The 115343-nt window shown below is 71.4% G+C and carries 99 protein-coding genes, 4 tRNA genes, 1 pseudogene and 1 riboswitch (1 of these 105 running past the window's edge); of the genes and pseudogenes, 62 read left to right on the top strand and 42 right to left on the bottom strand.

Annotation, left to right across the window (positions count from 1 at the left end; all coding sequences use genetic code 11):
- The 5 genes from ACFOX0_RS11265 to rpmH all read right to left on the bottom strand — a co-directional run.
- A protein-coding gene (locus ACFOX0_RS11265; RefSeq protein WP_377544880.1) for a Jag family protein crosses the window boundary here: on the bottom strand, positions 1 to 484 show its 5' portion. 35 nt of this gene lie to the left of the window's left edge; only the first 484 of its 519 coding nucleotides appear in the window; it begins with the start codon at positions 482 to 484; its stop codon lies beyond the left edge, outside the window.
- A gap of 326 nt (positions 485 to 810) precedes the next feature.
- Positions 811 to 1806, bottom strand: coding sequence for a membrane protein insertase YidC (yidC, locus tag ACFOX0_RS11260; RefSeq protein ID WP_377544499.1), 996 nt, complete (start codon positions 1804 to 1806; stop codon positions 811 to 813).
- Positions 1803 to 2093 carry a membrane protein insertion efficiency factor YidD gene (gene yidD, locus ACFOX0_RS11255; RefSeq protein ID WP_377544497.1) on the bottom strand — a complete coding sequence of 97 codons (291 nt, stop codon included), beginning with the start codon at positions 2091 to 2093 and terminating at the stop codon, positions 1803 to 1805. Before yidD ends, yidC begins: the two co-directional genes overlap by 4 nt.
- Positions 2090 to 2524 (bottom strand): ribonuclease P protein component, encoded by a 435-nt coding sequence (gene rnpA / locus ACFOX0_RS11250; protein ID WP_377544495.1) that lies wholly within the window; start codon positions 2522 to 2524, stop codon positions 2090 to 2092. Before rnpA ends, yidD begins: the two co-directional genes overlap by 4 nt.
- 40 nt (positions 2525 to 2564) lie before the next feature.
- Entirely contained in the window at positions 2565 to 2702 is a 138-nt protein-coding gene (gene rpmH / locus ACFOX0_RS11245; RefSeq protein WP_377544493.1) for a 50S ribosomal protein L34, read from the bottom strand.
- A gap of 655 nt (positions 2703 to 3357) precedes the next feature.
- Here rpmH and dnaA point away from each other — a divergent pair.
- The 5 genes from dnaA (at position 3358) to ACFOX0_RS11220 (ending at position 9967) form a co-directional block, all read left to right on the top strand.
- Positions 3358 to 5322 (top strand): chromosomal replication initiator protein DnaA, encoded by a 1965-nt coding sequence (gene dnaA, locus ACFOX0_RS11240; protein ID WP_377544491.1) that lies wholly within the window; start codon positions 3358 to 3360, stop codon positions 5320 to 5322.
- A 766-nt stretch (positions 5323 to 6088) separates the two neighbouring features.
- Complete coding sequence (gene dnaN / locus ACFOX0_RS11235) at positions 6089 to 7222, top strand: DNA polymerase III subunit beta (protein WP_377544489.1); 1134 nt, start codon at positions 6089 to 6091, stop codon at positions 7220 to 7222.
- A gap of 36 nt (positions 7223 to 7258) precedes the next feature.
- Positions 7259 to 8131, top strand: coding sequence for a phosphogluconate dehydrogenase (NAD(+)-dependent, decarboxylating) (gene gnd, locus ACFOX0_RS11230; RefSeq protein ID WP_377544487.1), 873 nt, complete (start codon positions 7259 to 7261; stop codon positions 8129 to 8131).
- A gap of 11 nt (positions 8132 to 8142) precedes the next feature.
- Entirely contained in the window at positions 8143 to 9339 is a 1197-nt protein-coding gene (locus ACFOX0_RS11225) for a DNA replication/repair protein RecF (protein ID WP_377544485.1), read from the top strand.
- Positions 9329 to 9967, top strand: coding sequence for a DUF721 domain-containing protein (locus ACFOX0_RS11220; RefSeq protein ID WP_377544482.1), 639 nt, complete (start codon positions 9329 to 9331; stop codon positions 9965 to 9967). The genes ACFOX0_RS11225 and ACFOX0_RS11220 overlap by 11 nt, the downstream gene beginning before the upstream one ends.
- A gap of 29 nt (positions 9968 to 9996) precedes the next feature.
- On the opposite strand, the gene ACFOX0_RS11215 is transcribed toward ACFOX0_RS11220, so the two are convergent.
- On the bottom strand, positions 9997 to 10551 hold the full coding sequence (locus ACFOX0_RS11215) for a hypothetical protein (RefSeq protein ID WP_377544480.1): 555 nt from the start codon (positions 10549 to 10551) through the stop codon (positions 9997 to 9999).
- Between the two features lie 498 nt (positions 10552 to 11049).
- Here ACFOX0_RS11215 and gyrB point away from each other — a divergent pair, with 498 nt between their 5' ends.
- The 7 genes from gyrB (at position 11050) to ACFOX0_RS11180 (ending at position 18633) form a co-directional block, all read left to right on the top strand.
- A complete protein-coding gene (gene gyrB, locus ACFOX0_RS11210; RefSeq protein WP_377544478.1) occupies positions 11050 to 12993 on the top strand; it encodes a DNA topoisomerase (ATP-hydrolyzing) subunit B in 1944 nt (647 codons plus the stop codon).
- A gap of 140 nt (positions 12994 to 13133) precedes the next feature.
- The gene (gyrA, locus tag ACFOX0_RS11205) at positions 13134 to 15665 is read left to right on the top strand and encodes a DNA gyrase subunit A (protein WP_377544476.1); all 2532 of its coding nucleotides are present in this window, start codon (positions 13134 to 13136) and stop codon (positions 15663 to 15665) included.
- A 3-nt stretch (positions 15666 to 15668) separates the two neighbouring features.
- Positions 15669 to 16601, top strand: coding sequence for a DUF3566 domain-containing protein (locus tag ACFOX0_RS11200; protein WP_377544474.1), 933 nt, complete (start codon positions 15669 to 15671; stop codon positions 16599 to 16601).
- 144 nt (positions 16602 to 16745) lie between these two features.
- A tRNA-Ile gene (locus tag ACFOX0_RS11195) sits at positions 16746 to 16819 on the top strand.
- A gap of 40 nt (positions 16820 to 16859) precedes the next feature.
- Positions 16860 to 16988, top strand: a complete 129-nt coding sequence (locus tag ACFOX0_RS11190) for a DLW-39 family protein (RefSeq protein ID WP_377544472.1) — start codon at positions 16860 to 16862, stop codon at positions 16986 to 16988.
- A 44-nt stretch (positions 16989 to 17032) separates the two neighbouring features.
- A tRNA-Ala gene (locus tag ACFOX0_RS11185) sits at positions 17033 to 17108 on the top strand.
- A gap of 298 nt (positions 17109 to 17406) precedes the next feature.
- Positions 17407 to 18633 carry a low temperature requirement protein A gene (locus ACFOX0_RS11180; protein ID WP_377544470.1) on the top strand — a complete coding sequence of 409 codons (1227 nt, stop codon included), beginning with the start codon at positions 17407 to 17409 and terminating at the stop codon, positions 18631 to 18633.
- 166 nt (positions 18634 to 18799) lie between these two features.
- Here the strand turns inward: ACFOX0_RS11180 and ACFOX0_RS11175 are convergent, their stop codons facing one another.
- Both ACFOX0_RS11175 and ACFOX0_RS11170 read right to left on the bottom strand, forming a co-directional pair.
- Complete coding sequence (locus tag ACFOX0_RS11175; protein ID WP_377544468.1) at positions 18800 to 19006, bottom strand: DUF397 domain-containing protein; 207 nt, start codon at positions 19004 to 19006, stop codon at positions 18800 to 18802.
- Entirely contained in the window at positions 19003 to 19890 is an 888-nt protein-coding gene (locus ACFOX0_RS11170) for a helix-turn-helix domain-containing protein (protein ID WP_377544466.1), read from the bottom strand. The genes ACFOX0_RS11175 and ACFOX0_RS11170 overlap by 4 nt, the downstream gene beginning before the upstream one ends.
- A gap of 530 nt (positions 19891 to 20420) precedes the next feature.
- Between ACFOX0_RS11170 and ACFOX0_RS11165 the strand changes: the two genes are divergently transcribed.
- From ACFOX0_RS11165 to ACFOX0_RS11150, 4 genes are all read left to right on the top strand, one after another.
- Entirely contained in the window at positions 20421 to 21422 is a 1002-nt protein-coding gene (locus ACFOX0_RS11165) for a DUF1697 domain-containing protein (RefSeq protein ID WP_377544463.1), read from the top strand.
- A 281-nt stretch (positions 21423 to 21703) separates the two neighbouring features.
- Positions 21704 to 22873, top strand: a complete 1170-nt coding sequence (locus tag ACFOX0_RS11160) for a glycoside hydrolase family 25 protein (RefSeq protein WP_377544461.1) — start codon at positions 21704 to 21706, stop codon at positions 22871 to 22873.
- Positions 22874 to 22907: 34 nt separating this feature from the next.
- A complete protein-coding gene (locus tag ACFOX0_RS11155) occupies positions 22908 to 23885 on the top strand; it encodes a M23 family metallopeptidase (protein ID WP_377544459.1) in 978 nt (325 codons plus the stop codon).
- A gap of 135 nt (positions 23886 to 24020) precedes the next feature.
- Positions 24021 to 25478 (top strand): helix-turn-helix domain-containing protein, encoded by a 1458-nt coding sequence (locus ACFOX0_RS11150; RefSeq protein ID WP_377544457.1) that lies wholly within the window; start codon positions 24021 to 24023, stop codon positions 25476 to 25478.
- Positions 25479 to 25509: 31 nt separating this feature from the next.
- On the opposite strand, the gene ACFOX0_RS11145 is transcribed toward ACFOX0_RS11150, so the two are convergent.
- Complete coding sequence (locus ACFOX0_RS11145; protein WP_377544455.1) at positions 25510 to 26436, bottom strand: L,D-transpeptidase; 927 nt, start codon at positions 26434 to 26436, stop codon at positions 25510 to 25512.
- Between the two features lie 131 nt (positions 26437 to 26567).
- On the opposite strand from ACFOX0_RS11145, the gene ACFOX0_RS11140 reads away from it, so the two are divergent.
- The 4 genes from ACFOX0_RS11140 to ACFOX0_RS11125 are packed head-to-tail and all read left to right on the top strand — an operon-like array spanning position 26568 to position 30140.
- Entirely contained in the window at positions 26568 to 27563 is a 996-nt protein-coding gene (locus ACFOX0_RS11140; protein WP_377544453.1) for an ABC transporter ATP-binding protein, read from the top strand.
- Positions 27560 to 28363 carry an ABC transporter permease gene (locus tag ACFOX0_RS11135; RefSeq protein ID WP_377544451.1) on the top strand — a complete coding sequence of 268 codons (804 nt, stop codon included), beginning with the start codon at positions 27560 to 27562 and terminating at the stop codon, positions 28361 to 28363. Before ACFOX0_RS11140 ends, ACFOX0_RS11135 begins: the two co-directional genes overlap by 4 nt.
- A gap of 23 nt (positions 28364 to 28386) precedes the next feature.
- Positions 28387 to 29517 carry a sensor histidine kinase gene (locus tag ACFOX0_RS11130; RefSeq protein WP_377544449.1) on the top strand — a complete coding sequence of 377 codons (1131 nt, stop codon included), beginning with the start codon at positions 28387 to 28389 and terminating at the stop codon, positions 29515 to 29517.
- Positions 29514 to 30140 (top strand): response regulator transcription factor, encoded by a 627-nt coding sequence (locus tag ACFOX0_RS11125; protein WP_377544447.1) that lies wholly within the window; start codon positions 29514 to 29516, stop codon positions 30138 to 30140. Before ACFOX0_RS11130 ends, ACFOX0_RS11125 begins: the two co-directional genes overlap by 4 nt.
- A gap of 54 nt (positions 30141 to 30194) precedes the next feature.
- On the opposite strand, the gene ACFOX0_RS11120 is transcribed toward ACFOX0_RS11125, so the two are convergent.
- A complete protein-coding gene (locus tag ACFOX0_RS11120; RefSeq protein ID WP_377544445.1) occupies positions 30195 to 34619 on the bottom strand; it encodes a cation-translocating P-type ATPase in 4425 nt (1474 codons plus the stop codon).
- 361 nt (positions 34620 to 34980) lie between these two features.
- Between ACFOX0_RS11120 and ACFOX0_RS11115 the strand changes: the two genes are divergently transcribed.
- Complete coding sequence (locus ACFOX0_RS11115) at positions 34981 to 36087, top strand: sensor histidine kinase (protein ID WP_377544443.1); 1107 nt, start codon at positions 34981 to 34983, stop codon at positions 36085 to 36087.
- The gene (locus ACFOX0_RS11110; protein WP_377544441.1) at positions 36084 to 36749 is read left to right on the top strand and encodes a response regulator; all 666 of its coding nucleotides are present in this window, start codon (positions 36084 to 36086) and stop codon (positions 36747 to 36749) included. The genes ACFOX0_RS11115 and ACFOX0_RS11110 overlap by 4 nt, the downstream gene beginning before the upstream one ends.
- Positions 36750 to 36765: 16 nt before the next feature.
- Here ACFOX0_RS11110 and ACFOX0_RS11105 read toward each other — a convergent pair whose 3' ends face one another.
- Both ACFOX0_RS11105 and ACFOX0_RS11100 read right to left on the bottom strand, forming a co-directional pair.
- The gene (locus ACFOX0_RS11105; protein WP_377544439.1) at positions 36766 to 37332 is read right to left on the bottom strand and encodes a TetR/AcrR family transcriptional regulator; all 567 of its coding nucleotides are present in this window, start codon (positions 37330 to 37332) and stop codon (positions 36766 to 36768) included.
- Positions 37325 to 38131, bottom strand: coding sequence for an alpha/beta fold hydrolase (locus ACFOX0_RS11100; RefSeq protein ID WP_377544437.1), 807 nt, complete (start codon positions 38129 to 38131; stop codon positions 37325 to 37327). Before ACFOX0_RS11100 ends, ACFOX0_RS11105 begins: the two co-directional genes overlap by 8 nt.
- A gap of 108 nt (positions 38132 to 38239) precedes the next feature.
- Between ACFOX0_RS11100 and ACFOX0_RS11095 the strand changes: the two genes are divergently transcribed.
- Together ACFOX0_RS11095 and ACFOX0_RS11090 are read left to right on the top strand one after the other, a co-directional pair.
- Positions 38240 to 38437, top strand: coding sequence for a hypothetical protein (locus tag ACFOX0_RS11095; RefSeq protein WP_377544434.1), 198 nt, complete (start codon positions 38240 to 38242; stop codon positions 38435 to 38437).
- 116 nt (positions 38438 to 38553) lie between these two features.
- On the top strand, positions 38554 to 39105 hold the full coding sequence (locus ACFOX0_RS11090; protein ID WP_449288854.1) for a YbaK/EbsC family protein: 552 nt from the start codon (positions 38554 to 38556) through the stop codon (positions 39103 to 39105).
- A gap of 55 nt (positions 39106 to 39160) precedes the next feature.
- Here the strand turns inward: ACFOX0_RS11090 and ACFOX0_RS11085 are convergent, their stop codons facing one another.
- From ACFOX0_RS11085 to ACFOX0_RS11075, 3 genes are all read right to left on the bottom strand, one after another.
- On the bottom strand, positions 39161 to 39799 hold the full coding sequence (locus ACFOX0_RS11085) for a DsbA family oxidoreductase (RefSeq protein WP_377544430.1): 639 nt from the start codon (positions 39797 to 39799) through the stop codon (positions 39161 to 39163).
- 81 nt (positions 39800 to 39880) lie between these two features.
- Positions 39881 to 40309: a SufE family protein gene (locus ACFOX0_RS11080; RefSeq protein WP_377544878.1), complete on the bottom strand. Its 429-nt coding sequence runs from the start codon at positions 40307 to 40309 to the stop codon at positions 39881 to 39883.
- An 8-nt stretch (positions 40310 to 40317) separates the two neighbouring features.
- Positions 40318 to 40743 (bottom strand): CBS domain-containing protein, encoded by a 426-nt coding sequence (locus ACFOX0_RS11075; protein ID WP_377544428.1) that lies wholly within the window; start codon positions 40741 to 40743, stop codon positions 40318 to 40320.
- Between the two features lie 180 nt (positions 40744 to 40923).
- Here ACFOX0_RS11075 and ACFOX0_RS11070 point away from each other — a divergent pair, with 180 nt between their 5' ends.
- Positions 40924 to 41535, top strand: coding sequence for a dTDP-4-dehydrorhamnose 3,5-epimerase family protein (locus tag ACFOX0_RS11070; RefSeq protein ID WP_377544426.1), 612 nt, complete (start codon positions 40924 to 40926; stop codon positions 41533 to 41535).
- Between the two features lie 90 nt (positions 41536 to 41625).
- Here ACFOX0_RS11070 and ACFOX0_RS11065 read toward each other — a convergent pair whose 3' ends face one another.
- Positions 41626 to 43365 carry a proline--tRNA ligase gene (locus tag ACFOX0_RS11065; protein WP_377544424.1) on the bottom strand — a complete coding sequence of 580 codons (1740 nt, stop codon included), beginning with the start codon at positions 43363 to 43365 and terminating at the stop codon, positions 41626 to 41628.
- Positions 43366 to 43805: 440 nt separating this feature from the next.
- On the opposite strand from ACFOX0_RS11065, the gene ACFOX0_RS11060 reads away from it, so the two are divergent.
- Positions 43806 to 44249 carry a hypothetical protein gene (locus ACFOX0_RS11060; protein WP_377544422.1) on the top strand — a complete coding sequence of 148 codons (444 nt, stop codon included), beginning with the start codon at positions 43806 to 43808 and terminating at the stop codon, positions 44247 to 44249.
- On the opposite strand, the gene ACFOX0_RS11055 is transcribed toward ACFOX0_RS11060, so the two are convergent.
- From ACFOX0_RS11055 to ACFOX0_RS11045, 3 genes are all read right to left on the bottom strand, one after another.
- On the bottom strand, positions 44202 to 48236 hold the full coding sequence (locus tag ACFOX0_RS11055; protein ID WP_377544420.1) for a HEAT repeat domain-containing protein: 4035 nt from the start codon (positions 48234 to 48236) through the stop codon (positions 44202 to 44204). The genes ACFOX0_RS11060 and ACFOX0_RS11055 overlap by 48 nt on opposite strands.
- 651 nt (positions 48237 to 48887) lie before the next feature.
- Positions 48888 to 49055, bottom strand: a complete 168-nt coding sequence (locus tag ACFOX0_RS11050; protein WP_377544417.1) for a hypothetical protein — start codon at positions 49053 to 49055, stop codon at positions 48888 to 48890.
- A gap of 212 nt (positions 49056 to 49267) precedes the next feature.
- The gene (locus ACFOX0_RS11045; RefSeq protein ID WP_377544414.1) at positions 49268 to 50458 is read right to left on the bottom strand and encodes a helix-turn-helix domain-containing protein; all 1191 of its coding nucleotides are present in this window, start codon (positions 50456 to 50458) and stop codon (positions 49268 to 49270) included.
- Between the two features lie 301 nt (positions 50459 to 50759).
- Here ACFOX0_RS11045 and ACFOX0_RS11040 point away from each other — a divergent pair, with 301 nt between their 5' ends.
- Together ACFOX0_RS11040 and ACFOX0_RS11035 are read left to right on the top strand one after the other, a co-directional pair.
- Positions 50760 to 51527 carry an SGNH/GDSL hydrolase family protein gene (locus tag ACFOX0_RS11040; protein ID WP_377544411.1) on the top strand — a complete coding sequence of 256 codons (768 nt, stop codon included), beginning with the start codon at positions 50760 to 50762 and terminating at the stop codon, positions 51525 to 51527.
- Between the two features lie 115 nt (positions 51528 to 51642).
- Positions 51643 to 52548, top strand: a complete 906-nt coding sequence (locus ACFOX0_RS11035) for a sulfurtransferase (RefSeq protein WP_377544409.1) — start codon at positions 51643 to 51645, stop codon at positions 52546 to 52548.
- A 68-nt stretch (positions 52549 to 52616) separates the two neighbouring features.
- Here the strand turns inward: ACFOX0_RS11035 and ACFOX0_RS11030 are convergent, their stop codons facing one another.
- Positions 52617 to 54014, bottom strand: coding sequence for an MFS transporter (locus tag ACFOX0_RS11030; RefSeq protein WP_377544406.1), 1398 nt, complete (start codon positions 54012 to 54014; stop codon positions 52617 to 52619).
- Between the two features lie 287 nt (positions 54015 to 54301).
- Between ACFOX0_RS11030 and ACFOX0_RS11025 the strand changes: the two genes are divergently transcribed.
- Entirely contained in the window at positions 54302 to 55933 is a 1632-nt protein-coding gene (locus ACFOX0_RS11025) for a hypothetical protein (RefSeq protein WP_377544402.1), read from the top strand.
- On the opposite strand, the gene ACFOX0_RS11020 is transcribed toward ACFOX0_RS11025, so the two are convergent.
- Positions 55921 to 56373, bottom strand: a complete 453-nt coding sequence (locus ACFOX0_RS11020; RefSeq protein WP_377544399.1) for a DUF7144 family membrane protein — start codon at positions 56371 to 56373, stop codon at positions 55921 to 55923. The two genes, ACFOX0_RS11025 and ACFOX0_RS11020, sit on opposite strands and share 13 nt — an antisense overlap.
- A 383-nt stretch (positions 56374 to 56756) precedes the next feature.
- On the opposite strand from ACFOX0_RS11020, the gene ACFOX0_RS11015 reads away from it, so the two are divergent.
- Positions 56757 to 57371, top strand: coding sequence for a TetR/AcrR family transcriptional regulator (locus ACFOX0_RS11015; RefSeq protein ID WP_377544396.1), 615 nt, complete (start codon positions 56757 to 56759; stop codon positions 57369 to 57371).
- 63 nt (positions 57372 to 57434) lie between these two features.
- Complete coding sequence (locus ACFOX0_RS11010) at positions 57435 to 58802, top strand: acetyl-CoA carboxylase biotin carboxylase subunit (protein WP_377544393.1); 1368 nt, start codon at positions 57435 to 57437, stop codon at positions 58800 to 58802.
- A 96-nt stretch (positions 58803 to 58898) separates the two neighbouring features.
- Here ACFOX0_RS11010 and ACFOX0_RS11005 read toward each other — a convergent pair whose 3' ends face one another.
- Complete coding sequence (locus ACFOX0_RS11005) at positions 58899 to 59834, bottom strand: hypothetical protein (protein ID WP_377544391.1); 936 nt, start codon at positions 59832 to 59834, stop codon at positions 58899 to 58901.
- A 433-nt stretch (positions 59835 to 60267) separates the two neighbouring features.
- On the opposite strand from ACFOX0_RS11005, the gene ACFOX0_RS11000 reads away from it, so the two are divergent.
- A complete protein-coding gene (locus ACFOX0_RS11000; RefSeq protein ID WP_377544389.1) occupies positions 60268 to 60414 on the top strand; it encodes a hypothetical protein in 147 nt (48 codons plus the stop codon).
- Between the two features lie 76 nt (positions 60415 to 60490).
- Positions 60491 to 61414 (top strand): hydroxymethylglutaryl-CoA lyase, encoded by a 924-nt coding sequence (locus tag ACFOX0_RS10995; RefSeq protein ID WP_377544386.1) that lies wholly within the window; start codon positions 60491 to 60493, stop codon positions 61412 to 61414.
- Positions 61415 to 61500: 86 nt separating this feature from the next.
- Here ACFOX0_RS10995 and ACFOX0_RS10990 read toward each other — a convergent pair whose 3' ends face one another.
- Positions 61501 to 61839: a rhodanese-like domain-containing protein gene (locus ACFOX0_RS10990; RefSeq protein WP_377544383.1), complete on the bottom strand. Its 339-nt coding sequence runs from the start codon at positions 61837 to 61839 to the stop codon at positions 61501 to 61503.
- Positions 61840 to 61874: 35 nt separating this feature from the next.
- Here ACFOX0_RS10990 and ACFOX0_RS10985 point away from each other — a divergent pair, with 35 nt between their 5' ends.
- The 5 genes from ACFOX0_RS10985 (at position 61875) to ACFOX0_RS10965 (ending at position 70641) form a co-directional block, all read left to right on the top strand.
- On the top strand, positions 61875 to 62519 hold the full coding sequence (locus tag ACFOX0_RS10985) for a TetR/AcrR family transcriptional regulator (RefSeq protein ID WP_377544380.1): 645 nt from the start codon (positions 61875 to 61877) through the stop codon (positions 62517 to 62519).
- A gap of 141 nt (positions 62520 to 62660) precedes the next feature.
- On the top strand, positions 62661 to 64193 hold the full coding sequence (locus tag ACFOX0_RS10980; RefSeq protein WP_377544377.1) for an acyl-CoA carboxylase subunit beta: 1533 nt from the start codon (positions 62661 to 62663) through the stop codon (positions 64191 to 64193).
- A 93-nt stretch (positions 64194 to 64286) separates the two neighbouring features.
- Complete coding sequence (locus ACFOX0_RS10975) at positions 64287 to 65441, top strand: acyl-CoA dehydrogenase family protein (RefSeq protein WP_377544876.1); 1155 nt, start codon at positions 64287 to 64289, stop codon at positions 65439 to 65441.
- A 110-nt stretch (positions 65442 to 65551) separates the two neighbouring features.
- Entirely contained in the window at positions 65552 to 67924 is a 2373-nt protein-coding gene (locus ACFOX0_RS10970) for an MMPL family transporter (protein WP_377544374.1), read from the top strand.
- A gap of 149 nt (positions 67925 to 68073) precedes the next feature.
- Positions 68074 to 70641, top strand: coding sequence for an ATP-binding protein (locus ACFOX0_RS10965; protein WP_377544371.1), 2568 nt, complete (start codon positions 68074 to 68076; stop codon positions 70639 to 70641).
- A gap of 325 nt (positions 70642 to 70966) precedes the next feature.
- Here the strand turns inward: ACFOX0_RS10965 and ACFOX0_RS10960 are convergent, their stop codons facing one another.
- Complete coding sequence (locus ACFOX0_RS10960; protein WP_377544368.1) at positions 70967 to 71458, bottom strand: MarR family winged helix-turn-helix transcriptional regulator; 492 nt, start codon at positions 71456 to 71458, stop codon at positions 70967 to 70969.
- A 100-nt stretch (positions 71459 to 71558) separates the two neighbouring features.
- Here ACFOX0_RS10960 and ACFOX0_RS10955 point away from each other — a divergent pair, with 100 nt between their 5' ends.
- Positions 71559 to 72140: a YceI family protein gene (locus tag ACFOX0_RS10955; protein ID WP_377544365.1), complete on the top strand. Its 582-nt coding sequence runs from the start codon at positions 71559 to 71561 to the stop codon at positions 72138 to 72140.
- A 267-nt stretch (positions 72141 to 72407) separates the two neighbouring features.
- A complete protein-coding gene (locus ACFOX0_RS10950) occupies positions 72408 to 73886 on the top strand; it encodes a glutamate-cysteine ligase family protein (RefSeq protein WP_377544362.1) in 1479 nt (492 codons plus the stop codon).
- A gap of 16 nt (positions 73887 to 73902) precedes the next feature.
- Here ACFOX0_RS10950 and ACFOX0_RS10945 read toward each other — a convergent pair whose 3' ends face one another.
- The gene (locus tag ACFOX0_RS10945) at positions 73903 to 75315 is read right to left on the bottom strand and encodes a hypothetical protein (RefSeq protein ID WP_377544359.1); all 1413 of its coding nucleotides are present in this window, start codon (positions 75313 to 75315) and stop codon (positions 73903 to 73905) included.
- Positions 75316 to 75411: 96 nt separating this feature from the next.
- Here ACFOX0_RS10945 and ACFOX0_RS10940 point away from each other — a divergent pair, with 96 nt between their 5' ends.
- Positions 75412 to 76095 carry a PASTA domain-containing protein gene (locus ACFOX0_RS10940; RefSeq protein ID WP_377544356.1) on the top strand — a complete coding sequence of 228 codons (684 nt, stop codon included), beginning with the start codon at positions 75412 to 75414 and terminating at the stop codon, positions 76093 to 76095.
- Positions 76096 to 76197: 102 nt separating this feature from the next.
- Positions 76198 to 77034 (top strand): PASTA domain-containing protein, encoded by an 837-nt coding sequence (locus ACFOX0_RS10935; protein WP_377544353.1) that lies wholly within the window; start codon positions 76198 to 76200, stop codon positions 77032 to 77034.
- 1 nt (position 77035) lies between these two features.
- Here the strand turns inward: ACFOX0_RS10935 and ACFOX0_RS10930 are convergent, their stop codons facing one another.
- Positions 77036 to 77308 (bottom strand): hypothetical protein, encoded by a 273-nt coding sequence (locus tag ACFOX0_RS10930; protein WP_377544350.1) that lies wholly within the window; start codon positions 77306 to 77308, stop codon positions 77036 to 77038.
- A gap of 590 nt (positions 77309 to 77898) precedes the next feature.
- On the opposite strand from ACFOX0_RS10930, the gene ACFOX0_RS10925 reads away from it, so the two are divergent.
- Both ACFOX0_RS10925 and ACFOX0_RS10920 read left to right on the top strand, forming a co-directional pair.
- Positions 77899 to 78780, top strand: a complete 882-nt coding sequence (locus ACFOX0_RS10925) for a helix-turn-helix domain-containing protein (protein ID WP_377544347.1) — start codon at positions 77899 to 77901, stop codon at positions 78778 to 78780.
- Entirely contained in the window at positions 78750 to 78971 is a 222-nt protein-coding gene (locus ACFOX0_RS10920; protein ID WP_377544345.1) for a DUF397 domain-containing protein, read from the top strand. Before ACFOX0_RS10925 ends, ACFOX0_RS10920 begins: the two co-directional genes overlap by 31 nt.
- On the opposite strand, the gene ACFOX0_RS10915 is transcribed toward ACFOX0_RS10920, so the two are convergent.
- Complete coding sequence (locus ACFOX0_RS10915; protein ID WP_377544343.1) at positions 78935 to 79630, bottom strand: hypothetical protein; 696 nt, start codon at positions 79628 to 79630, stop codon at positions 78935 to 78937. The genes ACFOX0_RS10920 and ACFOX0_RS10915 overlap by 37 nt on opposite strands.
- 165 nt (positions 79631 to 79795) lie before the next feature.
- Here ACFOX0_RS10915 and ACFOX0_RS10910 point away from each other — a divergent pair, with 165 nt between their 5' ends.
- Positions 79796 to 81364, top strand: a complete 1569-nt coding sequence (locus ACFOX0_RS10910) for a S8 family serine peptidase (protein WP_377544340.1) — start codon at positions 79796 to 79798, stop codon at positions 81362 to 81364.
- 87 nt (positions 81365 to 81451) lie between these two features.
- Here the strand turns inward: ACFOX0_RS10910 and ACFOX0_RS10905 are convergent, their stop codons facing one another.
- From ACFOX0_RS10905 to ACFOX0_RS10895, 3 genes are all read right to left on the bottom strand, one after another.
- Complete coding sequence (locus ACFOX0_RS10905) at positions 81452 to 82258, bottom strand: WecB/TagA/CpsF family glycosyltransferase (protein WP_377544337.1); 807 nt, start codon at positions 82256 to 82258, stop codon at positions 81452 to 81454.
- The gene (locus ACFOX0_RS10900; RefSeq protein ID WP_377544334.1) at positions 82255 to 83328 is read right to left on the bottom strand and encodes an NAD-dependent epimerase/dehydratase family protein; all 1074 of its coding nucleotides are present in this window, start codon (positions 83326 to 83328) and stop codon (positions 82255 to 82257) included. The genes ACFOX0_RS10905 and ACFOX0_RS10900 overlap by 4 nt, the downstream gene beginning before the upstream one ends.
- 125 nt (positions 83329 to 83453) lie before the next feature.
- Positions 83454 to 83536, bottom strand: a tRNA-Leu gene (locus tag ACFOX0_RS10895).
- 210 nt (positions 83537 to 83746) lie between these two features.
- Here ACFOX0_RS10895 and ACFOX0_RS10890 point away from each other — a divergent pair.
- The 7 genes from ACFOX0_RS10890 (at position 83747) to pknB (ending at position 92757) form a co-directional block, all read left to right on the top strand.
- Positions 83747 to 84529, top strand: a complete 783-nt coding sequence (locus ACFOX0_RS10890) for an FhaA domain-containing protein (protein ID WP_377544331.1) — start codon at positions 83747 to 83749, stop codon at positions 84527 to 84529.
- 5 nt (positions 84530 to 84534) lie between these two features.
- Positions 84535 to 85017 carry an FHA domain-containing protein FhaB/FipA gene (locus tag ACFOX0_RS10885; protein ID WP_377544328.1) on the top strand — a complete coding sequence of 161 codons (483 nt, stop codon included), beginning with the start codon at positions 84535 to 84537 and terminating at the stop codon, positions 85015 to 85017.
- Positions 85014 to 86435: a BofC C-terminal domain-containing protein gene (locus ACFOX0_RS10880; protein WP_377544326.1), complete on the top strand. Its 1422-nt coding sequence runs from the start codon at positions 85014 to 85016 to the stop codon at positions 86433 to 86435. Before ACFOX0_RS10885 ends, ACFOX0_RS10880 begins: the two co-directional genes overlap by 4 nt.
- A gap of 79 nt (positions 86436 to 86514) precedes the next feature.
- On the top strand, positions 86515 to 87957 hold the full coding sequence (locus ACFOX0_RS10875; protein WP_377544874.1) for an FtsW/RodA/SpoVE family cell cycle protein: 1443 nt from the start codon (positions 86515 to 86517) through the stop codon (positions 87955 to 87957).
- Positions 87954 to 89456 carry a peptidoglycan D,D-transpeptidase FtsI family protein gene (locus tag ACFOX0_RS10870; RefSeq protein WP_377544324.1) on the top strand — a complete coding sequence of 501 codons (1503 nt, stop codon included), beginning with the start codon at positions 87954 to 87956 and terminating at the stop codon, positions 89454 to 89456. The genes ACFOX0_RS10875 and ACFOX0_RS10870 overlap by 4 nt, the downstream gene beginning before the upstream one ends.
- On the top strand, positions 89456 to 90970 hold the full coding sequence (locus ACFOX0_RS10865; protein ID WP_377544321.1) for a serine/threonine-protein kinase: 1515 nt from the start codon (positions 89456 to 89458) through the stop codon (positions 90968 to 90970). The genes ACFOX0_RS10870 and ACFOX0_RS10865 overlap by 1 nt, the downstream gene beginning before the upstream one ends.
- Positions 90967 to 92757, top strand: coding sequence for a Stk1 family PASTA domain-containing Ser/Thr kinase (gene pknB, locus ACFOX0_RS10860; protein ID WP_377544319.1), 1791 nt, complete (start codon positions 90967 to 90969; stop codon positions 92755 to 92757). Before ACFOX0_RS10865 ends, pknB begins: the two co-directional genes overlap by 4 nt.
- 42 nt (positions 92758 to 92799) lie before the next feature.
- Here the strand turns inward: pknB and ACFOX0_RS10855 are convergent, their stop codons facing one another.
- The 4 genes and pseudogenes from ACFOX0_RS10855 to ACFOX0_RS10840 all read right to left on the bottom strand — a co-directional run bounded on the left by ACFOX0_RS10855 (position 92800) and on the right by ACFOX0_RS10840 (position 96828).
- Complete coding sequence (locus tag ACFOX0_RS10855) at positions 92800 to 93450, bottom strand: aminodeoxychorismate/anthranilate synthase component II (protein ID WP_377544872.1); 651 nt, start codon at positions 93448 to 93450, stop codon at positions 92800 to 92802.
- Between the two features lie 11 nt (positions 93451 to 93461).
- Positions 93462 to 93773 (bottom strand): hypothetical protein, encoded by a 312-nt coding sequence (locus tag ACFOX0_RS10850; RefSeq protein WP_377544316.1) that lies wholly within the window; start codon positions 93771 to 93773, stop codon positions 93462 to 93464.
- A 6-nt stretch (positions 93774 to 93779) separates the two neighbouring features.
- Positions 93780 to 94847: pseudogene (locus ACFOX0_RS10845) on the bottom strand (class E sortase); the annotation flags it as partial.
- Between the two features lie 1162 nt (positions 94848 to 96009).
- The gene (locus ACFOX0_RS10840) at positions 96010 to 96828 is read right to left on the bottom strand and encodes a DUF881 domain-containing protein (RefSeq protein WP_377544311.1); all 819 of its coding nucleotides are present in this window, start codon (positions 96826 to 96828) and stop codon (positions 96010 to 96012) included.
- A 237-nt stretch (positions 96829 to 97065) separates the two neighbouring features.
- Between ACFOX0_RS10840 and ACFOX0_RS10835 the strand changes: the two genes are divergently transcribed.
- Complete coding sequence (locus ACFOX0_RS10835) at positions 97066 to 97332, top strand: cell division protein CrgA (RefSeq protein ID WP_377544308.1); 267 nt, start codon at positions 97066 to 97068, stop codon at positions 97330 to 97332.
- 179 nt (positions 97333 to 97511) lie between these two features.
- The gene (locus tag ACFOX0_RS10830; RefSeq protein ID WP_377544305.1) at positions 97512 to 99737 is read left to right on the top strand and encodes a (Fe-S)-binding protein; all 2226 of its coding nucleotides are present in this window, start codon (positions 97512 to 97514) and stop codon (positions 99735 to 99737) included.
- A gap of 110 nt (positions 99738 to 99847) precedes the next feature.
- On the opposite strand, the gene ACFOX0_RS10825 is transcribed toward ACFOX0_RS10830, so the two are convergent.
- Positions 99848 to 100528: a DedA family protein gene (locus tag ACFOX0_RS10825; protein ID WP_377544302.1), complete on the bottom strand. Its 681-nt coding sequence runs from the start codon at positions 100526 to 100528 to the stop codon at positions 99848 to 99850.
- Positions 100529 to 100675: 147 nt separating this feature from the next.
- Between ACFOX0_RS10825 and ACFOX0_RS10820 the strand changes: the two genes are divergently transcribed.
- The 3 genes from ACFOX0_RS10820 (at position 100676) to ACFOX0_RS10810 (ending at position 104198) form a co-directional block, all read left to right on the top strand.
- Entirely contained in the window at positions 100676 to 101989 is a 1314-nt protein-coding gene (locus ACFOX0_RS10820) for a hemolysin family protein (RefSeq protein WP_377544870.1), read from the top strand.
- Positions 101982 to 103025 (top strand): hemolysin family protein, encoded by a 1044-nt coding sequence (locus tag ACFOX0_RS10815; protein ID WP_377544300.1) that lies wholly within the window; start codon positions 101982 to 101984, stop codon positions 103023 to 103025. The genes ACFOX0_RS10820 and ACFOX0_RS10815 overlap by 8 nt, the downstream gene beginning before the upstream one ends.
- A gap of 174 nt (positions 103026 to 103199) precedes the next feature.
- Complete coding sequence (locus tag ACFOX0_RS10810; protein WP_377544868.1) at positions 103200 to 104198, top strand: C40 family peptidase; 999 nt, start codon at positions 103200 to 103202, stop codon at positions 104196 to 104198.
- A gap of 149 nt (positions 104199 to 104347) precedes the next feature.
- On the opposite strand, the gene ACFOX0_RS10805 is transcribed toward ACFOX0_RS10810, so the two are convergent.
- Positions 104348 to 106351, bottom strand: coding sequence for an N-acetylmuramoyl-L-alanine amidase (locus ACFOX0_RS10805; protein WP_377544298.1), 2004 nt, complete (start codon positions 106349 to 106351; stop codon positions 104348 to 104350).
- 255 nt (positions 106352 to 106606) lie between these two features.
- Positions 106607 to 106750, top strand: a riboswitch (cyclic di-AMP (ydaO/yuaA leader).
- 84 nt (positions 106751 to 106834) lie between these two features.
- Here ACFOX0_RS10805 and ACFOX0_RS10800 point away from each other — a divergent pair.
- Positions 106835 to 107794, top strand: a complete 960-nt coding sequence (locus ACFOX0_RS10800) for a C40 family peptidase (protein WP_377544295.1) — start codon at positions 106835 to 106837, stop codon at positions 107792 to 107794.
- Positions 107795 to 107873: 79 nt separating this feature from the next.
- Here the strand turns inward: ACFOX0_RS10800 and dcd are convergent, their stop codons facing one another.
- A complete protein-coding gene (gene dcd, locus ACFOX0_RS10795) occupies positions 107874 to 108452 on the bottom strand; it encodes a dCTP deaminase (RefSeq protein WP_377544292.1) in 579 nt (192 codons plus the stop codon).
- Positions 108453 to 108678: 226 nt separating this feature from the next.
- On the opposite strand from dcd, the gene ACFOX0_RS10790 reads away from it, so the two are divergent.
- Both ACFOX0_RS10790 and ACFOX0_RS10785 read left to right on the top strand, forming a co-directional pair.
- On the top strand, positions 108679 to 109221 hold the full coding sequence (locus ACFOX0_RS10790; protein ID WP_377544289.1) for a DUF488 domain-containing protein: 543 nt from the start codon (positions 108679 to 108681) through the stop codon (positions 109219 to 109221).
- An 85-nt stretch (positions 109222 to 109306) separates the two neighbouring features.
- On the top strand, positions 109307 to 109819 hold the full coding sequence (locus ACFOX0_RS10785) for a pyridoxamine 5'-phosphate oxidase family protein (RefSeq protein WP_377544286.1): 513 nt from the start codon (positions 109307 to 109309) through the stop codon (positions 109817 to 109819).
- A 102-nt stretch (positions 109820 to 109921) separates the two neighbouring features.
- Here the strand turns inward: ACFOX0_RS10785 and ACFOX0_RS10780 are convergent, their stop codons facing one another.
- Positions 109922 to 110905, bottom strand: coding sequence for a zinc metalloprotease (locus tag ACFOX0_RS10780; protein WP_377544283.1), 984 nt, complete (start codon positions 110903 to 110905; stop codon positions 109922 to 109924).
- Positions 110906 to 111059: 154 nt separating this feature from the next.
- Positions 111060 to 112055 carry a zinc metalloprotease gene (locus tag ACFOX0_RS10775; protein ID WP_377544280.1) on the bottom strand — a complete coding sequence of 332 codons (996 nt, stop codon included), beginning with the start codon at positions 112053 to 112055 and terminating at the stop codon, positions 111060 to 111062.
- Positions 112056 to 112302: 247 nt separating this feature from the next.
- On the opposite strand from ACFOX0_RS10775, the gene ACFOX0_RS10770 reads away from it, so the two are divergent.
- Positions 112303 to 112376 (top strand) — tRNA-Gly (locus ACFOX0_RS10770).
- On the opposite strand, the gene ACFOX0_RS10765 is transcribed toward ACFOX0_RS10770, so the two are convergent.
- The 3 genes from ACFOX0_RS10765 to ACFOX0_RS10755 form a co-directional block, all read right to left on the bottom strand.
- Positions 112365 to 112637, bottom strand: a complete 273-nt coding sequence (locus ACFOX0_RS10765) for a hypothetical protein (protein ID WP_377544277.1) — start codon at positions 112635 to 112637, stop codon at positions 112365 to 112367. The two genes, ACFOX0_RS10770 and ACFOX0_RS10765, sit on opposite strands and share 12 nt — an antisense overlap.
- 95 nt (positions 112638 to 112732) lie before the next feature.
- Complete coding sequence (locus ACFOX0_RS10760) at positions 112733 to 113152, bottom strand: hypothetical protein (RefSeq protein ID WP_377544275.1); 420 nt, start codon at positions 113150 to 113152, stop codon at positions 112733 to 112735.
- 26 nt (positions 113153 to 113178) lie between these two features.
- The gene (locus ACFOX0_RS10755; protein ID WP_377544272.1) at positions 113179 to 113319 is read right to left on the bottom strand and encodes a hypothetical protein; all 141 of its coding nucleotides are present in this window, start codon (positions 113317 to 113319) and stop codon (positions 113179 to 113181) included.
- A 524-nt stretch (positions 113320 to 113843) separates the two neighbouring features.
- Between ACFOX0_RS10755 and ACFOX0_RS10750 the strand changes: the two genes are divergently transcribed.
- Positions 113844 to 115028, top strand: a complete 1185-nt coding sequence (locus ACFOX0_RS10750) for an NAD(P)/FAD-dependent oxidoreductase (RefSeq protein WP_377544269.1) — start codon at positions 113844 to 113846, stop codon at positions 115026 to 115028.
- Positions 115029 to 115343 lie beyond the last annotated feature (315 nt).

Raw genomic sequence — 115343 nt, 5'->3', positions numbered from 1 at the left:
GCTCCACGCCCTCCGACTCGCTCTCCACCCCGCTGATCGCGTTCACCACGTCGTGCACGCACTTGCGCTCGAAGGCCGACATCGGCTCGAGCCGGACCGCCTCGCCGTGCTCCTTGACCTTCTCCACCGCGTTCTTGGCGACCGCGGCGAGTTCCTTGCGCCGGTTCGCCCGGTAACCGCCGACGTCCAGCAGCAGCCGGCTCGGCGTACCGGTCTGCCGGAACACCGCCAGCCGGGTCAGCTCCTGCAACGCCTCCAGGGTCGCACCGCGCTGGCCGACCAGGGCCTGCAGTCGGCCGCCCACGACCTCGACGACGGGACGGCCAGCCGAGACCAACTCGTCGATGTCGCCGTCGTAGTCGAGGATGTCCAGCAGCCCTTCGACGTAGTCCGCGGCGATCTCGCTCTGCCGGAACAGGTCGCTGTCCGAAGGGGCGGCCGGCTTCTCCTCCGCCGCGTCTACCCGGGTCTCGTCGTCGGCCAGGGCCTCGTCGTCCGCCGAGGCGTCCTCGTCGGCCGACGCGTCGACCTCGATGGCGTCGGTCTCGCCGTCCAGGGGGTGTTCCGCGGGCGGAATGCTGGTGTCGGTCACGGTCTCATCTCCGTACTCGATCGGCCGGACCGCACTCGGTCCGGTGGTTCCCCGGGCGGCCGGCAGGTGAGCACCGGGCCGCCACGGGCACGTCTGCACGGGCGGTGTCGCCCGTCGCCGGCGCCGTCGCGGCGGAACCGGGATCCGGGTCGGCGCCGGCCCGGAGGGGCGGCGGCACGACCGCGGATCCCGGCGCCGGTCGACGGCGGCCGAGCAGGTCAGCCCTGGCGCTTGGCCGGGCGGCTCTTCTTGGGGTTGACCGGCTTGGCACCCGGCTTGGGGGCGAGCGCCTTGTTGGCCACCGCGGGCTTGGCCGGCGCCTCGGTGCCGTTCGCCTTCGAGCGGCCGAACAGGCCACCCGACTTGGCCGGCTGCGCCGGATTGCGCGGGGTGCCGGCCGGCTTGGCGGCCTTGCCCGGGGTGGGCGGCGGCGGGTACTTGCGCAGCACCCACTGCTGCTGACCGAGGGTGAAGAGGTTGTTGGTGACCCAGTAGATGATCACACCGATCGGGAAGATCGAGCCGGAGACCAGCAGCGAGACCGGGATGCCGTAGAGCATCAACCGCTGGATCATCTTCTGCTGCGGGTCCTCCGCCCAGCCGGTCTTGAGGATCATCTGCCGGCTGGTCAGGTACGTGGTGGCGATCATGATGGCGACCAGGACGCCGGCGACGATCTTCACGGTGCCGCCGTTGGCGCCGAGCCGGGCCAACTCGTCGGCGGTCGAGCCGAACTTGCCCGCGATCGGGGCGTCGAAGAGCTTGGCGCTCGCCGCGCTGTCGAACTGGTCGACGCTCCAGCCGTACAGGGTCTTGGCCTGTTTGGCCGGGTCGAGCCGCTTGAGCGTGTGGAAGAGGCCGAGGAAGACCGGGATCTGCAGGAACATCGGAAGGCAGCCCATCAGCGGGTTGGCCTTTTCCTTCCGGTAGAGCTCCATCATCTCCTTCTGGAGCGTCTCCCGGTCACCCTTGTGCTTCTCCTGCAGCTCCTTGACCCTGGGCTGGAGCGCCTGCATGGCCCGCTGCGACTTGATCTGCTTGACGAAGACCGGGAACAGGATCACCCGGACGGTGACCACCAGGAAGATGATCGCCAGGATCCAGGCCCAGTTGGTGCCCAGCACGGAGTGGGCCGACACCCCGACCGCGTCCCACAGGGAGTGCCAGCGCAGCAGGATCCACGAGATCGCCCAGTAGATCCAGTCGAGACTCAATTCGGGGCTCCAGTCACATCGGCAGGGCGGCCGCCCGGCTCCGGCACCGGGTCAAATCCACCGGGGTGGAAGGGGTGGCAGCGCAGCAGCCGCCGCGCCGCCAGGACGGTCCCCCGAAGGGCACCGTGCCGCGCGACCGCCTCCAGGGCGTACGCGCTGCACGACGGGTAGAACCGACAGCGGGCCGGCAGTGCCGGGCTTATCCACCGACGGTACGCGACGATGGGCCAAGCCAGCACTCGGGCACCGAGTGTCGTGGGCTCGGGGATGCCCGTCGAACCGGTCATCGTGACCGCCGGGCCGGACGCCGGGGCGAACGGGCGGCGACGAGGGCCGCGTCCAGGTCGGCCCCCAACCGGGCGTACGGCAGGTCCGCCGCGACGGGCAGCGCCCGGACCACCAGGGTGCTGCCCGGTGGCAGGTCGGCGATCCGCTCGCGTACCAGGTGCCGGAGCCGGCGCCGGACGGCGTTGCGAACCACCGCGCCACCCACCGCCTTGGACACGACGAAGCCGGCGCGGGCGGGTACGGAGATCGACTCCGTACCGGCTGTCCGCGCCGGCTCCGGCGATGGTGTGTTGTCCGCGGCCGGCTCCGTCGACCGGGCCGTCGGCAGGTGCAGATGGACGACCACACCGCCCCGACCGGCCCGGCGCCCGCCGCGAACCGCCGCGGCGAAGTCGTTGCTGCGCCGCAGTCGCTGGGCGGCGGTCAGCACGATTGCCCTACATCCCGCGGACCGGGTCCCGCTGCGGCCGTCAGGCCGACAGCCGGGTGCGGCCCTTGGAACGGCGGGACGACAGGATGGCGCGGCCGGCGCGGGTACGCATCCGCAGCCGGAAGCCGTGGGTCTTGGCACGCCGGCGGTTGTTCGGCTGGAAGGTGCGCTTGCTCACGTCAGGCTCTCCGTCTTCGTACGCCCCGGCCCGGTTCACCGGGGTCGTGTGGTGGTCTGGCGTAGGCCGTCCAGGGGACGACTACGATCTTGCCGACCGTCGGGACACGGCCGGCGCGCACGACGACCAGCGACGCGCACGACGACAATGCCCGCGGGCAGCGAGCACCCATCACCCTATCAGAGGGCGACGGAGCAACCGATCCAGCGTACGCACGACCGCATTGACCGTCAAACGCCCCCAGCAGCGGACATCGGGTACGTCGACGCGGCGCGCGACCGGGCCGGCGGCGCCGGCCCGGTCGGTGCTCCGGCGGCCCGGCAGTTGATGGGGTGTGGACAACGCTGTTAGCGTGCCCGTTTGCGGTCGGCGTCCGGGGGTCTCTGTCGCTACCGCGCAAAACCGGACAAGCTCGTTAATCGTTCGGCACGGTAAGTCCGTACCACCGCCGTGAGGACAGGTACGGGATCCGACGAACGTCCTACGTTAGGGCCACATTCGGCCGGTACACAGGCTGTGGATAACTTGTGGACGACGGTCGGGAGTCGATCGAGAACGCGACCTCCCGCCTGTTCGAGCGCGGCAGCGGGCCCGGAACGGCCGACTGGACCTCCAGCGGCGACCGGGGAGCAGAGGCGAGGGGGGTGGCGCGACGGTGGCCGACACGATCGACCTTGCCGCGGTCTGGACGGCGACCACGGAGGAACTGGCCGACGAGATCATCTCGGCCCAGCAGCGGGCCTACCTCCGGCTCACCCGACTGCGCGCCATCGTCGAGGACACCGCTCTGCTGTCCGTACCGGACGCCTTCACCCGTGACGTGATCGAGTCCCGGCTCCGGCCGGCCATCACCGAGGCGTTGTCCCGGCGGCTCGGCCGGGCCATCCAGGTCGCCGTCACCGTCCGTCCCCCCGAGGACCCACCGGGCCGACCGGCCGGCACCCTGTACGGCAGCGCCGTCGCCGCCCCTGGCGGCTATGCCGACCAGGCCGCCCCGGGCGGTTACGCCGACCAGGCCGCCCCCGGGGGTTACGCCGACCAGGCCGCCCCGGGCGGCTTCGCCGGTCAGCAGCTCGGCTACCCGGTCCGGGACACCGAGGCCGCGCCGGACGGTCCCGACCGGTTTCCGGGTGACTTCCGCCACGCCGAGGTCGACCACCCGCCGGACGGCGCCGGGCGGCGCACCGGGCCGGACGACCCGGATCTCGCGGAACGACGCCCCGAGCCGCCGACCGGGTCGGCTCAGCAACGCCCCGGCCCGCCCGGCGCCACCCCCCATCCCCGACCCGCACCCGCCGGCCGGGGGGACGGCGGGCAGGACACCCTGTTCGCCACCCCGTTCCCGGCGCCGGAGCCGCGCGGGTTCGACGAACGTGGCCCGGCTTCCCGGGCGACGGACCCGCACATCGACGGACACCGGCCGGCCGGCCGCGGCTACCGCGACGACCCGATGGGTCTGCGGGACCAGTCGGGACCGCGCGGGCTGGTGCCCGACGGCGGCACCGACAGCGGTCCCGGCCGGGCCACCCCGCGGGACCACCGGCCGGGTGGTCGGGACGACCGGCGGCAGCCGGGTACGACGGACTCCGGTGGCAACCGGCTCAACCCCAAGTACATGTTCGAGACGTTCGTCATCGGCTCCTCCAACCGGTTCGCGCACGCCGCCTCGGTGGCCGTCGCCGAGTCGCCCGCCAAGGCGTACAACCCGTTGTTCATCTACGGGCACTCGGGGCTGGGCAAGACCCACCTGTTGCACGCCATCGGCCACTACGCCACCACGCTGGGCAACGCCCGGTCGGTGCGCTACGTCTCCACCGAAGAGTTCACCAACGACTTCATCAACTCGCTCCGGGACGACAAGACCAGCGCGTTCCAGCGGCGCTACCGCGACGTCGACATCCTGCTGATCGACGACATCCAGTTCCTGGAGAACCGCGAACGCACCCAGGAGGAGTTCTTCCACACCTTCAACACGCTGCACAACGCCAACAAGCAGATCGTGATCACGTCCGACCGGTCACCCCGCCAGCTCGCGACGCTGGAGGACCGGATGCGGACCCGGTTCGAGTGGGGCCTGCTGGCCGACATCCAGCCGCCGGACCTGGAGACCCGGATCGCGATCCTGCAGAAGAAGGCCGCCCAGGAGCGGATGTACGCGCCGCCGGACGTGCTGGAGTTCATCGCCTCCCGGGTGTCCAACTCGATCCGGGAGTTGGAGGGTGCGCTGATCCGGGTGACGGCGTTCGCCAGCCTCACCCGTTCGTCGGTGGAGTTGTCGCTGGCCGAGGAGGTGCTGCGGGACTTCATCCCGGACGGTTCCGGGCCGGAGATCAACGCGGAACAGATCATGGTTTCCACCGCCGACTACTTCGGGGTGAGCCTGGAGGATCTGCGCGGACAGTCCCGGTCCCGGGTGTTGGTCAACGCCCGCCAGGTCGCCATGTACCTGTGCCGCGAGCTGACCGAGCTGTCCCTGCCACGGATCGGCCAGGCGTTCGGCGGTCGGGACCACACCACGGTCATGCACGCCGACCGGAAGATCCGCCAGCAGATGGCCGAGCGCCGTTCGCTGTACAACCAGATCGCCGAGCTGACCAACCGGATCAAGCAGAACACCTGAGGCGTACCCGAGCACGCGCCCGGCCGGATCTCGGCCGGGCGTTCGTCGTCGCGGAACGGGCACCGGGCGGCCCGGGGTTGACCCTCGACCCGGTCGACGGCCCAGGATCGCCGTCATGTCCGTCCACAGGATTGACCCGTCGTCCACACCCGCTGTGACACAGCCTGTGGAAAAACCACGCTCCGGCTCGACCTCGTCACCCACAGGTTGTGGACAACGGCTGTGGAAGCCTGTGGACGCCTGTGGACGTCGACGGTCGCGATCCACCGATCGGGGGTGGCCTGTGCATGGCCTGTTGAAGGTTCTGGGGACAACCAGAATTGATCAAGGAATCGTTGTCCACACAGCTGGGGAGAAACCCGGGGGAAAACCGGTGGATGACCGGTGGACAACGGTGGACAACCGACCGGCCGGGACCGGCTGTGGACCGAGGAGCCACTTGCACCCGGGGTTCTCCACAGCGAAATCACCGGTGGAAAACTCGCTGACCTGCGGTGATGCGAGTTCTCCACAGTTTGCACAGGACCGATGAAGACGATGAGTTATCTCTTCTAAGAGAACAAAAACCAATCATCACCGTTGGGCTTCCTGTGGATCGGCTCCGTTTCGGTATCCGTACCCAGGCTCGGCACCCGGAACACCGGGGTCGGGCACACGGCCGATGCCGACGCGCCCTAAGGTTCGAGTCGGACCCGCACGGTCAGCCGGCCCGGCTGGCGCGCGCCGGCATGAGACAGTTGTCGCTGACGTCGAGGCGGAGGCAAGCATGAAGTTCCGAGTGGAGCGCGACGCGCTCGCTGACGCGGTGGCCTGGACGGCGAAGAGCCTGCCCAACCGCCCGTCGGTGCCGGTGCTCGCCGGCGTGATGCTGCGGTTGTCCGAGGGCAACCTGCAGGTCTCCGGGTTCGACTACGAGGTGTCGAGCCAGGTGACGGTCGAGGTTCAGGGCGACGCCGACGGTGCCGCGCTGGTCTCCGGTCGACTGCTCGCCGAGATCACCAAGGCGCTGCCGGCCAAGCCGGTGGACATCGCGGCCGTCGGCGCACACCTGGAACTGGTCTGCGGCAGCGCCCGGTTCACCCTGCCGACCATGCCGGTCGAGGACTACCCCACCCTGCCCGAGATGCCGCAGAGCGCCGGCACCGTCGACGCCGCCGCGTTCGCGTCCGCCGTCGCGCAGGTCGCCGTGGCGGCCGGCCGGGACGAGACGCTGCCGATGATGACCGGCGTCCGGATCGAACTCGACGGTTCCACCATGTCGATGCTCGCCACCGACCGCTACCGGCTGGCCCTGCGGGAGCTGCAGTGGCGTCCGGACGACCCGGAACTGAGCATCAACGCGCTGGTCCCGGCCCGGACGTTGCACGACACCGCGAAGGCGCTCGGCCCGATCGGCGGCGAGGTGACCGTGGCGCTGTCGCACGGCACCGCGGGTGAGGGCATGATCGGTCTGGCCGGCGGCACCCGCCGGACCACCAGCCGACTGCTCGACGGCGCCAACTACCCGCCGGTCCGGTCGATCTTCCCGACCAGCCACAACGCCGAGGCCCGGCTCTCCGTCCCGGCCCTGGTCGAGGTGGTGAAGCGGGTCGCCCTGGTCGCCGAGCGGGCCACCCCGGTGCTGCTGAGCTTCAGCCCGGACGGACTGGTGGTCGAGGCCGGCGGCACCGAGGAGGCACGGGCCAGCGAGGCGATGGAGGCGGACTTCACAGGCGAGCCGCTGACCATCGGGTTCAACCCCCAGTACCTCATCGACGGCCTGCAGAACCTCGGTTCGGCCATCGCCCGGCTGGACTTCGTCGACGCGTTCAAGCCGGCGGTCCTCGCTCCCGCTCAGGAGGACGGCGAGGTCATCCCGGGTTACCGTTACGTGATCATGCCGATCCGGGTCACCCGCTGACCCGCTGCGGTTCCGGCACACGAAAGGTAACGCGTCATGCAACTCGGCCTGGTTGGCCTCGGCCGGATGGGCGGCAACATGCGCGAGCGGCTGCGAGCCGCCGGGCACGAGGTTGTCGGCTTCGACCGTGATCCGGATCTGAGCGACGTCACCGACCTGCGCGGGCTCGTCCAGCGGCTGGCGGCACCCCGGGCGATCTGGGTGATGGTGCCGGCCGCGGTCACCGACGCCACCATCGACGACCTGGCGGGCCTGCTCGACGAGGGTGACATCGTCATCGACGGCGGCAACTCGCGGTTCACCGACGACGGACCGCGCGCCGAGCGCCTCGCCGAGCGCGGCCTGGGCTACCTCGACGTCGGCGTCTCGGGTGGCATCTGGGGCCGCGAGGGCGGCTACGGCCTGATGGTCGGCGGCAGCGAGGAACACGTGGGGCGGCTCATGCCGATCTTCGACGCGCTCAAGCCGGCCAGTGAGTTCGGGTTCGTGCACGCCGGGCCGGTCGGCGCCGGGCACTACGCCAAGATGGTGCACAACGGCATCGAGTACGGCCTCATGCAGGCCTACGCCGAGGGCTACGAGCTGCTCACCAAGTCGGAGCTGGTGACCAACGTCCCCGGGGTGTTCAAGTCCTGGCGCGACGGCACGGTGGTGCGGTCCTGGCTGCTCGACCTGCTGGACCGGGCCCTGGACGAGGACCCGGAGTTGGCCGGCCTGCGCGCCTGGGCGGACGACACCGGCGAGGGCCGGTGGACCGTGGACGAGGCGGTCCGGCTCGCCGTACCGCTGCACGTGATCACCGCGGCGCTGTTCGCCCGGTTCGCCTCCCGGGAGGACGCCTCGCCCGCGCTGAAGGCGGTGGCCGCGCTGCGCAACCAGTTCGGCGGGCACGCCACCCACAAGAACTGACCCACCGCCCGGTGTACGTCCGCAGCCTTCAGCTGGTCGACTTCCGTTCCTACGAGCGGGTTCAGATCGATCTTGAACCGGGCGGGAACGTCTTCGTCGGGCCGAACGGGATGGGCAAGACCAACCTGCTCGAGGCGTTGGGCTACGTGGCGACCCTGGGCAGTCACCGGGTCGCCACCGACGTCCCGCTGGTCCGGGCCGGCGCGCCGGCCGGCGTCATCCGGTGCGCCGTCGTGCACGAGGGCCGGGAACTGCTCGTCGAGCTGGAGATCGTCCCCGGCCGGGCCAACCGAGCCCGGCTCGGCCGGTCGGCCGTACGCAGGCCCCGGGACGTGCTCGGCGCGCTGCGGCTGGTGCTCTTCGCGCCCGAGGACCTGGAACTGGTCCGGGGCGACCCGGCGGAACGTCGGCGCTACCTGGACGACCTGCTCGTCGCCCGGATGCCCCGGTTCGCCGGGGTACGGGCCGACTACGAGCGGGTGGTCAAGCAACGGAACGCCCTGCTGCGGACGGCGTACCTGGCCCGTCGGGCGGGCGGCGGGCGGCGAACCCGGCCGGTGCCCGCCGAACCGCCCGACGAGGACGGTAACCAGCCGGCGGGTGACGCCGGCTCGGCCCTGTCCACGCTGGCCGTCTGGGACACCCATCTGGCCCGGCACGGCGCCGAGTTGCTGGCCGGTCGGCTGGAACTGGTCGCCGCGCTGGCTCCGCACGTCGCCAAGGCGTACGACGCGGTGGCCGCGGGCCACGGCGCGGCCGGCATCGCCTACCGCCCGTCGATCGAGCTGCCGGACGGGCCGCCCGACCGGGACGGCCTGGCCGCCGCCCTGACCCGGGCGCTGGGCGAGGCCCGGTCCGCGGAGATCGAACGCGGTGTCACCCTGGTCGGTCCGCACCGCGACGAACTGACCCTCACCCTCGGTGCCCTCCCGGCCCGGGGGTACGCCAGCCACGGCGAATCGTGGTCGTACGCGCTGGCCCTGCGGCTCGCCGCGTACGACCTGCTCCGGGCGGACGGGATCGAGCCGGTGCTGGCCCTCGACGACGTCTTCGCCGAGTTGGACGCCGGCCGGCGTCAGCGGCTCGCCGAACTGGTCGGCGGGGCGAGCCAGGTGCTGATCACCTGCGCGGTGCCCGACGACGTGCCGGACGCCCTGCGCGGTGTCCGCTACCAGGTTTCCGAGGGGACGGTGCGACGTGCCGGCTGACCGCAAACCGACCGGTGCCGCCGAGGGGCAGGCCGGCGCACCGGCGGGACCGAACAGGTCGACGGAATCCGCGGGTTCGGCAGGATCCGCCGGGCCCGCGCCGTCGGCCGGGCCTACGGCACCGGCCGGACCGGAACTGGCGCGGGCGGTGCTGGACGCGGCCAAGGCCCGGCGGGACGCCGCCCGACCCCGCCGCCGCGACCCCGGAAGCCCCGCGGGTGGTGGTGGCGCGCCGAGACGGTTACGCGGCTACTCCGGCCCGGGCCCCGACCCCCGCGACCCGCAGTTGCTCGGCACGGTGCTGGCCCGACTGGTCAAGGCGCGCGGCTGGCAGCAGCCCACCGCCGAGGCCACCGTCTTCGGCGCCTGGGAACGGGTGGTCGGCGCCGAGATCGCCAAACACAGCCGACCGGTCAAGCTGGAGAACGGCGAGCTGACCGTGGAGGCCGAGTCGACCGCCTGGGCCACCCAGCTGCGGCTGCTGGCCGGGTCGCTGTTGAAGCGGATCGCGGGCGAGGTCGGCCACAACGTCGTCCGGAAGCTGCACATCCACGGGCCGGCCGCACCGTCCTGGTCGCGTGGTCCGCGGCGGGTCCGTGGCCGGGGACCACGCGACACCTACGGCTGACCGACGCCCGGGTCGGGTCGTGCCGACCGTCAGGAGTCGGCGTAGACGGCGAAGCCCCGGTCGGCGCAGCGGCGGTAGAAACCGGCCAGCACGGCCAGCTCCGAACGCGGGAAGCTCCACTGCGGTGCGGCGCCCGAATCGTCCCGCAGCGCGTCCAGCCGCCCGTCCAGCCAGCGCAGCTGCTGCTCGGGCAGCCGCCCGCCGGTGAGCGCGGCCCGCAGGACGGCGCCCACGGTGTCGAAGGTCACCAGTTCGCCCTCCCGCTCGTGCCCGTCGACGAACCGCTCCAGGCCGCCGGCGATCCAGGCGCAGCCGTCCGGGTCGATCACCGGATCCTCGTCCTCGGCTGCGGCCTCCGTGGCGTACAGCACGCCGTCGAGACCGAGCAGCAGGTCGACCAGCTCGGTGTAGGCAGTGGCCCGGACCGAGCCGGTCTTGGCGATGTATCCGGCCAGGGCGGCGGTCGGCGCGGCCACCTCGGGCGACTCGGCGAGTTCGCCGAAGTCGACGAACTCGGCCGGCGCCACCGGGTCGTAGAAGCGGCCGGTCCGCGGCCAGCGCACCGCGACGTTGTCCAGCCCCATCGGGCGTCACCTTCTCGGTCGAGGGGCGGATCGGGCGAAACCCGACCGCCGGTGGTCTAAGGGACGGCGACGCAAAGTTACGGCACGGCCCACCGTTTCCGCCATCCCCGGCGGTCCGTCACGTTCGTCCGGGCCGCCGAGCGGTCCGTGATCAGAGCCGGTGCGTGTGGGGGGAGTCGCGGAGGGCGTCGATCGTCCGGCTACGGAGGTCTCAGGTGGCTTTCCAGGGGTGCCGGATGCCCGTTCTGTCGTGTCGGCACAGTAGGATCGGGGAAGAGACGAGGAAGCGGTGTGTGCGGCGACGCGGGTTCCCTACCCGGGGTCGCGGCGCGCACCGGTCCGAGCCGTTCGCGATCCGCGGGTGACCGCCGGCGTTCGGCGCAGGTCGACCGTACCGGGGGATTCCCGCCGGGTGGTCCCGGCGCCCCACGTCCCCTGGCCGCCCGCCGAACCCGCGCCCGTGCGCCCCCGGCGCCCGGACGCGAGAAAGTGGCCAAGGTGGCAGCGCAGAACAAGCAGGAGTACGGCGCCGAGTCGATCACCGTCCTGGAAGGTCTGGAAGCGGTCCGTAAGCGCCCCGGCATGTACATCGGGTCGACCGGCGAACGGGGTCTGCACCACCTGGTCTGGGAGGTCGTGGACAACGCGGTCGACGAGGCCCTGGCCGGTTACTGCGACACCATCGAGGTGGTGCTGCTCGCCGACGGCGGCGTGCGGGTCACCGACAACGGCCGTGGCTTCCCGGTCGACCTGCACCCGAAGCTGAAGAAGCCCGGCGTCGAGGTGGCGCTGACCGTGCTGCACGCGGGCGGCAAGTTCGACGGCAAGGCGTACGCGGTCTCCGGTGGTCTGCACGGCGTGGGCGTCTCGGTGGTCAACGCGCTGTCCACGAAGATGTTCGTGGAGATCCACAAGTCCGGGTACGTCTGGCGGCAGCACTACACCAACTCGGTACCGACCCCGCTGGAGAAGGGCGAGACCACCGACCGGACCGGCTCCGCCGTCTCGTTCTGGCCCGACCCCGCCGTCTTCGAGACCGTCGAACTTTCCTTCGAGACCATCTACCGGCGGATCCAGGAGTACGCCTTCCTCAACCGCGGCCTGACCATCCACCTGCGCGACGAGCGGGTGCAGGAGGAGGACGGCAAGCCGCGCGAGGTCACCTTCTGCTACAAGGGCGGCATCGCCGACTTCGTCCGGCACCTCAACAACTCGAAGAACCCGATCCACCGGTCGGTGGTCGAGTTCAGCGGCGAGGAGGAGGGCATGGCGGTCGAGATCGCCATGCAGTGGAACGAGTCGTACGGCGAGTCCGTCTACACCTTCGCCAACACGATCAACACCCACGAGGGCGGCACCCACGAGGAGGGCTTCCGGGCCGCGCTGACCAGCTTGATCAACCGGTACGGCGCCGAGAAGAAGTTCCTCAAGGGCGACGAGAAGCTCTCCGGCGAGGACATCCGGGAAGGGCTCGCGGCGATCATCTCGGTCAAGCTGGCCAACCCGCAGTTCGAGGGCCAGACCAAGACCAAGCTCGGCAACACCCCGGTGAAGAGCTTCGTCCAGCGGGTCTGCAACGAGTGGCTGGTGGACTGGTTGGACCGCAACCCGGCCGAGGCCAAGACCATCATCACCAAGGCGTCCCAGGCCGCCCGGGCCCGGATCGCCGCCCAGCAGGCGCGCAAGCTGGCCCGGCGCAAGTCGCTGCTGGAGTCCGGCTCGATGCCGGGCAAGCTGGCCGACTGCCAGTCCACCGATCCGCGCGAGTCCGAGGTGTTCATCGTCGAGGGTGACTCGGCGGGCGGCTCGGCCAAGCAGGGCCGGGACCCGCGGACCCAGGCGATCCTGCCGATCCGCGGCAAGATCCTCAACGTGGAGAAGGCCCGGATCGACCGGGTGCTGAAGAACAACGAGGTCCAGGCCCTGATCACCGCGCTGGGGACCGGCATCCACGACGACTTCGACATCGAGAAGCTGCGCTACCACAAGATCGTACTGATGGCCGACGCCGACGTGGACGGCCAGCACATCCAGACGCTGCTGCTCACCCTGCTGTTCCGGTTCATGCGGCCGCTGGTCGAGCTGGGCCACGTCTACCTGGCCGCCCCGCCGCTCTACAAGATCAAATGGAACCGGAAGGGCGACGACGCCCAGTACGCGTACTCCGACCGGGAACGGGACGGGCTGATCGCGCTGCGTCAGCAGAAGAAGGCCAACGCCAAGCCGGACGACATCCAGCGGTTCAAGGGTCTCGGCGAGATGAACTACCCCGAGTTGTGGGAGACCACGATGAACCCGGCCACCCGTACCCTGCGCCAGGTCACGCTCGACGACGCCGCGACGGCCGACGAGTTGTTCAGCGTGCTGATGGGCGAGGACGTGGAGGCCCGACGGTCGTTCATCCAGCGCAACGCGAAGGACGTGCGCTTTCTGGACATCTGAGGGTCGGCCCGGGCGGCCCCCGCTGACCAGCGGCGATACCGCCGCCCGGACCATCCTCCACACGGTTATCCACAGCTTCGCCGGTTTCCACAGCCGTTATCCACAGGCAGATGCGGCTTTGAGTCTGATAAGGGTTGACAGTGACGGATACTCCCGAGTCCGCTAACAGCGAGCCGGAGGTCCCGGCGGTACTCGCCGCGGCCGTTCAGCACGACCGCATCGAGCCGGTGGGGCTCGAGGTGGAGATGCAGCGCTCCTACCTCGACTACGCGATGAGCGTCATCGTCGGGCGGGCGCTGCCGGACGTACGGGACGGGCTCAAGCCCGTACACCGCAAGATCCTGTACGCGATGTTCGACTCCGGCTACCGGCCGGACCGGGGTTACGTGAAGTGCTCCCGGGTCGTCGGCGACGTGATGGGCCAGTTCCACCCGCACGGCGACAGCGCCATCTACGACGCCCTGGTCCGGATGGCCCAGCCGTGGTCGCTGCGCTACCCGCTGGTCGACGGCAACGGCAACTTCGGTTCGCCCGGAAATGATCCTGCTGCGGCGATGCGCTACACCGAGTGCAAGCTCGACCCGCTGGCGATGGAGATGCTGCGGGACATCGACGAGGACACGGTCGAGCTGCAGGACAACTACGACGGCCGGGCCAAGGAACCGACGATCCTGCCGTCCCGGATCCCGAACCTGCTGGTGAACGGGTCCGAGGGCATCGCGGTCGGGATGGCGACCAAGATCCCGCCGCACAACCTGCGGGAGATCGCCGCGGCGGTGCAGTGGTGCCTGGAGCACCCCGAGGAGGACGAGGCCACCACCCTCGACGCGTTGATCGGCATCGTGAAGGGGCCGGACTTCCCGACCCACGGTCTGATCGTCGGCACCCAGCCGATCCAGGACGCGTACCGCACGGGTCGTGGTTCGATCCGGATGCGGGCCGTGGTGGAGGTGGAGGAGGACGCCCGGGGGCGGACCAGCCTGGTCGTCACCGAGCTGCCGTACCAGGTGAACCCGGACAACCTGGCCGAGCGGATCGCCGAGCTGATCAAGGATGGCAAACTCGCCGGGATCGCCGACATCAAGGACGAGTCGTCCGGCCGTACGGGCATGCGGATCGTGCTGGTGCTCAAGCGCGACGCGGTCGCCAAGGTGGTGCTGAACAACCTCTACAAGCACACCCAGCTGCAGGAGACGTTCGGCGCGAACATGCTGGCGCTGGTCGACGGGGTGCCGCGCACGCTCAACCTGGCGCAGTTCATCCGGTACTACGTCGAGCACCAGATCGACGTGATCCGCCGGCGTACCGCGTTCCGGTTGCGCAAGGCGGAGGAGCGGGCGCACATCCTGCGCGGTCTGGTGAAGGCGCTGGACGCGTTGGACGAGGTGATCGCGTTGATCCGCCGGTCGCCGACGGTGGACGAGGCCCGGCAGGGCCTGATCCAGCTGTTGACGATCGACGAGATCCAGGCGACCGCGATCCTGGACATGCAGCTGCGCCGGCTCGCCGCGCTGGAGCGGCAGAAGATCATCGACGAGTTGGCGAAGCTGGAACTGGAGATCGCCGACCTGAAGGACATCCTGGCCAAGCCGGAGCGGCAGCGGAAGATCGTTTCCGAGGAGCTCGGCGAGATCGTGGCGAAGTGGGGCGACGACCGGCGGACGAAGATCGTGCCGTTCGAGGGTGAAGTTTCGATGGAGGATCTCATCGCCCGCGAGGACGTTGTGGTCACCATCACTCGGACCGGTTACGCCAAGCGGACCAAGGTCGATCTCTACCGGTCGCAGCGGCGCGGCGGCAAGGGTGTCAGCGGTGCCAGCCTGCGGCAGGACGACATCGTCAGCCACTTCTTCGTCGGTTCGACGCACAACTGGATGTTGTTCTTCACCAACAAGGGTCGGGTCTACCGGGCCAAGGCGTACGAACTGCCGGAGGCGAACCGGGTGGCCAAGGGCCAGCACGTCGCCAACCTCCTGGCGTTCCAGGCCGACGAGCACATCGCCCAGGTGATCCAGATCCCGGATTACCAGGTGGCGCCGTATCTGGTGCTGGCCACCCGGAAGGGTCTGGTGAAGAAGACCAGACTCGAAGAGTTCGATTCCAACCGATCTGGTGGCATCATCGCGATCAACCTGCGGGACGAGGACGAGTTGGTCGGTGCGGCCTTGGTCGGGCCGGAGGAAGATCTCCTACTGGTGTCGAAGAAGGCTCAGGCGATACGGTTCAATGCCACCGACGAGGCGCTGCGCCCGATGGGTCGGGCGACCTCCGGAGTCATCGGCATGCGGTTCAGCGAGGAAGACGAACTGCTGGCGATGGAGGTGGTCCGGCCCGGGATGGACGTCGAGACGGACGTCCTGGTCGCCACGAACGGAGGATACGCAAAACGTACTCCGATCGAGGAATACCCGGTCCAGGGTCGGGGAGGTAAGGGTGTGCTCACTGCGAAGATCACCGAGCGCCGTGGCGGGCTGGTCGGTGCGGTAGTGATCAACCCGGATGACGAGCTGTTCGCGATCACCAGCAACGGCGGGGTCATCCGGACTCCCGTGAAGCCTGTACGCCGTACTCGCGATCGGAACACAATGGGGGTCAAGTTGATGGACCTTCCAGACGGCGTAACAATCGTGGCCATTGCTCGCAATGCCGACGAGCCTGACGAACAGGACTAGTTGATGACGGAGACACAGGCGAAGTCGGGGGCTGCGGGGGCCTCGACCAACCCGGTCGATGAGGAGTCCGCCGGTGGCGGCTCGGCAGCGACCGGCCGCGCGGCGGTCGGCCGGGCGGTAGTCCCCGCCGACGCGCCGTCCCCCAAGTTCACCCGGGCACCCGGCATGCCGCCACCGCCGGACCAGCCCGCCGACGTTGCGGGTGACGGTGGCGTTGCGGGTGACGGTGGCAAGGGGCAGGGTGCGGAAGCCACCCAGCCGGTCTCCAGGCCGTCCGCGTCGGCCGGCGGCAAGGCGGGCAGCGGCAAGGCGTCCGGTGGCAAGTCGGCGGGCGCGGGCCAGCAGGCGCCCGGAAATTCCGCCGGACCGGCGGGTCCGGGCGCGGACGCGACCCGGCCCGTACCGACCGGAATCGGTCGTCCCGGCCAGACCGGCGCCACCCGGCCGGTCTCCGGCGGCCCGACGCCGGGTCGCTCCGGGGCGCCCGGCGCGGCGGCCGTCGGCGCGGCCCGGGTCACCGAAGCCGTACGGGCGGCGCGCAGCACGGTCAACTCGGCCGCCTCGCGAGGCCCCCGGCGGGCCCGGCTGAACCTCAAGCGGATCGACCCGTGGTCGGTGATGAAGTTCTCCGCCGCCGTGTCGGTGGTGCTGTTCATCGTGGTGATCGTCGCAACGTCGGTGCTCTATCTGGCGCTCGACGCGATGGGCGTGTTCAAGAGCGTCAACACCAGCCTCTCCGACTTGCTTGGCGCCGCCGGCGGCCAGGGCGGCGGCGGCTTCAAGATCACGGCCAAGGGCGTGATCGGCACCTCGGCCCTGATCGGCCTGGTCAACGTGGTGCTGTTCACCGCCCTCGCCACCCTCGGTGCGTTCATCTACAACGTCTGCGCCGACCTGGTCGGCGGCATCGAGCTGACGCTCGCCGAGCGGGACTGACCGGACGGAACTCGCGACGTCCGGGCCGGCCGCCCACCGCGGTCGCCCCGGGCGTCGTTGCCGGACCCGCCCGGTCACGGCGACGGTGCCACCCCGATTTGGGGCGGCGCCGAGCGGTACGGTAACCTTGCTCGGCGCGAGCGGGGGGCTATAGCTCAGTCGGTTAGAGCGCAGAGCTGATAACTCTGAGGTCGCTGGTTCGATTCCAGCTAGCCCCACTTCACATCGTCCGACGGTCTGTCGAACGCGAGGGATGCCATGTTGAAGAAGCTTCTGATCATCGTCGGTGTCCTCGGCGCGGCCGCCCTGGTGGCCAAGAAGGTCAAGGACTCCAACGACGAGCGCGCCCTCTGGCACGAGGCCACCACCGCTCCCGACCTCCGATAGTCTCCGGACCGCCTCGGCGGTTCGGCCGGGCCGGTGTCGGTCCCGGGGCCCTAGCTCAACTGGCAGAGCACTGCCTTTGCAAGGCAGGGGTTAGGGGTTCAAGTCCCCTGGGCTCCACCACATCATCTGGCCAGGGCACGGCCCGTTCCCTCCTCCGCTGGCTCTTCCTCTGATTGAGGGGTAGCAGTGCCGTAGATCGTGGAACCGCAGGCCGCCGGCCGCCTTGGTTGCCACGCAGTCGACTGCCTGGGCGCGCGCCGGCCGCTGCCGCTGTCGCTCTGTGGCCGTCCCGCCTGACGCCTGGCGGCTGGGTCATCCTCTCGTTCTTGCCTGTGATCATCCTGTTCACATGCCGGTCAGTCGGCCGGTAGCCGCGATCCCCCTTCGCGAGGCGGCATTCCAGCATTGAATGGCTGGCATGGAAGGTGCTGGTGCGGCAATGGGTTCGGGGGTGAGGCTTCTCCGGAGTGAGCGGAGCAAGCAGGAGGCGAGCTTCGTCGAACTTTTTTTCGATCTTGTGCTGGTCTTCGCTCTCAATCGAGTGGTGGCTACCAGCACGTCGCAACTGGCGTCTTCCCCTGCTGGCGCAGGGAAGTGGGCGAGTTTGCTGCAGGCACTGCTGCTGATCCTGCCGCTGACGTGGGTCTGGTCGATGACGGCGTACAGTACGGCGCGCTTCGAGCCCCGCCGCATGGCGGTGCAGGTCATGGTGCTGGTGACGGCATTCGGGGTGCTGCTTCTGGGCGTCGTCACGCCGAAGGCGTTCGACGGTAGTGCGTGGGCCTTCGCCGGGGTCTACGTCGCGCTCCAGGCCGGCCGGGCGCTGGTGGTCGCTTTGGCCCTGCGGTCACATTGGTTGCAGCGCCTCTACTGGGGAATCCTGGTCTGGTTCTGCGTGTCCGCCGCGGCGTGGCTGCTCGGTGCCGTCGCCCACGGTGCAGCCAGGATGCTGCTCTGGTCGCTCGCGATCGTCATCGAGTACGGATCGGCTCGGCTGGGTTGGTGGGTGCCGTGGCAAAAGCCGGAGCGCATTTTGGCTTGGGAGGACGCTGCCGGGCATCTTGCTGATCGATACCAGCAGTTGGTGCTGATTGTGCTCGGTGAGACGATCCTCGCGGTCGGGATTGCCTACACCGAGGCGTCCGAGAGCCCGCGCCTTCCGCAGACGTTGGGGCTGGTGATCGCGTTCATCACCGCTGTGCTGCTCTGGCGTATCTACTTCTACAAGGCAGGCGAGCTGTTCGGGTCGGCGGTCACGCTGGCGGCCAATCCCGCCAGCCTGGGCCGAGTAGCCGGGACCTCCCATTTGTTTATGATCATAGGGGTTGCAGCCATCGCCATCGGCAATGAACTGGTGCAGAAGCACCCCGGCGGCTACACGTACAAGGCCTGGCTTGCGTTGATGCTCGGCGGCCCGGCTCTGTTCGTGGCGGGCCGCACGCTGCTGGAGTGGGTTGTCTTCTCCCGCGTGTCCCGGTCCCGGCTGCTCGGCATTGGTGCCCTGCTGCTGCTCGCCGTGCCGTTGACCTTCGCCCCGCCGCTGGGGGTGGTCGCCGTAGTGCCCGTGGTGTTGCTCGCGATCGCCGTCGCCGACACTCGCCGGGCAGCCGGGAAGCCTGCTGAGGCGCCCACGCCGCCGGGCTGACCATGGGCGGCGGACTGAGGACCGCCATGCTCGTGAACTAGCCTTGGTGCTTGTCGATGACGCTCGACGCCCGTCACCCGCCTTTGCGAGGCAGGGGTTAGGGGTGCGCGCGCCCGTCGGATGACCTTCCTCGCGTCCGCATCGTGACGATGGCGATCTGGGTGGCCTACCGCTTCGTGAACTGGCCGCCCTTGGCGCCGACGAGGAAGTTGGTCCAGCCCTCTCGGTGGAACAGGAGAGCTGGGCCCACTGGGTCCTTGCTGTCCCGAAGCGCTACCACGTCAACGAGGTCAGCAACCTCAACGCACTGGCCGTTCGCGCTGGACCGGCTGCTCTTCTTCCAGTGCGCGTCGGACGGGGTTTGGCGGGTCATCCCGCACCGCCTCTCTCTTTGAGCTTGTTGATCTGGGCCTCGATCGTCTTGATCGAGCCCGCGGGATCCAGGGCGGTGGCCTGGAGGTGCTCGAAGGTCGTGGCGAAGCGACGGACGTCGGCTTCGCGTTCGAGGAAGAGGTCGCCGGCCATGCTGTCGATGTACACCAGGGCGGGGTCGGCCGGGTCGGGGAAATCCATGACGACGAAGGAGCCGGGCATGCCGGCGTGAGCGCCGGTGGTGAACGGGATGACCTGGAGGGTGACGTGCGGCTGAGCGGCGGAGGTCACCAACGCCTCAAGCTGCTCCCGCATGATTTCGCCGCCGCCTACCTCGCGGTACAGCACCGCCTCGTCGATGATTGCCCAGAGTCGGATTGGCTCCTTCTTGCGCAGCGACTCCTGGCGTTGCAGCCGCGCCTCGACTCGGGTGTGGATGTCCTCGGTGGATGCCAGCGGCAGACCAGCGCTGATGACCTCCCGGGCGTAGCTCTCGGTCTGGAGAAGGCCGGGGATGAACAGCGATTCGTAGTTGTGGACCGAGCGGGCTTCAGCCTCGAAGCTGATGTACGTCGTGTACAGCTCGGGCAGCTCCGACTCGTACGCCTGGAGCCAACCCAGCTGCGCGGCCTGCCGGGACAGGGCGATGAGCTCGCTGCGTCTGTCCTCGTCGGTGACGCCGTACATGTCGAGCATGGCCATCAGGGTGCGGCGCTGTGGGCGGACCTTGGCGGTCTCGATGCGGTAGAGCGTGGTGGGGTTGATGCCGGTCTTCTCGCTGACCTCGTCGCGGGTCAGCCGGGCGGTGGTGCGCAGTCCGCGCAGGTCCGCCGCGAGCCGTCGGAGGCGCACGGTGGGTGGCTGGCGTCGAGCTGACAACTCCATGTCCCTTCGCTCCTGTCGTAGTCAAAGTGTGCCCGCCGGGCGGATGCAATTTCTAGGCAGGCTGGTCAGATGACTCATAAGCAGATGCATACCTTGCATAATCCCTAGGGCGGTAGCACTATAGGCGCAAGCATGCCAGGCAACGTTGGCAGGAACCCGATCCGGCCATGGCGGCAGACCCGCGCTCCCAGGGGACGTCGACACCGGGCATGCGGCGGGTCCCTTCGCGGGGGTGGTCGGCAAACCGCCCCCGCGAAGGCCAAGGCCAGGGAGGTACTGCGCAGTGGTTCTGTCTCTCGCACTGGCGGCGGTTGCGCTGCTCGGCTTCGCCGCCGGCCTGTTTCTGTTCAAGATCAAAACTCGTTGGTGCCGACGATGCGGCTCCGTGCTGAACTGCCCGGACTGCGGCGGTCGTCGGTCCCGCCCCTATCCCGGCCATCCTCGGTGGACGGCTCGGTCATGACCCACATCAACGCTCGCCGGTCAGCTCGTCGGCCCGTCCCGCATCTCTTCCGCCGGAGGTACGAACCGTGACCCTGCCCGATGTCGCCGCCGTGCTGCGCGACGTACACACCTCGCTCACGCAGCAACAGGAACTGGCCAGGGTCGTCGTCCGGGACGCCGAGAACGCGCGGACCGAGTTCCGCGCCCGCATCGCCGGAGCCACCAACCCGCTGGTCGACCGCGCGCTCGGCAACTACGCCCAGGCAATCGTCAGGCTGCGGGACGGCTCGGTCCTGCTCGACAGGGCCGGCGGCATCCTCGCCGACTACGCCCGCATGATCGGCATCGACCTGAACGCGGGCGGTCATCCCCCGAACGAGAAGCCGAGAACTCAGCCCTGGAGGACCGGGCGGAACGCGACTCCGGCTTCCCGGCACAGCCGACCGCGTGGCACGACGAACTATCAGCAGCCGACTCGGATCCACGCTGAGCCGGCGACGCGCAGCATGAACGTCGGAGACCCGGCCTATCGTGTCCGGGTGACGACGAGATACGCGGCCCTGCTGCGCGGTGTCAACGTGAGCGGGCGCAAGAAGGTCCCGATGACGGAGTTGCGGGCCGTACTGGAAGGGCTCGGGCACGGCGACGTCCGCACCTACCTGCAGAGCGGCAACGCCGTCTTCAGCAGCGGCGCGGGTGACGAGGACGCGCTCGCCGCAGAGTTGGAACGGGCCGTCGAGGAGCACTTCGGCTTTCCGGTGCGATGCCTGGTGCGCAGCGGGCGGTACCTGCGCGCCATTGTCGAGGCATGCCCGTTCCCGGCCGGCGAACTTGAGGGACGGCAACTGCACGTCACCTTCTTCTCCGGGCCGGTCGATCCCAAGACCGTCGCCCCGCTGGACGCGGCGACGTTCCGGCCCGACGAGCTCCGGCTCGGTGACCGTGCGCTGTACCTGTACGCGCCAAACGGCATCGGTCGGTCCAAGCTCGCCGAGGCGTTGGCGAAACCGGCCACCTTCCCGGGGCTCACGGCGACGAGCCGGAACTGGAACACCGTCCGGAAGCTGGTGGAGTTGACCACCGACTAAACCCGCCGACCGTCGGTCCGGCCGCGGGCCGTCCCGGTGTGCCCACCCGGCGGAAGGTACCGGTTCGACCGGCTAAGAGTCGTTAGTCCGGAGGTAGGCGCCGACCGTCGTTCAATGCCGTACAACGTCGGTTCCGGGACTGTCCTTAACTGTTCAATTAGCCTCCGTTAAGAAATCATCACTCACTGTCGAAGGCGTCGGTACGCTGAGTCGACAATCGCCTGCCGGGTCGCAACCGAAGACCGTCCCCTGTGGATAACGACGTTGCTAGCGTCCTGCCCATGATCGAGCGCATCGATGGACCGGGCCCGGGACGCGCGGCCCGCCTCAGGCTGAGAAGGCTGGCCGTCACGGTCGGGGCCGGCGCGGTGGTGGCCGGCGCGGTGGCCGCCGGCAGCGCCGGCATCGCCGGTGGCGTCTGGTCGGCCGCGACGCCCACGCTTCCGGCCACCGAGCGGATGGCGTCCACCACGGCGACCGGCGTGCAGGGGCTGGACGTGTCGAGCATCCAGAGCAGCCGCGGCACCATCTCCTGGACGAAGGTGAAGGACGCCGGGCAGAGCTTCGTCTACGTCAAGGCGACCGAGGGAAAGTCCTACACCAACCCGTACTACGCGTCGAGCAGCAGCGGAGCCCACGCGGCGGGTCTGCTGCGCGGGGCGTACCACTTCGCCCGGCCGGACTCGTCGTCCGGTGACGCGCTGACCGAGGCGCGCTACTTCGTCAGCCGGACCGGCACCGACCTCACCGGCCAACTGCCGCCGGCACTGGATCTGGAGGACAGCGGCGGATTGTCCGCCGCCGCGCTGGTGACCTGGGCGAAGACCTTCCTCGGTGAGGTCGAGCGGCTCACCGGGCGGGTGCCGGCCATCTACACCGGGCCGTCGTTCTGGACCAGTCACACCGGCAACTCGACGGCGTTCAGCCGCTATCCGCTGTGGCTCGCGCAGTACACCTCGGGCAGCCCTACCGTGCCGGGCGGCTGGTCGTCGTACACCTTCTGGCAGAACACCAGCTCGTTCACGGTCTCCGGGGTGAGCGGCGCGGTGGACCACAACTTCTTCAACGGGTCGCTCGACCAGTTGCGGGCGTTGGCGGCCGGAACCGGGGGCGGCGGCGGGTCGACCAACCCGCACACGCCGACGGAAGTCTGCGGTGCCGGTTTCGGTGTGATCGACCAGGCGGCGTTGGGGTCGGCGGGTGACGTCTATCTGTTGTGGAACGCCACGACCAAGAACAACTGCGTGGTGACGTTGAAGAAGACCTCGGTGGGTACGGCGTCGGCGGTGTCGGCTTATCTGGAGGTGGACGGCAAGGCTCGGGTGACGGACTCGGGTTCGTTCGCCTACTACGCCGGGCCGGTGAAGGCCGCCGCCGACAACACGTGCATCCGGTGGGGCGGCTCGGTCGGCACCACCAAGTACGACAGCCCGCGCGAACACTGCGGCTGAGTCAGAGCGACATCGTCCAGGTAAGGAGCAGAGAGTGAACAGAATCCGGATCCTGCTGTCCGCCACGGTGGTGCTGGGTGGCGCCATCGGGCTGGCCGCCTTCGGTGCCAAGCTGGTCGCCGACGCCAGGGGCCACGCCACCGACGTCTCGACCGGCCAACTGAACGCGGTGCAGGTGGCCAACGCCAGCGCCGCCGCCGGGCCGCGCCCGGCCTTCCAGCTGCCGTTCCCGTGCGACCAGAAGTGGACCGGCAACTCGAACAACAGCAGCGCGCACCGAAGCTATGAGATCGACTTCAACCGGGGCAGCAGCGCGGACGCCGATCTCGGTGACACCGTGGTCGCCGCGTCCGGCGGCACCGTCGTCACCTCGGCACACCAGGGCTCGGCCAACGGGTACGGCAACCTGGTCGTCATCGACCACGGCGACGGCTGGAAGAGCTACTACGCCCACCTGCGGGTCCGGTCGGTCAGCGCGGGCGCGAAGGTCAGCCAGGGACAGAAGATCGGCGAGGTGGGTAACACCAGCAAGCCGGGGAACAACATCAGTCCGCATCTGCACTTCGAGATCCGCACCAACGACGCGGCGTACCCGCAGAACATCCAGCCGGCGTACTTCAACGGGGTGAAGTTCGGCTACCCGAACCAGACCGTGACCTCGCACAACAGCTGCTCCGGCGGGTCGACCAACCCGCACACGCCGACGGAAGTCTGCGGTGCCGGTTTCGGTGTGATCGACCAGGCGGCGTTGGGGTCGGCGGGTGACGTCTATCTGTTGTGGAACGCCACGACCAAGAACAACTGCGTGGTGACGTTGAAGAAGACCTCGGTGGGTACGGCGTCGGCGGTGTCGGCTTATCTGGAGGTGGACGGCAAGGCTCGGGTGACGGACTCGGGTTCGTTCGCCTACTACGCCGGGCCGGTGAAGGCCGCCGCCGACAACACGTGCATCCGGTGGGGCGGCTCGGTCGGCACCACCAAGTACGACAGCCCGCGCGAACACTGCGGCTGAGTTCTCGAACGTTTAGACCGATCCGGTGCGGCCGGCCGACTTCCGGTGGCCGCACCGGATCGACCTTGACGCATCCCGACCGTGGCGGCAGCATCGACATCTACGTCGATCGTCAGGTCCACGGTGGGAGGCGGGATGGCTCGGCGGGAGCGCCCGATCGACCCTGCGGCGGGGCCGCTGCAGGCGTTCGCGCACGAGCTGCGGCAGGTACGCACCGCTGCCGGCAACCCCACGTACCGGGCCCTCGCCAAGGTCGCCGGCTACAGCCCGACCTCGTTGTCGGAGGCCGCCCGGGGGATCCGGAAGCCCTCGCTGGACGTCGTCCTCGCGTACGTCGGCGCGTGCCGGGGCGACGTGGCGGCCTGGCGGCGACGCTGGGAGGACCTGGACGAGGCGACCGTCGGGCTGCCGATCGCGCCGGACGAGCGCGCGACGTACCCCGTCGGGCCGGACGGAAGCCCGGGGCATGCCGCCGCGCCGGACGTAAGCCCGGATCATGCCGCCGGACCGGATCTCGGTTCGGCGGTGGCTCGCCCGGTCGCGTGCCCGCCCGTCGGGCACCCGTCCGTGCCCGACCTGCCCGCGACGTTCCCCATTCCGCCCCGTCCGCCGCTCGGGCGCGCGTTGCCGCCGCCGCGAACCATCGCGGCCGCCGCGACGCCGCTGGCGGCCCTGCCGCCGGACCTGGTCCCGACGGTCCCGCTCGCGGTCCCGCCGCAACCGGCACCGCTGCCGCAACCGGCACCGGCCCCACCGGTACGGCCGTCCGACGCCCGTCGGCGGCGCGGCTGGATAGCGTTCGCGGCCGCCATCGCCGTCGTCGCGGCGGTCGGCTCGGCGGCGGGCACCGCGATCGTGCTGACCCGGAACGACCCCGACCGGTCGGGCAGTCCGCTCACCGCACCGGCGGCGGCCTGCCCGCGGCTTCCCACCAACCGGGCGTTCACCGGGGTGACCTATGGCAGCGGCGCCCAGGTCCGGTCCGGCGCCACGATCGAGGACCCGGTCGTGGCCACCGTCCCGAGTGACTGCACGCTCGGCTTCACCGGGTTCTGCCTCGGCGAGCGGGTCCACGATCCGACCGGAGGCACCCCGGACATCCGATGGTTCATCACGGGGGACGGCAACGTGGTGGCGTCGGCCGTCGTACACGGGAATCCACCCGCCACCCTGGCCCCGGCCCGCTGCCGGCACGACCGGCCCGCGCCGAGTGCCGTTTCGCTCGTCCTCGCCCCCGGACCGGCCGGCGGTGTCACGGCCACCGCCGACGGTCGTGACGTCGACATCGTCGGCTTCGCGGCCTGGCAGGTACCGGACCCGGTCAGCCGCGGACCGGTCCGGTGGCGGCAACTCACGCTCACCGAAGGGCCCGCGTTCCATGCCGCCTGGCAGCCCGACCAGCGGTCCGCTCCGGGCGGTCAGGTGCTGGTCGCGGCGGTGGCGTGCCTGGGTGGTGGGCGCCCGACCACCGTGCTGGACCTCCAGGCGATGCGGCTCGGCGGGACCGTGGGCCCGGCACCGCGACCCAAGCTGAACCCGGCGGAGACCGCCGCCGCCACCGGCACCGCGTGCCGGTACCCGGGCCGCGGCTGAGCACCGAGCCGTGGCCGTCGAGCCGCCCGGGTCAGGTCGTCGGGGCCGGCTCGCGGAACCGGTCGACCACCACGACCTCGGTGCCCGGGACGAGTTCGTCCAGCAGCAGCCGCTGGCCGCTGCGGGTCAACCGGATGCAGCCGTCGCTGTCCTTCTTGCCGAGCGACCGGTCGTGGTACCAGGTGTGGATGCCGATGTGCGCGCCCTTGAGGCCGGCCGGGATGGCATCCGGGCGGTCCGGCACCGAGCCCAGGGCGAACACGTCGGTCTCGGCGTACACCGCACCCGGCAGCGCGGACCGGCCGAGGATGAAGGTGCGACCCAGCGGGGTCGGCGTCGCGGGGATGCCCAGGGTCACCGACCAGGACCGGACCAGCTTGTCGTCGCGCAGCCAGTACAACTTGTACGTGTCGCGGGCCACGACGACGAGGTCCCGCAGCGGGACGGTCTGCCAGCCGCCCGGCGGGAGCCAGCCGATGGTCCGGTTGGCCGAGGGCAGCAGCACCGCGACCCAGCCGGACCGGCGGTCGACGATCGGCATGGTCAACTGGACGCCGGAGATGGTCGGGGCGATGAAGGCACGCGGCCGGCCGCCCGGGGCGTCGTACGCCGGCACCTTCCTGGTCGGATGCAGGCCCTCCGCCAACCGGATGGTGGACAACGGGTCCGGGTCGGCCGGGAAGCCCTTGGGCGCCGGCCCGTAGTCGATGACCGGAAGACCGGCCGGGGCGGGCGGGACCGGGATCGGTGCCTCGGCGGCCGGCGCGGTCGGGCCGGCCGGCGCGGTCGGGCCGGCGGGTCGGGGCAGGGTCGCCGCGTAGCGGGTCCGCGGTGCGAAGTGGACCACGACGAGAGTGACCAGCAGGGCGACGCCGAGGATCGCGGCGAGCGCGACCAGATACCACCGCCGAGGACGCCGCGTCGGCGCCGCGGCCGGATCCGAACCGAGGAGACCCACGACCCGACTCTACGGGAGGAGCACGGCACCGGCCTTCGATGCGTCACCGCTGCCGGGCCTGACAAGTGTCACGGCCGGAAGGTGATGGCCGGCCCCGGGACACCGGGCGGCGGAACCACAGAGTGGTCGGTATGACAACGACGACGACCGCGACGGGACGGGACGGTGGCGCGCAGGCGCGCACCGGCGTTCCGGCCGTCGAACTGACCAATCTCACCAAGACGTTCGGGTCGGTGACCGCCGTGAACGATCTCTCGCTCCGGATCGCCCCGGGCGAGGTGGTCGCCTTCCTCGGCCCGAACGGCGCCGGCAAGACCACCACCATCGACATGCTGCTCGGCCTGACCCGGCCGACCGCCGGAACGGTCCGGGTGTACGGGCAGTCGCCCGCCGACGCGATCGCGCACGGTCGGGTCGCCGCCGTCATGCAGACCGGCGGTCTGCTGAAGGACATGACGGTCGCCGAGACGGTGAAGATGACGTCCACCTTCTTCCACCACAGCCGCCCGGTGACCGAGGTACTCGACCGGGCCGGCATCGCGGACATCGCCGACCGGCGGGTGGGCAAGTGCTCCGGCGGCCAGCAGCAGCGGCTGCGGTTCGCCCTGGCGCTCCTGCCGGACCCGGATCTGATGGTGCTCGACGAGCCGACCACCGGGATGGACGTGGAGGGTCGCCGGGAGTTCTGGTCGGCGATCCGGGAGGACGCCCGGTCCGGCCGGACCATCCTGTTCGCCACCCACTACCTGGACGAGGCCGACGCGTACGCCGATCGGATCGTCCTGGTCCGGCAGGGCCGGATCGTCGCCGACGGTACGACCGCCGAGGTCAAGGCGCTGGCCGCCGGTCGTACCGTCCGGGCCACCCTGCCCGGCGCGGACCAGGTCCAACTCGCCGGCCTGCCGGGGGTGGACTCGGTCGAGGTACGCGGGGACACCGTCCTGCTGCACGCCGGCGACTCGGACGAGGTGGCCCGTTACCTGCTGACCCGTACCGCCGCGCGGGACCTGGAGATCACCTCGCGCAACCTCGAAGAGGCCTTCATCGCCCTCACCAGTTCCGACGAGACCAGTGGTGCCGGCCAGACCATCACCTCCGACCAGACCAGCGACCGGAGTGCCCGATGACCACCACGACCGTCACCACCGACAGCCGGCACGGGGCGCGGACGCGCCAGCGACCCGCGTTGGGCGGGTTCACCCTGACCGTACTGCTGCTGGAGATCCGTCGGGTGCTGCGCAACCGGCGTACGTTGATCTTCATCCTGGTCATGCCGGCCGTGTTCTTTCTGATCTTCGGCCTGCCGCAGAAGTCGCAGCGGCTGGGCAACGGCTCGCAGGTGATGGCGTACATCATGATCAGCCTGGCGGTGTACGGCGCGATGGTGGCCACCACCAGCGGCGGCGGCATGGTCGCCGTGGAGCGGGCCCTGGGTTGGAGCCGGCAGTTGCGGTTGACCCCGCTGCGGCCGGCGGCCTACGTCGCCACCAAGGTGCTCACCGCGATGTGTCTCGGGCTGCTCGCGGTGGTGGTGGAGTTCGCCGTCGGCGCGGCCGGCGGGGTACGGATGCCGGTGCACGTCTGGCTGCTGTCCGGCCTGGCGGCCTGGCTCTGCTCGCTGGTCTTCGCCGCGTTCGGGCTGTTCGTCGGCTACCTCGCCCCGGCCGAGAACGTGATGCAGTTCCTCGGCCCGATCCTGGCCATCCTGGCCATGTTCGGCGGCCTGTTCGTGCCGCTCGAACTGCTGCCGCACGTGATGCAGCAGATCGCCAAGTTCACCCCGGTGTACGGCGTCGGGGAGATCGCCCGCAGTCCGCTGACCGGTTCCGGGTTCACCGCCACGGCGGTCGCCAACGTGCTGCTCTGGACCGCCGCGTTCGGGTTCGGCGCCGCGCGGTTGTTCCGTCGCGACACCTCTCGGGTCTGATCGGACCGACTAGTGTGGACACTGTGAGTTCGTCGCCCGCCCCGGCCGAGCGGAACATGAGCCCGCTCAGCCGGGGCATCGGCTGGCTGATCGGTGTGGTCTGGCTGTTCTACTTGGGCCAGCCGATCGGCACCGCGTGGCACCACCCGCCGGGCGTCGGTCGTACGGTGTCACTGGTCGCGCTGGCCGCGTTCGCCCTCTGCTACGTCCTGCTGTTCACCCGGATCCGCCGGATCTGGCGGGCCGGGCAGGGCGTGTCCGCGTCGGAGGCGTGGCTGTTCCTGGCGGGGCTGACGGTGCTGGCGGTGTCGACCATCCCGGCCACCGGCGGGGACTGGCTGGTCACCCTGGTCTACGTCGGCACCGCCGCCGTGTTGGTGCTGCCGACCCGGGTCGCCGCGCTGGTGGTCGTCCTGCTGGCCGCGGTGCCGGTGGTGAGCCCGCTGGCCGTACCGGCCTGGGCGCCGGACGAGGGGGTGGCGTTCGCCATCCTGCTGGCCGCGTTCGCCATCCACGGAGTGAAGCGACTGAACACGCGGAACAACGAACTGATCGCCGCGCAGGCCGAGATCCACCGCCTGGCGGTGGCCGGTGAACGGGCCCGGACGGCCCGCGACCTGCACGACATTCTCGGTCACTCGTTGACGGTGATCGCGGTCAAGGCGGAACTCGCCGGCCGGCTGCTGGAGGTCGACCCGCGGCGGGCGGCGGTCGAGATCGCCGACCTGGAACGGCTGTCCCGGGAGGCACTGGCCGACGTGCGGACCACGGTCGGCGCCTACCGGGAGGTCAACCTGGACACCGAGTTGGCCAGCGCGCGGACCGCGCTGTGCGCCGCCGGCATCGCGGCGGAACTGCCGCCGACCGTCGGGGAGTTGCCGCCCGAGCGCAGCGAGTTGTTCGGTTGGGCGGTACGCGAGGCGGTGACCAACGTGGTCCGGCACAGCGGCGCGAGCCGGTGTGTGATCGGAGCCGACCGGAACTGGGTGGAGGTCACCGACGACGGTGCCGGGCCGTCGGCCGGCGCCGCCCCACCCACCGACGTCGGGCACGGGCTGCGCGGCCTGCGGGAGAGGGCCGACCAACTGGGGGCGCGGCTGACCGTGGGCCGGGCCGGCCCGGGCGGCGGGTTCCGGCTGCGGGTCAGCCTGTGACCGCCCAACCCATCCGGCTGCTGCTCGCCGACGACCAGGCGCTGGTCCGGGGCGCGCTGGCCGCGCTGCTCTCCCTCGAACCGGACCTGGAGGTGGTGGCCGAGGTCGGCCGGGGCGACGAGGTCGTCGAGGCGGCCCGGCGCAGCCACCCCGACGTCGCCCTGCTCGACGTGGAGATGCCCGGCCTGGACGGCATCGCCGCCGCCGCGGCCCTGCACGCCGAGGTGCCCGGCTGTCGAGTGCTGGTGGTCACCACCTTCGGCCGGCCGGGCTACCTGCGCCGGGCGATGGAGGCCGGCGCGAGTGGCTTCGTGGTCAAGGACACCCCCGCGCGGCAGCTCGCCGACGCGGTCCGGCGGGTGCAGGCCGGCCTGCGGGTGGTCGACCCGACGCTGGCCGCCGAGACGCTGGCGAGCGGTCGCAGCCCGTTGACCGAACGGGAGACCGAGGTGCTGCGCGCGGCCCGGGGCGGCGGGACGGCGGCCGACCTGGCGGAGAAGCTGCACCTGTCCGAGGGCACCGTCCGCAACCACCTCTCGGCGGCGATCGGCAAGACCGGTGCCCGGACCCGGGCCGGCGCGGTTCGCATCGCCGAGGAGAACGGCTGGCTGCTGGGCGACTGAGCGGCACACCTGCGACGGTGTGGACCGCTCGCTGATCCAATCGTGACCGACAGGCTAGTCCGCCGGTGGTGACGGTTCCGGTGGCGGGATCAACCGGCGCCCGACGGCGGTGTTGGCCAGGGTGGCGCCGACCGCGCTGCCGGCCGCGATGCTCCAGCCGACCGGGCCGAGCGGGGTGCAGCCGAAGAACTGGCTGACCCCGGGGGTCTGCACGATCGCGGCCAGCATCGCCACCGACGCACCGGTGGCGACCAGTACGGGCGGGCTGGTGCCACCGGCCAGCACGGTCTGACCGAGCTGGGTGCCGATCAGCGAGGCCAGCGCGACCGTACTGGCCCGGCGTTGGGTGCCCGTGTAGCGGGCCAGCGTCCAGCCGGTGGTGGCGCCGAGGGCGGTGGTGCCGGCCCGCAGCGCCATCTCCCGGTTGAGGCTGGCCCCGAGTGACCGGTCCGGCCCCTCGGCGAGCAGGCTGTCGTCGGCGTCGGACGCCGGTGGCCGGACGGCGATCGCCATCGCCGGTGCCAGATCGGTGAGCAGGTTGACCAGCAGCAGCTGCCGACCGTTGAGGGCGGACCGGCCGGTCACCGCCGCGGACAGCACGCTGAAGGCGATCTCCCCGAGGTTGCCGCCGACCAGGATGCTCAGCGCGTGCCGGACCGACGACCACATCGCCCGGCCCTCGACCAGGGTGGCGATGATGGTCTCCAGCCGGTCGTCGGTGACCACCAGGTCGGCGGCGGCCCGGGCGGCCGGGGTACCCCGTTGGCCGAGGGCGATCCCGACGTCGGCCAGCCGGATGGCGGGCGCGTCGTTGGCGCCGTCCCCGGTCATCGCCACCGTACGACCCCGTTTCTGCAGCGCCTGGATCAGCCGCACCTTGTGCGCGGGGGTGCACCGGGCCACCACGTCGGTGGCCATCAACCGGTCGGCCAGCGCCTCGTCGTCGAGTTCGTCGAGGTCGGTGGCGACGCTGACCCGCTGTCGGGCGCCGTCCGGGCTGATCACCGAGGCGATCGCCTCGGCCGTCGCGGGATGGTCACCGGTGATCATGATGGTGTGCACCCCGGCGGCCCGGATCCGCCGGACGGCGGGGGACGCGCTCTCGCGTACCCCGTCGGCGATGGCCAGGAAGCCCACGAAGGTCAGCGCGTCGACCTCGCCGTCGGTCAGGGTGGCGGTCGGCACCGACCGCTCGGCGACCGCCAGCACCCGGTGCCCCGAGCCGGCGAGCTGGTCGAGCGCCGCCCGCAACCGGTCCCGACCCGGCTCGTCGAGCGGTTCCTCGGTGTCGCCGGTGCGGCGGCGGGAGCAGCGCGGCAGGATCCGTTCCGGTGCGCCCTTGACGTCCAGCAGGTAGCCGCCGTGGCAGCTGCCCACCGCCGCGTAGTAGCCCCGGGACGGCTCGAACGGCAGCGCCTCGGCCAACCGCCAGCCGTGCCCGTCGGCGCTCACCCGCGCGCCGATCCGGTCCGCCCCGGCCACCACGGCCCGATCGGTCTGCTGGGACAACTGCGCGTCACCGTCCGCCGGTGGGGTGGCCCGTAACGCGGCGCCGAGGACGGTCCGCAGGTCGTCGTCGAGCGCGTCGACCGGGGCGTACCGGTCGCCGTCGCCGACCCCGACGAGCTGCAACCGGCCCTCGGTCAGGGTGCCGGTCTTGTCGAAACACAGCACGTCCACCCGGCCCAGGGCCTCGATGGTGCGGGGGTTGCGGACCAGCGCGCCGTGGTCGGCCAGCCGCCGGGCCGCCGCCAGTTGCGCGGCACTGACCAGGAAGGGCAGGCCCTCGGGCACCGAGGCGACCGCCAGGTTCGCCGCCGTGGCCGCCGACTCGGCCAGCGGTACGCCGCGCAGCAGTCCCGCCCCGGCGACCGAGATCGCCGATCCGGCGGCGAGCGGGATCGCGGTGCTGGTCAACCCGGTGAGCCTGGCCTCCACCCCGCTGGTCGGTGGGGCGTCGTGGGACAGCGCCATGCCCCGACCGACCTCGGTGTCGGCGCCCACGGCGACCACCACGGCGGTGGCCCGACCGGCGGCCACCGTGGTGCCCTCGTAGAGCATCGAGTGCCGCTCGGCCACGGTCGACGTCACGACCGGCTCCGGTGACTTGCCGACCGGCAGCGACTCGCCGGTCACCGAGGACTCGTCCGTCTCCAGCCCGGCCGCGTCGAGCACCCGGCAGTCGGCCGGGATCGCGTCACCGGTGTCGAGCAGCACGACGTCGCCGGGCACCAGCTCGTCGGCGGTGACCACCCGTTCGGTGCCGTCCCGCCGGACCGTGGCGGTCACCGCGGACCGGGCGAGCAGCTCGGCGAGCGACCGTTCGGTGCGGACCCGCTGCGTGGCCCCGGCCAACGCCGACACCCCGATCACCCCACCGACCAGCCCGGCGTCCACGATCGACCCGACGGCGGCGGACAGCGCCGCACCACCGGCCAGCACCGGGGTCAGCGGATTGGCGATTTCGTCGAGGAACGCCCGGCCCAACCCGACCCGGTCCGATCCGGCGCCGGTCCGGGACCGGGCGCGCCGGTTCGCCTCCTCGGTGGACAGCCCACCGGGGTCGGTGCGCAGCCGGGCCAGCACGACGTCCACCGGCATCAGGTGCCAGGGCGGCGCCGGCTTCGGTTTTTCGGCGGGCCGACCGGGCAGCCGGCGGGCCTGCCAGCAGCCGTTGGCCAGGGCCACCCCGGCGGCGCCGTTGACCGCGTCCACCGTCCGCCGCGGCAGCCGTTCGCGGCTGCCGGTGAGCGCGGCGAGCACGCCAACGCCGGTGCCGGCGGCGGCCAGCCGCACGCTGTGCCGGGCCACCTGCCGGGCCAGCCCGGTCGCCGTCACCACCAGGGCCGGTGCGTCCAGGTCCGGACCGACCAGCAGGTGCGCGCCCCACGGCGGCTTCTCTCCGGGACGCCACACGCCGAGCCCGCAGTCGGCGGCCCCGAGCGCCCGCCGGTCGCGCGAGACGAGCATGACCATCGCCCCGTTGGCCTGAAGCTGGCGGACCGACCGGAGCAACTCGGCGCCGCCCGGCACACCGCCGTCGCCGAACCGTCCGTCGCCGAACCGTCCGTCCCCGGTGTCGGCGCCGGCGACCAGCAGTCGCAGGCCCGCCGACCGGGCCGCCACCGGCAGCGCCTCGGCACCCGGCGCGAGTTCCGCCTCGACCCTGATCACCGCCGCGAGCCGGTCCCCGTTGGCCAGACCGAGCACGGTGGCGCCGTCCGCGCCGAGCCGGCGTGCCTCCCGCGCGCCGGTGCGACCGCGCAACCCCAGCCGCTCGACCGGCCCCAACCGCCAGCGACCGTCCTGCCGAATGTGGTCCGGCGAGTCCGGCTCGAACAGCCCGAAGGCCCGGGCGGCGACCTCGGTCGGGTCGGCGCCGGGCAGCGGCACGAGGTCGGTCAGCATGCCCCGGTCCGACCGCAGCACGTCCTCGTCGAGCACCAGGGTGTCGATCCGGTCGAGTTCGCGCAGCACGCTCCGGTCCATCGCGATCACACCGCGGCGGGCCAGCATCCGACCGAGGTTCGCCGCGTAACCCTCGCGACCGGACGCGCCCGCCTTCGGCAGGCCGGCCAGGGCCAGCGCGGCGGCCCGTTTGACACCCACCACCGGTGCCGCCGCGGCACCGGCCAGCCCGCCGGTGGCCAGGATCCGGGCGGAGTACCGCTCCACCGGGCCGTCCGGCTTGGGCCGGGGACGCTCGGCCGGGCACGGTGGCGAGCCGGCGAGGTCCGGGTCGCCGGCCAGCATCGGTTCGGCCCGTTCCCAGGCCGCCAGCTGGGCGTGCGCCTCGCCCCACTGCAGGATTCGTTGGGCGACGTCGAGCGCCGTGCCGGCCCAGCCGCCGGCCAGGCCCTGGGTCACCGCCTCGACGAGCGGGAACGCCGAGTTGGCCAGGTCCGGGCGCAGGCCCCGGCCGGCCAACTCGTGCAGTCGGGGGTGCAGGTCGACCACGTTGATCAGGCTGGCCAGCTCGCCCGGAATCGGGGTGAACGGCAGGATCTTCGTGGCCGCCGCCAGGCCCAGGCCGAGCGCGTCGGCGGCCAGGGTGGAGACCGCCCGCTTGGTCCGCGGTCCCTCCTCCGGCGGGCGCGGCGGCGCGCACTCGTCCTCCACCCCGTCCGTACGCTCGACGGCCGCGATCGTGGCGATCAGGTCACGCAACCGGGGCTCGGGTGGGGTCACCGCCACCACCACCCGGCCGGAGGCGCCGTTCACCCGGGCCCAGGCCACCCCGGGAAGCCGGGCCAGCGCCAGCTCGATCCGCCGGGCCAACCGTTCCGCGCCCACCTGGGCGACGCCGTGCACCTCGATGTGGTGCCGGCCGGGGCGGGACCACACGCCCCGCCCGTTCAGCCCGGCGGCCCGGGCGAACCGGGTGGCGAGCGTCCCGGTGCTCCGCGACAAGCCGGTGACCAGCTCAGGAATGTGCGCGGGTGGGCGGAGCCAGGAGGGGGCCCACCCGTTGAGCGCCATTTCCCATACCACCTCCCGAGCCCGGTGACCGCCCTGGCTTCCCGCTCGCCCCTTTGTTATGCGTTCGTCGGGGCGGAAGTTTCGCCAGCCGGACAGGCATGGGACCGCGACGGGGTGGAATACGCCGGGCAGGTTGGTGATCACCGCCGGTCACATCCTGGCCGACCAGCACACGTCCGGCCTGGCCAGAGGCGTCGGCGAGGCCCTCGAACAGGCCTGAGCGCCGGCGGCGCGGGTCGGGTCGACCCCGGTCCGCCCGACCCGGAGCGAAGGCCGCGGGTAGGTCCGTCGGCCGAGGTGGGCGGCGCACCTCCGTCCCGCGGCCGATGGCGGCCGGTCCGGGGCGCAATACGATCCGGACATGCACCAGGTGCCCGGACGACCGGCCGTACGGATCGACGCGTCGACCGCCGCGCTGGTCTTCGTCGTACTCCTGGTTCTCACCTGGTTCGTGCCCGGCGGGCCCCGATCGGCGCCGGCCCTCGGCGTCGCGGTGGGGCTGGCCGCCGCGCAGGCCGGTTCGCTGCTGTGGATCCGCCGGCGCCCGGAGTGGGCGGTGCTGGTCGCCGCGCTGGCCGGGGTGGGTCTGGAGTTGCTCAGCCCGCACCTCGGCTGGCTCGGGTTGGTGAACGTGCCGCTGACCTACCTGGCCCGGCTCCGGCCACCCCGGGTCTCGCTGTGGGCGTTGGGCCTGCTGCTGGTGCCGACGCCGTGGAAGGGCCTCACCGCGGGCTGGCGGGACATGCTGATCGCGATGGCCGGACTCGGCCTCGCCTGGGCCTGGGGCGAGCTGCTACGCGGCCGGGCGGTCCGCCGGCGGGACGAGCGGCTGCGGATCGTGGCCGACGAGCGGGCTCGGATCGCCCGGGAACTGCACGACGTGGTGGCGCACAACGTCTCGATGATCGCCCTGCAGGCGGGAGCGGCCGAGGACGTCTTCGACATCCGGCCGGACCGGGCCCGGGAGTCGCTGGTGGCCATCCAGGCGGCCGCCCGGGAGGCGCTGGGTGAGCTGCGCGTGCTGTTGACCGACATGCGACCGGACGGCGCGGTCGACCCGGCCGGCCCGCAGCCGGGGCTGGGGCAGCTGGACGCGCTTGTCGACACGCTGCGCGCCGCGGGCCTGCGGGTCGCGGTACGCCGGGAGGGCACCGCGTCGGCACTGCCCGGTGGCGTCGACCTGTCCGCGTACCGGATCGTGCAGGAGTCGCTCACCAACACCCTGCGGCACGCCCGGGCGAGCCGGGCGGAGGTGACCGTCCGGTACGCACCGACGGCGGTCAACGTGGAGATCACCGATGACGGCGCCGGTGGCGGGTCGCCGGTCATCGACGGGACCACCGGCGGCCACGGCATCGTCGGCATGCGGGAGCGCGCCCGCCTGCTCGGCGGCACGCTGGACGCCGGACCGCTGCCCGACGGCGGCTTCCGGGTCCGGGCCCACCTGCCGGTGGAGGTGTCCTGTTGACCGTCCGGGTGCTGCTCGCCGACGACCAGGAACTGGTCCGGGCCGGGCTGACGATGATCGTCGAGGCGCGCGACGACCTCGCGGTGGTCGGTCAGGCGGCGGACGGTCTGGCGGCGGTGGAGTTGGCCGGCCGGGTCCGCCCCGACGTGATCCTGATGGACGTACGGATGCCGCGGTTGGACGGGATCGAGGCGACCCGCAGGCTGGTCGCCGCCGGCAATCCGGCCCGGGTCATCATCCTGACCACCTTCGACCTGGACGAGCCGGTCTTCGCCGCGTTGCGGGCCGGTGCCAGCGGGTTCCTGCTGAAGGACACCCGGCCGGCCGACCTGGCCGAGGCGATCCGGGTGGTGGCCCGCGGCGAGGCGTTGCTGGCCCCGACGGTGACCCGCCGGCTGCTGGACCGGTTCGCCGGACAGTTGCCCGGACCGAGCGTGCCACCGACCGGTCTGGACAGCCTGACCAGCCGGGAGGTCGAGGTGCTGGTCCTGGTGGCGAGGGCGATGTCGAACGCCGAGATCGCCGACCGGTTGTACCTGAGCCGGGCGACGGTGAAGACCCATCTGTCCGCCATCCTGACCAAGCTCGGGCTGCGCGACCGGGTGCAGGCCGCGGTGCTGGCGTACGAGGTGGGCCTGGTCCGGCCGGGCTCGCCCGGCTGACGGCCGGGCGGCGGGTTCAGCCCGGCCAGGACCGGAACGCGCCGTCGAGGGCGTCCACCATCAGCTCGTACGACCGGTCGGTGTCCCGGGGCAGGCCGAACCCGCCGGCCGCCTCCAGCGCGACGAACCCGTGCAGCGCGCTGCGCAGCATCCGGGTGGCGTCGACCAGTTGGTCGTCGGTCAGCCCGTAGCCGGCCAGCACGGCGTAGATCATCCGGACCGTCCGTTCGCCGGCGGCCACGTGCGCCGGGTCGCTCGGGTCCGGGGCTCGCAGGGTGGCGGCGTAGCTGCCCGGGTGCCGGCGGGCGTACTCCCGGAGCGCCGCGGCCATGGCGTGCAGGGCCGCCCGACCGGATCGGCCCACGGTCGCGTCGGTCAGGGCCGTCGTCAGCTCGCCGAGAGCCCGGACGGCGAGCTGCTGCTGCAACGCGTCCAGCCCGCGGACGTGTTTGTAGAGGCTGGGCAGGGCCACGCCGAGCTGCTGGGCGACGGCGGCCAGGGTGAGCCGGTCGAGGCCGACCCGGTCGGCGACCCGGGCCGCCTCGGCGACCACGATGGTCGGGGTGAGGCCGGCCCTAGGCACGGGTGAAGATCCTACCCGCGAATTGGACCAGGGCCGGGTTGACCAGGTCCGGACGCTGGCTCATCGGGTAGTGGCCGGCTTCGGGCACCGGCAGCAGCTCACCGCGTAGCCGGTCGGCGATCCACCGTCCCTCGGCGGTCGGGTCCGGGAAGTCCGGGTCCTGCTCGCCCATCAGCACCAGGGCCGGTGCGCGCACCGCGGCGAGCCGTCCTTCGGCCGGGGCGTGGCTGGTCCGGGTGGTGCGGACGAACGAGCGCCAGTGGTCGGCCCGGCGCAGGCTCTGCCGGATCCGGCCGGTGTCCGCGGCGAAGTCGGCCGGTTTCCGACCGGCGTTGAGGGTGCCGTAGAACCAGACCCAGGCGGCCGGGCCCCAGGGGCGGGTCAGCAGCAGCCGCTGGGCCAGCGCCATCGCCGGGTTGCTCTTCGGGTCGCGGACGAACGGCCCGAGCAGGGCCAGCCCGGCGATCCGGTCCGGCCGGTCGGCGGCGGCGATGACGGCGCCGGCGGACCCCATCGAGTGACCGAGCACCAGCGCCGGCCCGCCGAGGTGGTCGATCAGTGCCAGGATGTCGGTGGCCAGCGCCGGATCGTCGTACGCGTCGAAGTCGGCGTCGCTGTCGCCGTGTCCGCGCAGGTCCATGGTCGCCACCCGGTGACCCGCCTCGACCAGGGCCGGCACGGTGAACCGGAAGGCCGACCGGAGCACCCCCATCCCCGGAACGCAGAGCACCAGCGGGCCGTCGCCCTGGACGTCGTACGCGATGCGGCCGGTTCCCCGGTCGAAGTAGCTAGCTGTCATAGCCAAAAAGCTAATGCCATTAGCTACTGCTGTCAAGTCGCCGGCACGTACGGGGGACAACCGGCAGACGAGTGATGTTCGCGTCACCGCCGGTCCTACCGTGACCGAATGCTGCTGCAACTCGTCTTCACCCTGGTGCTGTACTGCCTCGGGTTCGTCTTCCTCTACGGCGTGCTGCGGCTCGCCGTCCGGCACGGCATCCAGGACGTCGAACAGGCCCGACGGGACGTCGTCCTGCCCGACCGGCCGATGATCCCGGCGGAACCGCCGTACGGCCGGGACGACACCTCGCTCGCCGGCTCCTGAGCCGCCGGCCCGTGAGCCGCCGGTCCATCGGGCGACGGGCGGGCGGGGTCCTGATCCTCGGGACCGGCCCGGCCGGTTGGGCGGGTGGGCCGGCCGGGTGGGACGATCGCGGGATGTTGGGCACCCTGAAGCCGGAGCCGGCCCGGAGCCGGCCCGATCTGCTCGCCCCACCGGTGGTCGACGCACTGGCCGGTTGGCCGGTGGACGCGCCGGTGCCGGCCGACGACGTGCTGGTGGCGGCGATCGATGCCGAGTTGGCCGACACCGCCGAGTTCTGCGCGGCGTACCAGGTGGGACTGGACGTGTCGGCCAACTGCGTGGTGATCGCCGGCAAGCGGGAGGGCGTCGTCCGGTACGCCGCCTGCGTGGTGCTGGCCACCACCCGGGCCGACGTCAACGGCGTGGTCCGCCGGCACCTCGACGTGCGCAAGGCGAGCTTCGCGCCGATGACCGAGGCGGTCGAGTCGACCGGGATGGAGTACGGCGGGATCACCCCGATCGGGCTGCCGTCCGACTGGCCGCTCCTGGTCGACCCGCGGGTGATCGCCACGCCGCACGTCATCATCGGTTCCGGCGTGCGGCACAGCAAGATCCTGCTCCCCGGTCCCGCCCTCGGCGCGTTGCCGAACGCCCAGGTGGTCGAGGGGTTGGCCCGGCCGGTCGGCTGACCGACACCGACTGAATCGACCTTCATAAATCTTGTTGCACGTGAAACAACGCCGGTCAGCCGGCGGACCCCGATTCCCGGCGGCCCACCTCGGTCAGCGCGGCGAGCAGCGTCTCCGGCTCCTGGGCGCCGGTCACCGCGTACTTCCCCGCGAGCACGAAGGTCGGCACGCTGGTCACACCGAGTTCGCGGGCCCGGGACAGCGCGGCGCGTACCTCGGTGCCGCCGTCGTCGGAGTCCAGGAACCGGCGTACCTCGGCGGGGTCCAGACCGGCGGCGCCGGCCAGCGTGGCGAGCACGTCCCGTGACCCGACGTCCAGCCCGTCGGTGAAGTGCGCCCGGTGCAGCGCCTCGACCACCGCGGCCGCCCGGTCGCGCCGGTCGGCGTACCAGGTCAGCCGGTGCGCGTCGAACGTGTTGGCGGTGACCGCCCGGTCGAAGCGCAGGTCCAGGCCGACCTCGGCGGCGACCCCCGCGGTGTGGGCGAAGATCTCCCGGGTGCGCTCCGCGCCGCCGAACTTCGCCGCCATGGCCTCGGTCAGCGGCCTCGGTTCGTCGACCGGGGCCGGGTCCAGCTGGAACGGCCGGTAGCGGACGGTGACCGTGCCGTCGTAGGACGCCAGGGCTCGTTCCAGCCGACGCTTGCCGATGTAACACCAGGGACAGACCACGTCCGAGTAGATCTCAATCTCCACGTCCGGGGTCAACGCCGCCGGGCCGCCGGTCTGTTCCCGCCCGCCGGTGTCGGCCGGGGCCCGGCCGCCCGTCCGGCCCGGTCAGCCGAGCTGCTCGCGGACCTGTCGCTTCAGCCGGCCGAGGATGGCGGTGCCGCCGCGCACCCGCAGCGGGCTGATCGCCTGGGCCAGGCCCATCCGCTGATAGAGATCGTCCGGTACGGCGAGCACCTCCTCGGCGTCCGCGCCGGCCAGTCCCTCGGCCAGGATGCCGGCGAAGGCCCGGGTGGTGGGCGCCTCGGGCGGGCAGTCGAACCAGGTGCTGACCGTCCGGTCCGGGTTCACCTCCGCGCGCAGGAAGAACGCCGTCTGGCACTCCGGGACCTGTTCCATGCCCGCCCGGTCGACAAGCGACTCGGGCAGCGGCGGCACCGCGTCGGAGTACTCCAGCAGCATCTCCAGCACCACGTCACGCGGGGCGGAGGCGAACTCTTCCACGATCTCGGCGAGCTTGGGCGGCATGCGGACCAGGCTACTCGTCAATTGTTCGGCGCATGTTCGCTGATCTCGCCGAGGGCCGAGGTGGGGTCCAACCGCATCGCCAGGTCACCGAGCGAGACGATGCCGACCAACTTGCGGTCGGAGTCACACACCAACACCCGGCGTACGCCCCGGTCGCGCATCAGGGTCGCAGCGTCGGTCGTGGACGAACTCTGCTCGATCATCACCACCTCGCGGGTGATGATCGAGCCGATCGTGGTGCTGCCCGCATCCTTGCGCTCGGCGACCGCGCGGACCACGATGTCCCGGTCGGTCACCATGCCGATGATGCCGGCACCCTCGGTCACCACGATGTCCCCGATGTCGGCGTCCCGCATGGCCTTGGCCGCCTCGTCCAGCGGGGTCTGGGCGGGCAGATAGATCACCTGTCTGGTCATGACGTCGCTGACCCGGTAGCCAGCCATGAGAGCCTCCCCGAAAACGTGCGGCGAACGTGAACCGCTGACGTTCAATTCGTACCCCGTGTACTACCCCCTACACCTTGTCGGGTTTCGGCCATTGACCAGTGCGGACGGGTATAGGGGTTAGACGGCCGACCGACCGGTAGGGTTATCGCCGGTACGGCACTGACGAAGGGTGATCAGGTGAAGGCCACCGAGCTGTCGATTTCCGGCGCCTGGGAGTTCGTCCCACAGCAGTTCCCGGACAACCGGGGCAACTTCATGGTCTGGTACGACCCGCGCGCCTTCGCGGACGCCCTCGGCTTCGAGTTCAAGCTCGTCCAGGCCAACCACAGCGTCTCCCGGCGCGGGGTGCTGCGCGGCATCCACTGGGCCGACGTGCCGCCCGGCCAGGGCAAGTACGTGTACTGCCCGCGCGGGGCGATGCTGGACATCGTCGTCGACCTGCGGGTCGGCTCGCCGACCTTCGGCAGGTACGAGGTGGCCCGCCTGGACGCGGTCGACTACCGGGCGCTCTACCTCTCCGAGGGACTCGGCCACGGCTTCGTCGCCCTGGAGGACGACACCGTGCTGACCTACCTGTGCAGCGAGGGGTACGCCCCGCACCGCGAGCGGATCCTCAACATCCGCGACGAGGAGGTGGGCATCGAACTGCCCGTCGGCCTCGAACCCGTGCTGTCCGACCGGGACGCGGCCGGTCCGAGCCTGGCCGAGCTGCGCGAGGCCGGCCTGCTGCCGGACTATGCCGAGTGCCAGCGCTACTACCGCTCCCTGCGTTCCGGCGGCACCGCCTGACCGACCACACCACCCGCCGCACCGGGTGGCCGCGCGGAACCGCCCACGCCACCAAGCCACGGCGGTGACCGGGGGCGGTTCCGGGTCGGCTCAGGTGAGCAGCCGGTCGACCAGCTCGTCGACCGGGATCTCGGTGCGTTCGCCGCTGCGACGGTCGCGCAGTTCGACGTACCCGTCGGTGAGTCGGCGGCCGACCACGACCGCGCGCGGGATGCCGATCAGCTCGGCGTCGGTGAACTTGACCCCGGCGGACACGGTGGTCCGGTCGTCGACCAGGACCCGCAGGCCCCGGTCGGCGAGCCGACCGCCGAGCGCCAGCGCCGCGTCGACCTGCGGCCCCTTGCCGGCGACGACCAGGTGTACGTCGCACGGCGCGACCGTGGCCGGCCAGACCAGGCCGCGTCCGTCGTGGTGCTGCTCGGCGACGGCCGCCACCACGCGGGAGACCCCGATGCCGTAGCAGCCCATGATCGGCCGCACCGGCCGGCCGTCCGGGCCGGAGACGTCGACCGCGAACGCGTCGGTGAACCGGCGGCCGAGCTGGAAGATGTGCCCCACCTCGATGCCGCGCCGGATGGTGAGCGCGCCGGACCGGCAGGCCGGGCAGGGATCACCCGCGCGCACCTCGGCCGCCTCGATCGTGCCGTCCGGGTGGAAGTCCCGGCCGGCGACCACGTCGACCGCGTGCCGGCCGGGTTCGTTGGCCCCGGTCAGCCAGGCGGTGCCGGCCACCACCCGGGGATCGACCAGGTAGCGGATGCCCAGCTTGCCCAGCACCTGCGGGCCGATGTAGCCGCGGACCAGGTCCGGCTGGTCGGCGAACCCGTCGAACAACTCCACGGTCGCGGGATGCAGGGCCGCCTCGACCCGCTTGAGGTCCACCTGCCGGTCACCGGGAATCCCGATCACCACCAGGTCCGGTTCGTCCGCGCCCGGCCGGCGGACCGACAGCACGACGTTCTTGAGCGTGTCGGCGGCCGTCCAGCCGGTCCGGTCACCGAGCTGGCGCGCGTTGGCCAGCTCGACCAGCGCCTCGATGGTCGGGGTGTCCGGGGTGTCGTACACCCGCGGGGCCGGGTGGCCGGCCACCTCGCCGGCCGGTGGGGCGGGGGTGGTCACCGCCTCGGTGTTCGCCGCGTAGTGACAGACCGTGCAACCGACGAAGGTGTCCTCGCCGACCGGGGTGGCGGCCAGGAACTCCTCGGACCCGGAGCCGCCCATCGCGCCGGACATCGCCGAGACGACCTCGTAGTCCAGCCCGAGCCGGTCGAAGATCCGCCGGTACGCGCCGCGGAACCGGTCGTACGTCGCCCGCAGGCCGGCCTGGTCGAGGTCGAACGAGTAGGCGTCCTTCATCAGGAACTCGCGCCCGCGCAGCAGGCCGGCCCGGGGCCGCGCCTCGTCCCGGAACTTGCTCTGCACCTGGAACAGCACCACCGGAAAGTCCCGGTACGAGCTGAACGTGTCCCGGACCAGCAGCGTCGCCATCTCCTCGTGGGTGGGTGCCAGCAGGAACTCGGCGCCGCGCCGGTCGGCCAGGGTGAAGATGTCGTCGCCGTACTCGGTCCACCGTCCGCTGGTCTGGTACGGCTCGCGCGGCAGCAACGCCGGGAACTGGATCTCCTGCCCACCGATCGCGGTGATCTCCGCCCGGATCAGCTCGGTGACCCGGTCCAGCACCAGCTTGCCCAGCGGCAGCCAGGTGTACCCGCCCGGCGCGGCGCGGCGGACGTATCCGGCGCGGAGCAGCAGCCGATGGCTCGGCACCTCCGCGTCCGCCGGATCCTCGCGCAGGGTACGCAGGAACAGGGTGGACATTCGCAGCAGCATCCCGGCAGCGTGTCACGTCCCCGTCGGTCCGGTCCAAAGATTTCGGCGCGCGCCGTCGCGTTGTCCGGTCCGGCGGAAGTTCGCGGACGCGTGAACCGCAGATGATCGGCGGCGCCCCGGCTGATTCCGAAACGGCGCGTCGCTATTCGATCCGGGTTCGGTGGTCCCTCGCGAGACCGTGCTGCGGGGTGGGTGCGGCTGGCGTGGGCACAGGATCCACAGGTCGGTCGCCGTCGCCCGGTAGAGGCGGTACGGGGAGGGCGCGGTCACTCGTCCTGGGTCAGCGCGGTGCCGCCCGGTCGGCGGAGCCCGGGTACGCCCGCAGTCCGCGATCCAGGTGCTCGCCGTGCAACTCGTACGCCACGCCGACCGCGTACAAGGCCCGGCCGTCCACCGTGCCGAGGGTCAAGAATGCGTTCGCTGAGGCATAGGAGGCACCCATGCCCTTGACGCTGAGTCATGCCTTGGGCGAATCTGGTGACCCGCCGCTGCGGCAGCTATCCGCCCAAGTCGCCGACCTCCTCTTCGAGCTGAACGCGCCGCCTCGACTGGCCGCGCACCTGCGTACCGTGTACGTCGCCGCCGCCCAGCTCACCGCCTGGATCGCCGGTCGCAACCCGAGCCTGGCCGTCGACCGCAGGGCGGTTCTCTTCGGCGCGGCCACCCACGACATCGGCAGGACCGTCCAGGTCGAGGAAATGTCCGGCCCAGGCTCCCAACACGAGCGAGCCAGCCAGCAACTCCGGCTCGCCGCCGGCATCAATCCCTCCCTGGCCCGCTTCGCCGCGACGCACGCCAGTTGGCGGACGGGCGCCGTCGAATTGAACCCGGAGCGATCACGCATGCAGATTCGGTGGAGAAAGGGTTTCCACATGAGTGCGTAGAGCCGTGTAGGCGTAGTCCCATCCTGTCCGATATCTTACCTCATCTTCTATCTCGAAGGCCGGGTCTGTACACGCGGCGACGAGCCGTGTACCAATCTGTGCCGAATATTCGGGATGTTCGCGAGAGAGTGCGATTAGCGTCTGACCGGCTTCGCTACGTACATCGTTGTCTGGATCCGTCAAGAGCGAGATAAGAACCTCCTGCAGAGCCGGTAATGGCTCAGCCCGGCTGAGCGCTTTTACGGAATACTCTCGGGTGCTCCAACTATCTGCGTTGGTGGCGATGTGGACCAGCGCGTCGATGACGGCGGTGTTGAGTGTGCCACCGGAGGCCAACACCGACACCGCCCGCGTTTGAACGAACAGGTCTGTGTCGGTGCTGGTGGCGATGTGGACCAGCGCGTCGATGACGGCGGTGTTGAGTGCGGCACCGGAGCTCAACGCCGACGCCGCCTCCGTCCGGACTCCCGGGTCGGTGTCGGTGCTGGTGGCGATGTGGACCAGCGCGTCGATGACGGCGGTGTTGAGTGTGCCACCGGAGGCCAACACCGACACCGCCCGCGTTTGGACGAACAGGTCGGTGTCGGTGCTGGTGGCGATGTGGACCAGCGCGTCGATGACGGCGGTGTTGAGTGTGCCGCCGGAGCTCAACGCCGACGCCGCCTCCGTCCGCACTCCCGGGTCGGTGTCGGTGCTGGTGGCGATGTGGACCAGCGCGTCGACGGCGGCAGGATTGAGTGCGCCACCAGAGGCCAACGCCGACGCTGCCCGCGTCCGCACTCCCGGGTCGGTGTCGGTGCTGGTGGCGATGTGGACCAGCGCGTCGACGGCGGCGGTGTTGAGTGTGCCGCCGGAGCTCAACGCCGACGCCGCCTCCGTTCGCACCCCCGGGTCGGTGTCGGTGCTGGTGGCGATGTGGACCAGCGCGTCGATGACGGGGGTGTTGAGTGCGCCACCAGAGGCCAACGCCGACGCTGCCCGCGTCCGCACTCCCGGGTCGGTGTCGGTGCTGGTGGCGATGTGGACCAGCGCGTCGACGGCGGCGGTGTTGAGTGTGCCACCGGAGGCCAACGCCGACACCGCCTCCACCCGCACGAACAGCCCGGCGTCGGTGCTGGTGGCGATGTGGACCAGCGCGTCGATGACGGCGGTGTTGAGTGTGCCACCGGAGGCCAACACCGACAACGCGTCCACCCGCACGAACAGCTCGGTGTCGGCACTGGTGGCGATGTGGACCAGCGCGTCGATGACGGGGGTGTTGAGTGTGCCACTGGAGGCCAACGCCGACGCCGCGTCCGTCCGGACTCCCGGGTCGGTGTCGGTGCTGGTGGCGATGTGGACCAGCGCGTCGATGACGGGGGTGTTGAGTGCGGCACCGGAGCTCAACGCCGACGCCGCGTCCGTCCGGACTCCCGGGTCGGTGTCGGTGCTGGTGGCGATGTGGACCAGCGCGTCGACGGCGGCAGGATTGAGTACGCCACCAGAGGCCAACACCGCCCCTGCCTCCACCCGCACCTCCGGGTCGGTGTCGGTGCTGGTGGCAACAGCAACCAACGCTTTTACAGCACCTTCGGGCAGCTGGCTGTTCTTCGCCGTGATGGCGGCCAACTGGATCCAGTGTTGCCTTGTGGCGTTGGTGAGGGCGATCGCCTGATTGCCCACGGCGGCGGCCAGCCGGTCACCGGCCCGAGTGCCGTGCAGCGCGGCGAGGTGGCGGGTCAACGCCTCGCGGTAGTTGGTGAAGCGGCAGCGGCTGGTCGGCGTCAGCCATTCCTCGACCGCCTGGTTGACCACCATGTCGATGGTGGTGGCGGCCAAAGGCGTGTCATCGGCCAGGACGCGTAGCATGAACAGGAAGTCCCGGCCCAACAGGTCCTCGTAGGGACTGGGGCTGCCGCATGCGGGATAGATAGCTTCGGCGACCACACTGTCGATCTGTTCGGCATAATCGGTGCCGATCAGGCCCACTGCGAGCAGAATCGGCTCGTGATAGCGGGGATCATGCAGTCGTTGCCGGATTGCGGTGACCCGTTGCTCGGTCGAGCCGCGAAACGCCAAGGCTCGGCCAGCGTAGTACTCCTCGAAGGTCAGGTGCGCGAACCCGTACCGTCCTGGGGCCCGTTCCACCAGGAGCCCGGTATGGGTGTCGGCCTTCTTCACGAAGTCGATCACGGCTTGACCGGCGGCGGTGTCCATCGGGTCCGCTGCCTGCAGGATGCGGCTGTCCCAATGGCAACCCTGATGCAGAGCCCATAGGGGGCCGAGCACCTCCAGCAGTTCCAGGTTGGTCACCGCTCCTTCCGGGCGGTGGTGATGCATCCACCAGCCGAGCTCGGTCAACCAACGGGTCAGAATCCGTTCATCCGGAAGGTCCGCTTCGGCGACACCCTGCGCACTCCGCCAGGTACGCCCCAACGCGTTGCACACCTCGATGTAGGCCTCGACCCGACGATGCGGCAACCGGCCGCTAGCCCGATGAATCAGCACCAATGCCGTGAGTAGCAACGGGTTTACCGCCAGTCGACGTACCCCGGCATTCGCCTCGAACGCCTGGCCAATAGCGGCGGCCTCACGCATCCCTCCGGCCACGACTGCAGCGGCGCTCTGCAAGGGGGCTTCGGCGCGTTCGACCTCCCGACAGTACACCTCCAGAAACCGCGTAATCGTGTCGTCGTCCATGTCCTGCAGCCGCACCGCCGCGAACGGCTGCGGCAACGGCGCGGCCTGGTAACCGGCGATCCGGCTGGTCACCACGAACCGGTTGCCTGCCCGCGTGTGTGCCGTCACGAAGTTGACGACAGCACCAACCACATCGCGGCGCAACTGCGCGGATGCCACCTCATCCAAGCCGTCCAACAAGATCAGACATCGGCCCGCTTCCAACTGCTGGCGCAGCAAATCGGGCAGCCGGGCAACCGGGCACTCCAGCCTGCCAGCATCGCTAGCCAGGAACTCCCCCAGTCCCTTGTGTGGAAAGCCGTGGCGGGCGTACTCACTGATACGCACGTAGACCGGAAACAGTGCCGCACGTCCCTCCAACGGCACGCCGTCCAGCATTGCCCGGGCGTGTGTGAAGGCCAGGTACCGCAGCAGGGTCGTCTTACCCGTCCCCGGGTCGCCCAGCACGAGCACGTGCGCGCTGTCGCGGACCGTTTTCAGCACCGGTGCGGCCAGCGTGGGCTGAGCAGCCGCGTCCACCGGCAGCTTCTGGCCAAGTTGGGCCAGCAGCCGATCCAACGCGGCCTCGAACCCCGTCCGGTCCAACTGACCCGCCTCCACCAGCGCGGTCAGCTTTTCTCTCTCCCGCTCGAACCACACCCGGGCCCGGTCGCCCGGAAACCGGTCCGGAAGCGCCGACAAGCCGATGAACACTTCAGTCAGCGGCAACCGCACCGCGGTATTGCGAACGACACCGGCGGTGCGCAAATATCGATGCTGGTCTAGCGTCCAGTGCAGATAACCACTGACATCGTCACCGTCAGCCTGGCCGGCACCGAGAACCTGTGCCATCGCCTCGGTGGCCGCTGCGGTCCGGGCGGCATCGGAACGGCCCAGAACCGCCTGCAGTGCGGCCTCCCCGCGTACCTGGTCAGCGAGGCTCGCTAACAACGTGGTGAAGACCGGCCGCAGCAGAGTCACCCGATCAAATCGGTCATCCTCCGACAGCGACCCGCCCAACGAGTCCACCACCCGCTCAGCCAACCGGACCGCCGACGGCCGACCCCCCGGAACGAGGACCAACGCCAACTCCGCCGCACCCTCATGCACCCAGAACCCGTCGTTGACGTCAAACGCAGCCAGCCGATCGCCGAACTCGTCCTGTACCTGGGAAAACGCCCGCTGCAACGCCCGCTGCAACGCCTTCTGCTCCGGGTCGCCGAGGATCCTGACCTTCGCGCCCTTGACCAACGAGCCGCCCAGTTCGGCACCTACCCGTGAGCCAATCGCCTTCGCCAGAGCAGCGGTCGCCATCGAAACGAGTTCCACGACCGGACACTATAGAACCGATACAAATCGATCATGAATGACGAATCGCCGTGTCTGGCCCGATCCCACCCGGCCGTTGATCGCAATGGCCCTCTGAAAGGAGCCCGCCGGGCGCGGTTGGGTCTACCGCGCATTCATGACAGTGCCAGCGAAGACCGCCGCCGCGAAGACGACAAGCACTGTCCAGTAGAGGATCCGGCCGCGTCGCAACTCCTCGGGGTTCACGATGGCAGCCGGACGATTGGACTGATCGGGCGAGACTGAGGCACCGCCCGCACTGTCCGCTGGTCGCCGTACAGCTTCACCAGATCGGAGGTGCCGGCGCCGTCCCAGCACCAGCAGCGGCACTGGAGCACCCTACCGAGCCGGACCACCGCGCCCCTACACCGCTGGTGCCGGTTGTGGATTGCCATCTCCCATGCTCCCATGCAGGTGAGGCACAACGGGCCCCGGTCGAGTGGCTGGTTCACCGTGCACCACTCCTACCGAGGGAACGCCACGCCTGTTCGGCCCACTCCAACCGGGGACAGCCGTCAGGCTTGCAACGCTCACAGCGGCGCTGGCGGACCATGCCCGGCTCGCAGTCGTGGGCGGCGAACGTGAGCCGGACGGACCGGATCACCTCGGTCGGGTTGCCGCCGTCCAGGCCGGTCACGGGTTGCCCCCGATCCGACAGGTCGGCTGCGGCGCCCGGTGCTCGGTGTCCTTCGCGGCCTGCTCGATTAGCCGTTGCCGTGCCTTGGCGGCATCCTCCGCGTCGTCGAGTCGGGCCGCGGCGAGGATCTCCGTCGGCTGCGGCGCTCTGCGGAACAGGCTCATCTCGTGCCCCTCCAATGACCGAGGGGCGCGGCGGAGCTGGAAAGGCCACTCCGGATCGAGACGGAGGGAGCACACCGCCGCGCCCCGACGGCCGGGCACGGAGCGTCACGCCGTACAACGCGACGCCGCCCCCGGTCTGGGAACGACCAGCCGAAATGCTGGCCGATGCGTAGACCGTAGGCGCGGTGCCGTGAGTGGTGGTTTACAGTCAGTTAACTCGGGTCGGGGCTGAGTGGATCAACGCCGCAGCGGATGGCCAGATCCTGCAACTCGGCCGATCCGCGCCGACGGGCATCCCGAACCATCTGGCCCACAAGCTCACGCACCGACGGTCTGGTTCGCAACTCCATGGGGGAGACCTCGTCGGCCGCCAGGAACTGCCTCACTGCGGCGGCTAGGTCGCCGGCGGCATAGTGACCGCGACCCGTATCGATGTGCAAACGGACCAACCGGTTTGCCGTCTTCAGCGTGGACCGGTCGATACGGCGGGCATATTCGGGAGCCTTCTCAGGCTCCCCGTTCTCGACACTCGCCCCAACGCGCCACACCCCACAGTTCGCCGGGGTGAACTCCATCCGCCAGGGGTCGCTCTGAACCCTGGCCGCAGCCGCGTCGGCTTCGCCCAGATGCATCGTCACGTCGGCGTCGCGAGCCAGTGACGCGGCAGCCAAGGCCGCCTGCAGGTGCAGTAGCCCGTACCAGGTGAGCGCGTTGTCGTCGCCGTCGTCGCCGAGTCGTTGGGCCGCCTCGCTCGCCACGGTGAGGGACCGGCGCCGGGCACCGGCGGTGGCAGCTGACAGCGCCGTCTGGGACAACATAAACTGGGCGGCGGCCTGCTCGACCGGCTGGCCGAGCAGGCTGGCCGCGCGCTCCGCCCGCTCGGCGAGCCTGGCAGCCAGGTCCAGGTGGCCGAATGGCTTGATTGCTAGGGCGGCGCAGATCGCGCTGCGTACGAACAGCGGCAGACCTTGCTCGTTGCCGGCATTGGCCAACTGCCGGGTGCCGGTGAGCACCCCCGGTAGCAGTTTGGCCAGGGTCGGGTAGTCGCACGCCATCCGGGCGCGCATCGCCTCGTCAACCCGCCGGGCGACTTCACCGGGGTCGGCAGGATCATCCGGGTCATCGTCCAGCGCGCCCCGGATACCGGGCACCGCTGAGTAGATCGCCATATCGTCGCCATTGCGGGGCTGCTCGGGTTGGCCGGTGAGGTCGCCGACTCCGACGCCGAGTGCCGTGGCGAATGCGCCAAGAAGTGAGCGTTTTTCGACAGGTCGTCGGCCGTTCTCAATCTGGCTGATGTACGCCTTGGTAACGCCGACGGCGTCGGCGAGCTGCTGCTGAGTCATGCCGGCGATGTCACGCCAGCGAGCGATCCTCAGCCCGATGTAGTCCGTACGTGCCATGGGTGCACACTCCTGCACGAGGGTCGGCCGGTCTCCGCACGGACGGGCCTCTATTGCACGTTACGACTCGGATACCGTCCGTGCTAGCCCGACGGGCGCGCGCACCTGAGGGTGCATCGTGCCGGGCCGTACCTCCCGCCCCGAATCCGCGTGCCGGGATGGTTCAGGTGATCAAAGATCATCCTGTACGACTGCAGCGTGCGGCCCCGGTCACGTTCCGGCGGTCGGCGGATGCCGACCGGATGGTTGCCGTGCCAAACTTCCGTGCGGTTCTACCGGGCACGACGACGGGAGACGCGGGGTGCGCTGGCGCAGCTTCGTGGCGGTGGGCGACAGCTTCACCGAGGGAATGAACGACACGTACGAGAACGGGACGTACCGGGGCTGGGCCGACCTGGTCGCCACCCGGCTGGCCGCCGAGGCCGGACCCGATTTCGGGTACGCCAACCTGGCCATCCGGGGGCGGTTGTTCCCCAACGTGGTCGCCGAGCAGGTGCCGGTCGCGCTGGAGATGCGGCCCGACCTGATCAGCTTCGCCGCCGGCGGCAACGACGTGCTGCGCCGGAGCTTCGACCCGGACACCCTGGTCGCCCGGTTCGACGAGGTGGTCCGCCGGCTGCGGGCCGACGGTGCCGACGTACTGATCTTCCGGTTCGCCGACGTGATGGCCCGGCTGCCCGGTCAGCGCCTGGTCGCACCGCGCGTGGCGGTCCTCAACCGGGCGGTGGGCGAGACCGCCGAGCGGCACGGCGCGATGATGGTCGACCTCTTCGCCGACGGCGAGTTCCTGAACCCGGTGCTCTGGAGCGACGACCGGCTGCACCTGTCGTCCGCCGGCCACCGCCGGGTGGCCGCGCACGTGCTCACCACCCTCGGGGTGGAGTGCGACCCGGAGTGGCTGCTGGTCCCGCCCCGGCCGGCGCCGACCCCGTGGCTGGCGGCCCGCGGCGCCGACCTGCGGTGGGCCGGCCGGCACCTGGCGCCGTGGGTCAAGCGCCGGCTGACCGGCCGCTCGTCCGGCGACACGGTCACCGCCAAGCGCCCGCTGCTCGGCCCGCTCACCGACTGAGCCGCGCGGGCGGTCCGCGCGGCCGGTTCCGGGGCGGGCGCGGCGGCGTTCCACCCGCTGGACCGAGCGCACCGGTTCCCGGGTCGCGCCGGACGCGGCGGCGTAGGTTGGGAATATGCCAGTGCCTAACGATTCCAGCCCTGCCCTGCAGTCGTACGCCGATCCGGGTCGCCTGGTCACCACCGAGTGGTTGGCCGAACACCTGGGGACGGACGGCCTCGTCGTCGTCGAGTCCGATGAGGACGTACTGCTCTACGAGTCCGGCCACATCCCCGGCGCGGTAAAGGTCGACTGGCACCTGGAACTCAACGACCAGGTGACCCGGGACTACCTCGACGCCGAGGGCTTCGCCGAGCTGTGTGCCCGCAAGGGCATCGGCCGGGACGACACGGTGGTCTTCTACGGTGACAACTTCAACTGGTGGGCCGCGTACGCGTTGTGGGTGTTCTCGCTCTTCGGCCACGCCGACGTGCGGCTGCTGGACGGCGGCCGGCAGAAGTGGGTCGCCGAGGGCCGGGAGTTGACCCGGGAGAAGACCGACCGGCCCCGGGCGGACTACCCGGTGCCGCAGCGCGACGACGCCCCGCTCCGGGCCTTCCGCGACCAGGTGCTGGCGCACGTGGCGGCCGGCCGGCCGCTGGTCGACGTGCGTTCGCCGGGCGAGTACACCGGCGAGATGCTGCACATGCCCGACTACCCGCAGGAGGGCGCGCTGCGCGGCGGCCACATCCCCGGGGCGGTGAGCAAGCCGTGGAAGTCGGCGGCCAACGAGGACGGCACCTTCAAGAGCGCGGAGGAACTGCGGGCCATCTACGCCGACCAGCTGGGACTCGCGCCGGCCGACGACGTGATCGCCTACTGCCGGATCGGTGAGCGGTCCAGCCACACCTGGTTCGTGCTGCGGCACCTGCTCGGTTACCCGCAGGTGCGCAACTACGACGGCTCATGGACCGAGTGGGGCAACCTGGTCCGCTCCCCGATCGTCAAGGGGACCGAGCCCGGCGGCATCACTCCCGCCTGAGCGCACGTGGCGGGCTCCCGCGCGTCGAACGCACGCGGCGGGAGCCCGTTCCGCGCCCGGTCGCCGGTTCACCGGGCGGGGCGCAGCGCCACCCAGGCCGCGAGCGTGGTGACGCCGAGGACCGCGGTCGCGCCCCAGAACACGACCGGCAATCCGTACGCCGAGGCGGCGAAACCGGCGGCGGCGGCGCCCGCCGGGGCGGCCAGCAGCCCGGCCAGTCGCTGGGCGCTGCTCACCCGACCGAGCATCGCGGCCGGAACCCGGTGCTGGCCGTAGGCGGCACACAGCGAGTTCCAGATCGCCGTACCGGCGGCGAAGACGCCCAGCGCGAGGGCGCCCGGCGCCGGGTGGCGGGACGCGGCGAGCGCGCCCAGCGCCACCGTCTGCACCGCCAGGACCAGCCGCATCCCGGGCAGCGTGCCGAGTCGCGCGGCGAGCCGGCCGGCGGCCAGCCCGCCGGCCAGCCCGCCGAGCACCGCCGCCGACATGAACAGACCGTAGCCGGCCTCGGTGACCCCGAGAACGGTGAGGGCGTAGAGCACCAGGGTCGTGATCATTCCGCTGATGGCGATGTTGCTGCTCGCGGCGAGCGCGGTCAGCCGCAGCAACACCGGGTCCCGGCCGATCCAGCGCAGCCCGTCACCGGCCTCCCGCCACACCGACCGCCGACCCGCCCGGTCCGACCCGCCCGCCCGGGGTGCAACGGGCTCGGCGGACCGTGTCGTTCCGGGGGAGACCGCCGGTGCGGTGGGGCCCGTCGACGCGGCGGCGGACGCGCGGTCGGCATTGCCGCCGACGTGGCCGGCGGGGGCCGGCGGTCGCAGGGTCAGCGCCAGCAGCGCCGCCGCGCCGTACGAGACCGCGTCGACCGCGAACGGCAGCGCCGCCGCCAGCGCGAACAGCACCCCGGCCAGCGGCGCGCCGACGAACCCGCCGGCCACCGCGGCACCGGCCTGCAGCCGGCCGTTGGCCACCGGCAGCCGGTCGGCCGGTACGACGGCGGGCAGGACGGCGAACGCCGAGGCGTCGAACAGGGTGCCCAGGGCGGCGAGCGCGAAGGCGCAACCGACCAGCGCCGGCAGGCCGGCCTGCCCGGTGGCCACCAGTACCGCGAAGACGGCCACCAGCACCGCCCGTACGCCGTCCACCGCCGCCATCGTCCGGCGCCGGTCCCACCGGTCGGCGTACACGCCGCCGATCAGGCCGAACACCAACGGCGGCAGCTGACCGGCGATCACCACCGCCGCCAGCAGCCGGGGATCGCCGGTCACCGCCGCGGCGAGCAGGGCCAACGCCGGGGTACGCACCGAGTCGCCCAGCCGGGAGATCACCGCCGCCGACCAGAGCCGCCAGTACGCCGACCCGAGCCCGCCGCTCGACCCGACCCGATCACCCGCCCGCCCCACACCGCGCGTACCGCCGCCACCGGCCGCACCGCCCCCATCGGTCACCGTCCCAGCCGTCATCCGCCCGCACCCTCCCCAGCACCGCACCGGGACCGCCCCTGCGCTCCCGCACCCTCCGCCCTCAACCCACTAAAAGGTCAACCCCGCTCCCGGTCCCCTTGGAGGTTGATCATGAAGCTATTGGCGCGACACGCCGAGGTGGGTGGCAACAACTTCATGATCAACACCCGAGGTGGTCGGGGCGGTGGGGTGGTCGGGGTGGTCCGGAATTGGGGATTTGGGTTCTGGGGGGCGCGGGAGGGGGGAGAGTCGGTGCGGGGGCCTGCCGCGAGCCGGGAGGAGGGGGCGTGCGATCGGTCAATGGCCGGTTCGTCGGGCTGCTCGTCCTCACCGCGGTCATCCCGACGCTGGAGACGGCGCTGCTCAACGCCCTCGATTTCATTGGCGCGGTAGGGTTCGCCCAGCAGAGCACCGCCGTCTGGCCGTACGACTCCTACCACGACATGCGCTGGCTGCTCGTCTACCACAACTCCTGGCTGGTGTTCGGGCTCGGGTTCGCCGGCGCGGTCCTGGTCCGGGGGCTGATCTCGGCGGTGCTGGTCCGGCTCGCCTGGCCGGGTGAGGTGGACTGTCTCCCGTTTCCGCAGCTGGTGCTGCGGAACCTGATGGTCGCCCTGCTCACCGCGGTGATCGTCTCGCCGTTCGCCGCCCTCGCGGTGGCCGCCGCGGTGGTCTCGCTGTCCTGGTTCCTGTTCGCCTCGCTGCTGCCGCTGCTGCTGCTCTCCCCGTTCCTGCAGCGGGCCTCCGTGGGTCGCGGCTGGTGGCGGGGCCTGCCGACGGCGGAACTGGTCGGCTGGTCGGTGCTCGACTTCGTCATCCTCACCGCCGCCGGCGCGGTCATCTGGCGGGTGCCCGGCTACCTGAGCGTGGTGGTCGCCGCGGCCTGCGGTGCGGTCAACGGGGTGCTGTGGAACCGGACGGTACGGGCCGCGGTGCTGCCCTCGCACGTGCACTGGTGGCGGGTGCCGGTCGCCCCGCTGGCCATCCTGATGGCCATCGTCGTCCCGCTGGTGGCGCAGGGACTGACCAACCAGCCGGTGACCGGCAGGAACAACTTCCGGCCGCCGGTGCTCAGCCGGCCGCTGCCCCCGTCGATCCCGTACGCGGTGATCGTTCTGGGCGGCCACGACTCGGCGTACGACGGGCGGGCCGCCGCTGATCCGGCCGTGCAGGAGTTCTCGTACAACGGACTGACCGCCCGGGGCGAGCCGTTGCCGTACTCCACCCAGACCACCCACCGGTCGTTGGAGTCCAGCGCAGACCTGCTCGGCGACCAGGTCAACCGGCTGCATCGGCGGACCGGCCGGCCGATCGCCCTGCTCGGGGAGAGCGAGGGGGCGATGGTGGCCCGCACCTACCTGGACCGGGTGCGGGACTCACCGGTCAAGGCGCTGCTGATGTTCAGCCCGCTGATGCGGACCGGGCGGGCCTACTATCCGCCGCCGGAAGCGGCCAAGGGCTGGGGGATCGCGACGGGCTGGCAACTGCGCGGCATCTTCGCCCTGGTCAACCTCATCAGCGGGGCCCGGGACAGCCCGGACGAGCCATTCGTCCGGTCCCTGCTTGACAACGCACCCTTCTACCGCTACCAGGTGCTCTGCCCGATCCCCGGGGTACGCGTCATCGCCTTCCTGCCGACCGTCAGCGCGGCCGAGACCCCGCCCGGCCCGTACACGAACGTGGCGGTCTACCAGGTCCCCGCCCTGCACGGCGGGCTGCTCGGCCGGCCCACCGTCCACGACAAGTTGATCGAGTTCCTCGCCGGCGCGAACGTCAACGCCCCGCGGGGCGAGTACGGCATCCTCCAGGTGCTCGGCGCGGCCTGGCAGGCGCCGACCCTGCCGATCACGGTGAACCCGGTGTGGAAGCCGTCGACCGGACCGGCGTTCAGCTCGGGCCGGCTCTGTCAGCGTCGGTGAGCCCCGACCGGGTCGTCGCGCCGCCCGGCCCGCATGTTCCTGGCCAGCAGCGGGATGGCCACCAGGTCCAGCGCCACCACCATGACTCCCAGTAGCGGGTGGTAGGGGAACAGCAGGAGGTTGACCCCGATACTGGCCGCCGCGCCGGCCACCGCCAGCACGGCCGTCCAGTGCCGGTCGGCGGCGACGGCGGCGAGCCCGCCGAGCGCCACGACCACGCCGATGCCCAGGTGCAGCCAGCCCCAGCCGGTGATGTCCAGGTGGTGGGTGCCCGCCACGTCCACGTCGAAGTACCGGTCGACCGGGATGGTCTCGAAGCCGGCCAGGATGTCCAGCAGCCCGGCCGCCACGAGCAGCGCCCCGGCCGCCACCGCCCGCCGCCGCCGGTGATCTCTCGAGCCGGCCTGTGCGCCGGTGGTGTCCGGCTCCTCGCGGGTCATCCCGATCTCACCTCACCACGCCGGTCACCGTGAGTCGCCGTGCTGTCACAGCCTCAGGCTAGGCCGGTCGGCCGCCGCTGTCCGGTGGCTGCGCCGACGAGTGGTGCCCGGACCGGAGCCGGTCCGGCTGGCCGAGTGCCGACGCGCCCGGTGTCACCCCACCGGAGCCGGTCCGCCCGGGCCGCCGTCGACGGACGCCCCCGGACGGCCCGGATGTCCGGTATCCGGCACCAGGTTCGACCCGTTCGTCCCTGGTGTCCGGGCAACCTGACCTGCCGTACCTCTCGCGCGGCGCTCAGCACGGCGGGCCCGGCGGCGGGCCGGATCCGGGTCGGCCACCGGCGATGGAAAGCGGTGGATTGACAGGTGGTTAGGCTTGGTCCGTGACGGTGGACCAACAGGTGAATGACGCGCCCACGGTGGTGCCTCGACGCCGCTCGCGGCGCGACGAGATCTTGGAAATCGCGGTCGGCCTGTTCGCCGCCCGCGGATACCACGGGGTGTCGATGGACGACATCGGCTCGGCCGCCGGGGTCACCGGCCCGGCGCTCTATCACCACTTCGCCGGCAAGGAGGCGATGCTGGTCGCCGCCCTGGTCCCGGTCAGCGAGGGGCTGCTCGACGGGGGCCGGCGGCGGACCGCCGAGAACCCGGGCAACCCGCGCGGCACGCTGGAGTCGTTGATCGACTTCCATGTCGACTTCGCGTTGGCCAACCCGGCGGTGATCGCGCTGCACCTGCACGAACTGGACCGGTTGCCGCAGGAGCCGCGCCGACAGATCCGCCGGCTGCAACGGCTGTACGTCGAGGAGTGGGTTTCGGTGCTGACCGCGCTGCACCCGACGCTGTCGGCCGGTGAGGCCCGGGTGCTGGCGCACGCGGCGTTCGGCCTGATGAACTCCACGCCGTTCCTCGGTGGGGAGGTGGACCGGCAGCGGCGGGCCGCGTTGCTGCGGGCGGCCACCATCGCGGCCCTGTCGGGCGACCCGGATTCGTGATCCCGGCCCGGTCGTGGTGTCCTGGCAGCCGGCAATGACGCCTGGACCGGGAAAGAGGTAGCCATGATCGAGTCGCTGCTCGTCGCAAACCGGGGCGAGATCGCCCGCCGGATCATCCGTACCGCCAAGCGACTCGGCATCCGGGCGATCGCCGTGTACTCCGAGGCGGACGCCGACCTGCCCTTCGTTCGGGAGGCCGACGAGGCGGTCTGCGTCGGCCCGGCCAACCCGGCGCAGAGCTACCGCAACACCGATGCGATCCTGGCCGCGGCCAAGTCCACCGGCGCGCAGGCGATCCACCCCGGCTACGGCTTCCTGTCGGAGAACGCCGACTTCGCCCGTACCGTCGAGGTCAACGGGCTGATCTGGGTCGGTCCCGGCGCCGACGCGATCACCGCGATGGGCGACAAGATCAACGCCCGGAACCTGATGGCGGCGGCCGGCGTACCGGTGGCGCCCGGCACGACGGACCCGGCGGCGGACGCCGACGCGGCGATGGCCGCCGCGGCGGAGATCGGCTACCCGGTGATGGTCAAGGCCGCCGCGGGCGGCGGCGGCATGGGCATGGCCGTCGCCGCCGACGAGGCCGCGCTGCGGACCGAGTACGACAAGGTGCGCGCCTTCGCCGAGCGCATGTTCGGCGACGGCGCGGTGCTGGTCGAGCGCTACTTCCCCCGGGTACGCCACGTCGAGGTGCAGATCCTCGGCCTGGCCGACGGTCGGGTGGTGGCCCTGGGCGAGCGCGAGTGCTCGGTGCAGCGGCGCAACCAGAAACTGGTCGAGGAGTCCCCGTCGCCGGCCGTGTCGCCGCAACTGCGGGAACGGTTCCTGGCCGCCGCGGTCCGGGCCGGCGAGGCGGTCGGCTACCGCAACGCCGGCACGGTGGAGTGCCTGCTGGTCCCGCGCCAGCGGGACGCCGAGGGCGCAGCCGTGCAGGCCGACGAATTCTTCTTCCTGGAGATGAACACCCGGCTGCAGGTCGAGCACCCGGTCACCGAGTACGTCTACGGCGTCGACCTGGTCGAGGAGCAGTTGCGGGTGGCCGCCGGGCTGGCGCCGACCTTCGACCCGGACGCGCTGGCGCCGCGCGGGCACGCGATCGAACTGCGGATCAACGCCGAGGACTCGAAGCGCTTCCTGCCCGGCCCGGGGGTCGTCAGCACCTGGGTGGAACCGACCGGCGAGGGGGTCCGGGTCGACTCCGGCTACACCGAGGGCAACACGGTGACCCCGTTCTACGACAGCCTGATGGCCAAGCTGATCGTCTCCGGTGCCACCCGCGCCGAGGCGATCGAGCGGGCCCGGGTGGCGGTCGCCGGGTTCCAGGTGGTCGGCCCGAAGTGCAACCTCCCGTTCTTCGCCGAGTTGCTGGAGAACGCGGAGTTCGTCTCCGGCGACTACGACACCGGCATCGTCGCCCGGATGCGCTGACCGGCGCCGCCGGGCCCGATCCGGCCCGCCGAGACCGACCGCGCCGACCGGACCTTCCGCACGTCCCGGCGGTCGTCCGGCCGGGACGGACCGACGTCAGCGCAGGCCGCCGGTCGGCCGGACGTCGGGCCGCCGGCCGACCCAGGCGCGGGGCGTCGCGTGCCAGCGCGGGCTGTCCACCAGGTACGTCCGCCCGGCCGGTCCGGATCCGGACCGGCCGGGGATCGCCAGGTCGGTACGCGGCTGGTTCTGCTGGCCGGCCGGGCCGCCCTGCCAGGGCGGGAAGTGGCCGCCGCTCTGGCCGGGCGGAAGGTGGTTGCCGCTGTGGCCGGCCGGGAAACAGCCGCCGTTCTGGCCCTGCCGACCCAACCGGGGTGCCGGCTCGCGAGCCGGGGGTGGCGCCTGCGGCGGCAGTGGGCGGCCACCGGGTGCGTCCTGTCTCCGGCCGCGCAGTTCGGCCCGCAGCCGGACGATTTCCCGGTCCCTGTCGGCGACCATCCGGTCCTTGTCGGCGACTATGCGCCTGAGGTGCGCGTTCTCGCGGTTCAGCTCGGCCAACGAGCGCTCCGGTCCGACGGGGTCACCCGGCGCGCCCCGGTTGTCGCCGCCCGGTCCGGGGTGTGACCCGGTCGGCGGTTCGTCGCCCCGGGCCGCTTGGTACAACCGGCCGAGGCGGGCCAGCGTCGCCGCCCGGTCGGTCTCCGGTACGGCGTGCCGGACCACCAGCACCACGGTCTGCCAGGGCGGCCCCTTGCTCTCGGCGGTGAAATGCCGGGACAGCTTCTTGCGCCACCGGGCCCGGTCGCGGGCCGGCCGGCCGTGCCGGATCAGGTCGGCGAGCTTGCGCCAGGTGTCCACCGGTCCGATCGCGGCGCAGCCCTCGACGACGTCCCGGACCGCCAGCGCGTAAGTGGCGACCTCCGGCGATCCGTACCGGGTCGCGTACTCCGCCGCGAGCTGCTCCCGGGGCACGAGCCGATGTCGCTGCCGCTGCCCCCGGTCGACGGAGGGCACACCGGCGTCGGTCGTCATAGTGGTCCTTCCGCGCGGGTTCACTTGACTCAATCCATATTTGTACCTGCCCGAATCAATGCCCGGTGACCGGTGACTGGCCCGTCAGTCAGGATTCTGGCCGGGTAGTTGTCCGGGCCGGAGCGGCCCGAACGGTCGCCAGGGGCCGGACCGCACGCCCGTTCCCGGTTGGCCGGGTGGTCGCGCCACAACCAGGCCACAAGATCGTTATTTGCCGGCCCGCCCCTCGTTTCCTCCATACGAAGGCCGATCGAGTCCGTGCCTGCGGGAGTTCGTTCCCGGCGGGTGCGGTCGAGCGGCCGGGAAACCGACGACGGAGTGCTGCCAGCTGCAGCGCTGTCACCGAAGGAGAGAAATGGTTGGCACGGGCGGTCGACAAGGCACCGAAACCCCACGGGCGAGGGCGCGGCCACTGGCGGTTCGGATACTGCGCATGATGGTGCTCTGTGCCGACGGCGCGACGGTGCTGGCGGCGATGGTGGGCCGGGAGGACGCCGTCGCGTGCGCCGGCGCCCTCTCGGCCGCGTTCCGGGCAGCCGCGGAGCTGATGGCCGGTAGGGGCGGAACCGGTGGCCGGTGACGGTGCCATGCTGGAGTGGTCCGTCCGTGTGGACGGACACCGATCATCCGTACCACGGGCACAGCGAGGTGACCGCATGGCGCAACTGCCGGATTCCGTGTCGATCCGTGAGGTCGGCCCCCGGGACGGGCTGCAAAACGAGGAGCCCATCCCCACCGACGCCAAGATACGACTGCTCGACGCACTGTCGGGTACGGGCGTCCGGCGGATCGAGGCGGTCTCGTTCGTGCACCCGAAGGCGATCCCGCAGATGGCCGACGCGGACGAGGTGTGGCGGCGGGCGACGAAGGCGGACACCGTGCGCTATTCGGCGCTGGTGCCGAACAGCCGGGGCGCACGACGGGCGCTGGACGCCGGGTTCACCGAGATCGAGGTGGTCGTCTCGGCCAGCGACACGCACAACCGGCGCAACGTCAACCGGTCCACCGCCGAGTCGCTTGACGACATCGCCGCGCTGATCGACCTGCTGCACGGCGCCGGCGCGACCGCCGAGGTGATCGTTGCGACCAGCTTCGGCTGCCCGTACGAGGGAGACGTCGATCCGGAGCGGGTGGCCGGCATCGTCGACCGGGTGGTCCGCGACGGGGCGGACCGGGTCGCCTTCGGTGACACCACCGGGATGGGCACCCCACGCCGGGTCCGGGAGCTGGTCACCGCGGTCCGCGACCACCAGCCCGAGGTCCCCGTTCTCCTGCACCTCCACAACACCCGGGGCACCGCGCTGGCGAACATGTTGACCGCGATGGAGTTGGGGGTCGCCGAGTTCGACGCCAGCGTGGGCGGCCTCGGTGGTTGCCCGTACGCCCCTGGGGCCAGCGGCAACCTGGCCACCGAGGAGGCCGTACACATGCTGCACGACATGGGTGTCGATACCGGCATCGACCTGGACGCGCTGGTCGAGGCCGCGGAGCTGGCCGAGGCGCTGGTCGGCAAGAAGCTGCCCTCGGGGGTGCTGCGGGCCGGTCCGCGGACCCGACTCACCCCGCTTCCGGGCAACTGACCCGGCCCGAGCCGTGCGGTACCGGGAGATTCGCGGCCACGCCGGCCGGTGGGCGCGCCGCGAATCTCCCGGTCGGCCGCGACGGTTCAGCGGATGCGGGCGCCGGACTCGGTGGGCAGGCCGGCGGCCACCCAGTCCTCGATACCGTCCGCGTACTTGCGGACGTTGGTGTAGCCGAGGGCGGTGAGCCGGTTGGCGACCCGCCCGCTGTTCGGGCAGGCCGGGTTGGAGCAGTAGGTGACGATCGCGGCGTGCCGATCGGGCAGCAGGCTCCCGGCCGCGGCGTCGACCTCGGCTTCCACCAGCGGGACGGCGCCGGGCAGGTGCTGTCGGTCGTAGTACTCGCCGCCGAGCGTGTCGACCACGGTCACCGTGCCAGCATCGATCGCGGAACGCAACTCGTCACGGGTGATGAGAGCGGTCACAGGAACCTCCTGAAGAAGTGGACTACAGTCCGGTTATGTCTCCGAATGCTAGCGGACCGCGGTCCGTTTCTGCCATCCCGCCGGCGGAACTGCTGGAGTTGCGTACCGCACCGCCCCGGGAACGGTCTGATGCCGCACGCAATCGGGCGGCGGTCCTGACGGCGGCGGCCAGCCTGTTCCGGACGCACGGTGTGGACGCCGTCTCGATGGATGCCGTGGCCGCCGCGGCGGGGGTGGGCAAAGGAACGCTGTTCCGGCGATTCGGTGACAAGTCCGGGCTGGCCGTCGCGCTCCTCGACGAGCGGGAGCGAATCCTGCAGGAGGAAATCCTGTTCGGTCCGGCCCCGCTCGGTCCTGGCAACGGGTCCGACGAGGTGCCCTCCCCAGGCGAGCGGTTGCGGGCCTTCGTCTCGGCGTACCTCGACTACCTGCTCGACCATCTCGATCTGGTCCGGATGTCGGAGACCGCCGTGCCCGGCGCGCGGTACCGGATCGGCGCGTACCGGTTCTGGCACCGGCACGTCAGCCTGTTGCTGGCCGGCCGGGACGACCCGGTCGCCGACGCGCACACCCTGCTGGCCGCGCTGGCTGCCGAGCACGTCCGCGCGGTGCGCGACGAGCTCGCCGACGAGCGGCTGCGCCGGGCGGTGCTGGCCCTGGTGGGCGCCTTCTGTCCCTGATCCGGCGGGTCGGGCGGGGCCGGCTCGGTGACCGTTGTTCGCCGCCGGGGCGGCCGATGCGCTAGCCTAACGATCGTTCAGGTCGGTCCGGTCGGCGCGCCCACCAGGCGGTGTGGCCGGCCGGGTGGCGAGGGAGGCGGCGTGACGCTCGACGGTGAGGCCCTGGCGCAGCTGCGGAAGCGCGCCCAGGCCGGCGGTGCGGACAAGTACCACGCGGCGAACGCCGCCAAGGGCAAGCTCTTCGCGCGGGAACGGGTCGCGCTCCTGGTCGACGAGGGCTCCTTCGTCGAGGACGGCCTCTACGCCAACGCGATGGCCGACGGGCTGCCGGCGGACGGCGTGGTCACCGGGCAGGCGACCATCGACGGCCGGCCGGTCTGCCTGATGGCCAACGACTCGACGGTGAAGGCGGGCAGCTGGGGCGCCCGTACCGTGGAGAAGATCATCCGGACCATCGAGCGGGCGTACGCCACCGGCGTGCCGATGGTCTACCTGGTCGACTCGGCCGGCGCCCGGATCACCGACCAGGTTGATCTCTTCCCCGGCCGGCGGGGTGCCGGCAAGATCTTCTGGAACCAGGTCCGGGCCTCCGGGTCGATCCCGCAGGTCTGCGCCCTGTTCGGGCCGTCGGCCGCCGGTGGCGCCTACATCCCGGCGTTCTGCGACGTGGTCGCCATGGTCGAGGGCAACGCCAGCATGTACCTCGGCTCGGACCGGATGGTCGAGATGGTCACCGGCGAGAAGACCACGCTGGAGGCGATGGGCGGCGCCAAGGTGCACTGTGCCGAGTCCGGCGTCGGACACTTCCTGTGCAAGACCGAGGCCGACGCGTTGGACGTGGTGAAGCGCTACCTGTCCTACCTGCCGGCGAACTGGGCCCAGCCGCCGCCCGCCGCGCCCGCCGTGGCCGCCGCCGAGAAGGTGGACCTCGCGGCCCTGGTGCCGGCCAGCGAACGGCAGGCGTTCGACATGCGCCGGTACGTCAAGGGCCTGCTCGACGACGGCAGCTTCTTCGAGATCCAGGCGCTCTGGGCCAAGGAACTGACCATCGGGTTCGGCCGGCTGAACGGCGAGGTCGTCGGGGTGATCGGCAACAACTCGATGTTCAAGGGCGGCGTGCTCTTCGTCGACTCGGCCGACAAGGCGACCCGGTTCGTACAGCTCTGCGACGCGTTCAACGTGCCGTTGCTGTTCCTGTCCGACGTACCCGGGTTCATGGTCGGCACGGCGGTGGAGCGGCAGGGCATCATCCGGCACGGCGCCAAGATGATCACCGCCATCTCCGAGGCGACCGTGCCGAAGATCTGCGTGGTGGTCCGCAAGGCGTACGGCGCGGGCCTGTACGCGATGGCCGGTCCCGGCTTCGAGCCGGACGCCACCATCGCGCTGCCCACCGCCAAGATCGCGGTGATGGGCGCCGAGGCGGCGGTCAACGCCGTCTACGCCAACAAGATCGCCGCGATCGAGGACGAGACCGAGCGGGCCGCCTTCGTGGCCGACAAGCGGGCCGAGTACGAGCGGGACATCGACGTCGTCCGGCTGGCGAGCGAGCTGGTGGTCGACGCGATCGTCGAGCCGGACCAGCTGCGCGCCGAACTGGTCCGCCGGTACGCCGCCGCCCGCGGCAAGGACCGCCAGTTCTCCCGGCGCCGGCACGGCGTCACGCCCGTCTGAGCCGCTCCACCCGGCGCACCCCGCCGGCCCGCCACACCCCGCCGGCCCGGTGCCACAAGCACCCGCGGTGGACCAACTCTGATGGAGGAACCCATGGACTTCCGGCTCAACGAGGAGCACGAGGCGCTGCGGCAGAGCGTGCGGGAGTTCGCCCGCGACGTCGTCGCTCCGGTGATCGCCGAGCACTACGAGAAGCACACCTTCCCGTACGACGTCGTCCGGCAGATGGGCAAGATGGGCCTGTTCGGCCTGCCGTTCGCCGAGGAGCATGGCGGGATGGGCGGCGACTACTTCGCGCTCTGCCTGGCCCTGGAGGAGTTGGCCCGGGTGGATTCCAGCGTGGCGATCACCCTGGAGGCGGCGGTCTCCCTGGGCGCCATGCCGATCTACCGGTTCGGCACCGACGAGCAGAAGGCGCAGTGGCTGCCCAGGCTGCTGCGCGGTGAGGCGCTGGCCGGCTTCGGATTGACCGAGCCGGGCACCGGCTCGGACGCCGGTGGCACCCAGACCCGGGCCGTGCTGGACGAGTCGACGGACGAGTGGGTGATCAACGGTTCGAAGGCGTTCATCACCAACTCCGGCACCGACATCACCGCGCTGGTCACGGTGACCGCGGTGACCGGCACCCGCCCGGACGGCGGCAAGGAGCTGTCCACCATCATCGTGCCGTCCGGCACCCCCGGGTTCACCGTCGCGCCGGGCTACTCGAAGGTCGGCTGGAACGCCTCGGACACCCACGAGCTGACCTTCGACGACTGCCGGGTGCCGGCCGGCAACCTGCTCGGTGAACGGGGCCGGGGCTTCGCCCAGTTCCTCCGGATCCTCGACGAGGGCCGGATCGCCATCGCCGCGCTGGCCGTCGGCCTGGCCCAGGGCTGCGTCGACGAGTCCGTCCGGTACGCCAAGGAACGGCAGGCGTTCGGCCAGCCGATCGGCAACTACCAGGCGATCCAGTTCAAGATCGCGGACATGGAGCTGCGCGCGTACACCGCCCGGCTGGCCTACTACGACGCGGCCGCGCGGATGCTTGCCGGCGAGGACTTCAAGCGCCAGGCGGCGATCGCCAAGCTGCACGCGAGCACGGTCGCGGTGGACAACGCCCGGGAGGCCACCCAGATCCACGGCGGGTACGGCTTCATGAACGAGTACCCGGTGGCGCGTTTCTGGCGCGACTCCAAGATCCTTGAAATCGGCGAGGGCACCTCCGAGGTCCAGCGGATGATCATTGCCCGCGACCTGATGGGCTGAGCTGACGGTATGCCGACAGGCGGGCCGTCGCGAAGGCCGGACGGCCGGGCCGGGCGGATGCTTGCCTGTCCGCGGGGCGACGAACCGACCACGCCCCGCGGAGGGGCCGGATGCTCGCGGTGCTCGGCAGGACGATGTACCGGTGGCGCCGACCGGTGCTGGCCGGCTGGGCCGGGTTGGCGATCGCCGGCGCGCTGCTCGCCGGTCAACTCTTCGACCGGCTGACCCCCGCCGACGGGCTGCGGGCCGACGCCGAGTCGCGGCGCGCGCAGCGACGGGTCGAGCAGCTGCTGCCGGCCGGCCCCACCGTCGTCGCCGTGGTCCGCGACCGGGACCCGTACGACCCGCGACTGGTCAGCAGCGTCCGCGCGGTGGACACCGGGATCCGGGCGCTGCCGGGAATCGCCGCGGTCGACGACCTCTACAGCGGCGCGGGCGGCCGGATCGGCGCCGACAACCGGAGCAGCCTGGTCCGGGTCGAGTTGGCCACCGGGCTGACCGCCACCGAACAGCGCCGGCTGACCGACCGGGTGGTCACCGCGCTGCGCGGCATCGACGCGCCGCAGGTGCTGGTCGGCGGGCCGGACCTGGCCCGTCGGGCGTTCGGCGACCGGGCGGTCCGGGACGCCGCGGTCGGCGAGTCGGTCGCGCTGGTGGTGCTGTTCGTCGTCCTGGCGCTGGCCCTGGGCGGTCCGGTCGCCGGCGCCGTCCCACTGCTGGCCGCGTCCGCTGCGGTCACCGGGACACTGCTCGGCCTGCGGCTGGTCGCCGCCGTGACCCCGGTCGGGGAGTTCACCGCGAACGTGGTCACCCTGCTCGGCATCGGCCTCACCGTGGACTACGCGCTGCTGATGATCGCCCGGTTCCGCGAGGAGCGGGCCGCCGAACCGGGCGCGGGCACCGCCGAGTTGCTGGCCCGGACCACCGCCACCGCCGGCCGGGCGGTCCTGGTGTCCGGCGCGGCGGTGGGCGCGGCGATGCTCGGGTTGGCCGTCTTCGCCGAGCCGCTGCTCGCGTCGATGGCGACGGGCGGGGCGCTGGTCGTCGCGCTGGCGACCGGGGTCGGGCTGACCGCCGTACCGGCCCTGCTCGCCGTCGCCGGGCATCGGATCCCACCGCTCACCCGGCGGGCGTTGCCCCGGCTCGTCCGTCGCCGGGCATCCGCCGTGCCGGCACCGCGCCGGTCCGACCCGGCCGGCCGGTGGCCGGTTCGGATGGCCGGCTGGTGGGCCGGCCGGGTGGCGGCCGCCCGTCGCGGTCGCCCCGGTCGCCCGCCCATCCGGGGTACGACCGGCGGCCGCGCCGCGGACGTACCGTCGGGTGGTCTGCTGGCGACGTTGGCCGGCGTCGCCTCCCGGCGGCCCGGTCCGGTGGCGGTGGCCGGCACCGCGGCGTTGCTGCTGCTCGCGGTGCCCTTTCTGGTCGGTGCCAACCTGGCCGACTCGGACGCCCGCGCGCTGCCCCGGTCGATGGAGGCGCGTCAGGTGTACGACGTGCTGAGCCGGGACTTCGAGGCGGGTCGGGCGGCCCCGGTGGTGGTCGTGGTCGAGGCCGATCCGGCCACTCTCACGGTGCGGAACCTGATGAACCGGCTCAACCGGCTGCCGCAGGTGCTGCGGGTCCAGGTCCGGCCGGACGTGCCGGCCACCAGCACGGTGCTCGACCTGACCCCGCGCGGTGCCACCGCCGGTCCACCGTCCCGTGACCTGGTCCGGGCGGTACGGGAGCTGCCCGTACCGGCCCGGGTGCTGGTCGGCGGCCCGGCGGCCGAGGCGGTCGACTACGGCGCGTCGGTGCTGGCCCGGCTGCCCGTCGCGGCGGCCGTGCTGTTGCTGGTCACGGCCGTCCTGCTCTTCGGGTTGACCGGCTCCCTGGTCGTCCCGGTGAAGGCCCTGGTGCTGGCCGGGCTCACCCTGCTGGCCACCCTCGGGGCGTTGGTGGTGGTGTTCCAGTGGGGACTCGGCGCGGCGCTGCTCGGCGTCGACTCCTGGGGCGGCCTCGACCTGACCACCCCGGTCCTGTTGTTCGTCTTCGTCTTCGGCCTGTCCATGGACTACGAGGTGTTCCTGCTCGCCCGGATCAAGGAGGAGTGGGACCGGCTGGCGGGTCTGCGCACAGCGGCGGCCCGGGCGGAGGCGGGGCGCCGGGCGGTGCTGGTGGCGGTGACCCGTACCGGCCCGGTGGTGACGCTCGCGGCGGGCTGCCTCTGCGTGGTCTTCCTGGGTTTCCTGCTCGGTGGCTTGACGGCGGTCAAGGAGATCGGGTTCGGCATGGTGGTGGCCGTGCTGCTCGACGTGACCGTGGTACGCGGGCTGCTGCTGCCGGCCTTCCTGGCCCTGTTCGGCGAGTGGAACTGGTGGGCACCGGGCCCGTTGCGCCGGTGGCACGCCCGCTGGTCGGCGCGCGGAGCCGACCGCAGCGCACCACCGGAGCCGGCCGGCGACCGGACGGGAGCCCGTCCGACGCCGGGCCGGTGGCGCTGAAATACCTGGTACGACCCCGGTCCGCCGGCCATGCGTACGGAGCGGACAGTAACGGCGACAGTCCGTGTTGTCGGGTTTTGTGTCATCATTCGTCGGCAGCGCGACGCAAGGCTGCCCGGTGCGCCCATCGGTGCGTAGCCTTCCTGCCCATGACTCCGGATCATGGTTCCGGCCCCGAACCCGCAGCCTTCGACGAGCTGCTTCGCGATCGGCGCAGGATCGCCGGGCTGACCCAGTCCGATCTCGCGGCCCGGGCCGGCGTCGGGGTACGCACGGTCCGCGATCTGGAACGCGGCCGATCGGTACGCCCGCAGCGGATGACCGTCGACCTGCTGGCCGCCGCGCTGGGCCTGGCCGGGGTGGACCGCGAGCGGTTCGTCGCCGCCGCCCGGGGACAGGACCCGTCGTCGTCCGAGTCCGATCCGCTGGAACCACCCCGCCCGGCGCCGGGGCTCGGCCTGCCGGCGCCTGCCGATCTCATCGGCCGCGACGCGGACGTGACGGAACTGAGCGGACTGCTGTCCGCGCCGGCCGGTGCCGCGCCGGCCCTGGTGAGTCTGGTCGGCCTGGCCGGGGTGGGCAAGACCAGCCTGGCCCTGGCGGTGGTGGCCCGGGTGGCCGGACGGCATCCCGGCGGGGCGGCCGGAGTGTCGATCGACGAGGGATCCACCGAGAACGACGTGCTGTCCGCGGTGGCCACGGTGTTCGGGGTGGCCCGTGCCGCGGACCTGGCCGAGCGGTTGGCGGGGCTGCCGGCCCTGCTGCTGGTCGACGCCATCGAGCGGGCACCGGGCTCGGTGACCGAGGCGCTCCGCGGGCTGGCCCGGATCGCGCCGGCGCTGCGCGTACTGGCGACCGGCCGGCACCCGGTCGGCCTGCCGGGTGAACGGGTCTGGCCGGTGGCACCGCTGGAGGTGCCGCCCGCCGACGTACCGGCGGAGCTGTCCGCGATCGCGGGCTTCTCGGCCGTGGAACTGTTCCTCGCCCGGCTCGGCCAGGTACGCCGCGAACCGCCCCGGGCCGCGGAGCTGCCCGCCCTGGTCGGTCTGGTCCGCCGGCTCGGCGGGCTGCCGCTGGCGATCGAGCTGGCCGCGGCCCGCGGCCGGATCCTGGATCTCAACGAGATCCTCGACCGGTACGGCGACCGGCTGCTCGACCTGGCCGGTCCGCCGATCCGCCGGGAGGCCGTCGCCGTCACGCTGCGGGACGCGGTGGCGGGCAGTTACCGCCTACTCGAACCGGTCGAACGGGCGGCGCTGCGCCGGTTGTCGGCCTTTCGCAACAGGTGGTCGGTGGAGTTGGCCGAGGCGATGCTGGTCGACCTCACCGGGGATCCGGTGCCGGTGCTCGACCGGCTGCTCGCCCTGGGTCTCATCGGCGCAAGGGGCAGTGGCCCGGTCCGGTTCCGGCTGCTCGACGTGGTGCGCGACTTCGCCGCCGAGCGGGCGGCGGCCGACGGGGAACTGGCGGTGATCCGGCGCCGGCACGCGGTGGTCTTCGCGCGGTTCGCCCAGCGGGCCGCGCCGGACCTGGTGGGTGCGAGCATGCCCGCCGCGGTGAACCAGCTGGACGAGGTGACCAGCGACCTGTGGGCCGCGCTGGCGTACGCCGCGAACGACGACCCGCACAGCGCCCTGCGACTGGCCGCCGCGCTGCCCCGCTGGTGGCGGTTCCGCGGCCGGGACGTGGCGGGCCGGCAGTGGCTGCGCAGGCTGCTGAACGATCCGCGCACCGCCGACGCCGACCCGGCGCTGCGGGCCTGGGCACAGGTGGGGGTGGCGCAACTGGCCCAGGAACACGGCGAGGGACCGCAGGAACTCGCCTCGGCCCAGGCCGCGGTGGAGACCTTCGAGAAGCTCGGCGACGTGCCCGGCGAACTCGCCGGGCGTAGCGTGCTGTGCGGATTGTGGACCGCCCTCGGCGGGTACGACGAGGCCCGCCGGCACGGCGAGACGGTGCTGGCGCTGGCCAGCCGGACGGGTCGTACCCGGGACATGGCGGTGGCCCAGAACAACCTGACCTGGCACGAGATCCGGGTGGGTGACCTGGGCGCCGCGCGTCGGCGGCTGGCCGCGGTGGACCGGTTGGCCGCCCAGTGCGGCGAGGTCCGGCTCCGGGTGCTGGCCCGGGCCAACCTGGCCGACATCGCCCGCCTCGACGGCCGGTACGCCGACGCGGTGGACCAGGGTCGCCGGGTCGTGTCCGCGCTCGCCGACCTGGGCGACCCCGGACACCGCCGGCGGGTGCTCGGCACGGTGGGGCTGGCCCTGGCCGAGGCCGGCCGGCTGGCCGAGGCCGACCGGGTGCTCGCCGAGCTGCGCGGCTCGGCCGTCGGCGAGTCGTTGCCGGGCCCACGGCTCGGTGGCTCGGGACACCATCCCGAGGACACGGCGGCGCGCCGGGACGACGGGATCGCCGCCCGGTTGGAGGGGCAGTTGGCGCTGCGTCGCGGCGACCGGGAGCGGGCGGCCGAGTGGTTCGCCGCGGCGGCGCAGGCCAGCGCCGACTGTCGGGACATGCGTGACGTGGTGGAGTCCCTGGTCGGGATGCTGGCCAGCAGCGACGATCCGGGTGCCCGGCGGACCACGCTGGACTGGCTCGACCAGGTGTGCCGGTCGAGTGGGATCAGCCTGCTGCCGCGGGAGCGCGTGCTGGTCGAGGCGGTGGAGCGGGAGTTGGCGGACCCGGGTCCGACGGGCGGCACCGCCGCCGAATGAGGTCGGCGCCGACCCCCGGATGGTCGCGGGTCGGCGCCGGCTTGATTGGCGCCGACGGTGACGCGGGTGAGGCTCCCCCGGTTTGCCCCTTGCTCACCCGCGTCACGTCTCCGGTGCACCCCCCGGCTCGCAGAACACTAACGATCCGATCGGTGCTTACCGTAGAGATTTGTCGGTGACGTCCGGTCTGGGTCGTGGTTCTGCCGGTCTTTCTGCCGGTGACCCGCGAGTTCGGTGACGGCCCGGAATCACCCCGTGCGGTCTCGGTCGTCGTCTGGCGGCCGGGTGTCTCGGGTGGGCCCGGTGGGCCGGGTGGCTCGCCCGCTCAGGACGCCTCGGCAAGTCTCTCCGCGCTGCCCGCCGTGGCGTCCGGGTGCACCGCGTCCCGGACCACCCGGAGCCCGTGCAGAACGCCGCGTAACGCCTCGGGGTCGAGCAGGCCGGTGAACCACCGGTCGAGGATCCGCAGATGGCCGGGCAGGGTCTCGTCGAGCCGGGCGGCGCCGGCGTTGGTGACCACCGCGTACAGGCAGCGTCGGTCGGACGGACAGGCCCGCCGGCGGAGCAGGCCGTCCCGCTCCATCCGGTCGACCACCCGGGTGACCCCGCTGGTCGACAGGGAGGTCTGGGCGGCGAGATCGCTCATCCGCAGTTGCCGGTCGGGCGACCGGGCCAGGCGCATCAGGACCTCGAACTCCACCATGGACAGTCCGTGTTCATCCAACTGGCCGGTGATCTTCGCGACGAGCCCCGAGTACGTCTCGACGAGCAGCCCGATGGCGGTGATGCGGGGATCGTCGAACACGTTCTCGGTCACCCGTCGATCATAACAATCCTTGACAGGGGGAATGTTGCGTTCAGTATTGTTGAGGCGCTCATCTTTTTCCTGTCCCGCAAGACCGAAGGAAGGCGTGCCCATGACCAGCAGCACCGGCGAGGCCACCCGTGAATGGGAGGGCCTGACCATCCCGGCTCCCGGCACCTACCTGCTCGACCAGGCGCACAAGCGGGTCGGCTTCGTGGCCCGGCACATGATGGTGAGCAAGGTGCGCGGCGAGTTCACCGAGGCGACGGCGACCATCACGGTAGCCGAGGACCCCCTGCGGTCCGCCGTCACCGCCACGATCCAGGCGGCGAGCATCACGACCAGCCAGAACGACCGGGACGTCCACCTGCGCAGCGGCGACTTCCTCGACGCCGAGCAGTTCCCCACGCTGGAGTACCGCAGCACCGGGGTCGCCTCGCGCAGCGGCAACGAGTTCGTGCTCTCCGGCGAGCTCACCATCAAGGGGGTGACCCGGCCGGTCGACCTGGCGGTCGAGTTCGAGGGCGCCGGACGCAGCCCGTTCGGCCAGGACATCTTCGGGTTCACGGCGACCACCGAGATCGACCGGGAGGACTTCGGGCTGACCTGGAACGTCGCGTTGGAGACCGGGGGCGTCCTGGTCGGCCGCAAGATCAAGATTGAGATCGAGGGCGAAGCCATCCGGCAGGACTGAACCCGGCCGGCGGACGGGTCGGTGAGCCCGCCATCCGCCGGCCGGTCGGGCGCCCCGGTGACCGGCCCCACGGTGGGCGGGGCGCCCGACCGGGTACAGGGTCGGTGGGCGTGCCACCGGGTCGTTGTGCGATGGTTGGACGCAACGCTGTTGCCCGGTCACGCGGGGCGGTGGTCGTTCGTCGCTGGCCTCCGTCCGGTCGCCGCTTCTACCGTGGTGGTTCCATGACGGCATCGGAAGACGCGGCGCCTGCGCCGGGGAGGAAACATGGGTCGGGACGTGACGCGGGCTGCCTTCTCCCGGGAGGAACGGATCCGCTACCGGCAGAAGGTACGGCGATGCCTCGACGTCTTCGCCCTGATGCTCGACGACTTCGGCTTCGACGCCGACCGGCCGATGACCGGCCTGGAGATCGAACTCAACCTGGTCGACCGCGCCGGTGAACCGGCGATGCGGAACGCCGAGATCCTGGCCGAGATCGCCGATCCAGCCTTCCAGACCGAACTGGGCCAGTTCAACCTGGAGCTGAACGCCCAGCCGCGGTTGATCGAGGGGGCGGGGTTCGCCGACTACGAGAAGGATCTGCGGTCCAGTCTCGGCCGGGCCGACGACCGGGCCGGCAACGCGGACGCCCAGATCGTGCTGATCGGTATCCTGCCCACCCTCACCCCGCGCCACCTGGTGCTGGACAACCTCTCCACCAACGAGCGCTACCGGGTGCTCAACGAGCAGATCGTGGCGGCCCGGGGCGAGGACATCGAGCTGGACATCCGCGGCGTGGAGCGGCTGGCGACGCACACCGACTCGATCGCCCCGGAGGCGGCCTGCACCAGCGTCCAGTTCCACCTCCAGGTCGCGCCGGACAGCTTCGCCGACTACTGGAACGCATCCCAGGCCATCGCCGGGGTGCAGGTCGCCCTCGGCGCGAACTCGCCGTACCTGCACGGCAAGCAGTTGTGGGCCGAGACCCGGGTGGCGCTCTTCGAGCAGGCCACCGACACCCGCCCGGACGAGCTCAAGGCCCAGGGGGTACGCCCCCGGGTCTGGTTCGGGGAACGGTGGATCACCTCGATCTTCGACCTGTTCGAGGAGAACGTCCGCTACTTCCCGCCGCTGCTGCCGATCTGCGAGGACGAGGACCCGGTGGAGGTGCTGCACGCCGGGGGCGTACCGGAGCTGGGCGAGCTGCGGCTGCACAACGGCACCGTCTACCGGTGGAACCGGCCGGTCTACGACATCATGAACGGCCGACCGCACCTGCGGGTGGAGAACCGGGTGCTGCCGGCCGGCCCGACCGTGGTCGACATGCTGGCCAACGCCGCGTTCTACTTCGGACTCGCCCGCGAGCTGGCCGAGGCGGACCGGCCGGTCTGGAGCCAGTTGACGTTCAGCGCCGCGGAGGAGAACTTCCACGCGGCAGCCCGCCGGGGCATCGAGGCCACCGTCTACTGGCCGCGCCTCGGCGACGTACGCGTCACCGAGCTGGTGCTCGACGTCCTGCTGCCCCGCGCGGCGGCCGGTCTGGACCGGTTCGGGGTCGAGGCCGAACACCGGGACCGGCTGCTCGGCATCATCGAGCAGCGCTGCCGTACCGGCCGGAACGGGGCGGTCTGGCAGACCGAGACGGTCTGGGCCGCCGAACGGGGCCGGGGCATGGACCGTTCCCAGGCACTGCACCACATGGTGCAGCGGTACGGCGAACTGCAGTCGACCAACGAACCGGTGCACACCTGGCCGGTCGAGTAGGCCACCGGCCCGCCGCTCAGCGCAGGCGTCGCCCCACCCGGCCGAGCCGGCCGAGCGCCGAGCGCCCGGCCGCACCCGATGCCGTTTCCTCCCCGGCCTCGTCGGGCTTCCTCGTCTCCGACCCGGCCTCACCCGTCGTCGCCGACCCGGCCCTGCCGGTCTTCCTCGTCTCTGGCTCCGAGCCGGTGATCGAGTCGGTGCCGGTCTCCGACCCGGCCTCGTCGACCTTCGGCGTCTCCGACCCCGAGTCGGTGCCGGTCTCCGAGTTGGGGCGCACCCGCCGGGTCCACCCGGCCAATCCGATCTTCGTCGGTCCGGTCCCGGGCGGCTCGGTGGTCGCGGTGTCGGTGCCGGCGGCGCGGTCCGGCTGGGCCGGAATCGCCGTCCCCGCACCGGTCGATCCGGCGACCGGGGTCGCCGCGCCCGCGCCCGTCCGGTCCCGGCCGCGCTGCTCGGCCCGTTGCATTAGCGCGGCCACCAGCACCGAGCCGGCCAGCCCGGTGATCACCGCGTACGGCGCCGCGAGGTGGGCCGACACCTGCTCGGCCCGGATGTCGACCAGCCGGGGTGCGGTCAGGAAGTAGGCGACCGCGACGAGCAGCGGACCGGCGCCACCGGAGACCACCACACCGACCCGCGCGTCCGGACGCCGGGCGGCCGACCGGGCGGCCAGGGCACCGATCACCAGCGCCGAGCCGAGCGAGATGAGGGCTCCCGGCCAGTAGAAGTAGTCACCGGCCCAGAACCGGTCGACGTCCCCGGTGAGCTGCCAGACGCCGAGCTGCGAGCCCTCGGCCGACCGGCCGGCCAGCACCCCGTCGACCACGGCCACCACCGCGAGGAACCACAGCCAGCAGACCGTGGCCAGGATGTTGCCGGCGACCGCCGGCGAGGACAGCGCCCAGAGCGCGGCGACCAGCCCGACCAGCACCCCGGCCACCGCGTACCCGGCCGCGGTGGTCTGCGCCGAACCGCTGCCCGCCCCGGATGCCGCGCGGGCCGGGACGGCGATCAGCGCCACGGTGAGCAACCCGCCCACCGCGGCCGCGACGGCCAGCGCGGCACGCCACAGCGCGGAATCCGTGCCGGTGTGATGGTCGGCAACGGATCCGCCGCCGACCGGCCGGGTCAGGCGGGCGGCGCAGAGGGCGCCGACGACGGTGGACGTCGCCGCGATCCACGCGGCCCAGGCCAGGCTCGCCACCCAGACGGTCTCGGCCGTGCCGCCGGCGGCGGGCAGCCAGGCGACGACGCCGAGCCCGTAGCCCAGCCCCAACTGCGCGGCGCCGGCACCGGCGGCCACGCCGGTCGCCGTGGCGACAGATCCTCCCCAGCCCCGTACGGCCATGCCGGGCAGCGTAGCGGTCACCGGCCGGGTGAGCGAGCCGTGGACCAGCCCGCCGCCCCGCCGGGCCGGCTGCCGCACCACGGGGTACCCGTCCGGTGGGTGGCGGGTGGGCGGGGCGGACTCGACCGGATCGGGTTTGATGGGTGCGTGCGGTGCCGCCGGCCGGCGGATCCCGGGGTGACGAGAGAGGTGTCCGGCGTGGCATTGCAGGGCAACGAGCGGCCCGGGCGGCCCGACCGCTGGCCGCTGGTGGTCGGTGGGGCGGTGGCCGTGGTCGTTCTGGCGACCGTCGGCGCGGTGGGCGGCAAACTGGTCGCCGACGCCGAGCGGACGGTTTCGCGCACCGGAGCGGAGAACAGGACGACACCGACCGATTCCGGGTACTCACCCACCACCCGAGGCCCGGCCGGGCCCACCGGACAACGGGCCACCGACGGCCGCCCGTCGCGGCCCGCCACCAACCAGTTGACGGTGCCGAATCTGGTCGGGAAGGACTTCCGGAACGCCCGGGACGCGCTGCGCGAGCGGAAACTCGGCTGGCGTCTGGTCTTCGGCCGATCCGGTGACGACGGCACGGTGACCAGCACCGACCCGAGTGCCGACGCACCGGTCAAGCAGGGCACCACCGTGCGCGTGACGGTGGCCGGCGCGGCGCCGGTGGTCGCGGTCCCGGAACTGATCGGGAAGTCGTGCGGCGAGGCGCGCAAACGTGTCGTGGAGGAGGGACTCGATCCGCGCTACCCCGACGGGGAGAGCGGAAAGGTGCTGTCGCAGCAACCGGGCCCGGACGAGCAGGCCCACTGGAACGACGTGATCGTGTTGCACTGCGGCAAGCCAGGAGAACCGTCGGGGGATTCCTGATCGACGCAGACACGTTTCCGCCGGGTTGGCCTGGTCCGCCACCCGGCACCCGTCGGGCCGGTTAGGTTGAACTGGCGGGCCCTGGCGCAGAGGAGGCGTGCGATGGCTGACGATCCTCAGGAGCCGCCGGGCACGTCCCCACCCGGCGGACGGGAGCCGGGCGACCGCGACGAACTGGACCAGACCCGGGAGTTCGACCCCTTCGCCGACGAGCGACCGCCGTCCGCCGATCGGCCGGGAGCCCCGTCCGAGCCGACGACCCGGGCGGCTCACCATCCGACCGAGCCGCCGCCGGCGCACCAGCCGACCGGTCCGCACGAGGCCGCGCGGCACGAGGTCGCCCCGCCGACCGATCCGCGCTGGTCGGGCCGAGCCGGCGTGCCGCCCCCGCCGGCCACCGGACCCGGCCCGACGCAGTGGTACCCGGCGGACGACGACCGGTCCGATCGTCGGTGGTGGACGCCCATCCTGTTCGGTGTGGTGGCGCTGGTGCTGCTCGGGGTGCTCGGGTTCGGGCTCTGGCTGATCGCCAACGCACGCCGGCAGAACCCGGCCCCTACCCCCTCGGTGCCGACCGCCGGGGTGCCGTCGTCGACCGTCGCGCCGACCTCGGCCGCTCCGACTCCCTCGGTGCCGACCTCGCAGGCCAGCAGCTCGGCTGCGTCGGTGACGGTGCCACCCGTGGTCGGGTTGCCCGAGGACACCGCCCGGGCGGTGCTCGACCAGTTCGGCCTGACCTACCGGCTGCGGTACCGGGTCTCGGACCAGCCGCCGGGAACGGTCGTCGCGACGGAACCGACCGCCGGTACTCAGGTCCCCGCTGGTCAGTTGGTGACGCTCGTGATCGCCGAGGCGCCGGGCGGGCATCCGACGAGAAGCCAACCGGGTACCGGCCCGACGGTGGAGAATCCGTTCGGACCGCGTCCGACCCGACGGTGAGTCAGACGCGGACCCGGCCGGCCGGCATCCGCTGCGCGCCGGGCAGCCGCCGTTCGGGGGCCCGCCGCACCTGCCGGAGGCCGTGGAGTTGGACGAAGATGGACCGACGGTCGACGGCTTCGCCCGAGACGTTGAGTTCGTAACCGTCGAGCCAGATCCAGCCGTCGTAGGTCGGCCAGTCGTGTACGCGGATGACGCGGAACAGGATCGGTTCGACGAATTGCACGCTTGCCGCGCGCGTCACCTGCAGCACATCTCCAGAGCGGGGAAGCAACGTCAACTCCTGGTCCGATCCGGCCGGAGGAAATGAACCGGCGAGAGGTGAATAAGTGAGGAAGCGTCGACATTCGGTTCCATGGCCGACCAACCATGGACGAGGAGGTGGAACGAGATGTCGGTCAGGCCGATTTCCGCCGGGTCATTGCCGGCCGATCACCGGCCTGGCCAACATCTCCGGCCCCGGGACCGCTCCCGCCGCCGTAGCGGCTTGACGCACAGCGGCGAGGTTTTTCCCGAGGCGTGATTCCGTGTCGTGGCCGGGCCGCGCACGTCGCGCCGGTCCTTCGAGGAGGGGGAGCGCTCCGTGCTTCACAAGGACCGAAACGCTGCGTAACCCGAGCCATACGGAAAGAGTGCACCAAGGACATGATCAATGCAAGTTGCAGGTAGATATTTGCTTCAGTCGTCCCCGTGGCCGTTCCGGCGCTTGATGTTGCGCATGCCGGCGCGGCAGACTGGACACCTGTTCGCCGCCGCGGCCGGCTGACTCGTACCCCGGAACCGCCGCGAAACGACGGCCCGCTGGCGACGGTCGCGCCCGCGGCGGGCCTCGGTCCTGATGCGCGATCGACCGGAGGTGGACCGGTGACCGAGCGCCGGAGCCCGACAATACGCCGTCGCCGCCTCGGCGCCGAGTTGCGCCGCCGGCGGGAGGCCGCCGGGGTGACCATCGAGGGGGTCGCCGAGGAGCTGGAATGCTCCGCTTCGAAGATTTCCCGGATCGAGACCGGACACACCTCGGCCACGCCGCGCGACGTGCGCGACATGCTGCGGATCTACGGCATCGTCGGGACCGAGAGCGACGAGCTCGTGCAGATCGCCCGGGAGGCCCGGCAGAAGGGCTGGTGGCACCCCTACAGCACGGTGCTGACCGGGGCGTACGTGGGCCTGGAGGCGGCGGCCGGCTCGATCCGGGCCTACGAGCAGCAGGTGGTCCCGGGCCTGCTGCAGACCGAGGAGTACGCCAGGGCGATGATCCGGGCGGCCCGCCCGGACATCAGCGTGGAAGAAGTAGACCAGCGGGTCCGTGTCCGGTTGGGCCGTCAGTCGTTACTGAGCCAGGACGATCCAATCGACTTGTGGGTGGTGCTGGATGAAGCGGTAGTGAGCCGGCCGGTGGGCGGGGACGCGGTGATGCGAGCCCAGTTGGAGCGCCTGGTCGAAGCGGCCGACCTGCCCAATGTGACGCTTCAGATCCTGCCGTTCGAGGTCGGGGCACACGCCGGAATGGACGGCACGTTCACGATTCTCGACTTCCCGGAGGCAGGCGATCCGGACGTGGTGTACGCCGAGAACGCCACGGGCGGGCTCTTCCTGGAGAAGAGCGACGAGCTACAGAAATACATCTTCATCTTCGATCACATCCGAGCCGCGGCAATCCGTCCGGAGGAATCCGTGGCTCTGATCGCGAAGTTGGCAAAGGAGCCATTGTGGAAGTGGAGGCCAAAGGGTTCCGCGTGGACTTGAGCCAGGCATCCTGGTTCAAGAGCTCGCGGAGCGGGCCCAACTGTGACAACTGCGTCGAGGTCGCGTTCGTCGGTGGGGCGATCGCGGTACGCGACTCGAAGAACCCGAGCGGTGCCGCGCTGCTCTTCACGCCGGACGAGTGGGACGCGTTCGTCTACGGCGCGAAGGACGGCGAGTTCGACCTGGACTGAGCGTCGAATCGGTGCGGGCCGGCTGCCGGCCCGCACCGGCGCGGCTCCTGGCGCGCGCGATTCGCCAGGACTGTTGAGGCGTGCGATGACGTCGACCGGGGTCGTACCGTCCACTCGGCCAACCGGCTGTGCCGGATCGCGTGCCGAATCCCCATCGTGACCACCGCCAGCCCGGCCGCGGTGAGCACCAGTCCGGGCAGGGCCGAGCCGGTGGTGAGGGTGCCACCGGTGGCGGCCGTGACCGTCGCCGGCAGCGTCGCCAGGCCGACCATCTGCAGGGGTACCGCGATCATCGGGTGCGCCGCGGCGGCCCGGAGCCGGGGTGGCACCGGGGTGCCGGGAGCGCCGGTGAAGGCGCCCGTACCGGCCCACAACAGTCGCAGCCGGGCCACCGTCCGAACCGCCACGACCAGCGCCGGCGCGGCCGGCAGGACGAGCCCGAGCGCGATCCGGTCGGCGTTCGTCGGACCGGCGGTGACCAGCGCGGTCGCGGCCACCGCCGCCATCGCCGCCAGCGCGGACGCGGTCAGCATCAGCACCGTCGCGGTACGCCGACGCAGCGACCGCGCGGTACGCCGGCCCGGCAGGCCCTCGGCCAGGGCACCGGCGGTGAGCCAGAGGAGCGCGATGGCGACCATGCCGATGAGATCAGGATTCACGGGATGAGCATGACCCGTTTCCCGACCGCCCGGATCCGGGCGCGTCCCCCGACCACCCCGGAAAACCATCCCGTAGGGGACCGGGTCATCGCGTCGATCCGCCCGAGGTCACGCCGCCGGCGTTCGGCACCCAGCGCGGCGACCGCTCGCCGGAGGGCGAGGACGATGCGGCTGTGTCACCCGCCCGCGCTGGTCGGCCTGGTGGTGTCGGTCCTGGTGGCGACGGCCGCGCCCGCGGTCGCCGGCGCACCGACCGGACCCGTGGCAGGTTCCGAGGCGGCGAACGCGATCCACGGCAGCTACCTGGTCGTGCTCCGCCCGGACCGGGCACACCGCGCGGTCGGGGACTCGGCCCGGCAACTGGTCGACCGGCACGGCGGTACGGTGGGTCGTACCTGGTCGTCGGCGTTACGCGGATTCGAACTGCGGGCCGGCGCCGCGGTCGCCGGCCGGCTGGCGGCGGACCCGTCGGTCGCCCTCGTGGAGCAGAACCGCACCGTCCGGCTGGCCGGCACCCAGGCGCGTCCGCCGTCCTGGGGACTGGACCGGATCGACCAGGCGAAGCTGCCGCTGGACGCCGCCTACTCCTATCCGGACGCGGCCGGGACGGTGCACGCGTACGTCATCGACACCGGTGTCCGGACAAGTCACCGGGACTTCGGTGGCCGGGCCGGTTCCGGGTACGACGCGGTGGACGGCGGCACCGCCGACGACTGCAACGGGCACGGCACGCACGTGGCGGCCACCCTCGGCGGCACCACGTACGGGGTGGCGAAACGGGTCCGGCTGGTCGCGGTCCGGGTGCTCGACTGCGCCGGAACCGGCAGCATCGCCCAGGTGGTGACGGGGATCGACTGGGTCACCGGGCACGCCGTCCGGCCGGCGGTGGCCAACCTGAGCCTGGGCGCCGAGGCCAGCGCGGCGCTGGACACGGCGGTGGCGAACTCGGTCGCCACCGGAATCAGCTACGCGGTGGCCGCCGGCAACGGGGACCTCTTCGGCAGCCGGCAGGACGCCTGCGGGTACTCGCCCGCCCGGCAACCGGCCGCGTTGACGGTCGGCGCCACCGACGTCGACGACCGGGCGGCGAGCTTCTCCAACTACGGCTCCTGCCTGGACCTGCTGGCGCCCGGCGTGGGAATCACCTCCGCCTGGAACGACGGCGACACGGCGAGCCGGACGGTGAGCGGGACCTCGATGGCGGCGCCGCACGTGGCCGGCGCGGTCGCGCTGCTGCTCGCGGCGAATCCGGCCTGGACCCCGGCGCAGGTGCGGGCCGCGCTGGTCGACGCGGCCACCCCGGGCGTGGTCCGGGACGCCGGCGCGGGCACGCCGAACCGGTTGCTCCGGGTGGTCGGCGCCGCGCCGCCACCGGCTCCGACCGGGAACTTCGCGCTCACGCTCGCGCCGACCCACACCTCCGTCGCCGCCGGACGCGCGGTCACGGTGACGGTACGCACCCTCCTGGTACGTGGCTCGCCGCCGCCGGTCGTACTGTCCGCTCGGGGAGTGCCGGCCGGGGTGACCGCCGCGTTCGGGCCGGCCACCGTGCCGGCCGGCCGGTCCTCGACGCTGGTGCTGCGGGCCGCACCCGGCGCCCAGTGTGGCGGCTACCGGATCACGGTGGCGGGCACGGCCGGAACGCTCGTCCGGACCGCAGCACTGACGCTGAGCGTGACCGGTCGATGCGTCACCCGGACCGTCGCCGGTTGGTCCGGCGTCGCCGAGACGTAGCCGGGACGGCGCGTGGCGGACCTGGCTGCCCGGTCGGCGGAGACGCCGGTGGGCGCCGTCAGGCGACCGGACCCGGCACCGTACCGGTCAGACGGCGAACGTCGCCGGGCGCTCGGTGGCGGCCGGCGGCGGGGTGGCCTTCCACAGACCGGTCTTCTGCGCGGCGAGCCGGGCCAGGTAGGCCGGGTTGAGGATGACGTAACGGCGCCACAGCCGCTTCGGTTCCAGCCCGAGCCGCCAGAACCACTCCAGGCCGGCGCGCTGCATCCACGGCGGCGGCGTACGGAGCAGGCCGGCGTGGTAGTCGAAGGCGGCACCGACCGCCATCAGCGGCAGGTCCAGCAGCGGCCGCATGGCGTACGTGAAGACCTCCTGCCGGGGGCAGCCCAGGCCGACCAGCACCAGCCGGGCGCCGGAGTTCCGGATCCGGTCGGCGATCTCCACGTCGTCGCCGGGGCGTACCGCCCGGAACTTGGACGGCTCGACCCCCGCGATCTTGAGGGCCGGGAACATCCGCTCCAGGGCGGGGACGAGTCGGGCCAGGGTCTCCTCGGTCGAGCCGTACAGGTAGACCGGCAGCCCTTCGTCGGCGAACCGGGACAGGACGCGCAGCGTCAGGGTCGGACCGTAGACCCGGTCGGTCAGGCCGGCGCCGTGCAGCAGGTTCAGCGCCCAGCGCACCGGCTGCCCGTCCGGGGTGACCAGGTCGAACGAATTGAGCCGGGCGTTGTGCGGCGGGTCGAGCACGCCGGTCATCACGCCGTGCACGGCGAGCGCCGTCAACGCGAACGGGCGCCGTTCGCGGGCGGCGTCGACCACCTGTTCGGTGGCGGCGTCGTAGTCGACGGCGTCCACCAGGACGCCGAGTACGTTCCGCTTGCCCTGAGCGATCATCCCCGGCGCATCCACTTGTCGGCGTTGGCCTCGTAGATCTCCCGGAGGATCATCGGCACGTCGTAGGTCATCTTCCAGTCCGGGTAGTGCGCCTCGAACCGGGCCATGCTGCTGATCCACCACTGGTGGTCGCCGGTCCGGTTCTGCTCGACGTAGTTGATCTCGGCCTGGCGGCCGGTGATCTCCTCGGCGACGGCGAACGCCTCCAGGTGCGAGGTGTTGGAGAACCGGCCCCCGCCCAGGTTGTAGACCTCGCCGACCCGGGGCGCGCGGAAGAACGCCTCGAACGCGGTCAGCACGTCGTGCGAGTGGATCGCGTCGCGGACCATCTTGCCCTTGTAACCGAAGAGGTTGTAGGTGCGCCCCTCCATCACGCAGCGCATCAGGTACGCGAGGAAGCCGTGCAGTTCGGCGGCCGAGTGGGCCGGGCCGGTGAGCGTGCCGCCCCGGAAGCAGACCGTCCGCATGCCGAAGTAACGGCCGTACTCCTGCACCATCACGTCGGCGGCCACCTTCGAGGCGCCGAAGATCGAGTGCAGGCTGGCGTCGATCGACATGTCCTCGGTCACGCCCTGGTGGTACGGGTGGTCCTCGGGCAGTTCGTACCGGGTGTCCAGCTCGATCAGCGGGAGGCTGTTCGGCCGGTCGCCGTACACCTTGTTGGTCGAACAGTGGATGAACGGTGCCTCGATGGCGTGTTGCCGGGCGTTTTCCAGCATGTTGAGCGTGCCGCCCGCGTTGACGTCGAAGTCGGTGTAGGGCTCCTTGGCCGCCCAGTCGTGGCTGGGTTGGGCCGCGCTGTGGATGATCACGGCGATGTCCGAGCCGTACTTCTTGAACACCTGCGCCAGGCCGTCCCGGTCCCGGACGTCCACCTCGAAGTGCGTGTACGCGCCGCCCAGTTCGGCGCCGAGCCGCTGCAGGCTCCAGGCGGTCGAGCCGTCCTCGCCGAAGAAGTAGCGGCGCATGTCGTTGTCGATCCCGACGACGTCGAGGCCGAGTCCGGCGAAGTGCCGGGCCGCCTCCGAGCCGATCAGACCGCCTGATCCGGTCACCAACGCGACAGTCACACGTCACTCCTGGGTGGGGGACAGAAACCATCGGAGCATAACCCGGTGCCGATCGCTCTCCGTGCTTCCGGCCTGCTCCGAAAACGCGAGAAGGGCCCCGCGGCTGCGGAGCCCTTCTCGACCGGTGGGGAAGGGGGGAGTTGAACCCCCACGCCCTTTCGGGCACACGGACCTGAACCGTGCGCGTCTGCCATTCCGCCACTTCCCCGTGGCACACGTTCCGAACTAGTGTAGATCCGCCCCGATCCCGGCTGAACACCGGGGGCCGGGACATAATACGCTGGTCCCACGTGCGCCGAGAGCGTTACCGCTCGCGGCGGATGGAAGAGTAGCACGAGAAGTGTCGGCCACCAGGACAGGCCGGCGAGCAGGCGGCCGAGCGGCGTACGAGCCGTACGAGCGGAGGCCGGATACCATCATGTCCTCGGGACCCGAGGAGGAGCCGGTGAGCGTGCTGCAACGCTTTGAGAAGAGACTGGAAGGCCTGGTCGAAGGGGCCTTCGCCAAGGTGTTCAAGGGGGTAGTGCACCCCGTCGAGATCCTCAACGCCATGCAGCGGGAGGCCGAGGCGCACAAGGCGATCCTCGCCGGTGGGCGCACCCTGGTGCCCAACCGTTACGTGATCGATCTCTCGCCGTACGACCACAGCCGGCTCGCGCCGTACGCTGCCGCGTTGGCCCAGGAGTTGGCCCAGTCGCAGGCCGAGTTCATCGGCGAGCAGGCGTGGACGGTCTACGGCGACGTGATCGTGGAGATCGAGCGGGGTGACGGCCTGGACACCGGCATGTTCCGGGTCACCGCCGAGGTCTACACGGGTGGTGACGTGGCGCCGGTCCAACAGCAGTACGACGCGCCGCCGCAGTACCCCGCGTACGACCAGGGTGGTGGTTACGGCCCGCCGCAGGGACCTCCCGGCGGCCGCAACGTGCGACTGGTCTCCGGGGACGGTCGGACCTATCCCCTGCAGATGGGGTCCACCGTGATCGGCCGCGGTGACCAGGCCACCCTGCGGCTGCCGGACGTCGGCATCTCCCGCCGGCACGCGCGGCTCGACTTCGACGGTGCCCAGGTGGTGCTCACCGATCTGGGTTCGACGAACGGGACCATGGTCAACGGCCAGCGGGTCTCGGCCGTCGCGCTCAACCCCGGTGACATGATCCAGCTCGGGACGACCACCCTCACGTTCCGAGTGGACGGCTAAGGACCTTGCCCGCTTTCGTCATCACTGTCGCCCGGTTCGGGTTCATCATCCTGCTGTGGATCTTCGTGTTCACCGTCGTCGGGGTGATCCGCCGGGACCTGTTCGCCGGCGCCAAGTCCAGCAAGCTGGTCGCCGCGCCCCGGGGCGTCGGCCTGACGGCCGGACCGTCGCGGCCGGCCAAGGTGAAGAAGGGGCGGGCGGCGCACCAACTCGTCGTCACCGCCGGGCAGCTGGCCGGGACCCGGATCACGCTCGGCGAGGCACAGATCACGATCGGCCGGGCGGAGGACTCCACCCTGGTCATCACGGACGACTACGCCTCGGCGCGACATGCCAGGTTGGTGCCCCGCTCGGGGCAGTGGTTCGTGGAGGATCTGGGCTCGACTAACGGCACGTACCTCGATCGCGCTAAGGTCACCGGACCAACCCCCGTCCCCCTCGGCGTGCCGATCCGGATCGGCCGCACTTCTCTCGAATTACGGCCATGACTCTGACCCTGCGCTATGCGGCCCACAGCGACCGCGGTCTGATCCGAGACGGAAACCAAGACTCCGTCTACGCCGGGCCGCGGCTACTCGCCGTCGCCGACGGCATGGGCGGCATGGCCGCCGGTGACGTCGCCAGCAACATCGTCATCGGTGCGATGGCCCCGCTCGACGAGGACGTCCCCGGTGACGCCCTGGTCGACGCGTTACGGTCGGCCGTCGACACCGCCAACCAACAGCTGCGGGACACCGTCGACGCGAACCCGCAGCTCGAAGGCATGGGCACCACGCTGACCGCCACCCTCTTCTCGGGCAGCAAGATCGGCATGGTGCACATCGGCGACTCCCGCGCCTACCTGCTGCGCGACGGTGAGTTCACCCAGATAACCAAAGACGACACGTACGTCCAGATGCTGGTCGACGAGGGCCGGATCAGTCTGGAGGAGGCGAGCAGCCACCCGCAGCGGTCGCTGCTCACCCGGGCCCTCGACGGCCGGGACATCGACCCGGAGTACTCGGTCCGCCAGGTGCTTCCCGGCGACCGCTACCTGATCTGCAGCGACGGCCTCTCCGGCGTGGTGAGCGCCGAGACCATCGGCGACGCGCTGCGGGAGTTCGCCGATCCGCAGCAGTGCGTCGAGCGGCTGGTGCAGCTCGCGTTGCGCGGTGGCGGTCCCGACAACATCACCGTGGTGGTCGCGGACGCCACCGACCAGGACATCCTGGAGGCGGCGCCGATCGTCGGCGGCGCGGCGGCCCGGGATCGCGGGATGGCGACCTCGGCCGACGACTCGACCCCCGCCGCGCGGGCCTCCGCGCTCCACCCACCCCGGCCGGCCAGTCCCGAGCCACCGTCGAACGGGAGCCGGGAGGACGAGAACGACCGTCCCCGTCGGCACCCGGTGCGCACCGCCGCGCTGCTGGTCGTCCTGGTCGGTCTGCTCGGCGCCGGTCTCTACGGCGGCTGGAGCTACACCCAGCGGCAGTACTACGTCGGTGCCACGGAGGACGGGCAGGTCGCTGTCTTCCAGGGCGTACCGGGACAGATCGCCGGCATCGACCTGTCCAACGTGCACCAGACCAGCGGCACCAAGCTGGACGACCTCACCACGGCCGCCCAGGAGCAGGTCAAGCAGGGCATCCAGGCCAAGAGCGAGCCGGACGCCCAACGGGCGCTCGCCGAGTTGATCAACGATAACGGTTCGAACCCGAACCTCAAGCCGACCTGTCCGCCGAGTGCTGCCGCGGGACAGCCGGTCGGTACGCCGACGGTGCCGGCGAACGGCACGCCCGGCCCGGCCGGCAGCCCGACGCCGGGCGGGGTCGGCAGCCCGTTCCCGCCGACGACCACTCCCGACGCCCAGTCCTCCGACACGGTCCCGCCGGCGACCGACCCGGGCGGATGCCGGGTTTCGGAGTGAGTGTCGGCTCGATCGATCCGAGGAACCAGTGATGAGCGCCCCGGTCGGACCGACATCCACGCCCGCGACGACGGGCGAGATGCCGCGTACCCGGGAATGGCGGTCGCGGCGTAACGCCGAACTGGCCCTGCTGCTCTTCGCCATGGGCCTCGCGGTGGCGTACAGCGCGACCATCGAGGCCAACGTGCTGGGCACCGTACGGATCGGCTTCTGGGTGCCGAACGCGGCGCTGGCGGCCGTCTTCCTCGGTCTGCACCTGGTGATCCGGTTCACCGCCCCGTACGCCGATCCGGCCCTGTTGCCCGCGGTCGCGCTGCTCAACGGCATCGGCATCGGTTTCCTGCGCCGGATCGACCTGGACAACGCCGAGGCGGCGGACCGGATCAAGTACCCGCTGTTCGGCGGGTTCGGCGGCCACCAGCTGCTCTGGACCCTGCTCGCGGTGCTGCTCGCGGCCGGGTTGCTGCTGCTCATCCGGGATCACCGGGCGGTCTCCCGGTACGCGTACACGCTGGGTCTGGCCGGTATCGTCCTGGTGATGATCCCGGCGGTCCTGCCGGCCCGGTACTCCGAGATCTACGGCGCCAAGCTGTGGATCATCATCGGCTCGTTCAGCATCCAGCCCGGCGAGTTCGCCAAGTTGGCACTGCTGGTCTTCTTCGCCTACTACCTGGTCCGCAAGCGCGAGGTGCTGTCGCTGGCCAGCCGGCGGTTCCTCGGCATCGACTTCCCGCGCGGTCGGGACCTCGGCCCGGTGGTCGGCGTCTGGCTGCTGAGTGTGCTGGTCCTGGTCTTCGAGAAGGACCTCGGCACCTCGCTGCTCTACTTCGGCATGTTCGTGGTCACCGTCTACATCGCGACGGAACGGGCCAGTTGGTTGATCATCGGCCTGCTGCTCTTCGTGGGCGGCGCCTTCCTGGCCTATTTCCTCGGCGGGACGGTGGGCGGCCCGTTCGCCAACTTCTACCTCCGGGCCGAGATCTGGCTGGATCCGTTCGCCGATCCGACCAACAAGGGCTACCAGCTCGTTCAGAGCCTGTTCGCGCTGGGCACCGGCGGCCTGTTCGGGGCCGGTCCGGGCGGCGGCCAGCCGGGCAAGATCCCCGAGGTGCGGAACGACTTCATCTTCGCCGGCATCGGCGAGGAGATCGGGCTGTTCGGGCTCACCGCGCTGCTCGTGGTCTACCTGCTGATCGTCGAGCGCGGTCTGCGAACCGCCCTGGCGGTCCGCGACTCGTTCGGCAAGCTGCTCGCCGGCGGCCTGGCCTTCACCCTGGGGCTGCAGGTCTTCGTCATCGTCGGCGGGATCAGCAAGCTGATCCCGTTGACCGGCCAGACCACCCCGTTCCTCTCCTCCGGCGGCTCGTCGCTGATGGCCAACTGGCTGCTGGTCGCGATGCTGCTGCGGATCTCCCACGCCGCCCGTAAGCCGGTGACCACCACGCCGTTGGCCCGCACCGCGGGCGGCTCGCCCGCACCCGCCAAGTTGCACGGCGCACAGACGGAGGTGATCCGCCCGTGAACGCGCCACTGCGCAAGGTCGGTGTGGTCGTCATGATCCTGTTCGGCCTGCTGTTCGCCAACCTCAACTGGGTTCAGGCGTACAAGGCGGACGAGTACCGCACCAGCCCGTACAACGGCCGGGTCCAGGTCGCCGAGTACGAGCGCAAGCGGGGCAACATCGAGGCCGGCGGCACCGCCCTGGCCACGGTCAAGGACACCAACGGCGAGCTGAAGTACCAGCGCGTCTACCCCAAGGGCGCGCCGTACGCGCACATCGTGGGCTACAAGCCGGTCAACGGCGACGTCACGGGCATCGAGCGGAGCGAGGACGACTTCCTCTCCGGCAACAGCGACCAGTTGTTCGTCGACCGGGCCCGGGACCTGTTCACCGGCAGCAAGACCAGCGGCGGCAACGTACTGCTGACGATCTCCCGAACGGTGCAGGAGACCGCGTACAAGCAGCTCGTCGACAACCGGGTCGGTGCCGCCAAGGGCGGGGCGGTCGCGATCGACCCGCGGACCGGGGCGATCCAGGCGTTGGTCTCCGTGCCCAGCTACGACCCCAACCCGCTGGCCAGCCACGACGGCAACGAGGTCAGCGACGCGTACAAGAAGTTGATGGCCGACAAGAACGGCCCGCTGCTGAACCGGGCGACGCACGAGCTGTTGGCGCCCGGATCGACCTTCAAGGTCATCGACGCGGCGGCGGCACTGGAGAACGGCTACACCAAGCAGAGCAAGATTCCGGCCGGCAGCGTCTACCGGCCGCCGGGCGCGGGCGCCGACATCACGAACGCGGCGTCGTCGATCTGCCCTGAGGACCAGGTCACCATGATCAACGCGATGACCGAGTCGTGCAACACCGGGTTCGCCCAACTCGCGGTCAAGCTGGGGGCCGAGAAGATCAGGGAGAAGGCCCGGCAGTTCGGGTTCGAACAGGAGGACCTCACGGTCGGCCGGCTCACCGGCGGCGGGCTGCCGGTCAGCGCCAGCCAGACCGGGACGATGCTGGGGCCGAACGGGCAGCCCGACGCGGGCACCCTCGCCCAGTCCTCGATCGGGCAGCGGAACGTCCGGATGACCCCGCTGGAGGGCGCCATGATCGCCGCGGCGGTGGTCAACAACGGCAGCCAGATGCGTCCGTACCTGGTCGACAAGTTGCTCGGGCCGGACCGGACCACCAGCTACTACGCCGCCGACCCGAAGCAGCTGCGTCAGCCGGTCAGCCCGCAGGTGGCCCGCGACCTGCAGGACATGATGGTCAGCGTGGTCGAGAACGGCACCGGCCGGTCGGCCCGGATCAGCGGCTTCACCGTCGGCGGCAAGACCGGTACGGCGGAGAACGGTGAGAACACCGACGACCACGGCTGGTTCATCGGTTTCGTCAGCAAGGACGGCCAGCCGATCTCGGCGGTCGCCGTCGCGCTGGAGTCCGCGGGCAGGGGTGGCAGTGCCGAGACGGCCCGGATCGCGCGGGAGATCATGCGAGCGGTGATCGCCGACAAGAGGATCAAGTGATGCTCAGCCCCGGCATGCAGCTCGGCAACCGGTACCGGTTGGACGAGCGCATCGGTGGCGGCGGGATGGGCGACGTCTGGCGCGGCACCGACGAGGTGCTCGGCCGGACCGTCGCGGTCAAGGTGCTGCTGCCCGCGCTGCTCGACGAACCGGGCTTCGCCGAACGGTTCCGCGGCGAGGCCCGGACCATGGCGACCATCAACCACGCCGGCGTGGTGGACGTCTACGACTACGGCAGCGACCAGCAGATCGCCTTCCTGGTGATGGAGTACGTCGAGGGTGACGCCCTGGACCGGACCCTGAGCCGGGTCGGGCGGCTCACCCCGGCGCGCACGATGGCGCTGGTCGCGCAGGCCGCGGACGCCCTGCAGGCCGCGCACGACAAGGGCATCGTGCACCGCGACGTGAAGCCCGGCAACCTGCTGGTCCGGCCGAACGGCACACTGGTGCTGACCGACTTCGGCATTGCCCGGTCGGAGATGGTCGGGCAGCTCACCGCCGCCGGTTCGGTGCTGGGCACCGCCTCGTACATCTCGCCGGAGCAGGCGTCCGGCGCGGTCGCCACCCCCCTCTCCGACGTGTACGCCCTGGGCGTGGTGGCCTACCAGTGCCTGTCCGGCCGGCGACCGTTCGAGGGTGACAATCCACTCGAAATCGCCATGAAGCACGTCCGGGACACGCCCCGGCCGCTGCCCGCCGACTGCCCGCCCGCGGTTCGCTCGATCGTCGAGCGGTCGATGGCCAAGGACCCGGCCGCCCGGTACCCGACCGCGGCGGCGCTGGCGTCGGTGGCGCGGCAGACCGCCAGCGCCCTGTCCAACGCCAGGAAGACCGGGCAACCGGTGTCGGGCTCGCCCGGCTCGCCGGTGAGCGCCCGGAGCGGTCCCCCGTACCAGGCGGCGACCGGGACCGCCCGGCCACCCGCGCCCCGCCCGCCGGCCGCCCGGCCTCTGGCGGCGGCCCCGACCTCGGCGCCGCAGCCGACCTCCGTGCCGCCGGCGCTCGGCCAGCAGGCGGGCCCGGCGCGCCGGCCCACCACCGCCCCGCCGGCCCAGACCGGCTACAACCGGGGTGCCGCCGCGGTGCCGCAACCCTCCTACAACGCGCCCCGGCCGCCGGCCGCCGGCGCGCCGCGACCACCGGTCGGGGTGCCGCGACCACCGGCCGCTTCGAACGGTGCCACCAACCGACCACTCATGATCACACTTGCCATCGTCGTCGGTCTATTGGTCGTGTTGTGCTCCGGCATGATTTCCTACTGGGTGAACAAGTACGGCGCGACCGCGCTGGGAATGCGTACGGTGACGGCCGTCGCATCCGATCTTCGTCAACCCGAACCGCGCGGTGTCCGGGTAGGGTCTTCGGCTTGGGCCATCGACGGACCGCACGGTACGGCCGCGAGGGGTCCATCGACGGACGCGGGTCGGGACGGGCCGGGCCACACGCCGTACCGTCAGGTGGGGCAGCTGGTCCGGCAGGGTGACCAGACGAGCGAAGGACGACGGACGAGATGACGGCGCAGGCCCGTCTGCTGGGTGGCAGATACCAGGTCGGCGAGCTGCTCGGCTACGGCGGCATGGCCGAGGTGCATCGCGGGCGTGACCTCCGGCTCGGCCGCGATGTCGCGATCAAGATGCTGCGGGCCGACCTGGCCCGGGACGCCACCTTCCAGATGCGGTTCCGGCGCGAGGCGCAGAACGCCGCCTCGCTCAACCACCCGGCCATCGTCGCCGTCTACGACACCGGCGAGGAGATCGGGCCCACCGGCGAGACGCTGCCGTTCATCGTGATGGAGTTCGTGAACGGGCGCACCCTGAAGGAGGTGCTGGCCGCCGAGGGGCGACTGATGCCCCGTCGGGCCATGGAGATCACCGCCGACATGTGCGCGGCGCTGGAGTTCAGCCACCGGCACGGGATCATCCACCGCGACATCAAACCCGGCAACGTGATGCTGACCCTCAACGGTCAGGTCAAGGTGATGGACTTCGGCATCGCCCGGGCGCTGGCCAGCGGCGCCACCACGATGACGCAGACCAGCGCGGTGATCGGCACCGCACAGTATCTCTCCCCGGAGCAGGCCCGCGGTGAGGCGGTGGACGCCCGGTCCGACGTCTACGCCGCCGGTTGCGTGCTGTTCGAGCTGGTCTGCGGGCACCCGCCGTTCGTCGGCGACAGCCCGGTCAGCGTGGCCTACCAGCACGTCCGGGAGGACCCGCCGGCGCCGAGCGACATCAACCCGGATGTCACCCCGCAGATCGACGCGATCGTGCTCAAGGCGCTCTCCAAGAACCCGCTCAACCGGTACCAGAGCGCGGGTGAGATGCGGGCCGACCTGCTGCGCGCCGCGGCCGGGCGACCCGTGATGGCCACCCCCGTGATGCGGGAGAGCGAGACCGTCGCGATGGGGGCGTCGGTGCCGATGGGTCCGGGCGGCGGCGGACCCGCGACCCGACCCATGCCGGCCCGGGTCGGTGACGCCGGCAAGCGCAAGTCCTCGGCCTGGGTGCTCGCCGCGCTCAGCGCGCTCGGGGTGCTGGCCGTGGTGGCGTTGGTCGTCGGCCTGTGGATGACCAAGGGCAACGAGAACAAGGTCAGCGTCCCGAACGCGGTCGGTCGGCCGCAGGCGGAAGCCGTGTCCACGTTGACCGCGCAGGGACTCAAGCCGGTGGCCGGGGCGACGACCCGCGGCGACTGCGTCAAGGGCACGGTCACCGACCAGGACCCGAAGCCGGGCCTGCGGGTCGAGCGGCAGACCACGGTCAACCTCACGATCTGCGGTGGCCCGCAGCAGGTGACCATCCCGCCCGACCTGGTCGGCAAGGACTACAACACCGTCCTCAACCAGCTCAAGGCGCTGGACTTGGTCGTCAAGCGCGAAGAGGTGGACAGCGAGAAGAAGGACAACCAGGTCGTCGAGGTGAACCCGAGTTCCGGGAACCAGGTGCCGACCGGCAGCGAGGTCACGGTCAAGGTCTCCCGCAACAATGTGCGTCAGGTGCCCAACGTCGTCAACAAGAAGGTGGACGACGCGCGGAAGGCGTTGCAGGACGCGGGATTCAAGGTCAAGACCGTCGAGGGCGACGAGGTCGACCCGAGCCTCGCGGGTCGGGTGAGCGACCAGAACCCGGGCGCCGGCGAGTCGCTGCCGAAGAACAGCACGGTCACCATCACCGTCACCATCCCGAGGACGACCGAGCCCAGCGGACCGGCCAACAACACCCCGTCGCCGACCGGCAGTCCGACGGGCGGCACCGGGGGCGGCAACGGGTTCCCGTTCCCGACCCGGTCTCCGCTGGCCTGACACCGACCGTACCCACCGGCCACCGGCGCCGGTGGGTACGGGTCAGACCGTGACGAAGGCGGCGCGGCGTCGCTCGTCGACCTCGGCGGCCAGGGCCGGTGCCCGGTCCAGCGCCTCCGGCAACCCGCAGTCGGCCAGCCAGTTCGCCAGCATCAGGTGACCGCCCTCGGTCAGCACCGACTCGGGGTGGAACTGCACCCCCTCGATCGGCAGGGTCCGGTGCCGGAGCGCCATCAGCACCCCGGACTCGGTCCAACCGGTCGGCTCGATCTCCGCCGGCAGGGTCTCCGGCCGTACGGTCAGCGAGTGGTAACGGGTCGCGGTAAACGGGTCGGGCAGCCCGCGCAGCACGCCGGCCGACTTGTGCCGCACCTGGGAGGTCTTGCCGTGCAGCAACTCGGGTGCCCGGTCCACGGTGGCGCCGAAGGCCGCGCCGATCGCCTGGTGCCCCAGGCACACCCCGAACAGCGGCAGCTCACCGCCGTACCGGCGGATCACGTCGAGACAGATTCCGGCCCGTTCCGGGGTGCCGGGACCGGGCGAGAGCAGCACCCCGGCCGCACCGAGCCGGCCGACCTCGGCCACGTCGATCTCGTCGTTGCGGCGCACCACGCACTCCGCCCCGAGCTGGCCGAGATACTGCACCAGATTGAAGACGAACGAGTCGTAGTTGTCGATCACGAGGACGCGCACGGTCACCTGGCCTAGCTCCGGGTCGGCGTCGCGCTGGTCCGCGACGAGGGGTTCGGGTTGTTCGTGCTGGTGTTGTAGGGCAGGTCGTGACCATCCCCGGGCTGGCCACTCGACGGCGCGGGAGCCGGTCCGACGTCGGCCGGGTCGTCGGCGGGCGCGCCGCCGTCCTGGGTCACCTGCACGTCGTCGAAGGGCAGCAGGGGTTCCGCCCAGGGAAAGACCACGAACCACAGCAGCGCCATCGTGGCCAGGGTGAGCAGCACCGAGCCGGCGAGCTTGCCGGGCAACCCGAACGGCAGTTTGCGCCAGATCCACCGGTACATCGCCGGTCAGCCCCCCAACTCGGCCGGCCGGCCGGCCGACTTGGGCTGGTCCCGGACGAGCTCCGCGTGCACGATCAACCGCTGGTAGTTGTCGAACTTCGGGTTGCAGGTGGTCAGGGTCAGCATCGCCTTCGTCGGTTTGGCCTTGGGGTTGCCGGGCACCGGGGCCACCACCTCGACCTGGGTGGGCTTGACGATCTGGGTCTGCGAGACCCGATAGACGTACCAGTCGGTCTTGGACTCGGCGATGATGACGTCGCCCTCGTGGAGTTCGTCCAGCCGCCAGAAGGTCGCCTGGTTCCGGTGCCCCGCGACGGAGAAGTTGCCGACCTTCCCGGGCAGCGCGCTCTTCGGGTAGTGGCCGGGGGCGTACCGGATGTCCTTCTGGCTGACTCCCTCGACCACCACCCAACTCTTGCCCAGCTTGGGGATGTACAACCCGGCCATCGGCTTGCCGGCGACCGGTTTGACCGGCCCGGCCGGCGCCTGGCTCGGTCCCACGGTCGGATCGGGCTGCCACTCCTGGGCCAACTCGTTGTGCAGGTCGTCCTGGTGGGCGCCGACGATGGCCGACTTGCCCCACACCTCGTAGCCGGCGAACAGCAGCACCACCACCCCGAAGGTGATCAGCACCTCGCCGGTGAGCCGCAGGCCGGCGCGCAGCCGGGACGCCAGCGAAGGCCGGGTCAACTCGGAGTAGACGCTCTTGTAACCCTCGCCGGTCTGTTCCGGGCGGAGCTTCACCACCCGCTCGCCGCGTCGGGGACGGGCCTGTTCGTCCGCCGCGCCGCCCGGATCCGCCGGGTCGCCGCCGGTCGACCCGTTCCGGCGGACGACCGGCAGCATCGTCGTGTTGTGCGCGTGCCCGACGACCTTGTCCGTCGTCCCGCCCGGCGCGACCGCCCGGCTCGGCTCCGCCCGGCTCGCGCCGGCCCGATTCGACTCGGTCCGGTTCGGCGTCGCCGCGGGTACGGCCGGAATCACCGTGGTCGGCTGGCCGTCGTCCGAGCGGTGTACCGCCGGTAGGGCCGGGATGATCGCGGTGGCGTCGGAGGCGGTGGACCTGGCGGTGTCGACCCGGACCACCGGAATGATGGAGGTGGGCGCCTCGACCGCCCGGCTGGTTCCGGACGCCGGAGTCGGTGTCGGGGTTGGTGCCGACGGGGTTGGCCGGACCGGTGTCGACGAAGTCGGCCGGACCGACGTCGCACCGGTCGGCGCAGGCCCGGCCGGTGTGGACAGAGCCCCGGTTGTCCACACCGGCGCCGGCGACGTCGACGGCCACGAGGCCGGTCCGGACGGAGCCGGGTTCGACCGGGACGGGACTCCGGCAGGTTGTGCCCCCTGTGCCCCGGCAGGCTGTGCTCCTGGCATCCCGGCAGTGGGCCGTACGGCCGGCCAGGCTGTGGCGCCGGCCGCCTGCGGCGTGGATGCTGCCGTTTCGACGGCGGGCCGGGTGGCCCATGAACCGCCGGCCGGCCGAGGAGCGGGTGTCGTCCCGTCGGTCGGTCGAGGGCCGGGGTTCGCTGCTGTCCCGTCGGTCGGACGAGGGGCGGATCGCGGCGTGCCGGTGACAGGGCCGAGGTCGAGCCAGGCCGTCCCGCCGCCCGGTAGGCCACTGCCGGGTTGCCCGCCGCTCGACTGTCCGCTGGCCGAGGCGGGCGTTCCGGTTGCCGGCGACGCGGGGCCGGCCTGCGGGGGGCCGGCCTGTCCCGGCCACGGATTCCACGTCGGCGCGGGCCGCGACCGTGACCTGTCCGGTCGATCGCCCGACCCGGACGTGGGCATCGGTCCGTGGGCCGCCGCCTCGACCGGACCGCCGACCGGTCGGCCGGGCCACGGTGGTGGCGCTGACTCCCGTCCCGTCCGGCCCGAACCGGTAGCTGGTACGCCGGTGCCGGCCGTCGTCGGGCCGGAACCGGCGCCGGATGGCGTACCGGCGCCGGATGGCGTACCGGCGCCGGATGGCGTACCGGTGCCGGTCGACCGACCGGGGCTGCCGGCGGACGTCCACCCGCCGGCCGCCGACGCCGGGCCGGTGGGGGGTGTCACCGGACCGCCCGGCGCTCCCGGACCGCGGACCGGGTGGACGAACGGACCCGCTGTCGGATCGGTCGGTGCGTCCCGCTCGCGGCTCCCGGTCGGCGGCGGCCCGTCGGTCACCCGTGGGATCACCGCGGTCCGATCATCGGGATCGATTGCCCGGTGCCGACCGTTGCGGCCCTCGGTCGGCCCGTCAGCCACCGTTCTCACCTGGCACCTTGGCCGAGCGGAGTGTGCTGGAGCCGTCGAAGGCCGGAACGGTCACGTTGCCCACCGACTCGTGGTAGCCGAGCTGGAAATGGTCAACGGCGTCCCGGAACAACCGGACTCCTTCGGAGGAGGCGAGCGCCCGCTGCATCGCCGCGGGGTCGCCGATTGCGATGATCTTGAACGGTGGTGAGTAGACGCGTCCGTGTAACAGCAACGTGTTACCCACGCAGCGTACCGCGCTGGTGCTGAGGACCCGAACATTCATGATCGACATTGCCTCGGCGCCGCCGGCCCAGAGGGCGTTGACCACGGCCTGGACGTCACCCTGGTGCACGACCAGGTCGTCGTTGCTGGCGCCCTTCGGGAGGCTGCCGTCGGCGGCGCGCGGTGCGTCGTCGAGTTCGACAGTGAGTCCCCGGCCGGCCAGCTTGGTGAAGCCGGCGGCCTGCCGGAAGCCGTTGGCCCGGGCCCGTTGGGCGGCGATCGGTCCGTCCGAGCCGGCCAGCGCCTCGGTCTGGTCCTCGACCTGCTTGCGCAGGGCGGCCGCCTGCTCCTCGCTGGCGGCCAACTGGTCGCGCCGGTCCGTGATGAGCTGGGTGAGCTGGGGCCGCCGGTCGTCCCGCAGGGCCGTGCCGTTGGCGGTGGTGGCGGTGGTGGTGAACAGCACGCCGGCGGCCAGGGCGATCAGCGGCACACCCGCGGACCAGCCCGGCCGCCGCTGCCCCAGGCGCCGGGGCAGCAGGGCCGCTCCGGCCCGGCGGAGGGCCTTCTGCCAGGAGGCGGCACCGGAGGTGTATTCCACCGCGGCTTTCCCTTCGATCGTCGGCTCGACCATGCCATTGTCGGCTCGATCCGCCCCGTACGCCCAGTCGATCGCGAGTGCCTGATCCGACCCGCCGGACCACCCGGTCCGCCCCGTTCGTGGCCTGAATCGTCCGCGCCGACTACGCTAGCTTCCGAACATTATTGGCCATGGACCGTCGCCCCCGCGCCCGGTTGTCAGGCCGGTCGAGGTCGTCACCCCCTCCAGGAGAGCGTCGTGCCCAAGTCACAGGTCCGAAAGAAGAAGGTGTACACCCCGCCGTCCGACGTCCGTCCGACGACGGATGCGGCGACGCGGGGCAAGCCTAGCCCGATCTGGCTGCCGATCACCGCGGTCACGTTGATCGTCTTCGGTATCGCCTGGCTGGTGGTGTACTACCTGTCCGGGACCGCGTACCCGGTGGCGAGTTGGCAGTACTGGAACCTGGCCGTCGGCTTCGGCTCGATGGTCGCCTCGCTGATCCTGCTCTCGCGCTGGCGCTGACCCTCGCCAAATCGCCGCCTGACCGGCGCCTTAAGGTGTCCGGAGGGCGGCGTACGGCCGGCTGCGAGTTTCCTCACGTTACCCACGGGTAACTTTTGCGCGTAGGCTGCACCCGGTGACCGCGCACGCGTGCGCGGTGTCGCAGCCGCTCGCCGCGCAGCAGACCGGGAGGCCAACGCATGGGTAGCGTCCAGATCGTCACGACGGTCGTCGCGGCCGCCATCACCGCCGTGGCGGTGTGGCTGGCCGTCCGCGCGGTGCGGCGGATGACGGCGGTGATCCGCCTCGGTCAGCCCGACCCGGAGCGCTTCGCCGACAAGGGCGCCCGGACCCGCACCATGCTGGTCGAGACCCTCGGGCACACCCGGATGCTGCGCTGGAGCGTGGTGGGCGCGGCGCACTGGACCGTGATGGTCGGCTTCATCGTGCTGTCGCTGCTGGTGCTGGAGGCCTACTTCGAGGTGGTCACGCCCACCGGCGGCCTGCCGTTGATCGGTGGTTGGGTGGTCTACGGCCTGACCACCGAGATCATCGGCGTGCTCGGTCTGATCGGCATCCTGGTCCTGATGGCCATTCGGCTGGCGAACCGGCCGGCCCGGCCCGAGAACCGGTCCCGGTTCACCGGTTCGACCATGTGGCAGGGCTACTTCGTCGAGTGGATCGTGCTCCTGGTCCTGGTCTGCGGTTTCGTCATCCGCGGCTTCAAGGTCGCCACCGACCACTTCGAGTTCCCGTTCTGGGCCACCCCGGTCAGCCACGCCGTCGGCGCGGTACTGCCGGACTGGGACGCCGGCGCCAGCGTCACCGCCATGATCAAGATCATCATTTCGATGACCTGGTTGATCGTGATCTCGCTGAACGTGACCATGGGCGTCGCCTGGCACCGGTTCCTCGCCTTCCCCAACATCTTCTTCAAGCGCAACCCGACGGCGCGGCCGAAGACCGCCTCCGGGCTCGGCGCGCTGCGGCCGATGATGAGCGCCGGCAAGCCGCTGGACTTCGAGGAGGCCGACCCGGAGAAAGACCAGTTCGGGGTCGCCCAGGTCGAGCAGTTCACCTGGAAGGGCCTGCTCGACTTCAGCACCTGCACCGAGTGCGGCCGGTGCCAGTCGCAGTGCCCGGCGTGGAACACCGGCAAGCCGTTGTCGCCCAAGCTGCTGGTGCTCAGCCTGCGTGACCACGCGTACGCCAAGGCGCCGTACCTGCTGGCCGGCGGGGGCAAGGACCTGACCGGGGAGGAGAAGGCCACCGCCGCGCAGTTGGCCCACCTGGACGTGCTGGCCCTGGCCGAGGCGGACCGGCCGCTGATCGGCGGCGCCGAGGACGGCGGGGTGATCGACCCGGACGTGCTCTGGTCCTGCACCACCTGCGGCGCCTGTGTCGAGCAGTGCCCGGTGGACATCGAGCACGTCGACCACATCGTCGACATGCGGCGCTACCAGGTGCTGATCGAGTCGAGCTTCCCGTCCGAGGCCGGCGTGATGCTGCGCAACCTGGAGAACAAGGGCAACCCGTGGGGCGCTCCGCAGAACACCCGGGAGGACTGGACCAAGGGCCTGGACTTCGAGGTGCCCCGGGTCGGCGAGGTCGACGACTTCGAGTACCTCTTCTGGGTCGGCTGCGCCGGCGCGTTCGAGGACCGGGCCAAGAAGACCACCCGCGCGGTGGCCACCCTGCTGCACGAGGCCGGGGTCGACTTCGCCATCCTCGGCGAGGGCGAGACCTGCACCGGTGACCCGGCCCGGCGGATCGGCAACGAGTTCGTCTTCCAGATGCTCGCCCAGCAGAACGTCGAGACGCTGACCGAGGCGTTCGGCGACCGCGAGCCGGCCAAGCGCAAGATCGTCGCAACCTGCCCGCACTGCTTCAACACCCTCGGCAACGAGTACGGCCAGCTCGGCGGCGAGTTCGAGGTGGTGCACCACACCCAGTTGCTGGCCCACCTGGTCGCCACCGGCAAGCTGACGCCCGTCCAGCCCGTCGACGGGGGCGTGACGTACCACGACCCGTGCTACCTGGGCCGGCACAACCGCGTGTTCAGTCCGCCGCGCGAGGTGCTCGGCGCGGCCGTCCAGGGCGACGCCGCGGCCGGAGCCGACGGCGGGGTCACCGAGATGCCGCGCAACAGCGAGCGGTCGTTCTGCTGCGGCGCCGGCGGCGCCCGGATGTGGATGGAAGAGAAGATTGGCAAGCGGATCAACGTGGAGCGGGTGGAGGAGGCCCTCGCCACCGGCGCGAAGACCATCGCGGTCGGCTGCCCGTTCTGCTACACCATGATCGGCGACGGGGTTACCGGCAAGGGCGTCGCGGACCAGGTCGAGGTGGTGGACGTGGCCACCGTGCTGCTGCGCTCGGTGAAGCCGGAGGACCGGACCGAACCGGAGGCCGCCGCCACCGGCGCCTGACCGCGAGGCGACGGGGGCGTCCGGACGTACCCCCGGGGTGCGGGAGCGGACCCGGATCCGACCGGGCGGCCGTCCGCCCGTCGGGTCCGGCGTCCCGGCGGCGGGACGTCTCAGCCGGCGTCCCGATCCCCGGCGGCGGCCGTGTCCCGGGCACCGGACCGGGACAACCGACGCACCACGAACCAGCCGATGCCCAGCAGCACACCGCCGATGACGACCTTCTGGAACAGCCCCGAGTACTCCTCCACCCGCCACCAGTTCTCGCCGAGCAGATAGCCGGCGAACACGAAGACGGAGTTCCAGATCAGGCTGCCCAGGGTCGTCAGCACCAGGAACCGAGGCATCGACATCCGTTCGACCCCGGCCGGGATCGAGATCATGCTGCGGAAGATCGGGATCATCCGTCCGAAGAACACCGCCTTGCCGCCGTGCCGGACGAACCACGCCTCGGTGCGGTCCACGTCCTCGACCTTGACCAGGGGCAGCCGGCGGGCGATCGACCGGGTCCGGTCCCGGCCGAGCAGCGCGCCGACGTAGTAGAGCGCGACCGCCCCGACCACCGAGCCCAGCGTGGTCCAGCAGATGGCCGACGCCAGACCGATGTCACCCTGGCTCGCCGCGAACCCGGCCAGCGGCAGGATCACCTCGCTGGGCAGCGGCGGGAAGAGATTCTCCAGGGCCACCGCGAGGCCGGCGCCCGGCGCCCCGAGGGTCTCCATCAGATCGGTGGCCCAGCCGGCGATGCCGGTCGGCTCCGGCTGTGCGGCCCGGGGGTACGCGAGGTCGCTCATCGGATCGACCCTAGGTAACGACTCTGGGAGTTCCCTGATGGAAGGATCGACGCGGCTGGAGGACCCGTACGCGTGCCCGCGGTCGGACCCGTGGGACAATTCCGCCGAGGTGAACCAATCATCGACAGCCCGATCCTGACCACGCTGCTGCCACTGGTCGGCTTCGCACTGCTGACCGCCGGCAACGCCTTCTTCGTGGCCGCCGAGTTCGCCCTGGTAACCGTGGACCGGGCGGAGATCGACCAGCGCGCCGGCGGCGGCGACCGGCGGGCCGCCACGGTCCGCAAGGCGCTGCGCGAGCTCTCCTTCCAACTCTCCGGCGCCCAGCTCGGCATCACCATCACCGCCCTGCTCACCGGTTATCTCGCCGAGCCGGCCCTGGCCCGGCTGTTCGGGCCGGTGCTGCGACCGCTGGCCGGCTCGGCCGCCGACGGCATCACGCCGGTGCTCGCCCTCGCCCTGGCCACCCTGCTGTCCATGCTCTTCGGTGAGCTGGTGCCGAAGAACGCGGCGCTGGCCCGGCCGATGCCCGCGGCGCTGGCCACCGCCGCGCCGATGCGTGCCTTCTCCCGGGTCTGTGGCTGGCTGATCCGGGCGTTGAACAACTCGGCGAACTGGTTGGTCCGCCGGCTCGGTGTCGAACCGCAGGAGGAACTGGCCAGCGCCCGGTCGCCCGAGGAACTGGGCCTGCTCGCCGCGATCTCGGCCCGCGCCGGCGCCCTGCCGTCGGACACCGCCATGCTGCTGCAACGCACCATCCGGTTCGGGGACAAGCGGGCGGCCGAGGCGATGACCCCGCGGGTCGACGTGGTGGCCCTGCGGGCCACCGCCACCGTGGCCGAGCTGCTCGCCCTGTCCCGGGAGACCGGCCGGACCCGGTTCCCGGTGTACGAGGACACCCTCGACCTGGTGACCGGTGTCGCCGGGGTGCCCGACGCGCTCGGCGTACCGCCGGCCCGGCGGGCGGCCACGACGGTGGCGGCGGTGGCCCGGGAGCCGGTCTACGTACCGGAGAGCCTCGACCTCGACGGGGTGCTCGCCCAGCTGCGTACGGCCGGCGCCGACCTGGCCATCGTGGTCGACGAGTACGGCGGCACCGACGGCGTGGTGACCGTGGAGGACCTGGTCGAGGAGCTGGTCGGGGAGATCGCCGACGAGTTCGACCCGGCCAGCATCGCCGACAGCGGCGGGCTGGAGCTGACCGTGCCGGGCGGCGAGCGCACGCTCCTGGTCGACGGGGTGCTGCGCGAGGACGAGCTGGCCGAACGGACCGGCTTCCGGTTGCCCGAGGGCCCGTACGAGACCCTCGCGGGCTTCCTGCTGGCCCGGCTCGGGCACATCCCGGTGGCCGGCGAGACGGTCGAGGAGCGCGGCTACGAGTTCACCGTCGTCGAGGTGGACCGGCACCGGATCGAGCAGGTCCGGGTGGTCCGTCCGGAGAACGGCGAGGACCATGGGTAACCTGCTGATCACCGTTCTGCTGTTGCTCGGCAACGCGTTCTTCGTGGGCAGCGAGTTCGCCCTGATCGCCTCCCGGCGTACGGTGATCGAGCCGCTGGCGGCGGAGTCGAAGCGGGCCCGTTGGACGCTGTCGGCGATGAACCAGATCCCGCTGATGATCGCCGGCGCGCAGCTCGGCATCACCATCTGCTCGCTGGCCCTGGGTGCCATCGCCGAGCCGGCCCTGGCCCACCTGCTGGAGGCGCCGTTCGCGGCGGTCGGGTTGCCGGCCGCCTCACTGCACCCGATCGCCTTCGTGCTGGCGCTGGGCATCGTGATCTTCCTGCACACCGTGGTCGGCGAGATGGTGCCGAAGAACATCACGCTGGCCGGTCCGGAGTCGTCCGCGGTCTGGCTCGGGCCGGTGATGCTGGCCTTCTGCCTGGCCACCAAGCCGTTGCTGCTGGCCATGAAGTGGGCCTCCCGGCAGGTGCTGCGGCTGTGGCGGATCGAGGCGGCGGACGCGGTCAAGACGGTGTTCACCGCCGAGGAGTTGGCCGGGCTGGTCTCCCAGGCCCGGACCGAGGGGTTGCTCGGTTCGGAGGAGCACGCCCGGATCACCGGCGCGCTGGCCCTGCACGAGCGCACCGCCGCGGACGCCCTGCACCCGTGGTCGACGGTGACCACGGTGGCCGAGGACGTCTCGCCGGCGTCGCTGGAGGTGCTGGCCACCCGTACCGGCCGGTCGCGGTTTCCGGTGGTGCAGCGGTCGACCCGGCGGGTGCTCGGCTTCGTGCACGTCAAGGACGTGCTCGGGTACGAGGGGGCGAGCCGTCGGGCACCGGTGCCGTCGGACGTGTTCCGGCCGTTGGCGGTGGTCCCACCGGACCGCACCCTGGCCGACCTGTTGCTGGCGATGCGTCGGGAACGTCGACACATGGTGCTGGTCAGTGACGGCCGGGCTCCGCTGGGTGTACTCACGCTCGACGACGTATTGACGGCAATCGTGGGAAATAACGCGGAAACCGTTGTGGCGAAACCGAATGTGTCCGCCTGATCGCACTGCGCAGGTGTGACCGAACTCTTTCTTGATTCGGCGGGAAAGCTTCCCTAATGTGGGGCTCCGACCGCTCGGGACGTCGACCTCCACTTCCCCTTCGGGAGGCACCCGGCGGTAATTGTCGCCAGAAGGAGTCGGTGCTCGGTGGCCCACGTGCCCGTCAGCCCGCGCATGCCAGTTCGACCACCGCACGGTCGACGGCGGCTGCGCAGGGTAACCAATCACCTGCTCGCTGCCGCGATGATGGCCTGTACGGTGCTGCTGCCCGCCGCGCACGCCCAGGCCGCGCCCTCGATCGGCGAGATCGAGGCGCAGATCGACAAGCAGTGGGAGCAGCTCGAACCGACGATCGAGCAGTACAACAAGGTGCACAGTCAGCTCGTCGTCAACCGCAAGAAGTCGGACCAGCTGCGGGACAAGATCCAGCCGCTGTCGTTGCAGACCGCGCTCGCCCTCGACCGGGTCGGTGACCTCGCGAACCGCTACTACCGGGTCGGCCCGAACGACGAGATCAGCGCGCTGCTGCGCGGTGGCAAGCCGGCCAGCCTGATCGACCAGCTCACCATGCTGGACCGGATGGCGGCCGACGAACGCGAGCGCATCGCCGGGGTGATCGCGGCCCGGGACAAGTACAACACCGAGAAGAACCAGCTCGACATCCTCATCGTCCAGCAGGCGAAGCAGGACGCCGAACTGGCCGCCCGCAAGAAGCAGATCGACGGCGAGGTCGACCGGCTGCAGAAGCTGCGGCTCGCCGCGTACGGAAAGAGCGGCTCGGGTGGCGCGTTGCGCAAGGGTCCGTGCCCGGCCGACTACGTCGGTGGCGCCGCCGGCACCGTGGTCAAGGTCGCCTGTGCCCAGATCGGCAAGCGGTACGTCTGGAACACCGACGGGCCCAACACGTTCGACTGCTCCGGCCTGACCAAGTACGCCTGGGGCAAGGTCGGCGTCAGCCTCACCCACTTCACCGGCGCGCAGTGGAACGAGGGCAAGGCGATCAGCCGTTCCCAGGCCCGCCCCGGTGACCTGGTCTTCTTCTACGGCGACCTGCACCACGTCGGCGTGTACGTCGGCAACGGCATCATGGTGCACGCGCCCCAGGAGGGCGAGCCGGTGAAGATGACCGAGATCGACGTGATGCCGGTGGCCGGCTTCCGCCGACCCGGCTGATCCCCGGTCCGGCTGATCCCCGGTCCGTCCGCCGGTCCGGGTCGGTCCAGGGCCCGCCGCGAACCGCACGAGAGAGCCCCTGGTGGATCCGTCCACCAGGGGCTCTCCGCTGTGCCGGGACCGTCAGAACGACGGACGACGGGTCACCGTCAGCGCGGCGCGCCGATCGGGGACGGCAGGAGCTGCACGTCGTCCAGGTTCACGAACATCACCCGGTGTCCGAACTGGATCTGCACGTACCGCATCGTGCCGCGGATCACGGTGAAGTCGCCCGGTGACGAACCGTCGAAGGTGGTCGCCCGGTAGTACTCGCCGGTGGCCACGCCGCCCACGGCGTACCGCTGCCCGGCGGCCAGGGTGTACTGCAGCGGGGCGAGTGCCTGCACGGGTACGCCGGCCGGGTAGGCCGTCGCCTCCGGGTAGGCCCGGCCGTACACCGGGATGGTCGCCTTGCCCGCCTTCGGCGTGACCACCAGACCGAGCGACCACTTGGCGGTCGGCGCGGCCTTCGGGTTACGGAACCAGGCCTTCTGCCCGAGGTACCAGATGGCGGTCCAGTCACCCTGCCGGTCGGCGACCGCGTACGTCTGGCCGGTCGAGGCCCGCGCCCCGTGGTCGGAGACGTGCATCGTGGACGGTGCGCCGTTCGGGTGCAGGCCCTCGTCCAGGACCAGTGGCGCGTCGTCGCTGGGCGCGTTGTGCAGCACCACCGCGGACGAGCCGCGCGACGGACACGGCGTGCTGGGCGGGATGTCCGGGTTCGGCTTGTTCGGCGGCTGGGTGGCGCAACCGGTGAACACCGGCCGGTTGGTGGCGTAGTCCGGGTCGATGGTGACCAGCCCGGTCAGCGAGGTGCCGGTGCTCCAGAACGGGCGGTGCAGCAGGTCGAAGTAGTGCCCCCAGTCCCAGTACGGTCCCGGGTCCCAGTGCATGCCGCGGACCGTGGCCGGGGTGGTGCCCGGTACGTTGTCGTGCCCGATGATGTGCTGCCGGTCCAGCGGGATGTCGAACCGCTTGGCCAGGTAGCCGACCAGCTTGGCCGACGAGCGGTACAGCGCCTCGGTGAACCAGGTGCCGGCGGCCGCGAAGCCCTCGTGCTCGATGCCGACGGACTTGGCGTTGACGTACCAGTTGCCGGCGTGCCAGGCCACGTCCTTGCTCTTGACGTGCTGGGCGACGTGCCCGTCCGCCGAGCGCATGGTGTAGTTCCAGCTCACGTACGTCGGGTCCTGGACCTGGCCGATGGTGGTGTTGTAGTAGCCCTCGGTGTCGTGGATGACGATGTACTCGATCTTCTGCCGCTTCGGCCGGTCGCTCAGGTCGTGGTTGCCGTAGTCGCCGGCGCCCGGCCCGTACTTCTCGTACGGCGCGGGGATCCACTCGCAGGAGATGTCGACCGGGCACTCCAGGCCGTCGGGCCGTTCGGCGCGGCGCAGGCCCAACCGGTCCAGCCAGGACCGGGCCGGGGCCAGCCCGGCGCGGGCGGCCAGGGTGAGCCGGTGCCCGTCGTCGGTCACCCGGGTCATCCCGTCCCGGAGGGTGCCGTACACCTCGTCGGCGAAGCTGCCGGCGCCGTCCGCGGTGTCCGCGCCCGAGTACCGGGCCACCGCGCCGTACCAGGCCGCGGGGTCGCTGCCGGCTCCGGTCGGGGCACCGAGACCCTTCTGGTACGACGCGAGCAGCGCGGCGCCGCCCCGGATGTTGGCGGCCGGCTGGGTACGTAGCGCCTCGGCCGCGCTGCCGGTCAGCCGGGCGGCGGCGTCCAGCGTCTGCAGGGCCGCCGCGGTGGGCGCGTCGGGATCGGGCGCCTGCGGCCCGGTGACCCGCAACGCGGGCCGCGAGTCGTCGCCCCGCGGGTCCTCGTCCGTGTCGACGTGACGGGCGGCGGTCAGCCCGGCGACGTACCGGCCGTCGGTGAGGTGCATCGGGCCGAACCCGCCGCCGGTGCTGGGCGTGCCGGCGTTGGTGTCCCAGCGCGATTCCAGGTAGGAGACGGCGAGCAGTACGCTCTCGGGCACGCCGAACTCGGCCGCCGCGGCGGCGTACTCCTGTTGCCGGCTGTCGGTCGGCGCGGCCGTCGCCGGCGTGGCGCCGGCGGGGGTGAGCGCCGCGGCGCCCACCAGCGCGGTGCTGAGCAGGATCCGCCTGCCCACGGGCACTCTCGGTCGGTGCATCGGACCTCCAAATCGGGGGTGGGTGACAGTGGTCACCCTCACCCCTGGCATGGCGGGTCGTCAATAGCTGCCGGTGCTGTGCCTGATAGCCGTAGGAAACCTTCACTGGTAATCGCGAATACCGTGCGTCATGAATAACGAATGAAGGTGTGTCGCGACTTGCAATTCACCGCTGCGTTTCCCTACTCTTGGTGACCGTCGATCCGGCGGTAGCTCGCCCATCCCGGGCGGCGGCGGGTCGACACGCCGAATCGTCACGCACGAGCCGGGGACCCAGGCAACACCGGGGTGAATCCGCAGCACCACCGCGGTAGGGCGCACCACTCTCCTCTCCGCCCGAACCCGTCAGCTAACCCGGTAGGCGGTCAGGGAGAAGGAGTACCGACCCCGGTGGCACACCATGCCCCGCGGTCCCGGTCCGTCCGGTCGGCGCCCGCCGACCGTGCGACCGCGCGACCGCGTTTGCGATGGTCCGTCATTTCCACCGCGTTCACCGCGGTAGCCAGCGCCGCCGCGCTGCTCATCGGCGCGGCCCCCGTCCACGCCGCGCCGTCGGTCAGCGACATCGAGAAGCAGATCGACACGGCGTGGAACGATCTCGAACCGACGATCGAGAAGCACAACGCCGTCAGCCAGGACCTGGCCAAGAAGAAGAAGCTGGCCGACGAGCTGGCCCGGAAGATCCAGCCCCTGCAGTTGCAGGTGGACCTGGCGATGAGCAAGGTCGGCGAGTTGGCGGTCCGGGCCTACAAGGGCGACGAGGCCTCGGCCCTGAACGCCATCCTGGCCACCGGCTCCCCGAAGGAGCTGATCAACAAGCTTGAGGTGCTCGACCAGTTCGCCCGCGACCAGCAGCAGGACGTCCAGGCGGTGGTCGACCTCAAGGCGAGGTACGCCGCGCAGAAGGCGCCGCTGGACCGACTGGTCGCCCAGCTGACCCGGACCGAGGCCGAACTGGCCAAGAAGAAGAAGGACATCGACACCGAGATCGCCCGGCTGCAGAAGCTGCGCCTGCAGGCGTACGGCAGCGGGGCGGGAGGTGTCTTCAAGCCGGCGCCCTGCCCGGCGAACTACCCGGGTGGCAACGCCGGAAAGGTGGTCAAGTTCGCCTGTGCGCAGATCGGCAAGCCGTACATCTGGGGTGCGTCCGGTCCGGGCAGCTACGACTGCTCGGGCCTGACCATGGCGGCCTGGGCCCAGGTCGGAGTCAACCTGCCGCACAACGCGGCCCAGCAGCACTCGCTGGTGAGGTCGGTCAGCCGGGCCGAACTGATACCCGGTGACCTGGTGTTCTACAACAACCTGGCGCACGTCGGGATGTACGTCGGCAACGGTTGGGTGGTGCACGCGCCGCAGAGCAACGACCACGTCCGGATGAGGAAGATCGACGGCGGCATCGTCGGCTACGGCCGACCGGGCTGACCGGCTCTTCCGATACCTGTCGCGAAGCCCTCCCCGCCGAACCCGGCGGGGAGGGCTTCCGCTCTCGCGCGGCGTCGGGTCAGGCGGTCGGCCAGGTGCGCCAGTTCTGCCAGGACCGGCTCGGGGTCGGTCCGCGCTGGCCCTGGTAGCGCGAGCCGTACACCGCGGAACCGTACGGATGCTCGGCCGGCGACGAGAGCCGGAAGATGCAGAGCTGACCGATCTTCATGCCCGGCCAGAGCTTGATCGGCAGGTTGGCCACGTTGGACAGCTCCAGCGTGACGTGCCCGGAGAAGCCGGGGTCGATGAACCCGGCCGTGGAGTGCGTCAACAGGCCCAGCCGACCCAGGGAACTCTTGCCCTCCAGCCGGCCGGCCAACTGGTCGCCGAGCGAGATGACCTCGTACGTGGAGGCCAGCACGAACTCGCCGGGGTGCAGCACGAAGGGCTCGCCGGCCGGCACCTCGACCAGTGACGTCAGGTCGTCCTGCTGGGTGGCCGGGTCGATGTGGGTGTAGAGGTGGTTGTTGAAGACCCGGAACAGGCGGTCCAGCCGGACGTCGATGCTGGACGGCTGCACCAGCGCCGGTTCGAACGGCTCCAGGGCCAGGTTGCCCGTCTTGATCTCGGAGACCAGGTCCCGGTCGGAGAGCAGCATCGTGCCAGCCTATCGAGCCGCCCCGCGGGGGAGTTGCCAGGTGTGACCGGGCTCGACAACTGATCGGCCTGATCGGTCCGGTTGGCCGATTGGGATCCTTCGTGCGGCTCCGCCAGCGGTTGTGGGCAGGCGCTGCGTTTGAGGATCCAAGGGCGGGGTAGGAGTCGATCGAGCACGGTGCCCCCGTACGGTTCCGGCTCGAGACCCACCTCAACGAAGCCGGCATATGACATCGCGGGAGATCTGGACGATCGGGCACTGGACGTGCCCGGAATCGGCGTTCCTCCAGCCATTGCACGCGCACGACATCGGGCTGCTCGCCGACGTGCGTGCGCAGCCCGGATCGCGACGCAACCCGCAGTTCGGGCGCGACGCGATGCCGCGTTGGCTGGTGCGGGCCGGCATCGACTACGTCCATCTGCCCGAACTGGGCGGTCGACGCCGCAAGCAGGACGTGGACCCTGACATCAACGCCGGGTGGCGGCAGCCGAGCTTCAAGAACTACGCCGACCACACCCTCGGGTCCGAGTATCGCAAAGGCATCGAGACACTGACCGACCTCGCCGAAGATCACCGCGTCGCGGTGATGTGCGGCGAACCGATGCCGTGGCGCTGCCACCGGCTGCTCATCGCCAACACCCTCGCGGCGCGGGGCTGGACGGTGTGGCACCTGATCGGGGGCGCCGAGCCACGACGGCACGAACTGGGCCAGTGGGGTGCGACCCCTTCGGTCGACACGGCCGGGCACGTGACGTACCCGGCGGCGTGACACCGCACGGCCGCAGCCAGGTACGCGGCCGGATCCGTGCGTGTCGGAACGGGCGTGTCGAACAAATGTTCGATAGAATCACCGCATGGCTTCCTGGTCCGAATTCGCCGCCGATGATCCCCGCCTCGCCGAGGCGATCCGGCTGCTCATGCAGCAGTACGGGCCGGGCTTCGGTTACCTGGCCACCGTCCGCGCCGACGGCGGGCCCCGGGTCCACCCGGTCTCGCCGGTGATCACCGACGAGGGGTTGTTCTGCTTCGTCGTCGACTCACCGAAACGGCGCGACCTCGAACGCGACGGACGCTACGCGTTGCACTCCTTCCCACCCGAGGACAGCGACGACGAGGCGTACGTGGCCGGTCGGGCCCGCCCGGTCACCGACCGGGCCCGGGTCGCCCGGTTGGCCCGCAGCCACCGGGCCGCCCCGCACGCCGACTGGCGGCTCTTCGAGTTCACCGTCGACGTGGCGATGCTGGCCCGGCACCGCACCGGCGACCGGTCGCCCGCCGACCGCCCCGGCGTCCAGGTCTGGCTCGACCCGACCGGCGGGCAGCAGCTCGTCGGCGCCGCCGCGTCCTGCCCCGGCGCGGCCGCCTGACGCGCCGGCCGGCAGCCACGAGAACGGCGCCGGTCCCGGGGGGAACACCCCGGGACCGGCGCCTCGTTCGTTCGCTACCGCCGCGTCACGCGCGGATCCGCGTCATGCCGCCCGGTAGGCGTTCCAGGCGCTCAGCATCCGGCTCGCCTGACCCGCCGTGAACTGGTACATGCACGAGTCGTACGTGTAGTCCATGAAGTTGTGGATCGGGTCGACACCCGTCGACGAGCAGGTGTCCCGACCGGTCGGGCACTGGTAGGCCGGCGACGCCTCGGCCGGGGTGTCGGAAACCTGGTCACCCGAGCCGGAGCAGCCGCCCTGGAAGGTGTGGTACAGGTTCAGCCAGTGGCCGACCTCGTGGGTGCCGGTGTCGCCCTGGTTGTAGTTGGTGGCCGTACCGCCGGGCAGCGACTCGTTCAACGCCACCACGCCGTCCATCTTGTCCAGCGACGTCTTCGGGAAGGTGGCCCAGCCGAGCAGCCCGTCGCTCAGCTCGCCGAGGTAGAGGTTGAGCGTGTTCTTGCCGCCCTGACGCAGGCTGGTCTTCATCGACCGCTCCGCCGACGAACCCTGGACGATCGGGTACCAGGACGGGTTGGTCACCCGGTTGATCTTCTGCAGGCTGAACCCGAACGCGGTGGCCGCACCGCCGGTGCTGCCCGCGTACGCCTGGTTCAGCACGCTGATCTGCGAGTTGATCAGCGAGTCGGGGATGTTGCCACCGGCCCGGGTGCTGTCCCGCTGGATCACGTGCACGACCACCGGGATGGTGATCGAGGCCAGCGGCGTCACGCCGAGGCTCCGTTGCGTGGACGCCCGGGCGCGAAGCGCGTTGGCGAGGTCGGCCTCGCGCTGCGCGACCTGCGCCGCGGTCAACGAGTCGGGGTCGTGCGCGGCGGGGGTGCCGGGCCGGGCCTTGGCGTTGGCCGGGGCGCTGCTGGCGTCCGCGCACCCGGCGGACGGCTTGGCGCCGGCCAGCGCCTGCGCGGGAGCGACGGCACTGGCGGCCGTGCTGCCGAGCAGCAGGACCAGCGAGCTGGAAGCCAGACCGGCGGAACGCCAGGTCAGCTTGTGACGAAGCCTCATGGGCAGACCTCTCTCAATACCGCCGGACGGGGGTTGTTCCGGCGGGAAAACGTGAGCAGACGCTACATGCGATCGACGCATTTGCAAACGTCTTTCACGTTGGGTCACGCCCCGGTACGCGTACGAGCGCTGCCGGGCTTCGGCGTTGCTGCACTCAGTGTTGTCGGTAGGCCACCCAGCCCTGGACCATCCGGTTCACCTGGCCGGCCGTGAACTGGTACATGCACGCGTCGCTTGTGTAGTCCATGAAGTTGTGGATCGGGTCCAGCCCCGGCCGCGTCCGGCAGGTGTCCCGCCCGGTCGGGCAGCCGAATGCCGGCTCCCCCTCACTCGGCGTGTCGCCCACCTGGTCGCCCGCGCCCGTACAACCGCCCTGGAAGGTGTGGTAGAGATTCAGCCAGTGGCCGACCTCGTGGGTCGCCGTGTCGCCCGCGTCGAACGGCTTCATCGTGCCGCCCGGCAACGACTCGGCCAGCACCACCACCCCGTCGTCCTTGGTCAGCTTCGCCTCCGGGAAGGTCGACCAGCCGAGCAGGCCGTCACCGAGCAGTCCGGTGTAGAGGTTGAGCGTGCCCGCGCCGCCGACCCGGAGCTTCGCCTTCATCGTCTGCTCCTGCCGGCTCGCCACCCCGATCGGGTACCAGTCCGGCCGGGTCACCCGCTGCACCTTGGCCAGCTTGAACCGGAACGGCGACGGCGCACCGCCGGTGCGGCCCCCGTACGCCTGGTTGAGCACCGCGATCTGCGCGTCGATCATCGACTGCGGGATGTCCCCACCGGCCCGGGTCCGCGCCTTGGAGATCACGTGCACCACCACCGGGATGACGATCGCCTTCGGCGCGGACCTGTCGGCGGTCGCGCGCCGGGCGTACCGGATGGTGGTTTCCCGCTCGCGCAGAGCGACCTGGGCGGCGGTCAGTTCGTCGGGGTCGCGCCGGCCCGGCGCCCGCGGCCCGACCCGGGCCGCCGGGGCAGGGTGTACGCAGGTCGGGTCGCCGGCCAGCCGGAGCGCCGTCGCCGCGCCGGTCGTCGGCCCGACCCGCCGCGCCGGCACCACGGCCGGCGGCGCCGCGGTCGCGAGCATGATCATTACGACGGCCGGCGCCAGGCCCGCCGGACGTGCCGACAACCGGGTACGGTGCGATCCCATCGCCTCACCTCTTCGCCCTGTGGCCCGGTGATCGACCCGGGACCTACTCGGTGCAACTGATCGCATGCCGTCGGTGACTCGGCGCGGCCCTCGCTGCCATCCGTTCGGGTCCGGTGTCCGGGGGTTTCATGATCCGGAAGAGTTCGGCCGGTCCTGGCGAGCAGAACTCTCCGGGATCATGAGGAGTGTCGAAGTGTGGGGCCGGTGAGTGCATGATCGAGGTGGAGCAGGTAGAGTGGGGCCGCTTGCGGGTGTAGTTCAATGGCAGAACATCAGCTTCCCAAGCTGACAGTGCGGGTTCGATTCCCGTCACCCGCTCCACACGAAAGGCCCTGGCCAGGACGACAGTCCAGCCAGGTCCTTCGATGTTGCTGCGGCCAAAAGCGCCCGGCGGGCCATCGACGGGCCACTAGCCACGCTTTTCCCCTTGCTCTTGCCCTTGGCGGAGGAGCCAACCGCCGGCTTCTTGGCTTTCTTGCGCTCGGCCTTCACCGCGTCGCTCACCGCCTGGGCGATGGCCCGCTCCGCCTCCGAGGTGGCGTGCTGGTAGATCATGGCGATTTGCGCCGAGTCGTGACCCATCCGGGCCATCAGGTCGCGGGTGCTCGCACCGGTCCTGGCCGCACGGCGCGATGCTCGCCGCACGGGACGCACTCGCCGGGTGAGCCGGGCCGCCGTCACTCGGCGCCGGACAGCTCCATCGCGACGTCGAGCTCGCGCCGCTTCGCTGGAGAGAGGACCCCGATCCGCTCGATCAGGTACTCCCCGCCGAGGGACAGCATCCAAGTGCAGAAAATCTTCCCATCCATGGGGAGCGCCACCCGCACGACACCATCCTCGGCGAGACCCTCCTGCGCCCCGAAGAAGACTTCGATGCCGATCGCCCGCACGTCCGGCCCGGCCGCCTCGACGACGCGGCGCCGCTCATCCGCGTCGACCGCCTGCTCACCAGACATCAGCAGGAACCCCTGCTTCTCGACCGGCGTGGCCGGGGCAACGATCTGCGCCGCCCGGAACTCCGGCCCCGCACCACCCGACAGCAGCACGACGGGTCGCTTGTCGTCGAACTGTGCCCACCAGAGCTCGCCGCGTTCCATACGCCGACACTATCGCGCGGACAGGCTCAGGTGAGACCGCAGCCGAGGTAGCGGGCGACGGTCGCGGCAGGCTGCTCGACCACCCGGCCAGTCACCAGGTCCCGGGAAAGCCGCAGGTACTGCGCGTGCCTCAACGCCAACGGCGTCGTCGAGAAGTTCGCCAGCACACGTCACCAGCAGACGCCCGTCACCACGATCAAACGCACCCGCTACCCCTACCTGAGCTGTGTCAAGGATTCTGGACAGGTCTCGGTAGGATTGCTGGTCAGGCGTGGGTTGTAGTCGGAGGGCCTCGGCCAGGGTTCGGTCGGCGGCAGCCTCGACGGCTGGTCCGCAGCTGACGTCTGTCCGGTCCTGAGCCTACCCATGATCACGTGCACGGATCTAGCCGCCGACCGCGCGTGAGCCGTGCCCGGCGTTGGGCGCGAACCGCCGGGCTTGTGCGGGCCTCGATGAGCTCTTCGACCGTCTGGTTGCTCGGGGGTGAGTGGTTGAGGACGCCGGGCAGTGACCTGCCCTGAAGGGGGTGTGTTCGCCCCCCCGGGTGGCGTGCATCCCGGGAGCAGGGGGTCCGACCGTGAGGACTCCGCGTGTCGAGCCCACGCCTGTGGAGTGGTCTGCCTCACACGTTGTCAGAACGATCGGTCACGCGGTGTCTTGAGGCCGAACCCCTGGAAACGGAGGAGCCACTATGACTGGGAACATTGATGTGGTCGTGGTCGGCGGTGGGTACGCCGGTGTCATGGCGGCCAATCGTCTGAGGCAGCGCGACGATGTGGCTGTGGCGTTGATCAATCCGCGCCGGATGTTTGTCGAGCGGATCCGTCTGCACCAAGTGGTGGGCGGGTCCGACGACGCGGTCGTCGACTACCGAGAGGTCCTGGCCGAGGGCGTGCGGCTGGTGATCGACACGGTGACTCGGATCGACGCGGCCGGGCGCAGCGTGACGTTGGCCGGCGGCGGCACGGTCGGCTACGGCTACCTGATCTATGCGGTGGGAAGTGGCAGCGCCGACCCGGGCGTGCCCGGAGCGGCCGAGTTCGCCTACCCGATTGCCAGTCTGGAGGAGGCGCAGCGGCTGCGGCCGGTCGTCGACGCCGCGCCTGCAACGGCTGCGGTGACGGTTGTCGGAGCCGGCCCGACCGGCATCGAGACCGCCGCCGAGCTGGCGGAGGCGGGCCGCCGGGTGACGCTGGTGTGCGGCGGGGTGCTCGGCCCGTATCTGCACGCGCGGGGTCGGCGCTCGGTTGCCAAGCGGCTGGCCAGGCTCGGTGTGACCGTGCTCGACGGCCCCGGCGCGAAGGTGACGGCGGTGACCCGCGATACCGTGCAGGTGAGCGACGGCCGCACGCTGCCGAGCCAGGTGACCGTCTGGACCGCCGGCTTCGGCGTGCCCGATCTGGCCGGCCGCAGCGGGCTGAGCACCGACGCGCTGGGCCGCCTGCTCACCGACGAGACGTTGACCAGCGTGGACGACGTGCGCATCGTCGCGGCGGGGGATTCGGCGGCACCGTCGGACCTGCCGTTCCGGATGAGCTGCCAGGCCGCGACGAGGATCGGTGCGCACGCCGCCGACACGCTGCTGGCCCGGATCGCGGGTGAGCAGCCGGCGCCTATCAACCTGGGGTTTTTCGGCCAGTGCATCAGCCTGGGGCGTCGCGCCGGCATCTTCCAGTTCGCCTCGAAGGACGACACCGCGAACGGGTTGTACATCGGCGGCGGCCCGGGCGCGAAGCTCAAGGAGTTCGTCTGCAAGCACACCGTCAAGCATCTGGCGGACGAGGCACGCAAGCCCGGCTCGCTCACCTGGGTCAAGGATGACAAGCGCCACGAGTTGCTGCGGGCCAAGCGCGGCGAAGCGCGGGCCACCCGCTGAACGGACAGCCTGGGCCACGCATCGGCGCTCCCAGCTCGAACGGCTACCAACTACCGAGAGTGTCCCATTCGAGCTCCGTCCCTGCCGAATGGTCCCAAGACACCGGAGTCACCTACACAAGGCAAGGAACAACCGCATGAACCTCGCTCTTTGGATTGCTACCGGACTGCTGGCAGCAGTCTCCCTAACCTCGGTCTTTCACGGTGGCCGTGATCTTGAGGGTTGGGAAGGGTCTGTAGAGACAGCGAAGTGCCTGCCGCGTAAGGAAAACTGACCGGTGTCGAGTCGTTCAGAGTTCCACGCGCGGAAGGCACT

The organism is Micromonospora zhanjiangensis (genome assembly GCF_042650605.1).
GTDB lineage: Bacteria > Actinomycetota > Actinomycetes > Mycobacteriales > Micromonosporaceae > Micromonospora_J > Micromonospora_J zhanjiangensis.
The sequence above is the reverse complement of the archived record's forward strand: the minus strand, read 5'-3'. Positions and strand labels throughout refer to the sequence as shown.

Bases quoted from the DNA above. Each gene is read 5' to 3' on its own strand.
- yidD (WP_377544497.1), bottom strand. From the start codon at position 2,093: ATGACCGGTTCGACGGGCATCCCCGAGCCCACGACACTCGGTGCCCGA.
- dnaN (WP_377544489.1), top strand. From the start codon at position 6,089: ATGAAGTTCCGAGTGGAGCGCGACGCGCTCGCTGACGCGGTGGCCTGG.
- gnd (WP_377544487.1), top strand. From the start codon at position 7,259: ATGCAACTCGGCCTGGTTGGCCTCGGCCGGATGGGCGGCAACATGCGC.
- ACFOX0_RS11215 (WP_377544480.1), bottom strand. From the start codon at position 10,551: ATGGGGCTGGACAACGTCGCGGTGCGCTGGCCGCGGACCGGCCGCTTC.
- ACFOX0_RS11200 (WP_377544474.1), top strand. From the start codon at position 15,669: ATGACGGAGACACAGGCGAAGTCGGGGGCTGCGGGGGCCTCGACCAAC.
- ACFOX0_RS11190 (WP_377544472.1), top strand. From the start codon at position 16,860: ATGTTGAAGAAGCTTCTGATCATCGTCGGTGTCCTCGGCGCGGCCGCC.
- ACFOX0_RS11180 (WP_377544470.1), top strand. From the start codon at position 17,407: ATGGAAGGTGCTGGTGCGGCAATGGGTTCGGGGGTGAGGCTTCTCCGG.
- ACFOX0_RS11175 (WP_377544468.1), bottom strand. From the start codon at position 19,006: ATGACCCGCCAAACCCCGTCCGACGCGCACTGGAAGAAGAGCAGCCGG.
- ACFOX0_RS11170 (WP_377544466.1), bottom strand. From the start codon at position 19,890: ATGGAGTTGTCAGCTCGACGCCAGCCACCCACCGTGCGCCTCCGACGG.
- ACFOX0_RS11160 (WP_377544461.1), top strand. From the start codon at position 21,704: ATGATCGAGCGCATCGATGGACCGGGCCCGGGACGCGCGGCCCGCCTC.
- ACFOX0_RS11150 (WP_377544457.1), top strand. From the start codon at position 24,021: ATGGCTCGGCGGGAGCGCCCGATCGACCCTGCGGCGGGGCCGCTGCAG.
- ACFOX0_RS11140 (WP_377544453.1), top strand. From the start codon at position 26,568: ATGACAACGACGACGACCGCGACGGGACGGGACGGTGGCGCGCAGGCG.
- ACFOX0_RS11135 (WP_377544451.1), top strand. From the start codon at position 27,560: ATGACCACCACGACCGTCACCACCGACAGCCGGCACGGGGCGCGGACG.
- ACFOX0_RS11120 (WP_377544445.1), bottom strand. From the start codon at position 34,619: ATGGCGCTCAACGGGTGGGCCCCCTCCTGGCTCCGCCCACCCGCGCAC.
- ACFOX0_RS11115 (WP_377544443.1), top strand. From the start codon at position 34,981: ATGCACCAGGTGCCCGGACGACCGGCCGTACGGATCGACGCGTCGACC.
- ACFOX0_RS11100 (WP_377544437.1), bottom strand. From the start codon at position 38,131: ATGACAGCTAGCTACTTCGACCGGGGAACCGGCCGCATCGCGTACGAC.
- ACFOX0_RS11095 (WP_377544434.1), top strand. From the start codon at position 38,240: ATGCTGCTGCAACTCGTCTTCACCCTGGTGCTGTACTGCCTCGGGTTC.
- ACFOX0_RS11075 (WP_377544428.1), bottom strand. From the start codon at position 40,743: ATGGCTGGCTACCGGGTCAGCGACGTCATGACCAGACAGGTGATCTAT.
- ACFOX0_RS11065 (WP_377544424.1), bottom strand. From the start codon at position 43,365: ATGCTGCTGCGAATGTCCACCCTGTTCCTGCGTACCCTGCGCGAGGAT.
- ACFOX0_RS11060 (WP_377544422.1), top strand. From the start codon at position 43,806: ATGCCCTTGACGCTGAGTCATGCCTTGGGCGAATCTGGTGACCCGCCG.
- ACFOX0_RS11050 (WP_377544417.1), bottom strand. From the start codon at position 49,055: ATGAGCCTGTTCCGCAGAGCGCCGCAGCCGACGGAGATCCTCGCCGCG.
- ACFOX0_RS11045 (WP_377544414.1), bottom strand. From the start codon at position 50,458: ATGGCACGTACGGACTACATCGGGCTGAGGATCGCTCGCTGGCGTGAC.
- ACFOX0_RS11035 (WP_377544409.1), top strand. From the start codon at position 51,643: ATGCCAGTGCCTAACGATTCCAGCCCTGCCCTGCAGTCGTACGCCGAT.
- ACFOX0_RS11030 (WP_377544406.1), bottom strand. From the start codon at position 54,014: ATGACGGCTGGGACGGTGACCGATGGGGGCGGTGCGGCCGGTGGCGGC.
- ACFOX0_RS11020 (WP_377544399.1), bottom strand. From the start codon at position 56,373: ATGACCCGCGAGGAGCCGGACACCACCGGCGCACAGGCCGGCTCGAGA.
- ACFOX0_RS11010 (WP_377544393.1), top strand. From the start codon at position 57,435: ATGATCGAGTCGCTGCTCGTCGCAAACCGGGGCGAGATCGCCCGCCGG.
- ACFOX0_RS11005 (WP_377544391.1), bottom strand. From the start codon at position 59,834: ATGACGACCGACGCCGGTGTGCCCTCCGTCGACCGGGGGCAGCGGCAG.
- ACFOX0_RS11000 (WP_377544389.1), top strand. From the start codon at position 60,268: ATGATGGTGCTCTGTGCCGACGGCGCGACGGTGCTGGCGGCGATGGTG.
- ACFOX0_RS10995 (WP_377544386.1), top strand. From the start codon at position 60,491: ATGGCGCAACTGCCGGATTCCGTGTCGATCCGTGAGGTCGGCCCCCGG.
- ACFOX0_RS10985 (WP_377544380.1), top strand. From the start codon at position 61,875: ATGTCTCCGAATGCTAGCGGACCGCGGTCCGTTTCTGCCATCCCGCCG.
- ACFOX0_RS10975 (WP_377544876.1), top strand. From the start codon at position 64,287: ATGGACTTCCGGCTCAACGAGGAGCACGAGGCGCTGCGGCAGAGCGTG.
- ACFOX0_RS10970 (WP_377544374.1), top strand. From the start codon at position 65,552: ATGCTCGCGGTGCTCGGCAGGACGATGTACCGGTGGCGCCGACCGGTG.
- ACFOX0_RS10965 (WP_377544371.1), top strand. From the start codon at position 68,074: ATGACTCCGGATCATGGTTCCGGCCCCGAACCCGCAGCCTTCGACGAG.
- ACFOX0_RS10955 (WP_377544365.1), top strand. From the start codon at position 71,559: ATGACCAGCAGCACCGGCGAGGCCACCCGTGAATGGGAGGGCCTGACC.
- ACFOX0_RS10950 (WP_377544362.1), top strand. From the start codon at position 72,408: ATGGGTCGGGACGTGACGCGGGCTGCCTTCTCCCGGGAGGAACGGATC.
- ACFOX0_RS10935 (WP_377544353.1), top strand. From the start codon at position 76,198: ATGGCTGACGATCCTCAGGAGCCGCCGGGCACGTCCCCACCCGGCGGA.
- ACFOX0_RS10910 (WP_377544340.1), top strand. From the start codon at position 79,796: ATGCGGCTGTGTCACCCGCCCGCGCTGGTCGGCCTGGTGGTGTCGGTC.
- ACFOX0_RS10905 (WP_377544337.1), bottom strand. From the start codon at position 82,258: ATGATCGCTCAGGGCAAGCGGAACGTACTCGGCGTCCTGGTGGACGCC.
- ACFOX0_RS10890 (WP_377544331.1), top strand. From the start codon at position 83,747: ATGTCCTCGGGACCCGAGGAGGAGCCGGTGAGCGTGCTGCAACGCTTT.
- ACFOX0_RS10880 (WP_377544326.1), top strand. From the start codon at position 85,014: ATGACTCTGACCCTGCGCTATGCGGCCCACAGCGACCGCGGTCTGATC.
- ACFOX0_RS10875 (WP_377544874.1), top strand. From the start codon at position 86,515: ATGCCGCGTACCCGGGAATGGCGGTCGCGGCGTAACGCCGAACTGGCC.
- ACFOX0_RS10865 (WP_377544321.1), top strand. From the start codon at position 89,456: ATGCTCAGCCCCGGCATGCAGCTCGGCAACCGGTACCGGTTGGACGAG.
- pknB (WP_377544319.1), top strand. From the start codon at position 90,967: ATGACGGCGCAGGCCCGTCTGCTGGGTGGCAGATACCAGGTCGGCGAG.
- ACFOX0_RS10850 (WP_377544316.1), bottom strand. From the start codon at position 93,773: ATGTACCGGTGGATCTGGCGCAAACTGCCGTTCGGGTTGCCCGGCAAG.
- ACFOX0_RS10830 (WP_377544305.1), top strand. From the start codon at position 97,512: ATGGGTAGCGTCCAGATCGTCACGACGGTCGTCGCGGCCGCCATCACC.
- ACFOX0_RS10825 (WP_377544302.1), bottom strand. From the start codon at position 100,528: ATGAGCGACCTCGCGTACCCCCGGGCCGCACAGCCGGAGCCGACCGGC.
- ACFOX0_RS10815 (WP_377544300.1), top strand. From the start codon at position 101,982: ATGGGTAACCTGCTGATCACCGTTCTGCTGTTGCTCGGCAACGCGTTC.
- ACFOX0_RS10810 (WP_377544868.1), top strand. From the start codon at position 103,200: ATGCCAGTTCGACCACCGCACGGTCGACGGCGGCTGCGCAGGGTAACC.
- dcd (WP_377544292.1), bottom strand. From the start codon at position 108,452: ATGCTGCTCTCCGACCGGGACCTGGTCTCCGAGATCAAGACGGGCAAC.
- ACFOX0_RS10790 (WP_377544289.1), top strand. From the start codon at position 108,679: ATGACATCGCGGGAGATCTGGACGATCGGGCACTGGACGTGCCCGGAA.
- ACFOX0_RS10785 (WP_377544286.1), top strand. From the start codon at position 109,307: ATGGCTTCCTGGTCCGAATTCGCCGCCGATGATCCCCGCCTCGCCGAG.
- ACFOX0_RS10780 (WP_377544283.1), bottom strand. From the start codon at position 110,905: ATGAGGCTTCGTCACAAGCTGACCTGGCGTTCCGCCGGTCTGGCTTCC.
- ACFOX0_RS10775 (WP_377544280.1), bottom strand. From the start codon at position 112,055: ATGGGATCGCACCGTACCCGGTTGTCGGCACGTCCGGCGGGCCTGGCG.
- ACFOX0_RS10765 (WP_377544277.1), bottom strand. From the start codon at position 112,637: ATGGGTCACGACTCGGCGCAAATCGCCATGATCTACCAGCACGCCACC.
- ACFOX0_RS10760 (WP_377544275.1), bottom strand. From the start codon at position 113,152: ATGGAACGCGGCGAGCTCTGGTGGGCACAGTTCGACGACAAGCGACCC.
- ACFOX0_RS10750 (WP_377544269.1), top strand. From the start codon at position 113,844: ATGACTGGGAACATTGATGTGGTCGTGGTCGGCGGTGGGTACGCCGGT.